The sequence below is a fragment of the Streptomyces sp. NPDC053048 genome (assembly GCF_044547045.1).
In the GTDB taxonomy this organism is placed as follows: Bacteria; Actinomycetota; Actinomycetes; order Streptomycetales; family Streptomycetaceae; genus Streptomyces.
The window spans coordinates 458,720-572,138 of the sequence record NZ_JBITZS010000006.1; the positions used below are offsets into that span (position 1 = coordinate 458,720).

Sequence of the window (113,419 nt, forward strand, 5' to 3'; positions counted from 1 at the left end):
GCGCCTCGGAGGCCGGGGCCTCCGGCTCAGCGGGCACCTCGGCCTTGCCGGCCCGGCCGGGGGCGTCCGGCACCGCCGGGCCGCCCGCGGTGGGCTGGTCGCCGTCGCGGCGGGAGGAAGCCGGCTTGCCCGGCGCCTCGGAGGCCGGGGCCTGCGGCTCGGCGGGTGCCTCGGCCCTGCCTTCGGTGGACGGCTTCGTCGGGGCCTCGTCGAAGGCCGGGCGGGCGTGGTGCCAGGGGGCGTCGGACGAGCGCGGGGACGGCCGGGACGTCGTGGGCCCGGTCTCGGCGCCTTCCGCCTGCGCCTGCCGGCTCGCGGAGCCGTCGGCAGCGCTGCGCGTACGGCGCGGCGCAGGGGCTGCCCCTTCCGCCTGCTGGCTCGCCGAACCGTCCGCCGCACTGCGCGTACGACGCGGCACAGGCGCAGCACCCTCCGCGGCGGCCTGGCTCGCCGAACCCTCCGCCGCGCTGCGCGTACGACGCGGCACAGGCGCAGCGCCCTCCGCCGCGGCCTGGCTCGCCGAACCCTCCGCTGTGGTGCGGGCGCGGCGGGGTGTGGGCTCCGCGCCCTCGCCTGTCGGCCTGGCGCGGCGGACCGGGCGCTCCGCGCCAGCGGTAGCGGCACCGGCCGCGCGGGGGGTGCGGGCCGGGCGGGCGGGGGCCGGGGGGAGTTGGCCCTTGAGGGGGCCCCATTCGTTGGGGTCGGGGACGCCCGGTGGGAGCATCTGGCGGCGCTTGGGGCCGCCCTCGGCGGACTCGCCGGGCTCCTTCGCGCCCGGCCAGGCCTTGACCACGCGCGCCGCGAGGACGAAGTCCTTGCGCAGCGGGTGGCCCTCGAAGTTCTCGGGCAGCAGCAGCGGCACCAGGTGGGGGTGGCCCGTGAAGCCGATGCCGAACATCTCGTGCGTCTCGCGCTCGTGCCACGCCGCGCCCGCGAACACGCCGACAGCCGTCGGCAGCGCCGGCGCCTCGTGCGGCACCGTCGTCCGCAGCAGCAGGCGGCGCGTGTCCTTTCCCCCGCCCGGCAGGGCGGCGACGTGCGCGCACACGCGGAAGCCCGTACCCGGCTCGTCGACGGCGCTCAGCCAGTCGAAGAACGTGCAGCCCAGCCGGTCACGCGCGGTCTCCAGCGCCGCGATCCACGCCTCGGCCGGGACGTCCACCGTGAGCAGGCCGTAGGCCTCCTCGGCCGTCGCGCCCTCGCCGAAGAGGTCGGTCGCCTCGCCGGGCAGCCACGTCATCGGTCCGTCTCCTTGGCGTCCGAAGCCGATGCCGAAGGCGTCGGCGGCGGCGTCACCAGCCCGCTGCGCAGCTGACCCGCCGAGGCCGTCGCGCCGGCGGCGCCATAGCGCTCGCCCAGCGACTCCCGCGCGATCTTCTCCTGCAGCTTGATGATGCCCTGCAGCAGCGCCTCGGGACGCGGCGGGCAGCCGGGGACGTACACGTCCACGGGGATGATCTGGTCGACGCCCTTGGTCACGGAGTACGAGTCCCAGTAGGGCCCGCCGCAGTTCGAGCAGGCGCCGAAGGAGATGACGTACTTCGGCTCGGGCATCTGCTCGTACAGACGCTTGACCGCGGGCGCCATCTTGTCCGTCACCGTGCCGGAGACGATCATGAGGTCGGCCTGGCGCGGGCCCGGCGCGAAGGGGATGACGCCGAGGCGGATGAAGTCGTGCCGCGCCATCGACGCCGCGATGAACTCGATCGCGCAGCAGGCCAGGCCGAAGTTGAAGACCCACAGGCTGTAGCGGCGGCCCCAGTTCAGGACGACCTTCATGGGTTCCGGCGCGAGGCGGGCCAGCGGCCCGAGGCGGCGCGGCTCGGGCAGGTCCACCGGGGGTGTCACGTCCATTCGAGGACGCCCTTCTTCCATGCGTACAACAGGCCCACGGCGAGGAAGCCGAGGAAGATGAACATCTCCACGAGCGTCGCCCCGCCGTAACCGGGTGCGGCGAACACCGTCGCCCAGGGGAACAGGAAGATCGAGTCCACCGCGAAGATCACATACAGGAAGGCGTAGACGTAGTAGCGCACCTGGGTGTGCGCCCAGCCCTCACCGACCGGATCCACTCCGCACTCGTAGGCGAGCAGCTTCTCGGGCGTCGGCGCCACCGGCCGCAGGAGCCGTGCGGCCCCGAAGGCCACGGCGACGAAGAGTACTCCGACCACCGCGATGAGACCGACCACGGAATAGCTGTGGAAGTAGTCCGCCGCGAGCTGGACATCGGCGCTACTGGTGCGCACGGTCGCCTCCGGCACGTCCGCCCCTCGTTCCCTGTCCTGTTTGTTCGACGATCTGTACGCACGCGAGTCTAGGCCCTGCCACGGCCGAGGTGAGCCGCGCTGTCCGGCCGGAGGTGGGGTTATCCCCACCCGTCCCCACCCATGGCCCCCATGGCGACGGCCCGTCCGGGCGGGGCAGGCTTGCCGTATGAACGCCAGCAGTCCCACCAGCGAAACCCATGATTCCGCTGATTCCGCCGAGTCCGCCGGCTCCGCCGGCGACCGGCTGCCCCCCGCCCGCTTCGCCTTCGGGGCGCAGACCTGGAAGGAGGTCGCCCACCTCCTGATCAATCTGCCCGAGGGCATCATCGGCTTCCTCTACGTCTCCCTCTGGCTCTACGCGGGCGTGGCGCTGTCGGTGACCGTCGTGGGCCTGCCGCTGCTCGCGCTCGGGCTGATGGGGTCGCGGCTGCTGGGGCGGCTGGAGCGCGGGCGGGCGCGCGGCCTGCTGGGCGTGCGGATCGACGAGCCCAGCCCGCTGGCGCGGGCGCGGGACACCGGCGGGTTCTTCGGCTGGCTGTGGGCGACGCTGAAGGACCCGGTGGCCTGGCGCAGCACGCTGTACGCGTTCATACGATTGCCATGGGGCGTTCTCACTTTCTCGGTCGTCCTGGTGTCCCTGTTCGTCGCGTGGCCGGTTCTGGGCCATCTGGCGCGCGGTCTGACGCACGTGGACCGGGCGATGGTGCGCGGGCTGCTGTGCCCCTCCAGCGAGCTGGAGCGCCGGGTCGCCGAGCTGGAGGAGGACCGCGGGGTGGTGGTGGACACCGCGGCCGCCGACCTGCGCCGCATCGAGCGCGACCTGCACGACGGCGCCCAGGCCCGCCTCGTCGCCCTCGCCATGGGCCTGGGTCTGGCCAAGGAGAAGCTGGAACAGGACCCGGAAGCCGCCGCCCGGATGGTGGACGAGGCCCACGGCGAGGTGAAACTCGCCCTGCAGGAGCTGCGTGACCTGGCCCGCGGCATCCACCCGGCCGTGCTGACGGACCGGGGCCTGGACGCGGCGCTGTCGTCGGTGGCGGCACGCTGCACGGTCCCGGTGAAGGTATCGGTGGACCTGCCGGCCCGTCCCGCGCCCGCGATCGAGGGCATCGCCTACTTCACCGTCTCCGAACTCCTCCAGAACATCAGCAAACACAGCCACGCCCACACCGCACGCGTCGACGTCTGGCGCTCCGCGAACCGCCTCATGCTCCAGGTGAGAGACGACGGCCGGGGCGGCGCCTCGACGGCGAAGGGCACCGGCCTGGCGGGCCTGGCCGAACGCCTCGGCTCGGTCGACGGGGTCTTCGTCGTCGACTCCCCGGCGGGCGGCCCGACCACCGTCACGGCGGAGCTGCCCTGGCGGGACCGCACCGGCGCCTGAGATCCCCACCGCGGGGGTGGGGACACCCCCACCCCCAGGACACCTACCCGCCGCATGGCCCCGGCCCCTGCCCGGCGGGAGCCTTGGGGCGGAAGATTCGGCGGACGACGAGGACGAGGTCATGGCCATCGACTACGGATCCCCCCGGCGGGAGGCGGCCGGGCCCCACCGCGTGCCCGCGGTGCTGCGCGCGCCGCTGGAGGGCCGCACCTGGCGCGAGTTCCTGTACCTGCTGACCGGGCTGCCCATCGCGACGGCCGCGTTCTGCTACGCCGTGACGATGACCGCGCTGGGCGTCGGCCTGCTGGTCACCTTCCTCGGCGTGCCGGTGCTGGCCGCCACGCTCGCCGGGGCGCGTGGACTGGGCGTGCTGGAGCGGGTACGGGCCCGGTCGCTGCTGCGGCTGGAGGTCGCCGAGCCCGAGCCCGTACGACCGCGCGGCGGGAAGAGCGGCCCGATGGCCTGGGTGGGGGCGCTGCTCAAGAGCGGGACGTCCTGGCGGCACCTGCTGTACGCGGTGCTGCACTTCCCGTGGGCGATCGTCACGTTCGTGGTGTCGCTGGTACTGATGACGGTCAGCTGGTCGCTGCTGCTGTACCCGCTGTGGCAGTGGACCCTCCCCACATACGGCGATCAGCCGGGCATGCAGCTCTACGGCGACTCCGACGGGTACGCCTTCTACGTGGACAGCCCCTTCGAGATCGGTGTGGCCAGCGGCTTCGGCCTGGTGCTGGTACTGATCACCCCGTGGATCGTCCGGGGACTGGCACAGATGGACCGGCTGCTGGTGTCGGGGCTGCTGGGGCCGTCGCGGCTGGCGGCGCGGATGTGGGAGCTGGAGGCGGACCGGGGGGTGGTGGTGGACACCGCGGCCGCCGACCTGCGCCGCATCGAGCGCGACCTGCACGACGGCGCCCAGGCCCGCCTCGTCGCCCTCGCGATGGATCTGGGTCTGGCCAAGGAGAAGCTGGAACGGGACCCGGAGGCCGCGGCCCGGATGGTCGACGAGGCCCACGGCGAGGTGAAACTCGCCCTGCAGGAGCTGCGCGACCTGGCCCGCGGCATCCACCCCGCGATCCTCACCGACCGCGGCCTGGGCCCGGCCCTGTCGGCACTGGCGGCACGCTGCACGGTCCCGGTGAAGGTGTCGGTGGACCTCCCGGCCCGCCCGGCGCCCGCCATCGAGGGCATCGCCTACTTCACCGTCTCCGAACTCCTGCAGAACATCAGCAAGCACAGCCGCGCCCACACCGCACGCGTCGACGTCTGGCGCTCGGCAAACCGCCTGATGCTGCAGGTCTCGGACGACGGACACGGCGGCGCCTCCACCGCGAACGGCACCGGCCTGGCGGGCCTGGCCGAACGCCTCGGCTCGGTCGACGGCCTCCTCCTGGTCGACTCCCCGGCGGGCGGCCCGACCACGGTGACAGCGGAACTCCCCTGGCGCGCGACGAAGGCGTAGGAACGCGCCGAGGCTCGCACCGGCACCCGCCCCAAAGGACACCGCCGCAAAGGACACCGCCCCCGCCCCACCGACCTGCGATGCTGTTCGCGTTCATCAGTTCAGCGTCGTAGTCGCCTGGGGGCCGGAAGATCGTGATCGTTGAGGACAGGGTGCGGGTGGTCATCGCCGAGGACTCGGTACTGCTCCGGGAGGGCCTGACCCGGCTGCTGACCGACCTGGGCCACGAGGTCGTGGCGGGCGTCGGCGACGCCGAGGCGCTGATCGCCTCGATCACGGAGCTCGCCTCCGCGGGCGCCCTGCCGGACGTCGTGGTCGCGGACGTGCGGATGCCCCCGACCCACACCGACGAGGGAGTCCGGGCGGCGGTGCGGCTCCGGCGCGAGCACCCCCGTCTGGGGGTGCTCGTCCTGTCGCAGTACGTGGAGGAGCAGTACGCCACGGAACTGCTCGCCGGCAGCAGCCGGGGCGTGGGCTACCTGCTCAAGGACCGGGTCGCCGAGGTGCGCGAGTTCGTGGACGCGGTGGTCCGGGTGGCCCGGGGCGGCACCGCGCTGGACCCCGAGGTCGTCGCCCAGCTCCTCGGCCGCAGCCGCAAGCAGGACGTGCTCGCCGGGCTCACCCCGCGCGAACGGGAGGTCCTCGGTCTCATGGCCGAGGGACGGACGAATTCCGCCATCGCCAAGCAGCTGGTGGTCAGCGACGGGGCGGTGGAGAAGCACATCAGCAACATCTTCCTGAAGCTGGGGCTGTCACCGAGTGACGGGGATCACCGGCGGGTTCTGGCCGTGCTGACCTATCTGCGGTCCTGACGGCCCGCCGTGGCCGGACCATGACGCTCCGGATCGGCCGACGTGGGTATGACGCCACGTCAGCGGTCCAGGTCGGAGGGCCGCGGCGGCTCACGCCACCGGCAGGCCCTACGTCCAAGGAACGAACGGGAGCCCGACCCGAGGCCCCTTCGAAGCAGGGATCATGGGCCCGCAGAACCCTGACAAACAGGGGCGAATCGCTGCCTCCTCCTGCGGTTTATCCAGTGATCCATCCCGGGAACGCCGACCCCGCCCACGTACGATGGCCGTGGGAACGCCGGTCGGCGCCACCGAGTGCGCGGCGCCGCCATGAGGGAGGTCCGAAGCAGTGACCAGCCAGGTCAGCAGCCCGGCCGAACAGGCCGATTCAGCCGATCAGAACGGCGAGAGCACGGCCGGGGAGCGGCCCGCCGCGGAACAAGGCCCCGGCGCGGAACACGGTGCGGAACACCGCGCCGCCGCGGGAGACGGCCCCGGCGAGAACACCCCGGGCGGCGGCAAGGAGGTGCGCCGACTGGACCGCGTCATCATCCGTTTCGCGGGTGACTCCGGTGACGGCATGCAGCTCACGGGAGACCGCTTTACATCCGAGACCGCGTCGTTCGGCAACGACCTCTCCACTCTCCCGAACTTCCCGGCCGAGATCCGCGCCCCCGCCGGCACGCTCCCAGGAGTGTCGTCCTTCCAGCTGCACTTCGCCGACCACGACATCCTCACCCCCGGCGACGCGCCGAACGTGCTGGTGGCGATGAACCCGGCCGCGCTCAAGGCCAACATCGCGGATGTGCCCCACGGCGCGGAGATCATCGTCAACACGGACGAGTTCACCAAGCGCCCGATGGCGAAGGTGGGTTACGAGAGCAACCCGCTGGAGGACGGCTCCCTGGCGGCGTACCACGTCCACCCGGTGCCGCTGACGACGCTGACGATCGAGGCGCTCAAGGAGTTCGGCCTCTCCCGCAAGGAGGCGGAGCGCAGCAAGAACATGTTCGCGCTCGGCCTGCTGTCGTGGATGTACCACCGGCCGACCGAGAGCACCGAGGCCTTCCTGCGGAAGAAGTTCGCGAAGAAGCCGCAGATCGCGGAGGCCAACGTCACCGCCTTCCGGGCCGGCTGGAACTTCGGCGAGACGACGGAGGACTTCGCGGTCTCCTACGAGGTCGCCCCGGCCACCGCCGCCTTCCCGCCGGGCACCTACCGCAACATCTCCGGCAACCTCGCCCTGTCGTACGGGCTGATCGCCGCCGCCCGCCAGGCGGACCTGCCGCTCTACCTCGGCTCGTACCCGATCACCCCGGCCTCCGACATCCTCCACGAGCTGTCGAAGCACAAGAACTTCGGCGTGCGCACCTTCCAGGCGGAGGACGAGATCGCCGGCATCGGCGCGGCGCTGGGCGCGGCCTTCGGCGGGGCGCTCGCGGTGACGACCACGTCGGGGCCGGGTGTGGCGCTGAAGTCGGAGACGATCGGGCTCGCGGTCTCGCTCGAACTGCCGCTGCTGATCGTCGACATCCAGCGCGGCGGCCCCTCGACGGGCCTGCCCACCAAGACCGAGCAGGCCGACCTGCTGCAGGCGATGTACGGGCGCAACGGCGAGGCGCCGGTGCCGATCGTGGCCCCGCGGACGCCCGCCGACTGCTTCGACGCGACGCTGGACGCGGCCCGCATCGCGCTGACCTACCGCACGCCGGTGTTCCTGCTGAGCGACGGCTACCTCGCCAACGGCTCCGAGCCCTGGCGGGTGCCGGAGACCGAGGAACTGCCCGACCTGCGCGTGCAGTTCGCCTCCGGCCCCAACCACACCCTGGCCGACGGCACCGAGGTGTTCTGGCCGTACAAGCGGGATCCGCACACCCTGGCCCGCCCCTGGGCCGTGCCCGGCACGCCCGGCCTCGAGCACCGCATCGGCGGCATCGAGAAGCAGGACGGCACGGGCAACATCTCCTACGACCCGGCCAACCACGACTTCATGGTCCGCACCCGCCAGGCCAAGGTCGACGGCATCGCCGTCCCCGGCCTCGAGGTCGACGACCCCTCGGGCGGGGCCCGCACGCTCGTCCTCGGCTGGGGGTCGACCTACGGGCCCATCACCGCGGCCGTGCGGCGCGTGCGCGCCGGGGGCGGCCGGGTCGCCCAGGCCCACCTGCGTCACCTCAACCCCTTCCCCGGCAACCTCGGGGACGTCCTCGCCCGGTACGACCACGTGGTCGTGCCCGAGATGAACCTCGGCCAGCTCGCCACCCTGCTGCGAGCGAAGTACCTGGTCGACGTCCGCTCCCACACCCAGGTGAGCGGAATGCCGTTCAAGGCCGAGCAGCTCGCCGATGTGCTCAAGGAGGCCATCCATGACTGAGGCACTGTCCCTGGTGCCCAAGGCCGAGGCCCAGCAGTCCATGAAGGACTTCAAGTCCGACCAGGAAGTGCGCTGGTGCCCCGGCTGCGGCGACTACGCCATCCTCGCCGCCGTCCAGGGCTTCATGCCCGAACTCGGCCTGGCGAAGGAGAACATCGTCTTCGTCTCCGGCATCGGCTGCTCCTCCCGCTTCCCGTACTACATGAACACCTACGGGATGCACTCCATCCACGGCCGCGCCCCCGCCATCGCCACCGGCCTCGCCTCCTCGCGCCGCGACCTGAGCGTGTGGGTGGTCACCGGTGACGGCGACGCGCTGTCCATCGGCGGCAACCATCTCATCCACGCGCTGCGCCGCAACGTCAACCTGAAGATCCTGCTGTTCAACAACCGGATCTACGGGCTGACCAAGGGCCAGTACAGCCCCACCTCCGAGGTCGGCAAGATCACCAAGTCGACTCCGATGGGCTCCCTGGACGCGCCCTTCAACCCCGTCTCCCTGGCGATCGGCGCCGAGGCCTCGTTCGTCGCGCGCACCGTGGACTCCGACCGCAAGCACCTGACCGAGGTGCTGCGCCAGGCCGCCGCCCACCCGGGCACGGCGCTGGTAGAGATCTACCAGAACTGCAACATCTTCAACGACGGCGCCTTCGACGTCCTGAAGGACAAGCAGCAGGCGCAGGAGGCGGTCATCCGCCTGGAGCACGGGCAGCCCATCCGCTTCGGCGCGGAGCTGGAGAAGGGCGTCGTGCGTGACCACGCCACCGGCGACCTGAAGGTCGTGCCCGTCACGGCGGAGAACGAGGCCGACGTGCTGGTCCACGACGCGCACGCGGCGTCGCCCACCACGGCGTTCGCGCTGTCGCGCCTGGCGGACCCCGACACGCTGCACCGCACGCCCATCGGCGTCTTCCGCAGCGTCGACCGCCCGGTGTACGACACGCTCATGTCCGACCAGCTCGAGGCGGCGACCGAGCAGCAGGGCAAGGGCGACCTGGCCGCACTGCTGGCCGGCAACGACACCTGGACGGTCGTCGGCTAGGGCGTGTCCGATGGGTCGGTGCGGGTCCTGCGGCGTCTGGTGCGGTGCATCGCAAGGCGGAGCATGACCCGCGTACTGGGCGTACTCGGGTGATGCGACAACGCGGCGAGGTGCCGTGCCAGGCGTCGCAGGGCCCGTGCCGACCCATCGGACACGCCCTAGCCCCTCGGCAGGCAGGTACGCCCACCCGTCCGCGGCCGGACACCCGATCGGGGTGTCCGGCCGGGGCGTCTGACGGGCCGTCGCCGGGGCACCCGCTCTGATATGGGTATGGCCGACCCCGATGCCGTCGATCCCCGCGCCGCCGAGACGCCCCCGGCCCCGGTCGTCCGCGACCGGCTCGCCTACCGCGTCAAGCGCCTGGTCCTGGGGCCGCCGCTGGTGACCGAGCAGCTGCGCACCGAGAAGCTCTCCAACCCGATGGCGCTGGGCGTCCTCGCCTCGGACTGCATGTCCTCCACCGCGTACGGCTCGGAGGAGATACTGCGCATCCTGGTGCCCGTCGCCGGGCTGGCCGCGTTCACGCTGCTGATGCCGGTGACGGGGGCGATCCTGTTCGTCCTCCTCCTGCTGACGCTCTCCTACCGGGACGTGGTCTCGGTCTACACCCGGGCCGGGGGCTCCTACGTCGTCGCCCGCGAGAACTTCGGACCGCGCGTCGCCCAGATCGCGGCGGTGGCGCTCCTCGTCGACTACATCGTCACCGTCGCCGTGCAGACCGCCGCCGGCACCGACGCCCTGATCTCCCTCGCCCACCTCACCGGCGAGGGCTACACCGGCATCGACCACCTCAAGCTCCCCATCACGGCGGGAGTGGTGGTGATCCTGATGTACGGGAATCTGCGCGGGGTGCGCGAGGCGGGACGGGCCTTCGCGGCGCCCGCGTACCTGTTCATGCTGGCGGTGGCGCTGATGCTCGTCGTCGGACTGGTGCGGGCGCTGGACGGCGGGCTGCCGCACGCGGACGTCCACGCGGCGGGCGCGGTCCCGCTGGGCACGTCCGGGCACGGCTGGCTGTACGGGGCGTCGCTGTTCATGGTGCTGCGCGCCTTCGCCAACGGGGGCTCCTCGCTGACGGGCCTGGAGGCGATCTCCAACAGCGTCTCCGCGTTCCGCCGGCCCGAGGGCGTCAACGCCCGCCGGACGCTGACCGTCATGAGCTGCGCCCTGGGCACGATGGTGCTGGGCGTCTCCACCCTCGCCCACTTCACGCACGCGATCCCCTACGAGGACGGCAACCCGACCGTCATCGCCCAGGAGGCCCACCTGGTCTTCGGCGACGGCTGGGCCGGCACGGCCGGGCTGGTGTACGTACAGCTCGCCACGGCCCTCATCCTCTACACGGGCGCCAACACGCCCTTCACCGGCTTCCCCTTCCTCGCCAGCTTCGTCGCCGAGGACCGCTTCCTGCCCCGCCAGCTGATGCGGCGCGGCCACCGGCTGGCGTTCTCCAGCGGGATCATCAGCCTGACCGTCGTCTCGCTGGCACTGCTGCTGGTGACGCGCGCCAACGTCGACAAGCTCGTCGCGCTGTACGCCATCGGCGTCTTCACCGGCTTCACGATGGCCGCGGCCGGGATGGCGGCCCACTACTGGCGGCGCCGGGAGAGCCACTGGAAGACCGCGGTCAACGTGGCCGCGGCCGTCGTCTCGGCGCTGGTGGTCGTGATCTTCGCGATCACCAAGTTCACCGAGGGCGCCTGGCTGGTCGTGGTGGTCTTCCCGCTCGGGGTGTGGGCGCTGATCCGCATCAACCGGCAGTACCGGGAGGAGGCCGCGGCCCTGGAGAACGTGCCGCTGCGGACCACGGACCGGCCGCACTGGCGGCGGCACGTGGTGTACGTCCTGGTGGACAACCTCGACCTGGCCGCCGTGAAGGCGCTGCGCTACGCGCACGAGCTGCGGCCCGACGAGGTGCGGGCGCTGCACTTCGTGATGGACGAGTCCCGGGGCCGCCGCCTGGCCGCGCGCTGGGAGCGGTCGCTCGGCACGAGCGTGCCGCTGGAGCTCGTGGACTGCCCCGACCGGCGGCTGCGGCACGCGGTGGCCGCGCTGGCCGCCCGGACCACGGCGGACGGCTCCACCGCCCTGACCCTCCTCATCCCGCGCCGCACCTACTCCACCCCGCTGGGCCGGCTGCTGCACCGGGGGACGGCGGAGGAGATGGCGAGGGTCCTGGAGCAGCTGCCGAACGTGGCCGTGACGATCCTGCCGTTCGACGTGACCCGGGCGATCGAGCGGTTGCACAGGGCGCGCGCCTGACCGCCAGGACAGCGCGCGCCCGACCGCCAGGACCGTCATGCGATACGGGCATGACAGCCCGGCCGCGTGGCCGTTACCTTCGCAGGGTCGCCGTCGCACCGTCCGGGAGGGAACCCATGCCACCGAAGCCGTCAGCCAGCGAGACCCGAGCGGGGCTGCTGTACGGGGTCGCCGCCTATGGCATCTGGGGGCTGTTCCCCCTGTACTGGCCGCTGCTGGAGCCGACGGGGGCGGTGGAGATCCTCGCGCACCGGATGGTGTGGTCGCTGGTCACGATCGTGGCGGTGCTGGCGATAACCCGGCGCTGGCAGTGGATACGCCCGCTGCTGCGGCAGCCGAAGCGGCTGGCCATGGCGGCGCTGGGCGCGGCCATCATCTCGGCGAACTGGTGGGTCTACATCTGGGCCGTGAATTCCGGGCATGTTGTCGAGACGTCGCTGGGGTACTTCATCAACCCCCTCGCCACCATCGCCCTCGGCGTGCTCGCGCTGCGCGAACGGCTGCGCGCCGCGCAGTGGGCGGCCGTCGGGGTGGGCGTCGCCGCCGTCGTGGTGCTGGCCGTCGGCTACGGCAAGCCGCCGTGGATCGCACTCGCGATCGCGGCGACGTTCAGCACCTACAGCCTGGTGAAGAAGAAGGTGGGACTGGGCGGCCTGGAGTCGATGGCCGTCGAGACGGCCGTGCAGTTCCTTCCGGCGCTCGCCGTGCTGCTCTTCCTCGGCGCGCGCGGCGAGTCCACCTTCGCCTCCGAGGGCACCGGGCACACCCTGCTCCTGCTGGGCACCGGCGTGATCACCGCGGTGCCGCTGGTCTCCTTCGGCGCGGCGGCCGTGCGGCTGCCGCTGTCGGTGCTCGGCATGCTGCAGTACCTCGCCCCGGTCTTCCAGTTCGCCCTCGGTCTGCTGGTCTTCCACGAGGCGATGCCGGCCGAGCGGTGGGCGGGCTTCGCGCTCGTGTGGCTGGCGCTGGCGATGCTCACCTGGGACGCGCTGCGCACGGCCCGTCACGCACGGGTGGAGCTGGACGCCGCCCGGGAGCGTGCGGCAACTGGTAACCCAGAAATAACAATTGCCCCTGAGGTCACAGAAACCACAGCTCAGCGCGGGTGAACAACTGCCCGATATCCGGAAACCGGTGATCGGTGTCCGAAATCCGCCCTTGACGCAATATCAGGGGGCCCTCAACATCATGGCCACGTCAAATGGAGTTGGGAGCCCCCCCATGCTTGAACTCAACGGACCCACCCTGCCCCGAAGATCACGCCGCGCCGCCGCCGCGCTCACCGCCGGCGCGGCCGTGACCGCCGCCCTGCTCGGCCTCTCCTCGGCACCGGCGACCGCGGCCCCCACCGCCGCGAACGCCACCGCCGGGAAGAGCGCCGCCGCTGCCGCGCCCGACATCTCCGTCGCCAACGTCAAGGCGCACCTGAACCAGTTGCAGTCCATAGCCGCCGCCAACGGCGGCAACCGCGCCCACGGCCGCAGTGGCTACAAGGCGTCCCTGGACTATGTGAAGGGCAAGCTGGACGCCGCCGGATTCACCACCACCGTCCAGCAGTTCACCTCGAACGGCGCGACCGGCTACAACCTCATCGCCGACTGGCCCGGCGGCGACGCCGACCACGTCCTGTTCGCCGGATCCCACCTCGACTCCGTCAGCCGGGGCGCCGGCATCAACGACAACGGCTCGGGCTCGGCTGCCGTTCTCGAGGTCGCCCTCACCGTGGCCAAGGAGGGCTACAAGCCCACCAAGCACCTGCGCTTCGCCTGGTGGGGAGCCGAGGAGCTGGGCCTGGTCGGGTCGAAGAACTACGTCGGCAAGCTGCCCGCCGCCGAGCGCGCCAAGATCGACGGCTACCTCAACTTCGACATGATCGGGTCGCCCAACCCCGGTTACTTCGTCTATGACGACGACCCCACCATCGAGGGCGTCTTCAAGAACTACTACGCCTCGAAGAACATCTCCACCGAGATCGAGACCGAGGGCGACGGCCGCTCCGACCACGCGCCCTTCAAGAACGCGGGCGTCCCCGTGGGCGGCCTGTTCAGCGGCGCCGACTACACCAAGACCGCCGCCCAGGCGGCCAAGTGGGGCGGCACGGCGGGCCAGCCCTTCGACCGCTGCTACCACTCGTCCTGCGACACCACCGCGAACATCAACGACACGGCGCTGGACATCAACAGCGACGCCGTCGCCCACGCGGTCTGGACGCTGAGCGGCGGCTCCACCACCCCGCCCACCGGCAAGGTCTTCGAGAGCAAGGCCCAGGTCACCATCCCCGACGCGGGCGCGGCCGTCGAGTCCCCGCTCACCGTCTCCGGGGTGACGGGCAACGCCCCGGCCGGCCTCAAGGCCGCCGTGGACATCCGGCACAGCTACCGCGGCGACCTGGTCGTCGACCTCGTCGGCCCCAGCGGCAAGGCGTACCGGCTGAAGAACTCCAGCAGCGACTCGGCCGCGAACGTCACCGAGACCTTCACCGTCAACGCCTCGGCGGAGACGGCGAACGGGACCTGGAAGCTGCGCGTCCAGGATGTGGCGGCTCAGGACACGGGCCACATCAGCAGCTGGAAGCTCACGTTCTAGAACGTGTCCCAACCCCCCATGGAGCGGGTGCCGGGCCGGCCCACCACGGTTCCGGTGCCCGCTCACACCGTGATGTCCTTCGCCGTGAAGCGCGCCCAGGCCGCCGAGCCGAACACGGCCGCGTACAGGGCCTGCAGCCCCAGATTGCGCAGCAACTGGTCCCAGTAGACGGGGTCACGCAGCAGGTCCGCGAAGCTCATCCAGTAGTGCGAGAACAGATAGGGCCGCACGGCGCTCAGCTGCGGGAACTGGTCCAGTATCTGCACCGTGATCAGCAGCCCCACGGTGGTGGCCATCGCCGCGATGCCGCTGTTGGTGAGCGTGGAGACGAACAGGCCCAGCGCCGCGACGCCCACCAGGGACAGCGCCACCACCCCCGCGATCGCCAGCGCGCGCAGCAGCCCCTCGCCGAACGACACGGTCGTCCCGCTGATCAGCGTGACCTCGCCGAGCGGGAAGAGCAGCGCCCCCACCGCCAGCGCCGACACGGCGACGACGAGCGTGGCGGCGCAGCAGAAGGCCACCGCCGTCGCGTACTTGACCAACAGCAGCCTGGTCCGTCCGGCGGGCGCGACCAGCAGATAGCGCAGCGTGCCGGAGCCCGCCTCGCCGGCTATGGAGTCGCCCGCGACCACGCCGATCGCCATCGGCAGGAAGAACGGCAGGGTCGCGGCGAGCGAGGTGAAGACCAGGAAGAGACCGTTGTTGGTGATCTGGCTGATGAAGGCCGGTCCCCCGCCGCCGTGACCCGCCCCGTCGTCGCCCCCGGTCTCGATCTTCACGGCGATCCCGACCAGGACGGGAACGGCCGCGAGCACGCCCAGCAGCGCGAGGGTGCGCCACCGCCGGAAGGTGACGGCCACCTCGCTGCGCAGCAGCGAGAGCCCCCACAGCGGACCCGGGGCCCGCATCACGCCCGCGCCCGCGCCCGCCGTCTCAGCCCGCGACATCGAATCCCTCTCCGGTGAGCGCCACGAACGCGTCCTCCAGCGAGGCGCGTTCGGTGCCGAAGGCCCGTACGCGCACGTCCGCCCGGACGAGCGCGGCGTTGAGGTCGGCGAGCTCGAGCGGCGGGCCGGCCGGCAGTTCGCCGGTGACCCGGTCGTCCAGCACCGCGAGGTCGTTCACTCCGTGCTCCTTGAGGACCCGTACGGCCTCCGCCGTGTCGGGGGTGGTGACGGCCAGCCTGCCGCGGGCGGAGGAGGCCAGTTCGCCGACGGTGCCCTGGGTCAGCAGGCGGCCGCGGGCCATGACGGCGGCGTGCGTACAGACCTGCTCGATCTCGTCGAGGAGGTGGGAGGAGAGGAAGACCGTGGTGCCCTCCGCCGCCAGCGAGCGCACCAGTGCCCGGATCTCGCGCATGCCCTGCGGGTCGAGGCCGTTGGTCGGCTCGTCCAGCACGAGCAGCTCGCGCGGCTGGAGCAGGGCCGCGGCCAGGCCCAGGCGCTGCTTCATGCCCAGGGAGTACGCGCGGGCCTTCTTGCCCGCGGCGCCCGTGAGCCCCACCCGCTCCAGGGCGTGGCCGACCCGGGCCCGCCGGGTGCGGGGGTCGGCGGTGGGGTCGGCGGCGTCGTAGCGCAGGAGGTTGTCGCGGCCGGAGAGGAAGCCGTAGAGGGCGGGCCCTTCGATCAGGGCACCCACCCTGGGCAGCACCCGCCGCCCGGCGCGCGGCATCGGCTCGCCGAGCACGCGGGCGGAGCCGGACGTCGGCTCGATCAGGCCCATGAGCATCCGGATGGTGGTGGTCTTGCCGGACCCGTTGGGGCCCAGGAAGCCGAAGACGCTGCCGCGCGGCACGACGAGGTCGAGCCCGTCGACCGCGGGCCGGCCGCCGCCGTACCGCTTGGTGAGCGCGTGCGTCTCGATCACGGGAGCCCCGTCGGTGGCGCCGGGCCACGGCTCCGGCCTGGACCGGCCCTCCACGCTCTCTCCTCTCGCGATACGGCCGCGGGCCGTGCCGGGGCCCGGGGCCCCGGCGATCACCGGGGCCCGCGGGGCCGCGCACGGGCAGCGGCCTGCTTACTTGGCGTTCGCGGCCTTGACCAGCGCGTCCTTGGAGACCGCGCCGACGTAGACGGTGCCGTCGTCCGTCACCAGAGCGTTGACGATCTTGGTGCTGAAGACCCGGCCGGAACCGAAGTCGCCCGAGACCTTGGAGGCGAAGCCGTCCAGCAGCGCCTCCGCACCGGCCGCGCCCTTGCCGCTCTCGCCCTTCTTGCCGGCGCTCTTGTCCCCGCCGGTGACGGCGGCGCCCGCCTCCTTGCCGGCGGAGAACCGGGCGATCGACGCCCAGCCCTCGCCGGTGACCTTCGCGTCGGAGGAGTCGGCGCCGTTCAGGCCGGGCAGGCCCAGGGCCTCGGGCAGCTTGCCCTTGTGCTCGCGCTCGGCTGCGGCCTTGTCGCCGGCCTCGGTGACCTTGGTGCCCTTGGGCGGGGTGAAGGCGAACGTGCCGGCGTCGGGCTTGCCGAAGTCGACCTTGGTGAAGCCCGCGTCGACGACCGCCTTGCCGCCGCTCTTCGCGGCGAGGGTGAACTTCAGCGGCACGCCGGTCTTCGCGTCGACCGCGATACGGACCGAACCCACCGTCGACTCGGCCTGCTTGGGCTTGATCACCAGCTGGTAGGCGTCCCGGCCGGCCACCTTCGCGGTGCCGTCGATCGTCAGGGACGTCGTCCCGTCGGCGGCCTCGACGGCCTTCTTGGCCAGCTCCTGGGGCGAGGCCGCGCCGACGCCCCCGGGCGCCTTGCCGTCCTTGCCGGACTTGCCGGCCTTGCCCTCGGCGCCCTTGGGGGCCTTGGAGTGGTAGGCGGTGTTGCTCGCGCTGTCGTACGCCCAGACCTCGTCGCCGTTGCGGATCACGCTGTACTCGGCGGCGCGCTCGACGACCGACAGGCGCTGCTTGTCGGGCCCGTCGGCGGCGACGCGCAGCGTGTGCGAGCCGGAGAGCAGCTCGGTGAGCTTGGCGTCCGGGGAGGGGGCGGAGCCGCCCTTCTTCCCTTCGGCCGGACCGCCGAAGGAGGCGCCGGAGGGCAGCGACGGCAGCCCGAGATCCGTGCTGATCTTGACCGTGCCCGATATTCGCTGGTTGTCGGACGCGGCCATCTTGGCTATGAGGTCCTGCGCACTGATCTTCGGCAGGTCCGGGTCACCGGTGCTCGCGAGGGCCGAGGTGATGCCGATCGTCGCGGCCGCGATGCCCGCCACCGCGACCGGTACCGCGTAGCGGACGGTCTTCCGGCGGCGGCTCGTGCCTCCGCCGGGCCCGTCGGCGCCGTCGGTGCCCGGTGTCGGTTGGATGCGTGCCATGTGCTCTACCTCCGTCGTCGGCGGCGGTCTCTCGCGTCCTGCACTCGCCCACACCTGGGCCAAGGGTGGCCCGACCGCCCGGTGGAGGCGCTGGAGTCCGGGGACTTCCCCCGGTGAAGACGCCTTCAATTCCACCAAACCGGCCCCGGGAAGTCGTCAGCCGACGGGATCAAGTCACCGTACGTCTCCGGTATGACTCCCCCTAGGGGCCACACCTCCGCACGGCGGATCGGACCGGTCCCGAGCGCGGCCGGCCGAGCCTCGGCCGGGCCTCAGCCGGCCCGGTGGACCACCAGGTCGCACAGCTCCTCGAGCGCCGCCTTCGCGGAGCAGTCCGGCAGCGGCGCCAGCGTCGCCCGCGCCTCCTGCGCGTAGCGGACGGTGTCGCGCCGCGCCTGCTCCAGCGCCGGGTGGGCCCGCAGCCGGCGCAGCACCTCGGCGTGCCGGGCGTCGTCGGTGAGGTCGCCCTCCAGCAGCTCGCACAGCTCGAGGTCGGCCGCGTCACCGGTGGCCGCGGCGGCGGCCCGCAGGTGCAGCACCGGCAGCGTGGGGATGCCCTCGCGCAGGTCGGTGCCGGGGGTCTTGCCCGACTCGTGGGAGTCGCTGGCGATGTCGAGGACGTCGTCGGCGAGCTGGAAGGCGACGCCGAGCCGCTCGCCGTAGTGGGTGAGGATCTCCACGATCCGCTCGTCCGCGCCGGACATCATCGCGCCGAAGCGCCCCGCGACCGCGATCAGCGAGCCGGTCTTGCCGGCGATGACGTCCAGGTAGTGCTCGATGGGGTCGCGCCCGTCGCGCGGGCCGGCGGTCTCCAGGATCTGGCCGGTGACCAGCCGCTCGAACGCCTCGGCCTGGATGCGGACGGCCTCCGGACCGAGGTCGGCCAGTATGTGGGAGGCGCGGGCGAAGAGGAAGTCACCCGTCAGTACGGCCAGGGAGTTGCCCCAGCGGGCGTTGGCGCTGGGCACGCCGCGGCGCACCTCGGCCTCGTCCATGACGTCGTCGTGGTAGAGCGTCGCCAGGTGGGTGAGCTCGACGACCACCGCGGAGGGCACCACCCCCGGGGCGTACGGGTCGCCGAACTGCGCGGCGAGCGCGACCAGCAGCGGACGGAACCGCTTGCCTCCGGCCTGTACCAGGTGCTGTGCGGCCTCGGTGATGAAGGGCACGCCGCTCTTGGTGGCCTCGAGGAGGCCCTCCTCGACGGCGGCCAACCCGGCCTGGACATCGGCTTCAAGAGCCTGGTCCCGCACGCTCAGCCCAAAAGGCCCGACGACGGTCACGAGGGGTACTCCTGTCTGCCTGCGAACACGGGGATTGTCGATGTGTCGCTGTCTTCACCAAAAGTCAGCGTATCCGGTCGGCTCTCGATCACCGTGGGCGCCGTCCCCTTCGGGCGCCCACCGCCGGCCTCCCCGTGCCGTTCCCAGGCCGATCCCAGGCCGATCCGGGCATGTTCCCGGGTCGTACCCCGGACCGCCGGACGCCGGGCGGCCGATGGACCGGCCGCCCGGCGTCTGCGCATTTGTCGGACTCTGCGCGTGGCTGATTCGGATCTATGCCTGTCCCACCGCCCTGGCCAGCCGCGGCGAGGCGTACTCCGTGCCGCACACGAACCGCATGACCGGCCCGTAGCTCGCCGCCGCCGGCAGTCCCGTGAAGAACAACCCCGGCACCGACGACCGGTACCCGGCGCCCAGCCGGGGCCCGCCCGCGGCCACCGCGAGACGGGTGCGCAGCCCTGGACCGAGGAAGTCCAGCGCCGCCACGTCCACCCGGTAGCCGGTGGCCGCGATGACGTGGTCGGCGCGCAGCTCGCTCTCGGGGGCGCCCTCGCCCTCACCGGCCAGCGTCAGCACCGGGCGTCCCGACTCCACCCGGGTGCGCAGGATGCGCTTGCCCTCGGTGACCCGTACCCGCCCCACGAACCTCTCGCGCAGCCACCACGCGCCCAGCGGCCCCAGCACCCGGCGCACCAGGTACTGCCGGGTGGGCGCGGGCAGGCGCCGGAAGCCGTCCGCGTGGTACGAGAACGCGTACAGCGACCAGGCCCGTCCGAAGGGGGTGTCGGGCTTGAGCGGCGACTGCCCGTCCGGCGCCGCCCCGAAGCGGACCGCGCCGCGCCGCCGGGCGACCACCCGCACGGCCGCGCCCGCCTCGGCCAGCAGCACCGCGCTCTCCAGCGCCGACTGCCCGGCGCCGACGACCACGACCTCGCGTCCGGCGAACACCGACAGGTCGCGGTGCTGTGAGCTGTGCGAGACGGGCCCGGTCGTCGAGGGCCCGGCCGGCACGGCGGAGGCCAGCTCGGGCGGCAGCTGTGCCAGCCCGCTCAGCCCCGTGGCGACGACGACGGCGCGCGCGGCGAACTGCTCGCCGGAGTCCAGCTTCAGCTCGAAGCCGCCGCCGGCGTCGCGCCGCTCGACCGAGACGACACGCTCGCGCTCCAGCTGCGGCACCAGCCGCTGCTGGAACCACAGCCCGTAGCGGGCGAAGGTCTCGACGGGGATGGTGTCCCAGTCCGACTCGAAGCGGCGCTCGCCCACGTCCTGGCAGAAGTCGAAGAGGGTGTGGCCCGGCTGCGGCGCGTCGATGCTGGAGGCGGCGGGGGTCGATTTCAGCAGCATCCCGGCGGGCATGTGCTCGCGCCAGCTCACCATCGGCGAGCCGAAGACGCGCGTCGGCACCGCGCGCGCTTTCAGGTGGGCTGCGGTCGACAGGCCGTACGGACCGGCGCCGATCACGGCTACGGGAAGTGTCACGAGTCCCCTCCCAGGGCGTTGCTGCTGGGCACGTTGTCGCTCGGATACTCGGTGTTCGAACTACTCGGAACTGCTCGGACTGCTCGGGACCAAGGGCTACGGACTACGGGCTACGGACTACGGGCTACTCGGAGACGGCAGCGGAACGGCGCCGGGAACGCCACAGCTGCCACAAATGGCGCAGGCCCGGTCGTACGAACCGGGCCAGCATGGTGAAGAACGGCTTCATGTCGTCGCGCGCGGCCCAGGCCAGCTCCGTGCCGCTGGCGCGGGCGGGCGCGTGCGGGGTGGTGTAGCCGCTGCGACGGTAGGCCGCGAAGGCGGGCAGGTCGATGTTCTCCACGACGAAGCGGCGCCCGGTGAGCTGCTCCCCCTCGGGCACCGGCCGGCCGGTGAGGTCCAGGTGCTGGGCCCGCACGACGTCGATGCCCGCCTCGTTCTCGAACATCCGGAACTGGGCGCCCATCCTGGGGTTGAAGTCCAGCAGCTTGTAGCGCCCGTCCCGGCGGTCGAAGCGCCAGTCCAGGTCGACGATCCCGCAGAAGCCGATCTGCTTGATGAACTGCGCCGCCATGGCGGCCAGTTCCGGATTGTCGACGATGTAGGCGTTCGCGGTCATGCCCGCGTGCGGCGGCCAGGAGCGCACCTTGACGCCCGTGAACATCGCCAGCGGGGTGCTCTCGGCGTCGAAGTAGGCGTGGACGATCCAGTCCTCGGCGTCCTCGCGCGGCAGGTACTCCTGGAGGATCACTCCCGGCGAGGGCCCCCAGCCGCGGGCCAGCTCCAGCAGCTCGCGGGGGCCGCCGATGCGCGTGGTGCCGTGCACGGCGGGGTGCCGGCGCCGCTCGAAGGCCTCCCGGTTCTTGGCGACCAGCGGAAAGGAGGCCACCGACGCGTACTTCTCGATCTCCTCGTACGAGGCCGGGAAGAGGGCCGAGGGCGACGGCACGCCGTGCTCCACGCACAGCTCGTGCAGTCCCTGCTTGCTCGCGAGCCTGCGCGGCAGCTCCCGTTCCACGGGCGGGAAGAGGAACGACTCCGCCAGCGCCGGCGCGTGCTCGGCGATCAGGACGGCGGCCTCCTCGTCGGTGGGGATCAGCACCGCCGGCCGGCCGATCCGCCGGCCGATCCGCAGCAGGCCGGCCACCAGCTCCTCGGACCGTTCCGTTCCGGTGGTCGGCCAGACGAAGCAGGAACGCAGGTAGCGGGAGACGGCCGCGGGGGTCCATCTGTCCTCGGTGACGGCGTACATCGGGACGCCCAGCCGGCCGAGGCTGCGGATCGCGCCGACCCCGCCGTGATGCAGGGGATAGTCGCCGATCTTGACAATCAGACCGGGTACGGACCGGTCCGCCGCTACGGGCGCGCTCCTGCTCGCCACCAGCACCCCCCTCGGCCACTCAGCCTCAGCGGCCCCCCACTGTGTGTGACCCGACTTAGGACGCTACTTCGGAATCGAGGCCTCCAGCAAGGAGTTACCGGACATTGCCCTCCCATTGGCCAGCGGTCGGACACCTGTCCCGCACCCCTTGCCCGACGGGCCCCAGCACGTAATGTGAGCACCGGCCCACCGGGCCCCGGCTGACGAACCGTCCAGGACGAAGGCGAGGCAGCGTCCCCATGCCCCAGCACCACCCCCGCGACCTGGCCGAAGGCGACCCCTTCGGCGCGGACACCCTCCCGTACGGCGTCTTCACCACCCCCGACGCCCCCGACCGCCCCCGGGTCGGCGTCCGCTACGGCGCGTACGTCCTCGACGCCGCGGCCGCCGCTGCCGCCCACGGTTCGACTCACACGCACCTGCTCGAGGCCCCCACGCTCAACCCGCTGCTGGCCGCCGGCCGCCCGGTGTGGCAGGCCGTACGGGCGGAGGTGCGCGGCTGGCTGGACGGGCCGCACTTCCACCCGCTGGACGAGGTGACCCTGCGCCTGCCCTTCGAGGTCGCCGACTACGTCGACTTCTACGCCAGCGAGCACCACGCCACCAACGTCGGCCGCATCTTCCGCCCGGACGGCGAGGCCCTGACGCCCAACTGGAAGCACCTGCCCATCGGTTACCACGGCCGCGCCGGGACGGTCGTGGTCTCCGGGACGGACGTGGTGCGCCCGCAGGGCCAGCGCAAGGCCCCCGCCGACTCCGCGCCTTCCTTCGGCCCCTCGCTGCGCCTCGACATCGAGGCCGAGGTCGGCTTCGTCGTCGGCACCCCGGCGCCCGCGAGCACGCCGGTGCCGCAGTCCGCCTTCCGCGAGCACGTGTTCGGCGTCTGCCTGGTCAACGACTGGTCGGCGCGCGACCTCCAGGCCTGGGAGTACGTGCCGCTGGGCCCCTTCCTCGGCAAGTCCTTCGCGACCTCCGTCTCGGCCTGGATCACCCCGCTGGACGCCTTCGACGAGGCCCGCACGGCGCCGCCGGAGCGCACCCACCCGCTGCTTCCCTACCTGGACGACTCCGACGCCGAGCCCGGCGGCATCGACCTGCGCATCGAGGTGCGGATCAACGGAGAGACGGTCTCCCGGCCGCCCTTCTCCGCCATGTACTGGACCGCCGCCCAGCAGCTGGCCCACATGACCGTCAACGGCGCCTCGTTGCGCACCGGCGACCTCTACGCCTCCGGCACGGTCAGCGGCCCCGAGCCCGACCAGCTGGGCTGCCTGCTCGAGCTCACCCAGGGCAAGGGCCCCTGGCTGGCCGACGGGGACGAGGTCACCCTCACCGCCTGGGCACCGGGCCCCGACGGCGCCCGGATCGGGCTCGGCGAGGTCACCGGCCGCGTCGTCCCGGCCCGCACGGAGCCGCACACGGCATGAGCACCACGCCCGACCCCGCCTCCTCCATACCCGGCCCCGCGGCCGGGCTCACGCTGCCGGAGGAGCTGCTGCTGCTCGCGCACCACCCGGTCGAGGGCACACCGCTGTGTGCCCGGAGCGTCCTGCCGTACGGCATGGCCGGAGCCGTGCTGGCCGAGCTGGAGCTGGGCGGGCACGTCACGCAGGAGCGCGGGCGGCCCGTCGCGGCCGCCGGCGCGCCCCCGGCGGACCAGCGGCTGGCCGGGCCGCTGAAGAGCCTGCCCGCGCCCGGCGGAAGCGGCCCGAAGACACAACGGTGGATCCGCGTCGCGGCCCCGTACGCGCTGGGTCCCTGGACCACCGGGCTGCTGGAGCGCGGGGCGCTCGGCGCGAAGGTCCCCGGCCGGTTCGACGTCGTCCGTGCCATGCGCTACCCGGTGGGCACGGTGGACCTGACCGCCCCGACGCGCGGGCGCTTCGAGGCGGCGCGGCAGGCGGGCTTTCCCGACCCGCGCAGCCGGGCGCTGGCCGGTCTGGTGGCCGCGACGGGCCTGGCGATCGCCCTGTACCCGGGGCTGTCCGGCTGGGGCGAGCGCAGGCAGCTGCGCCGCCACATGCGCGACGGGTGGATCTCCTGGGCCGTGTACCGCAACCGCCTGCGGGAGACGCAGGCGAGTGGCGGCAGCAGCGGCGGTGGCCACGGCTGCGGCGGCGGCTCCTGCGGGAGCTGCGGCGGCGGAGGCGACTGAAGCCGTTATCAGCCCGTCACCGACACCCTCAGTGATCGTTTATTCGTGCTGCTAGCTTGTCGTGCCCGGCCCGCGCGAGGGCCGGACATGACAAAGGAGAGCGCACGTGCGCAAGGCAGTACAGACCACGGGGGCGGCGCTCATCGCCGCTGTGCTGATGACGGGCTGCGGCAGCAGCGGCGACGACAAGAAGGCGGACACCAAGCCCAGCGCGGACGCCCAGCAGTCGAAGCCCGCGGACGCCGCCAAGGACAAGCCCGCCGAGGCCCCGGCCAAGCCGGTCACGGCCAAGGACCTCGAGGGCGGCTGGGCGAACGACGGCAAGGCCGCCGACAAGAGCCTCATGGTCCTCACCTTCGCGGAGAAGATCGTGGCCCTCAAGGGCAAGAGCACGTGCACCGGCGAGGTCGTCGACAACGCCCAGCCGGTCACCATCAACATCAAGAACTGCCTGGACGGCAGCAAGGACTGGACCACCGGCACCGTCAAGGGCTTCGACGGCAAGACCCTGACCGTGGCCTGGGCCTCCGGCAAGGAGATCAAGTACACCAAGGCCGTGGGCGCGGACGGCAAGCCCGCCGCCGGCTTCCCGGCGGACCTGCCCAAGCCGGGCAACTGACGCCCGCACACCGCACGCCGCTGCCCGGCACCCCTTCCGCAGGGGGATACCGGGCAGCGGCGTGCGGTACGGCCGGGTGACGGGCCCGGGTCGGGGCGTCAGCGGACGAACACCCCCGACTGCCCGGCCAGGTCCAGGAAGTACTGCGGGGCCACACCGAGCACCAGCGTCACCACCACGCCCACGGCGATGGCGGTGGACGTCAGCGCGCTGGGCACCGCGACCGTCGGCCCGTCCGCCCTGGGCTCGCTGAAGAACATCAGCACGATGACCCGGATGTAGAAGAACGCGGCGATCGCCGAGGCCAGCACGCCCACGATGACCAGCGGAGCGGCGCCGCCCTGCGCCGCCGCCTTGAACACGGCGAACTTCCCCGCGAAGCCGCTCGTCAGCGGGATGCCCGCGAAGGCCAGCAGGAAGACCGCGAAGACGGCCGCGACCAGCGGCGAACGGCGGCCGAGCCCCGCCCACTTCGACAGGTGCGTCGCCTCGCCGCCCGCGTCGCGCACCAGCGTCACCACCGCGAAGGCGCCCAGGGTGACGAAGGAGTACGCGGCCAGGTAGAAGAGCACCGAGGAGACGCCGTCGGGGGTGGTCGCGATGACGCCGGCGAGGATGAACCCGGCGTGGGCGATGGAGGAGTAGGCCAGCAGCCGCTTCACGTCCGTCTGCGTGACGGCCACCACCGCGCCGAAGAGCATCGTGACGATGGCGACGCCCCACATCACCGGCCGCCAGTCCCAGCGCATGCCCGGCAGCACCACGTACAGCAGCCGCAGCAGGGCGCCGAACGCGGCGACCTTCGTGGCGGCCGCCATGAAGCCGGTCACCGGCGTCGGGGCGCCCTGGTAGACGTCGGGCGTCCACATGTGGAACGGCACCGCACCGACCTTGAACAGCAGCCCCATCAGCACCATCGCGCCGCCGATCAGCAGCAGCGCGTCGTTGCCCGTGGTCGCCGCGAGCGCCGGGTCGACGCTCCGCGTGGTGCCGCCGACGACGTCGGCGATACCGGAGTAGGTGACCGTGCCCGCGTAGCCGTACAGCAGCGCCACCCCGAACAGCAGGAAGGCGGAGGAGAAGGCGCCCAGCAGGAAGTACTTGACGGCCGACTCCTGCGACAGCAGCCGCTGGCGGCGGGCGAGCCCGCACAGCACGTACAGCGGGAGGGAGAACACCTCGAGGGCGATGAAGAGGGTCAGCAGGTCGTTGGCGGCGGGGAAGACGAGCATGCCGCCGATCGCGAACAGCGTCAGCGGGAAGACCTCGGAGGTCGTCAGGCCCGCCGCGACGGCCTTGCGCTCCGCGTCGCCGCCCGGCACGGCGGCGCCCTGCGCGGCGAAGGAGTCGACGGGCCGGCCGTGCGCGGCGGGCTCCAGCCGGCGCTCGGCGAAGGTGAACACCGCCACCAGGCCGACGAGGAGGATCGTGCCCTGCAGGAACAGCGCCGGACCGTCCACCGCGACCGCGCCCATGGCCGCGACGCGCGCCTTGTCAGTGCCGTAGCCGCCCGCCGCCAGGGCGACCACCGCGGCGAAGGCGGCACCCAGGCCGACCACGGTCAGCAGGAGCTGCGCGTGGTGACGGGCGCGGCGCGGCAGGAAGGCCTCGAGGAGGATGCCCACGACGGCCGCGCCGAGCACGATCAGCGTCGGGGAGAGCTGGGCGTACTCGATGCGCGGCCCGGGGATCCGGTTCGGCGCCCCGTCCGCCGCCAGTGTCCACAGGCTGTGGACAGTTGCTGCGTGGCTCACTTCGCGGCCTCCACATCGTTCACGCGTACATCGCGTACATCGGGCTCGGGGTCGCCCTTGTGCACCTGCGACATCGTCCGCTCGACGGCCGGGTCGAGGATCCGGGTCACGGGCCCGGGGTAGACGCCCAGGACGAGCAGCAGCGCGATCAGCGGCGCCACGACGACGAGCTCGCGCACCCGCAGGTCCGGCATCCCGCGGACCTGCTCGGTGACCGGCCCGGTCATCGTGCGCTGGTAGAGCACCAGGACGTACAGGGCGGCGAGCACGATGCCCACGGTGGCCAGGACGCCGATGACCGGGTACCGGGCGAACGTGCCGACCAGGACGAGGAATTCGGAGACGAAGGGCGCGAGCCCCGGCAGCGACAGCGTGGCCATGCCGCCGACGAGGAAGGTGCCCGCCAGGACCGGCGCCACCTTCTGCACGCCGCCGTAGTCGGCGATGAGCCGCGACCCGCGCCGGGAGATCAGGAAGCCGGCGACCAGCATCAGCGCGGCCGTGGAGATGCCGTGGTTGACCATGTAGAGCGCGGCGCCGCTCTGGCCCTGGCTGGTCATCGCGAAGATGCCCAGGACGATGAAGCCGAAGTGCGAGATCGAGGCGTAGGCGATCAGGCGCTTGATGTCCCGCTGGCCGACCGCCAGCAGCGCGCCGTAGAGGATGCTGATCAGGGACAGCACCAGGATCGCGGGCGTCGCCCACTTCGAGGCCTCCGGGAACAGCTGGAGGCAGAAGCGCAGCATCGCGAACGTGCCGACCTTGTCGACCACCGCGGTGATCAGCACGGCGACGGGGGCGGTGGCCTCGCCCATGGCGTTGGGCAGCCAGGTGTGCAGCGGCCACAGCGGCGCCTTGACGGCGAAGGCGAAGAAGAAGCCGAGGAACAGGGCGCGTTCGGTGGTGGTCGCGAAGTCCAGCCTGCCGTCGGCGCGGGCCTGGACGATCTCCGTCAGGGAGAAGGTGCCGGTGCCCAGCTGGTGGGCGGTGACCGCGTACAGGCCGATGACGGCGGCCAGCATGATCAGGCCGCCGGCGAGGTTGTAGAGCAGGAACTTCACCGCGGCGTAGCTGCGTTGCGCGGCGGACTCCGCCTCGCCGCGCTCGCCCGCCCGGTCGCCGAAGCCGCCGATGAGGAAGTACATCGGGATGAGCATGGCTTCGAAGAAGATGTAGAAGAGGAAGACGTCGGTGGCCTGGAAGGCGATCACCACCATCGCCTCGACCATCAGGATCAGCGCGAAGAAGCCCTGGGTGGGCCGCCAGCGCGAGGACGTGGTCTCGAGGGGGTCGGCGTCGTGCCAGCCGGCCAGGACGATGAAGGGGACCAGCAGCGCGGTGAGCGCGATGAGCACCACCGAGATGCCGTCCACGCCCAGTTCGTAGCGGACCCCGAAGTCCTTGATCCAGGCGTGCGACTCGGTGAGCTGGAACGGGCCCTTCGCGTCCGGGTCGAAGCGCACGAGCTGCGCCGCCGCCAGTGCCAGCGTGACGAGCGAGAAGGCCAGCGCGAGCCACTTGGCGGCCGTGCGCCGCGCGGCGGGGACGGCGGCGGTGGCGACCGCGCCCAGTGCGGGCACCGCCGCAGTGGCCGTCAGCAGGGGAAATGACATGACTAGACCGCCCTCATCAGCAGGGTCGCGGCGATGAGCACCGCCGCACCGCCGAACATCGAGACCGCGTACGACCGCGCGTAGCCGTTCTGCAGCCGGCGCATCCGGCCCGACAGGCCGCCGACGGAGGCGGCGGTGCCGTTGACGACGCCGTCGACCAGGGTGTGGTCGACGTAGACCAGGCTGCGGGTGAGGTGCTCGCCGCCGCGGACCAGCACGATGTGGTTGAAGTCGTCCTGCAGCAGGTCGCGGCGGGCGGCCCGCACCAGCAGCCCGCCGGGCGGCGCGGTGACCGGCACCGGCCGGCGCCCGTACTGCGACCAGGCCACCGCGGCGCCGACCACGAGGACGACCATGGTGGCCGCGGTGACCTGCGTGGCGGTGAGCGGCGAGTTGCCCTCGGCGTGCCCGGTGACCGGCTCCAGCCAGGTGAGGAAGGCGTCGTTGACGCTGAACAGGCCGCCGGCGAACACCGATCCGAACGCCAGCACGATCATGGGGATCGTCATGGTGCGGGGCGCCTCGTGGGGGTGCGGCATCTCGCCGTGGGCGTTGGGCTGCCAGCGCTTCTCGCCGAAGAACGTCAGCAGCATCACCCGCGTCATGTAGTACGCGGTGATGGCCGCGCCCAGCAGCGCCGCGCCGCCCAGGATCCAGCCCTCGGTGCCGCCCTTGGCGAAGGCGGCCTCGATGATCCGGTCCTTGGAGAAGAAGCCGGACAGCCCCGGGAAGCCGATGATCGCCAGATAGCCCAGGCCGAAGGTGACGAACGTGATGGGCATGTACCGGCGCAGGCCGCCGTAGCGCCGCATGTCGACCTCGTCGTCCATGCCGTGCATCACGGAGCCCGCGCCGAGGAAGAGCCCGGCCTTGAAGAAGCCGTGGGTCACCAGGTGCATGATCGCGAAGGCGTAGCCGACCGGCCCCAGTCCGGCGGCGAGGATCATGTAGCCGATCTGGGACATCGTCGAGCCCGCGAGGGCCTTCTTGATGTCGTCCTTGGCGCAACCGACGATCGCACCGAACAGGAGCGTGACCGCGCCGACCGCCACGACCGCCGTCTGCGCGTCGGGCGCCCCGTCGAAGATCGCGCCGGAGCGGGTGATGAGGTAGACGCCGGCGGTCACCATCGTCGCCGCGTGGATGAGCGCGGAGACCGGCGTGGGGCCCTCCATGGCGTCGCCGAGCCAGCTCTGCAGCGGCACCTGGGCCGACTTGCCGCAGGCGGCGAGCAGGAGCATCAGCCCGATGGCCGTCAGCTTGCCCTCGCCCGCCCGCCCGGCGTCCTCGAGCACGGGGCCGAAGGCGAAGGTGCCGAAGGTGGTGAACATCAGCATGATGGCGATCGACAGCCCCATGTCACCGACGCGGTTGACGATGAAGGCCTTCTTGGCCGCCGTCGCGGCGCTCGGCTTGTGCTGCCAGAAGCCGATCAGCAGGTACGAGGCGAGGCCGACGCCCTCCCAGCCCACGTACAGCAGCAGGTAGTTGTCGGCGACGACGAGCAGCAGCATCGCCGCGAGGAAGAGGTTGAGGTAGCCGAAGAAGCGCCGCCGCCGCTCGTCGTGCGCCATGTAGCCGACCGAGTAGAGGTGGATCAGCGAGCCCACGCCGGTGATCAGCAGCACGAAGGTCATCGACAGCTGGTCGAGCTGGAAGCCGACGTCGGCGCGGAAGCCGCCGACGGGCACCCAGCTGAAGACGGTCGTGCCCAGCTGTCGGTCCTCGGCGTCGCGGCCCAGCATGTCGGCGAAGAGCGCCACGCCGATGAGGAACGACACGGCCGCGAGCAGGGTGCCGATCCAGTGGCCGCCGCGGTCGAGCCGGCGCCCGCCGCACAGCAGCACGCCCGCGCCCAGCAGGGGCGCCAGGACGAGCAATCCGATGAGGTTCTCCACCGTCGTGTCCCCTTAGAGCTTCAGCAGGCCGGCGTCGTCGACCGAGGCCGAGTGGCGGGAGCGGAAGATCGTCACAATGATCGCCAGGCCGATCACGACCTCGGCGGCGGCGACGACCATCGTGAAGAAGGCGATGATCTGGCCGTCGAGGTTGCCGTGCAGCCGGGAGAAGGTGACGAAGGCCAGGTTGCAGGCGTTGAGCATCAGCTCCACGCACATGAAGATGACGATCGCGTTCCGCCGGATGAGCACACCGGCGGCGCCGATGGTGAACAACAGGGCGGCCAGATAGAGGTAGTTGGCCGGGTTCACTGAGCACGCTCCTCGGAACGGTTGTGGTCCCTCTCCAGCCACTCCTGCGACCGCTGCTCGAGCGCCGCCAGCTCCGCCAGGGCCTCGCCCGACACGTCGCGGATCTGGCCCCGCGCCCGCAGGGTGGCGTTGACGGTGAGGTCGGACGGCGTGCCGTCGGGCAGCAGCCCGGGGACGTCGACCGCGTTGTGCCGGGCGTAGACGCCGGGCGCCGGCAGCGGCGGGAGGTGCTTGCCGCGCACGCGCGCCTCGGACCGCTCGCGCTGGGTGGCGGCGCGCTCGGTGCGCTCGCGGTGGGTGAGGACCATCGCGCCGACGGCGGCCGTGATCAGCAGGGCGCCGGTGATCTCGAAGGCGTAGACGTACTTGGTGAAGATCAGCGCCGCCAGGCCCTGGACGTTGCCGCCCGCGTTGGCCTGGCCCAGCCCGTTGAAGTCGCGCAGCGAGGCGTTGGCGATGCCGGCGCCCAGCAGGGTGCCGAAGCCCAGGACGCACAGCGCGGCGAGGGTGCGCTGGCCGCGGATGGTCTCCTTCAGGGAGTCCGCGGCGGTGACGCCGACCAGCATCACCACGAACAGGAACAGCATCATGATCGCGCCCGTGTAGACCACGATCTGCACGATGCCCAGGAAGTAGGCGCCGTTGGCGAGGTAGAACACCGCCAGGACGATCATCGTCCCGGCGAGGCAGAGGGCGCTGTGCACGGCCTTTCTCATCAGCACCGCGCCCAGCGCGCCGGCCACGGCGACCACCGCCAGCAGCCAGAACTGGACCGCCTCACCCGTCGAGGTCGTCGAAGCGGCGGCGGCGAGAGCGCTCATGCCTCCACCCCTTCATCGGACGGCTTCTCGCCCTTGGAGACGGCCACTTGGCGCACCGTGCCCGGCGCGGCCTCGGTCACCAGGCCCCGGTAGTAGTCCTTCTCCGTCATGCCGGGGTAGATGGCGTGCGGGGTGTCGACCATGCGGTCCTCCAGCCCCGCCAGCAGCTGCTCCTTGGTGTAGATGAGCGACTCGCGGCTGGCGTCGGCCAGTTCGTACTCGTTCGTCATCGTCAGCGCCCGCGTGGGGCAGGCCTCGACGCACAGGCCGCACAGGATGCAGCGCAGGTAGTTGATCTGGTAGACGCGGCCGTACCGCTCGCCCGGGGAGTAGCGCTCCTCGTCGGTGTTGTCCGCGCCCTCGACGTAGATCGCGTCGGCCGGGCAGGCCCAGGCGCACAGCTCGCAGCCGATGCACTTCTCCAGGCCGTCCGGGTGGCGGTTGAGCTGGTGGCGGCCGTGGAAGCGCGGCGCCGTGTGCTTCTTCTCCTCCGGGTACTGCTCGGTCAGCCGCTTCTTGAACATGGCCTTGAAGGTCACGCCGAAGCCGGCCACGGGGTTCTGGAAGGGGGCCCGGGGGGCGTCCCCCCGGGAAGAGTCGTCAGACACCGTCAGCCTCCTTTCGGTCACTCTGAGCGTCCACCCCGCCACTGACAATGAGCTCCCGGTCCCGGCGGGACGGGCGCCTGGGCACGGGCGGCAGGCTCTGGCCGGGCAGCGGGGGCACGGGGAACCCGCCCGCCATCGGGTCGAACGCGGGCGGCGGCCCACCGGCCTCCGCGCCCTCCGCGCCCTTCTCCCCGTCCCGGCGGGCCCGGAAGACGTCCGCGAGCAGCGACAGCAGCAGGATCACCAGGACCGCGCCCCCGACGTACAGCACGATGTCCTGGAAGTCGTAGTTCTCGTTGCGCAGCGCCCGCACGGTCGCCACCAGCATCAGCCAGACCACCGAGACCGGGATGAGCACCTTCCAGCCCAGCTTCATCAGCTGGTCGTAGCGCACCCGGGGCAGCGTGCCGCGCAGCCAGATGAAGAAGAACAGCAGCAGCTGCACCTTGATGACGAACCACAGCATCGGCCACCAGCCGTGGTTGGCCCCCTCCCAGAACGCCGAGACGGGATACGGGGCCTGCCAGCCGCCCAGGAAGAGCGTGACCGCGACCGCCGAGACCGTCACCATGTTCACGTACTCGGCCAGCATGAACATCGCGAACTTGATGGACGAGTACTCGGTGTTGAAGCCGCCGACCAGGTCGCCCTCGGACTCCGGCATGTCGAACGGGGCCCGGTTGGTCTCCCCCACCATCGTCGCGATGTAGATCAGGAACGACACCGGCAGCAGCAGGACGTACCAGCGGTCGTGCTGCGCCTCGACGATCGCCGACGTCGACATCGACCCGGAGTAGAGGAAGACCGACGCGAAGGCCGCGCCCATCGCGATCTCGTAGGAGATCATCTGCGCGCAGGACCGCAACCCGCCCAGCAGCGGGTAAGTCGAGCCCGAGGACCAGCCGGCCAGCACGATCCCGTAGATGCCGACCGAGGCGACCGCGAGGATGTAGAGCACCGCGATCGGCAGGTCCGTCAGCTGCATCGTCGTCCGGTGGCCGAGGATCGAGACCTCGTTGCCCGCCGGGCCGAAGGGGATCACCGCGATCGCCATGAACGCCGGGATGGCGGCCACGATCGGCGCGAGGACGTAGACGACCTTGTCGGCGCGCCGGACGATCACGTCCTCCTTGAGCATCAGCTTGATGCCGTCGGCCAGCGACTGCAGCATGCCCCACGGGCCGTGCCGGTTGGGCCCGATGCGCAGCTGCATCCAGGCGACGACCTTGCGCTCCCAGACGATCGAGAACAGCACGGTCAGCATCAGGAAGGCGAAGCAGAAGACGGCCTTGATCACCACGAGCCACCACGGGTCCCTGCCGAACATCGACAGGTCCTCGACGGCCAGTTCCATCGCGCCGGGGGTCACGGCCGCACCTCCCGTCCCGCGTCCCCGGCGCCTGCGCCGGTATCCGCGCCGATCCGTACGAGCTCTCCCGGCCGCACCCCCGCGTCGGAGGCCACGCCGCCGCCCGTGGAGTTCAGCGGCAGCCACACCACCCGGTCCGGCATCGGCGTGATCCGCAGCGGCAGCCGCACGGAACCGGCCGGGCCCGTCACCACCAGGCTCTCGCCGTCGCGCACCCCGGCCTCGGCGGCCGTTGCCGCCGACAGCCGGGCGAGCGCCTCGTGCCGCGTGCCGGCCAGCGCGTCGTCACCGTCCTGCAGCCGCCCCTGGTCGAGCAGCAGCCGGTGCCCGGCGAGCACCGCCTCGCCCTTCTCGGGACGCGGCAGCGCCCGCCCCGGCTCGGACGGGCCCGCCGGCCGCTCGCCGCGCCAGGCGCCCAGCCGCGCCAACTCCGCCCGGACGGACGGGACATCGGGCAGCCGCAGGTCCGCGTCCATCGCGTCGGCCAGCATGTGCAGCACGCGCGCGTCCGGCAGGACGTGCCGCCGCGCCTGCTGGTCCGGTTTGACCGCCGCCTCGAACGGCCGTGCCCGGCCCTCCCAGTTGAGGAACGTGCCCGCCTTCTCGACGACCGCCGCCACCGGCAGCACCACGTCCGCCCGGTCCGACACCTCGCTCGGCCGCTGCTCCAGGCTCACCAGGAACCCGACCGCGTCCAGCGCCTCGCGCGCCAGCGCCGGATCGGGCAGGTCCGCGACCTCCACGCCGCCCACCAGCAGCGCGCCCAGCTCCCCGGTGGCCGCCGCCTGGAGGATCTGCCCGGTGTCCCGGCCCGGACTGCGCGGCAGTTCGGGCACGCCCCAGGCCGCCGCCGTCTCCTCGCGCGCCCGCGGGTCGGTCGTCGGCCGCCCGCCCGGCAGCAACCCCGGCAGCGCGCCCGCCTCGAGCGCGCCCCGCTCGCCCGCCCGGCGCGGGATCCACACCAGCGCGGCACCCGTCGCGTCGGCCGCCGCCACGGCGGCCGTCAGCGCGCCCGGCACACCCGCCAGTCGCTCCCCCACGACGATCAGCGCGCCCTTCGCCCGCAGCGCCTCGGCGGCGACGCGGCCGTCCGCGTCCAGCCCCGAGGAGCCCGCCAGGGCCCGCAGCCACTCCGGCTCCGTGCCGGGCGCCGCCGGCAGCAGCGTGCCGCCGGCCTTGGCCAGGCCCCGGGTGAGATGCGTGGCCAGGGAGAACGTCCGCTGGCCGCGCTTGCGCCAGGCCTTGCGCAGCCGCAGGAAGACGCCGGGCGCCTCCTCCTCCGCCTCGAACCCCACCAGCAGCACCGCCGGCGCCTGCTCCAGCGCCGCGTACGTCACCCCGGCGCTGTCCAGGTCCCGGCCGCGACCGGCGACCCGGGCGGCCAGGAAGTCGGCCTCCTCGCCGCTGTGCGTCCGCGCCCGGAAGTCGACGTCGTGCGTGTCGAGCGCCACCCGCGCGAACTTGGCGTAGGCGTACGCGTCCTCGAGCGTCAGCCGCCCGCCGGGCAGCACCCCGGCCCTGCCCCGGGCCGCTGCCAGCCCCCGGGCCGCCGCCTCCAGGGCCTCCGGCCAGCTCGCGGGCTCCAGCGCACCGGCCTCGTTGCGCACCAGCGGGGTCTCGAACCGCTCCGGCCGCTGCGCGTAGCGGAACGCGAAGCGCCCCTTGTCGCACAGCCACTCCTCGTTGACCTCCGGGTCCTCCGCGGCCAGCCGGCGCATCACCTTGCCGCGCCGGTGGTCCGTACGCGTCGCGCAACCGCCCGCGCAGTGCTCGCACACCGTCGGCGAGGAGACCAGGTCGAAGGGCCGGGCACGGAAGCGGTAGGCGGCCGAGGTGAGCGCGCCCACCGGGCAGATCTGGATGGTGTTGCCGGAGAAGTACGACCGGAAGGGATCGCCCTCCCCCGTGCCGACCTGCTCCAGCGCGCCGCGCTCCAGCAGCTCGATCATCGGGTCGCCCGCGATCTCGTTGGAGAAGCGGGTGCAGCGCGCGCACAGCACGCACCGCTCGCGGTCCAGCAGGATCTGCGGGGAGATCGGCACCGGCTTGGCGTAGGTGCGCTTGCGGCCCTCGAAGCGGGAATCGGCCTGGCCCGCGGACATCGCCTGGTTCTGCAGCGGGCACTCGCCGCCCTTGTCGCAGACGGGGCAGTCCAGCGGGTGGTTGATCAGCAGCAGCTCCATCACGCCGCGCTGCGCCTTCTCGGCGGCGGGCGAGGTGAGCTGGGTGCGCACGACCATGCCGTCGGTGCAGGTGATCGTGCAGGAGGCCATCGGCTTGCGCTGGCCCTCGACCTCGACGATGCACTGCCGGCAGGCACCGACCGGGTCCAGCAGGGGGTGGTCGCAGAACCGCGGGATCTCGATGCCCAGCAGCTCGGCGGCCCGGATGACGAGCGTCCCCTTGGGCACGGAGATCTGGATGCCGTCGATGGTGACGGACACCAGGTCCTCCGGCGGCACCGGCGCGTTCCCCCCTCCGGAGGGGGCAGAGGTGGTGACTGTCATGCGTTCACCCCCACGGGAGTGCTCTTGGGGCCGTCGGCCCAGATGGTGGACTTGGCCGGGTCGAAGGGGCAGCCCCGGCCCTTGATGTGCTGCTCGTACTCGTCGCGGAAGTAGTTCAGCGACGAGAAGATGGGGCTCGCCGCGCCGTCGCCCAGCGCACAGAAGGACTTGCCGTTGATGTTGTCGGCGATGTCGGCGAGCTTGTCGAGGTCGCTCATGCGGCCCTTGCCGGCCTCGATGTCGCGCAGCAACTGGACGAGCCAGTAGGTGCCTTCGCGGCAGGGCGTGCACTTGCCGCAGGACTCGTGCGCGTAGAACTCGGTCCAGCGGGTGACGGCCCGCACCACGCAGGTGGTCTCGTCGAAGCACTGCAGGGCCTTGGTGCCGAGCATCGAGCCGGCGGCGCCCACGGCCTCGTAGTCCAGCGGCACGTCCAGGTGCTCGTCGGTCAGCAGCGGGGTCGAGGAGCCCCCCGGGGTCCAGAACTTGAGCCGGTGGCCGGGGCGCATCCCGCCGCTCATGCCGAGCAGCTGGCCGAGCGTGACGCCCAGCGGCGCCTCGTACTGGCCGGGGTTGGCGACGTGGCCGCTGAGCGAGTACAGCGTGAAGCCCGGGGACTTCTCGCTGCCCATCGAACGGAACCACTCCTTGCCCTTGTTGAGGATCGCGGGCACCGAGGCGATGGACTCGACGTTGTTGACGACGGTGGGGCAGGCGTACAGGCCCGCGACAGCCGGGAAGGGCGGCCGCAGCCTGGGCTGGCCGCGGCGGCCCTCGAGGGAGTCGAGGAGGGCGGTCTCCTCGCCGCAGATGTAGGCGCCCGCCCCCGCGTGCACGGTGATGTCGAGGTCCAGGCCGCTGCCCATGACGTTCCGGCCGAGGTAGCCGGCCGCGTACGCCTCGCGCACCGCCTCGTGCAGCCGGCGCAGCACGGGCACGGTCTCGCCGCGCAGGTAGATGAAGGCGCGGCTGGAGCGGATCGCCCAGCAGGCGATCAGCATGCCCTCGATGAGGGAGTGCGGGTTGGCGAAGAGGAGCGGGATGTCCTTGCAGGTGCCGGGCTCGGACTCGTCGGCGTTGACGACGAGGTAGTGCGGCTTGCCGTCGCCCTGGGGGATGAACTGCCACTTCATGCCGGTCGGGAAGCCGGCGCCGCCGCGGCCGCGCAGCCCGGAGTCCTTGACGTAGGCGATGACGTCGTCGGGGGTCATCGCGAGCGCCTTGCGCGCGCCCTCGTAGCCCTCGTGCCGCAGGTAGGTCTCCAGCGTCCAGGAGCGGGGTTCGTCCCAGAAGGCGCTCAGCACGGGTGCGAGCAGTTTCTCGGGGCTGGTCTCGAAGATCTCGGGTGCCACGGTCATCCCTCCCCCTCCTCGGTGACCGGTCCGCTGGGGTGATCGGGGTCCGAGGCGGATGTCTGCTGGGGCGCGTCGTGGGAGCTGAGGTGCTCGGGGGGGTGCTCGCCGCGGGGCGGGGCGCCGCGCGGGGGGCCCACCCGGGGCGGTCCGCTCTCGCCCCTGGCCAGCCGCAGCCCGGCCAGCGAGGCGGGGCCGGCGCCGCCGCTCGCCTCGACGGCGCCGGGACGCCCGTCGGGGAAGCCGGCCAGGATGCGGGCCGTCTCCCGGTAGGTGCACAGGGGCGCGCCGCGGGTGGGTTCGACGGTGCGGCCGTCGCGCAGGTCGTCGACGAGCCGTTTGGCGCTCTCGACGGTCTGGTTGTCGAAGAACTCCCAGTTGACCATCACCACGGGCGCGAAGTCGCAGGCGGCGTTGCACTCGATGTGCTCGAGGGTGACCTTGCCGTCCTCGGTGGTGCCGCCGTTGCCGACGCCCAGGTGGCGCTTGAGGGCGTCGAAGATGGCGTCGCCGCCCAGCACCGCGCACAGGGTGTTGGTGCAGACGCCGACCTGGTAGTCGCCGCCCTGCTCGCGCCGGTACATGGTGTAGAAGGTCGAGACGGCCGTGACCTCGGCGGTGGTGAGGCCGAGCAGTTCGGCGCAGAAGCGGATGCCGGTGCGGGTGACGTAGCCGTCCTCGGCCTGCACGAGGTGCAGCAGCGGCAGCAGGGCGCTGCGGCTGTCGGGGTAGCGGGCGATCACCTCTTCGGCGTCCGCCTCGAGCCGGGCGCGGACGTCGGCGGGGTAGTCGGGTGCGGGAAGCGAGGGCATTCCCAGCTGTACGTCATTGCTCACTGCTCCTCCCCGTTCTCCCCCAGAGCTGACGCCTGGGAGGTGCCCCCATCTCCGCCCGCGCGGCGCAGCGGCGCGGCAATCGTTGTTGTCTGCGGCCCGGCGGCCGCGCGTGCGACGCTCACCGGTCGACGCCTCCCATCACGGGGTCGATGGACGCCACGGCGACGATGACGTCGGCGACCTGGCCGCCCTCGCACATCGCCGCCACGGCCTGGAGGTTGGTGAAGGAGGGGTCGCGGAAGTGGACCCGGTAGGGGCGGGTGCCGCCGTCGCTGACCACGTGCACGCCGAGCTCGCCCCTGGGGGCCTCCACGGCCGCGTACGCCTGTCCGGGCGGCACCCGGAAGCCCTCCGTCACCAGCTTGAAGTGGTGGATCAGGGCCTCCATCGAGGTGCCCATGATCTTCTTGATGTGGTCGAGGGAGTTGCCCAGCCCGTCGGGGCCCAGGGCCAGCTGGGCGGGCCAGGCGATCTTCTTGTCCGCGACCATGACGGGCCCCGGCTGCAGCCGGTCCAGGCACTGCTCGATGATGCGCAGCGACTGGCGCATCTCCTCCAGGCGGATCAGGAACCGCCCGTAGGCGTCGCAGGTGTCGGCGGTGGGGACGTCGAAGTCGTAGGTCTCGTAGCCGCAGTAGGGCTGGGCCTTGCGCAGGTCGTGCGGGAGACCTGCGGCGCGCAGGACGGGCCCGGTGGCGCCGAGGGCCATGCAGCCGGAGAGGTCGAGGTAGCCGACGTCCTGCATGCGGCCCTTGAAGATGGGGTTGCCGGTGGCGAGCTTGTCGTACTCGGGAAGGTTTCTGCGCATCTTCTTGACGAACTCGCGCACCTGGTCGACGGCGCCGGGCGGCAGGTCCTGGGCGAGGCCGCCGGGGCGCACATAGGCGTGGTTCATCCGCAGGCCGGTGATCAGCTCGAAGATGTCGAGGACGAGCTCGCGGTCACGGAAGCCGTAGATCATGATCGTGGTGGCGCCGAGCTCCATGCCGCCGGTGGCGATGGCCACCAGGTGCGAGGAGATTCGGTTCAGCTCCATCAGCATCACGCGGACGACCGAGGCGCGGTCGGGGATCTGGTCCTCGATGCCCAGCAGCTTCTCCACGGCCAGGCAGTAGCCCGCCTCGTTGAAGAAGGGCGTCAGGTAGTCCATGCGCGTCACGAAGGTGGTGCCCTGGGTCCAGTTCCGGAATTCGAGGTTCTTCTCGATGCCGGTGTGGAGGTAGCCGATGCCGCAGCGGGCCTCGGTGACGGTCTCGCCGTCGATCTCCAGGATCAGCCGGAGCACTCCGTGGGTGGAGGGGTGCTGGGGGCCCATGTTGACCACGATGCGTTCGTCGTCGGCGCGCTTGGCGGCGGCCGCGATCTCGTCCCAGTCGCCGCCGGTGACGGTGTAGACCGGGCCTTCGGTGGTCTCGCGGGGGCTGGCGTCGTTCGGGGTGGTCATCAGCTGTACGACCTCCGCTGGTCCGGAGCCGGGATCTGGGCGCCCTTGTACTCGACGGGGATGCCGCCGAGGGGGTAGTCCTTGCGCTGCGGGAAGCCCTGCCAGTCGTCCGGCATCATGATCCGCGTGAGCGCCGGGTGCCCGTCGAAGACGAGGCCGAAGAAGTCGTACGTCTCGCGCTCGTGCCAGTCGTTGGTGGGGTAGACCTCGACGATCGAGGGGATGTGCGGGTCGGCGTCGGGGGCGCTGACCTCCAGCCGGATCAGCCGGTTGTGGGTGATGGAGCGCAGGTGGTAGACGGCGTGCAGCTCGCGCCCCTTGTCGCCGGGGTAGTGCGCCCCGCTGACGCCCGTGCACAGCTCGAAGCGCAGGGCGGGGTCGTCGCGCAGGGTGCGGGCGACGCGCGGCAGGTGCTCGCGGGCGATGTGGAAGGTGAGCTCGTCGCGGTCGACGACGGTCTTCTCGATGGCGAGGTGCGGGGCGAGGTCCTGTTCCTCCAGGGCGCCCTCGAGCTCGTCGGCGACCTCGTCGAACCAGCCGCCGTAGGGCCGGGTGGCCTCGCCGGGCAGCCGTACGGTCCGCACGAGCCGGCCGTAACCGGAGGTGTCGCCGCCGTCACCGGCGCCGAACATGCCGCGGCGGACGCCGATGACCTCGCCGCCCTCGAGCCGCTGACCTGGGAGGTTCTGCGCGGCGAGGTCCTTGTCGGGGTTGACGCCGTTGGGGCCCTTGGGGGCCGGGCCGCCGCTGGTGCCGTTGGCGTTGCTGTTGCCGTTGGCGTTGGCGTTGCCGTTGGGGCCCTTGGGGTTCGGCTCGCTCATCGCAGCAGCCCCTTCATCTCGATCAGCGGCAGGGCCTTGAGCGCCGCCCGCTCGGCCTCCTGCTCCGCTTCCTCCCGCTGCACGCCGAGCTTCTCGTTCTGGATCTTCTTGTGCAGCTTGAGGATGGAGTCCAGGAGCATCTCGGGGCGGGGCGGGCAGCCGGGCAGATAGATGTCGACCGGCACGATGTGGTCGACGCCCTGGACGATCGCGTAGTTGTTGAACATGCCGCCGCTGGACGCGCACACGCCCATGGAGATCACCCACTTGGGGTTCGGCATCTGGTCGTAGACCTGCCGCAGGACGGGCGCCATCTTCTGGCTGACCCGGCCCGCCACGATCATCAGATCGGCCTGGCGGGGCGAGCCGCGGAAGACCTCCATGCCGAAGCGCGCCAGGTCGTAGCGGCCGGCGCCGGTGGTCATCATCTCGATGGCGCAGCAGGCCAGGCCGAAGGTGGCGGGGAAGACGGATGACTTGCGCACCCACCCCGCGGCCTGTTCGACGGTGGTCAGCAGAAAGCCGCTCGGCAGCTTCTCCTCGAGTCCCATGTCCCGGACCCCCTTAGTCCCATTCCAGGCCGCCGCGCCGCCATACGTAGGCGTAGGCGACGAAGACGGTGAGCACGAAGAGGAGCATCTCCACGAGCCCGAACAGCCCCAGGGAGTCGAAGGTGACGGCCCAGGGGTAGAGGAAGACGATCTCGATGTCGAAGACGATGAAGAGCATCGCCGTCAGGTAGTACTTGATCGGGAAACGGCCGCCACCGGCCGGATGCGGGGTCGGCTCGATGCCGCATTCGTACGCCTCGAGCTTGGCCCGGTTGTAGCGCTTGGGCCCGACGATCGACGCCATGACCACGGAGAAGATCGCGAAGCCTGCACCGAGGGCTCCCAGTACGAGGATGGGCGCGTAGGCGTTCACCGCTCCTCGCTCCTTCCAGTCTGTCGACGCTGACTGCTGGCTGACCGGACCCGGCGGCGGAGGTCCTTGGCGAAGATCGCCAACATGTGAGGCAGTTCACAAGCCCGGGTCGACTGCATCCTATGCCCGCCGGTCTGTGATCTGCGACACGGCGTACAGGACCGCGTTTGTGATCTCCACCACCTGACGAACGATCATCAAGTCGGATGATCGGTGATCTTCATACGCGAAGCGGTTGAGTGATCACCAGAGGTGACATTCGGGGGTCGCGGCGCTGGTGGCGAGGGGTGAGCCATTATCAAATCGTGGCTGTGCCACGCAAATTGACATGATCGATTGTCAACTGATAAAGGAGCGCCGCCCCGTGGGGCGACGACGGTCAACGGACGTCCCGGACCGGTCGGCGGCCTACCACCTCGCGCATCGGTTCACGAGCCCGGCGCGGGGCGCGCGTTGCGTGAGTTCTGCCACGCGACGGGAGGTTCGAAGGCCGGATTCGATGGGTAGCCTCGACGCGCGACCTGTAAAGGTGATAAGAAGCCCGCCGACCAGCGGCGGCGGCCGAAAAGCCGTGCTGAGGCGCATGATCGACTGTCCGGCCCGAGTCCGGTCCGTGACCCTCCCGTGATCAAAGCCGGGAATTTTCGACGTGTCCACGCCAAAAGTGGCGCAGGTCACTTATCTTGAACTCAACGTGCGCGGACTGATAGTCCGTTGTCCCATGTCCCCGAACGCGCACATAACCAGCCACCGGAAGCCCCGTCGCCCCGCCTCCCAGTCCTGGGTCGTCCGCACGGGTGTGGCCGGTGGCGTCCTCAGCACTCTGGCCGTGGCCGGCGCGGGCTCCGCCTCCGCCTCCGCCAACGACAAGCCCACCGAGGCGACGATGGAGATGCCCGCGTTCAACGCGGACCTCGCCACGTCCATCGCGCAGAGCGCGGTCGCCACGCAGCAGACCGCCGTCGACTACCAGGTCCGCGCGCAGGTGGAGGAAGCCCTCGACAACGCCAAGGCCGACGCCAAGAAGGCGAAGGACGAGGCGGACCGCAAGGCCGAGGCGGAGCGCAAGGAGAAGGAGAAGCGCGAGGCCGACGAGGCACGCGCCTCCCGCGGTGGCGAGCGCTCCTCCCTGGGCACCAAGTCGGCGTCCGCCTCGGACGACGAGTCGGGCTCCTCGGCGTCCACCACCTCCAAGAAGTCGAGCGCGACGGGCAGCGCGGCCACCCTGGTCGACTTCCTGCGGGCGCAGGTCGGCAAGCCCTACATCATGGGCTCCACCGGTCCGTCCGCCTACGACTGCTCCGGCCTGGTCATGGCCGCGTACAGCCAGATCGGCATCGACCTGCCGCGCGTCTCGCAGGACCAGTCGACGGCCGGCACCCAGGTGTCGACCTCCAACCTGCAGGTCGGCGACATCCTCTACTGGGGCTCCGCGGGCAGCGCGTACCACGTCGCCGTCTACGTCGGCGGCGGCAAGTTCATCGGCGCGCAGAACCCGAGCACGGGCATCGTCGAGCGCGACATGAGCTACTCCCCGCCCACGGGTGCCGTGCGCGTCATGTGACGCGCGCCCGTCCGGAACGGGTTCGTTTCGCTTCGGCTTCGGAAGGCCGCCGCTCTCCCCGCTCGGGGGCGGCGGCCTTCGGCGTGTCCGGGTGCCGGGACATCCCGTCCGGGCCGGCGTCGTGCCCGGGTGCCCACCCCCGTTGTCCCGGGCACCCGGACCCCCCGTGCCGTACCTGGAGTGTGCGCATCCGGCGAACGAACCCGCAAACCCCTTCGGCCCGAGTCGAAATCGGGCGTACGAACGGTCGGGCGAGAGAGCCGGACGGTCAGGGCCCGGGTCTCGACACCTCGCAGGTCAGACAGGTGGCGCTGCCGTGCGGCGCGGGTTCGGTGACGACCGCCGCGGCCGTCGCGACGGTGGCCGCGAGAGCGGCGACGGGGAGGACGAGCGTGGCGGTGACGGTCGCCAGACGGGCGATGAGGGAGCGGGTGTCCATCGTCGGATTCTGCACGGGCCCATGTCCCTTCGGACGGGATGGAATGGAACCGGAGCATTCGGTTCATCCCCGGTAGGGCCAGGTGATCAAACGGATCATAGGGGCCACGTTGGGGTGAATCGGGAGGGTGGGCCGTAACCGGGGGCCGCTTGATCGTGCCGCAGGGGAAGGGCCGATGCTGTAGACCACCGAACACGGGCCGACAGGGGGAGCACGACATGAGCGACGTGAACGACATGAGCGGATCGCCGTTCGAGGACGCCGCCGGGCAGGCCGTGTCGGCCGCCGCGCGCAGCACCGGGTTCCTGATCGACCTCGCCCGCTCCCGGCGGCACGGTCCGGCCGACACGGTCGTACGCACGGCCCACACCGCGTCGGAGGCGGACGCGGCACGCGCCCTCGCGGCGGAGTCCCGCGGCCGTGCCGAGGAGTTCGCCGGTCGCGGGGACACCCCGGCCGCCGAGGCGGCGGCCGTCGACGGGGCCGAGCTCGAGGGCGTGGCCGCCGAACGGGACAAGTCGGCCGGCGAACTGCGGGCCGAGGCCGCCAACTCGTACTCGGTCACGGCCCCGGGCGGCCCGGCACGCGACGGGGCCGGCACGACGACCGCCCGCCCCGGACAGGCCCCCGCCCAGGCCCCCGGGCAGACCCGGACCACGGCACAGCGCACCACCCCCCAGCGCACCGGCACTCCGCGCCGGAGGCCCTAGTCCGAGGGGGGTACGAGCCCCTAGCCGTAGGGCAGCGGCTCGACCGGCGGCTGCGGCAGCACCGTGTGCTGCGGCCGCTCCGGGTGGGTCATGCACGCCGCGAACGGCCCGGAGGGGTCGCGCAGTTGCCCGATGCAGGGGTCGAGGTGGTCGCGGGCCCACACGCTCGGGCCGGTGTAGCCGCCGGACTCCGGCGTGGTGAGTTCCTGCCAGGCCAGCCACAGGGCGTGCAGCCTGGTCACGGCCTGCGGGTGCTCGAACCACCGGGTGCACCAGGGCGCCGACGAGGACACCTCGGTCAGGTAGCAGGCGGCCAGCACGTACTCGACCCAGAGGGCGAGCGCCGACAGCTCGGCGTCGTACGCCTCGCCCTCCAGTTTGAGGATCAGCGGCGGTATGCCCGGCTCCTGCGGTTCCGCACCCGTCTCCTCGAACCCTGTCATGCCCGGCCCGGTCATATGACGGCCGCCTTCCGCGCGCGTTCGGTGATGGCCTTGGCCTCGGCGTCGGCCGCCGCGGCGAGCTCCGCGGCACCCGGCTCGGCGTACCAGGGGCGCAGCTTGACCATGGCGACAGGGACGCCGGTGGCCAGCAGCAGGGCCCGGCCCTTGGGCATGGCGCGGATCTGCGCCGCCTCCATGATGCGTTCGCGCTGCCGGGACGTGCTGGTGCTGCGGCCGCCGGAGCTGTGCGAGACCGACATCTCCTTGACCTTGTGCTCGCCGACGAGGCGGGAGACCTTCTCCACGAAGTCGGCGTCGTCCAGGCCCGCGCCGAGGAGCTTGACCGTGGAGGCGGACCACAGGGCGTCCATGCCGACCTCTCCCCAGACCCGCACGCCCTGCCGGTAGCTCTGGAGGATGGTGACGGGGGTGATGCCGCGTGATCCGAGGTGCGAGTAGAGGTCGGGCAGGTCCTCGATGCGGCAGACGTTCGCGGCTTCGTCGAGGACCGCCCGCAGCGGCGCGTCGAGGCGGCCGCCAGCGCGTTCGGCCGCCTGGACACCGGCCCGGAAGACGGAGTCTGCGGCGGCCGCGATCACTCCGGCCGCGCTGCCGCCGCCGTCCTTGCTCAGCAGGTAGAGGGTGTCGCGGGACTGGACGAAGGCGGTGGGGTCGAACTGCGCGCGGTGCCTGTCCGGGGTCACCCATGCCGCGATCTGCGGATCGAGGAGGCAGGCGACGCACTGACGGGCCGTCTCGTACACGCCGTCGCGGGTCTCGGGGGCGCCGGCCACGGTGGAGGCGAGCTGGTCGGCGAGCGCGGTCATGCCGTTGGCCCGCAGCGCGTTGACCGGTGCGCGGTCGGCCGGCGTCGACAGCCACGCGAGGACGTCGGAGACGGTCCCGCCGTTGAGCGCGGCGGCGTGGAAGAGGGCGGTGAGGGTGTTGAGGGCCGCGTTCATCCAGAAGTCGCGGCGGGCGGCGCTGTCGGAGCCGGCCGCGATGAAGTGCATGGCCAGCCGCCGGGCGCCCTCGATCGTGCGGGCGGAGGCCAGCATGTCCCACCACAGCTCGCGCTCGGCGTGGGCGACGCTCTGGGCGTCGAGGACCCAGGTGGTCCCCACGCGGGCACGGGCCTGACGGGTGATGGCGTACACGTCCGACTTGTTCGACGTGAGCAGGGCGGCACCCGGCGCCTCCAGCACGGTGGGGGTCGCCAGCGCCGTCGACTTGCCGGCGCGCGGCGCCATCAGCGCCAGGTAGACGTCCTCGTCCGAGCCGCGCAGCTCGGGGCCGCGCGGCTCGAGGTCGCCCAGCAGCACCCCGCGGTCGCGGGGCTGGATCTCCTTGACGAGCTTGAGGGAGGGCCGCAGCTCGCGGGCGCGGGCTTCCGCGCGCTTGGGTGCCAGTGCCGCCATCTCCTTCCGCCCGGCGAGCCCGCCCTCCCGGGAGGAACGCCGCCAGAGCCATACGCCGCCGGCCACCAGGGCCGCGACAAGGAGGAGCAGGAGGACGACCATCCCGGCCACGGCGCCGGTGGGGGCCGCGGGCCAGAGCACGGACGGGCCGCGGGAGAACAGGTGGACCGCCGAACGGAGGGAGAACGGTGGGGGTGCCCAGCCGCCGCCCGCGACGGCCGCGCCCAGGGTGCCGCCCAGCCAGGCCCCGGTGAACAGGGCGCCGCCGCCGAAGATGGCGCCGAGGATCGACAAGGGGGCGGCCATGCCTCCCCCGCCGTTCGCCGGCTGATTGCCGCTCACTTGTCGTTCCTCTCCCTGCGCATGGCCCTGTCCGTGTCGAACAGGCCCTTCTCGGTGTCCGTGAGCTCCAGCCGGGTGGGTGTCCCGGCCCGCGTACCGATCTTGATCAGGTACTTTCCGCGGCCGCGGTGCTGCTGCGTGGTGCCGTCCACTCCGGTGATGGTCGGGCTGGACCAGGACGACACCATGGCCATCTCCGCGTCGGTCAGCGGTCGTTGCGCGCTGACCCGCTCGAGCTCACCGTGCGAGAGCGCGCCCAGGACCAGTGAGTCGCACCGGTCCATCAGGCCCAGGGCCTTGGCCCGGTCCTCGGCCGTCGGCAGGCTCTCGGGGTCGCGCAGCGAGTGCGTCACGAAGATCGTCACCTCGCCCTTGGACCGGTTGAGGCGGGTCATCGCGTCCATCGCGTCGACCATGCCGGCGCCCGCCCGCAGGGCCCGCCACATCTCGTCGAGCGGCAGCACCAGGGGCCGGTCCATCATGCCGACCGCGCGGGCGGAGTCGATGCTGGAGTACGCGTACGCCCACGTGGCCAGCAGTCCGGCGGCGACGACGTTGTTCCCGGCGGTCAGCAGCGCGGACAGGTCGACGCTCAGCGCGGGCGCCTCGAGGTCCACCGGTGTGGTGGTCGGTCCGTCGAAGATGCCCGCCAGGGGCCCGTCGCACAGGTTCTCCAGCGCCAGCGTCACCTCGCGGACGTGGCCGCGGTACTCGTCCTCGCTGTCGACCATGAGACGGGACCACAGCACGTCCGAGCCGTCCCGCAGCAGCCGCACCACGTCGGGGACCACCGGGTCCTCGCCCAGCCGCTTCTCGGAGACGACCCGGATCGCGTGCGTGACCACGTTCGACTCGGTGGCATTGGGCCGCCGCCCCAGGCCCACCTCGGTCGCCAGCAGTGCCTGCAGCAGCTCGCCGCGGCGGCCGTTGATCTCGGCCAGCAGCGGCTCGCGACGGGACTCGGGCAGCGTGGGCAGCAGCGGCCGCAGCGGGCCCGAGTCCAGCGGATTGAGCCGGTCCAGGCCACGGCCGATACGCACGACCTGGCCGCCGAGGGTCCGGACGATCGGCGCGTACTCGCCCTTCACATCGCCGGGAACGACCATCTTGTAGCCGTAGGCGCTGTAGCCGATGGCCACCCGCTTGGTGAACGCCGACTTCCCCGCGCCCGGCTGGGCCATGACCCACACACCGGGGTTCTGGGTCAGCTTGCCGACCCAGCCGCCGGGGTCGAAGCAGACCAGTTCGTGCGTGAGCATGTCCGGGCCGATCGGCACCCCCTCCGGGGGCAGTCCCGCGCCCAGGACGAAGGGGTACAACCCGCCGACCTGGGCCGTGGTGCCGATGTAGACGGCACCGCGGTCGAGGTTGGCGGCCCGCCCCCGGCCCGCGCCGGGCCAGCCCCAGCGGCCGGCGATCACCTTGGGGTTGAGCTGCCACGACGCCTCGGCGGCCGCCTCGGCGGGCGCCGCCGGGGCCTTGGCGGCCCTGGCGGACTTGCTGCGTCCCATCGTCCTTCTCCCTGTCGCCGTCGGTCAGGCCAACGGATTGACGCCGACCGGCAGCCCGACGGCGAACGCCGCGGCCTGCCCCCCGTACGCGTAGCGGAACCGCAGACCGCCGCTGAGCTTCGCGGCCTTCTCCACCTCGCGGATCGCGGCCGGCAGGTCGTCCTTGTCCCCCACCGTCGTGGTGACGTACACGGACCACTGCACGAGACCGGCGCCCAGCGCCTCCTCGGTGGCCGAACGCTCGGCGTGCGCGGCGTCGACCCGCTCACGCCGCGTGGTGCTCCGCTGGGTCCGGCGGCGGTACTCGGCACGGGCGTCGGACGCGTTGACCTCGCGCTCGACGACCGCCGCGGCCTCGTCCGTGGGCAGCACCCGGTAGGCCAGCGTCACGCGGCGCGCGAACGTCCCCGGTGCCAGGAGCTTGAGCAGCACGTCGTACGGCACGGGCTTGCGGGGCGCCTCGCGCAGCACCCACGACACCGAGTACGAACCGTCGTGCTGGTAGACCGTCCAGGCGTCCTCGGCGGCCACGGGACCGGTCTCGTTCCAGGTCATGGCCGCGACCTGCTCCTGCGGGGCGTCCATGTCGGCGGGCGAGAACGCGCCCCGCACCAGCCGCATCAGGTCGGCGTCCGTCGCCCGGCGCACGATGTCCGCGCCCGCGCCCGAGAGGTCGACGCCGTCCAGCACGCGCAGCGTCTCCGCCGCCGCCTCGGCCGGGTTCCGCGGCTTGTGCGCCGAGGAGCGGTACGGGTCGACGGTGAGCGTGAACCACGCCGCCAGCTGGGCCGACGCGCGCGGCGCGCGGGCCACGAGCTCCCGCACGGCCTGCCGCGCGGCGGCGGGAGCGGAGGGGTCGGTGCGCTCCTTGACGTGGTCGGCGAGCGCCTGCCCGGAGGAGGGCCGCACCTGGATCGTGACCGAGGCCCCCATCAGCGTCTCCTCGTCGGCGAGCCGGGCGAGGGCCTCCCCCCACGCGGCGGCGCTGCCGTTCTGGGCGTCGGACGGCGCGAGCAGCGCGCCCGCCGGCGACAGCAGCACCGTCGCCGACATGCGCCCGTCGCGCTGGTTCCACACCAGGCCCACCGGCGCGTCGCCCGTGGCGTCCGCCACGCGCAGCAGCTTGGTGGGCGCCACGATGCCCGGCAGATCCAGGGCCTGCGGGGAGACGAGGAACTGACCCCGGTAGGACGTCTCCCCGCGCCAGTTCGCCCACTGCCACCGCAACCGGGCGCCCAGGAAGGACAGCAGAGGCGTGCCGTGCCGCTGCCACACCGTCAGCACCATGACCACCAGGGCCACCGGAATGGTGACCGGCAGCGTTCCCATACCGGCGATGTTCAGCAGGAGGATCGGCACGATCAGCGACACCACGACGACGGCCGTCTGGCCGGTGTTGAGATGGCCGATGCCCATCGTGCGCGACCGTCGCCAGCCGCCGTAGAGCTTCGGTTCCTGAGCACTCACCTGTTACTGCCCTCCGCCCATGGTCTTGCCGGCGGTCTGAACGCCCTGGTGCACGGCCTCCGCCGCGACGATCGCGATGCCGACCGGCCCCGCGGCCGCCGCCGCGCCACCGGCGGCCGCACCGCCCGCGGCCGCACCACCTGCGGCACCACCGGCCGCTCCCGCACCCGCGGCACCACCGGCGCCGGCCGCGGCCGCGCCTTCGGCACCCGCCGCGCCCGCCGAACCGGCAGCGCCCGGCGCGCCGGCGGCTCCGCCCGCTCCCGCCGCGCCCTCGGAGCTCGCGGCGTGCTGGACGGCCGTGTCGCCGCCGCCGGAGGAGGGAGAAGGAGAGGAAGAGGGAGAGGGGGACGGGCCGTCGCCGCCGCCCTGTCCGCTCATGTAGTTGGCGTGGTCGGTGGCCGACGTCGGTCCACCGCCACCACCGCCGCCGCCGGCCGCCTTGCCTGCCAGGTCCATCAGCGGGCTGAGCATGGACGACCCGCCGCCGCCCGCGGCGGCGACACCGATCGGGGCGAAGATGCCCATCAGGGCCTTCAGCGCGAAGACCGACAGCACCAGGGTGACCACACCGCGGATCCAGTCGACCATCGTGGGCGCGTTGACCATCTCGATGAACCCGACGCTGATGATGACCGCGGCCACCGGCTTGTAGGCGATCACGGTGAGGATCGCGGTGACGAGCCGGGGCAGCCACTGGCGGGTGGAGGGACCGCCGACCTGGCCGGAGGCCGCGATCGGCAGGATCAGGGCCTGGATCGGGATGGCGGCCTGCCGCAGGAACAGCAGGACCATCTGGCACAGACCGACCAGCAGGACGATGATCGCCATCAGGATCACGGCCATCGGGTTGGCCATGGCCGGCAGCAGGACCTTCATGATGACGTTCGGCGCGTTGTCCCGGCCGTTGAAGGCGACGTCCAGGATCTCCTCTGTCAGCATGTCGGAAGCGACCAGCAGGGAGTCGATGACCGCGATGCCGACGGCACAGGTCAGCACGGCGATGATCAGACCCTGCAGCGCCTCCACCAGCGGGGTGCCCTTGCGCCGGATGGCGGTGCGGATGCCCTGAATGATCGTCAGCAGCGTGGCGATCATGACGCCGATGCCGAAGAGGATGGCCTGGAGCGAGACGGAGTTGTACTTCGCGCCGGTGCCGGCGCAGCGCGCGTCGCCCTCGTCCTTCTTCTTCTCCTCCTCGGCCTTCTTCTTCTCCTCTTCCTTCTTCTTCTCCTCCTCGGCCCTCTTCTTCTCCTCCTCGGCCTTCTGCTTGTCGTCCTTGGGTTTGTCCTCGAGCTTGTCCCCGACGTCCTTGAGTTCGTCCTTGGGCTTGTCCTCGAGTTTGTCCCCGGTGTCCTTGAGTTTGTCCCCGTCGTCCTTGTCGCTCCGCTGCGCCTTTCTGCACTCGGGAGCGTCCACGGAGGTGACGCCACTGCTCTTGACCTGCACGGACCGCGTGGTCAGCCACCACGTCATGGTCTCTTTGATGGTCTCGGCGGTGAAGGCGGCTATGCCCTCCGCGACCGGCTTGACCACGGTGCTCTCGAGAGCACCGACGAAGGCCTCCTTCGCCTCCTTGACGACCTTCTTCGTGGCTTTGCACATGGGACGCCCGGCGATCGACCCGAGGATCGGGCCTCCGATGACGACCGCGCCCACATGGCAGGCGGTGTCGAACAAGCCCTTCTGAGGCAGGGCCGCCGGCGTCACCGCGGCGGGCGCCGCAACCGCGGGGGAGGCGGTGGCGGCCGGGGCCGAGAAGGAGATGAAGACCAGCAGGGAGGCGAACGCGACGAGGAGTCGCCTGGAGAGAGTCATTTCTTGCTCCCGTCCTGGATGGCCTTCCACCCCGCGCCGTTGAATCCGGCGTCCCCGATGTCGAAGGGCTCGGGGTTCTGCACCGGAGGAACGGAGGCGTTCTTCCAGTCGCCGTCGGTCCAGACGGCCATGCCGGTGGTGGAGATCAGCTGGGTCTCGGGTTCCTTGCCGTTGCCGCCGCCGATGACCGTGCGCACGTTCACCGACACCTTCACATGGGTGTCGTCCTGACGGCTCCACTGCACCCCGATGGGGATGACCGAGAAGGCCAGGTCCTGGGGCGGCGGGCCGTTGTCGGGGACACCGGCGTTCTTCCGGTTCCCCGCGGCCACGTCCCGGGCCGCGGCCTTGACCTCGTCGCGCTCCTGCGGCACGGAATAGGTGACGGCCGATCGCTCGATGTCCTTCTGGTCGAGCTTCCAGCTGCTGCGGATGACGGCGACCATCATGGCCGCCGCGCCCTCGTCGCTCTTGGGGAACTTCACCGGCAGACCGTTGTCCTTACCGGCCCCTTCCGGCAGCAGCACCCAGTTCTTCGGCTGGGTGAAGGTGTCGGACGGTTTGTGGGTGACGGCCGGGGCGGGCTTGCCGGCCCCGGCGCCGGAGCCCTTGTCGGAATCCTTCTTGCCGCCGCCGGTGAGGAGCAGGAGCACCACGACGACGGCGAGCACGACAACGATCGCCGCCAGCGTGATCAGGCCCCGCCGCATCCGCTTGTTGGCGGCCGCTTGCAGGTCGAGAGACATCCCCGGCCCCCGATCAGGCGCCGAAGAACATCGGGACGGCGCCGCCCGCGAGGCTCGCGACGGATATGCCGGCGATGACCCAGATGATGCCGGAGGCGCCCTCGGCGGCCAGGTGCGAGCGGTTGCGGCGACCGACCATCATCATGATGCCGCAGGCGATCAGGCCCAGGATGCCCGCCATGACCGCGATCCACTTGGCCCAGGAAACCCACTCCCCGAACACACCACTCATTCCGTGCGGCGCCTTGGGCTTGGGGTTGGGGAACTCGCCTTCGGCGAGCGTGATCATGTCAGACATATGGGCCATGAGCTGGGACACGAGGAGACTCCCTGAGTTCTTTCAGTCGGTGAGGCGAAGGCCGGCCCGCAGAGCGGCGGCGGCCTTGACCACGGAGCGGTGGTGCAGCGCTTCCGCCGGCGTCTCGGCGTTCCGCAGGGCGGCCAGATAGGGCACGTGCACGGTGCCGAGCACCCGCGACCCCAGTGCGCGCAGCCGGTAGGTGACCATGGGCAGTTGCGGCAGCGGGGCGTCACGGACGACCACGAGCCAGGGGCGTCCGAGGCCCGGGTGCCAGTGACCGAGCAGGTGCGAGACCTGGCGCATGCCATAAGCGGTGGAACGGACCACCACGACCGGGACATGATCGGGCGGCAGCGGCGCGCCTGACGGGAGCTCAACGGCCAGACCCTGCTGCTGCGGGTCGAGAAGGGCGACCGTCGTCGACACCCCCGCCCCGCCATGAGCGCCGAGAACGGCGAAACGCGGGCGGTAGGAGTGATCCAACGTCAACTCCCCCCTAGGACCTGGATCTTGCAGGGCGGTAGGCTAACATAGCCGACTGTCCAGTACGACTTAGTATTGCAACTGACATAGGTTGGGGTATGACGCGAAGCGGCGGCATGGCGACCTTCCGGCCCGACCTTATGCGTGACCACCGACAACGGGCCGGTCTGAGCCTGGAGCAGCTGGCCGTGCTCGCCGACATCAGCCCGGAGACCGCGCGCAGGGTCGAGGCCGGGGCATGCCGGCCCACCGCACGCGTCGCCGTCGCCCTGGCCCAGGCTTTACAGGTCGAAATGGACATTCTCGCCCCGTCGCCACCGGGGCCCGAGACCTTAAAGCACCTGCGGCAGCGCACGGGCAAGACGCAGCGTCAGGTCGCCGACGAGGTCGGCATGTCGGCCCAGATGGTCAGCCGCGTCGAGTCCGGCGTGTACCGGGTGCGCGAGCCGGGCCGCTGGGCGCCCGCCTACGGGGTCACGCCGCAGCAGTGGCTGACGGCCTGGCAGGCCGGGCGTGACGAACGGCGACGGCGCATCGAAGAGGTTCGCGGGGGGACGCAGGAGTGAAGAAGCCGATAGTCGTGGTCGTCATGGCCCTGGCAGCCATACCGCTGCTGGTGCTGTTCCTGATAGCCGGCGTGGTCCTGGCGGCCGAAGGCGGTGGCGGCAGCAGCGGGGGCGGGGACTTCTCCGGAGGGGGAGGCGGCGGCCTCAAGGAAGGCGTCGGCGGGAAGTGGCGGCCCTGGATCCTCAAGGCCGGCACACTGTGCCCGAAGGCCTCGCCGGCGGTCCTGGCGGCCCAGCTGCAGGCGGAGAGCAACTTCGATGACACAGCCGAGGGCCCGCTCCTGGACGACGGCACCAAGGCACTGGGTATCGCCCAGTTCATTCCGTCCACCTACGAGATGTACAAGAAGGACGACGACGGCAACGGCCGGGCGAGCCTCTGGGACGGCGGCGACGCGATCATGGCCCAGGGCCGCATGATGTGCGAGCTCATCGGGCTTGCGGAACGGTCCCCCTACTCAGGAGGAACGATTCAGCTCGCACTGGCCGGCTACAACGCCGGCTGGGGCAAGGTCCAGAAACACAGTGGCATACCCCCGTATGGGGAGACCACCAGGTACATCGCCGACATCATGAAGCAGGCCGCCGAGTGGACCGTGGCCGGCGGCGGCGGTGGGGGCGGCACATTCACCGACGGCCGCCAGACCTGGAAGCTGAACAACCCCAGATCCGTGGAGCAGGCCATCGCCTGGGCCAGGAACAGCGCGGGCGCCAACTCGAGCGGCGAGTGGTACAACCGCTGCCTCGCCTACACCGCGATCGTCTACGGATGGAACGTCTCCGGAGTCCACCACGCCATCGACCACTTCACCGTCGTCCCCAAGGAAATGCAGCACCGCGGAGACCGCAACCCGCCTCCCGGCGCCCTCATGTACTGGGACACGGGAAGCCGCTCGGGGCACATAGCCGTCTATCTGGGCGGCGGAAAGATCGTCTCGAACGACATCCTGCGGAAGGGCTACCTCGACATCGTCAACGCCGACGAGGTCGAGAAGCGGTGGGGAGCGAAGTACGTGGGCTGGACGCCGCCGTATTTCCCGCATGCGGGGTGAAACGTTTCTGCTTGTCGCCGTGCCGGCGCGTGGCGGCACGGCGGGAGACGTCTAACAGAGGTCGCGCAGCTCGAACCAGACGCGCTTGCCGATGACGTCGAGGCCGTTCCAGGCGAGGGTCACGCCGGAGGCGTGGGCCAGGCCGCGCATGAGGGCGAGCCCTCGGCCGCTCTCCGCGTCGGCGTCGGCCTGGCGCCGGTACGGGTGCCGGGCCGCGTCGGCGTCGCGTACGGCGATGACGGCGCGGCCGGGGCGGACGGTGACCTCGACGGAGAGGGACGGCACGCGCGCGTGCTGCACGACGTTCGTCACGGCGTCGGAAACGCAGACGCGTGCGCTGTCGATGAAGGCGAGGTGCCCGGTCGCCTCGAGCGTTCCGGTGACGAATTGGCGGGCCAGGCGGGGGGTTGTGGCGCTGGCCGGTGCGGTGAGTTCGTAGAACTCCTCGCCTTCGTAGCCGATTGCGGTGCGGGGGTTGTCGAGTGTGCCGGTTCCCATGACGGGGTCTCCCAACGTGGTCGTCTTTGACCGTCCGCACATCCGTCCGTCCGTGGCCCGGCCACCGGGGTTGGCTGACGCCAACTTTGTTGCGGGTGGCTGCACTTCGGGTCTTCCCGGCCTGCGTGTGCGGCGTGGCCAGGACCATAGGGCACATACATGAGCCCATTCAAGCGCGGGCCAAAGCCTGCGCGCCCATCTGTGGACCCCCGAGACTGAACGCGACACACTTGGCACGCCAACCTGGAGAGGGACGTTCAATGCCACCCCGGAGCAGTCCGACCGCGAGGCAGGCACGACTTGGCGCGGAACTCCGCAAGCTCCGCGAGACGTCCGGGACGCTCGCCCGCGCCGCCGGCCAGCTGCTCGGCGGCAACCAGGCGACGATCAGCCACATCGAGGCAGGCCGCTGGGGCGTGAGCTCCGTGCGCGTCCGGCGACTTGCAACGTTTTACGGTGCGACCGACGCCCAACTGGTCGACGAGCTCTGCCGCATGGCCGACGAGCGCGGCAAAGGCTGGTGGGTGGCGTACCGGGGCGTCCTGCCGGTCAGCTTTCTCGACATCGCCGAACTCGAACACCACGCGTCATCTCTGCGCTCGATCCGCATGCTGCATGTACCCGGAATCTTTCAAACACCGGATTATGCGCGCGAGATGATCCGCAGCGGGGTGTCGGAGCTTTCCACCGACCAAGTAGACGCTCGGGTCGAGCATCGAACGCGACGTCGTGAGATTTTCCAGCGTTCGTTCCCTCCACGATTCGAGGCCTTCATCCACGAAGCCGCGCTGCGCATGCAGTACTGCACCGACAAGGTCATGCGATCACAGCTCGAACTTCTGCAGGAGGTCTCCCGCTGGCCAAGCGTGAGCATCCGCGTCATCCCGTTCGACGCGCGCATCACCGCCTCGGCCCACTCCGTGCTCTACGCCTGTGGCTCCATCCCGAAGCTGGACACCGTGCAGCTCGACAGCGCCTTCGAAGGAGGCTTTCTTGACGCGGCGACCCATCTGGCACGGTACCGAGCACTGTTCGACGCAGTCGGAGAGATCGCGCTCGGCGCAGCCGAGTCCGAAAAGTTCATTCACCGCATCGCACAGGAAATGTGAGCAGACCGATGACCGGAACGAGCTGGCAGAAGTCGTCCTTCTCGGGCCCCGACAACAACCCCGACTGCATTGAGCTGGCCGCTGTTACAGACTCCATACTGATACGCGAGAGCGATGCCCCGGAGCCAATCATTCGGACCACCCGCATCAGGCTCGATTCACTGATCACCCGCCTCAAGAACGAAGGGCTGCGATGAACTCACTTCCAGAGTGGCAGCGCGCTTCATCCTGCGCCGGAGGCGGCAACAACTGCGTGGAGCTGAGGAGAGTCGGCGACGCAGTCGCCATGCGCGAGAGCGACGTTCCGGGGGCCGTGCTCACGGCCCCCGCATCGGCCGCCCGCGCCCTCCTCCTCACCCTGAAAGCCGGCGCTCTCGGCGCCTGACGTACCGCACATAGTGGTCCGGGCTGGTCGTCCGCATGAACCCGTTCCTGACCAGCACCCGGCCCGACGCGTCGTTGCCGGGCCGGTGTCTGGCGCGGACCGAGCGGACGCCCAACGTGGTGAAGGCCAGCGTCAAGGCCTCCGCGACGGCGCCCGTGGCGTAACCGCGCCCCCGCGCGTCCCGGTGGAGGACGTAGCCGATCTCGGCCTCGTCCGGCGTCGTGCGGTGCAGGGTGATCAGGCCTATGAGGCCGTCCCCGGCATCGATGGCGAGGCTGTACCGCACCGGCATACGGATCCGGCCCTGCCCGAGGACGTACGTGGTCCACGCCACGGCGGCGGCCGGGCCCATCGGGTCGGTGGTGGCCGCGAAACGCCCCGCCACGCTGCCGTAGACGCGCTGGACGGCCGGCGCATCGGCGGTCGTCAGCTCCCGCAAGAGAGTCACACTGCTGAATACACCAAGCGGCGGTGGACCGCCCGCCGTGCGGGGGCGTTCGCACGGCGGGCGGGGTACAGCGGGCAGGAGCCCTGTCAGAGTTCGCAGTTGGCCGGGCGGTTGCCCATGTCGACGCGGCAGACGTCGAAGCCCGGCCCTCCGTCCGTCCCGCCGAAGTTGACGTGGACGTGGACGAAGTCGTTGCCGGTGCCGCCGAGCGCGCGGCCCGTGGGGCCGAGCGTGCCCCGCAGGTCGATGAGGTCGTCGCCATCGGTGCCGTCGAGGCGGCCCGCGTACGGCAGGGGTGCGGGCTCGACGCGGATGACGTCGTCCCCACCGGCACCGAAGATGTTCGCCGTCTGCTCCACGCGAGCCGTCGCGTGGACGTTCAGCACGTCGTTGCCCTGCCCGCCACCGATGCGGCCCCGCACCACGCCCCTGATCTCGACGAGGTCGCTGCCGAGCTGCGTGTCGACGAACGCCGCCGGGCCCACCACGCTGCCGGGGGCGAGCGCGACGCGGTCGCGGCCGAGGCCCGCGCCGACGCGGCTGTTCACGGTGCCGTTGAGGACGATGGTGTCGTCCCCGCCACGGGCGTCGACGATCGTTCCCGCGTCCACATCGCCGCAGATGATCACGTCATCGCCGCCCGTCCCGCTGACGAGCGGGCCCGAGGCGGGTACGCCGTTGACCGTGCAGGCCGTCACGGCGTGCGCGGGCGTCGTCGGCAGGGCCGTGGACAGCAGCAGGGCGGCTGCCGCCACGGCGGCGAGCCGCCCGGCACGTCTCCTGGCGTCGTTCAAGACGACCACATCCCCTCCACGTGGCAGCCGTTCCGACCCCAACCGGAACCGGGCAACCGGGCTTAACCCGATATTTCCGCAATGCCAACACGCCGAAACCGTGCGGAAATTACACGAAAGGGTGAATGTGGTGCGTTCGCCTACGCGCCCCTACGGGCTCCGCCGAGCCCCTACGAGCGCGGCGCCACCTTCGACAGGCCGTTGATGATGCGGTCCATCGCGTCCCCGCCCGTCGGGTCCGTCAGGTTCGCCAGCATCTTCAGCGTGAACTTCATCAGCACCGGGTGCGTCAGCCCCCGCTCGGTCGCGATCTTCATGACCTTGGGGTTGCCGATGAGCTTCACGAAGGCGCGGCCGAGGGTGTAGTAGCCGCCGTACGTGTCCTTGAGGATCTTGGGGTAGCGCTGCAGCGCCAGCTCGCGCTGGGCGTAGGAGGCACGCGCGTGTGCCTGCACGATGACGTCCGCCACCAGTTGGCCGGACTCCATCGCGTAGGCGATGCCCTCGCCGTTGAACGGGTTGACCAGACCGCCCGCGTCACCGACGAGCAGCAGGCCGCGCGTGTAGTGGGGCTGGCGGTTGAAGGCCATGGGCAGGGCGGCGCCGCGGATCGGGCCCGTCATGTTCTCGGGTGTGTAGCCCCAGTCCTCCGGCATCGAGGCGCACCACGCCTTGAGCACCTCGCGCCAGTCCAGCTCCTTGAAGGAGTCGGAGGTGTTGAGGACGCCCAGACCGACGTTGCTGGTGCCGTCGCCCATGCCGAAGATCCAGCCGTAGCCGGGCAGCAGCCGGTCCGGGCCGGGGCCGCGGCGGTCCCACAGCTCCAGCCAGGACTCCAGGTAGTCGTCGTCGTGGCGCGGGGAGGTGAAGTACGTGCGGACGGCCACGCCCATCGGGCGGTCGTCGCGGCGGTGCAGGCCCATGGCCAGCGACAGCCGCGAGGAGTTGCCGTCGGCCGCGACGACGAGCGGCGCGTGGAAGGTGACGGGCGTCTTCTCCTCGCCCAGCCGCGCCTCGACACCCGTGATCCGGCCCGTACGGTCGTCGATGACGGGGGCGCCGACGTTGCAGCGCTCGTACAGCCGGGCGCCGGCCTTCACGGCCTGCCGCGCGAGCTGCTCGTCGAAGTCGTCGCGCTTGCGGACGAGTCCGTAGTCGGGGTACGAGGCCAGGTCCGGCCAGTCGAGCTGCAGCCGCACGCCACCGCCGATGATGCGCAGGCCCTTGTTGCGCAGCCAGCCCGCTTCCTCGGAGATGTCGATGCCCATCGCCACGAGCTGCTTGGTGGCGCGCGGGGTCAGTCCGTCGCCGCAGACCTTCTCGCGCGGGAACGCCGTCTTCTCGAGGAGGAGGACGTCGAGGCCCGCCTTGGCGAGGTAGTACGCGGTCGTGGAACCGGCCGGGCCCGCACCGACGACGATCACATCAGCGCTGTGTTCGGAGGGGGACTCGGTCACGGCGGGGACTCCCGAAGACTCGTCGGTTGGGGACGTACGCAGTCTATGGGGGAGCCCCCGCCGGGACGCCGGGGGTCAGTTGAAGTCGACGGGGATGACCGACCAGGTCGACAGCACCGTGTCGAACACCTTCCGCGCGGCCGACCAGTACTCGTCCCGCTCCTGGTAGTAGACGGCGTACTCCGTGCCGGCCTCGTTCACGTACGCCTGGTCGACGGCGTGCATCGTCCGCCCGGTGTCCCGCTCGGTCCAGGTGAACTCCCAACGGGCGCCGGGACGGCCCTGGAAGGTGTTGCTCTCGAGGGCGACCCGCTTGTACGTGCTGTTCTTCTCCTTGAGCGTCTTCTCCAGGTCCTTGAAGTGGTCGTACGCGGACTGCTTGCTCTTGAGCACCAGGCCGACCCGGATGTACGCGCCACCCGTGGGCGGCTCGTAATCGGTCTGGAGGTCGCCCTTGTCCTTGCGCTTCCAGCCGTCGGGGGCCGCGAAGTTGAAGCCGAGCGGGTCGTTGCGCATGGAGTAGCCGGACGGCACGCCGGCCTGGCCGGAGGCCAGGGGTGAGGGCGTGTCGCTCGGGGTGGCATCGCCGGACGGCGTGGGCGCGGCCCCGGACTCGGACGCACCCGGCGCCGGCGACGGCCCGGCGCTCGCGCCGGCCGAGGGGCCGGCGACCACGCGCTTGTCGTGCGCGTCGTCGCGCTTGGCGTCGTCGGCCTTGCGGGCCAGGAGCACACCGCCGGTCGCGGCACCGCCGACCAGGAAGGCCGCCAGGCCGATGGCCACCCAGACGAGCGGCCGGCGGACGGTCCGCTCGCGCGGGGCGGCGGCGGACGGGGGCGGGGCCGGGACCTGAGCCTGAGCCTGGGCCTGGTAGGTCCAGGGGGCGGGGTGCGGGGCCGCCTGCGGGGCCGCCTGCGGCGAGGCCTGTGCCGGGTGCGGGGGCTGCGGAGCCTGCGGGGTCCGGTGCGCCGACGGGCCGGGCACGGCCAGGGCCGCAGGGGCCTCAGGGCCGTCAAGGGCGACGGGCTTGGGCGGGGAAAGAGCGGCCGCGGGCGCGGGCACTGCGGGAGCCGCGGGTGCGGCGGACGCCGGTGCGGCGGGAGCCACGGGCCCGGCGGGCGCAGGCGCGGCAGGCGCCGCCGGTGCGGCAGGTGCCGCGGGTGCCGCAGGTGCCGCCGGTGCCGCCGACGCGGCAGGCGCGGCAGGCGCAGACCCTGCAGGCGCGACTCCGGCCGACGCGGCAGAGGCTGCAGGGCCGGCCGGCGTAGCAGCACCAGCGGAAGCAGCGGAAGCAGTCGGCGCACCCCCGGCCGCCGCCGCCCCAGCCACCGACTTCGGCGCCCCCGGAGCCTCCACCGGAGCCGCCCCCTGCGGAGCCGCAGGCGCCACCGGCGCCACCGGTGCCGGCCCCTGCGGCGGCAGCACCGGCAGTGCGGCCGTCCGGCCGCCCTCCGGCGCTCCACCCGGCGCCCCGCCCGGCGTCCCCTCCGGCGCGAACCCCGGTACCGGCGGCATCGGCGGCACCGGCCCGAAGCCCGTCGTACCGCCACCGCCGCCACCCGGACCGCCGAAGCCACCCGGACCGCCGAAGCCACCCTGGCCGCCGAAGCCACCGAAACCGCCGCCGCCCAGGCCGTTCGGCATCCGTCGTCCCAGCGTCACCGCCAGCAGCACCGCGCCCGCCGTCCACAGCAGGCCGAACAGCAGCAGCTCGCCCATGTTCGTACCGAACGACGCCTCCATCCCGCGCGAGCGGTACGAGAAGGACGAGCCCGCCGTCATCTCCATCGAGGCACCGGAGAAGAACGACAGCAGCCAGAACGTCGCGAGGAAGAACACGCCGGACAGCACCTGCTCGCGGCGGTCCGCCGAGCGTCGCGCGATCATCACGGCGAGCAGCACCGCGCAGACCACGCCCAGCATCACGGCTCCGGCCTGCGCCCAGCCGCCCGCTTCCTCGCCGAGCTCCGAGAGGCCCATGGTGCCGCCCTCGTGGCGGCCGCGTTCGCTCATGGAGCCCTCGATGCCCGCGCCCCAGGACAGGCCCAGCGTCATCAGGCCGCAGTTGACCAGGGCGGGCAGCACGGCCAGCCAGGCCCACTCGGTGTCGTCGTCCTGGTTCGCGGCGACCACGACGAAGCCGACCAGCGCGCACAGTGCGACCGCCAGGCCCAGGGCGCGTACGGCCGTACCCACCGCCCGTACAGCCATCCGTGCGTCGGGGCCCAGGCGGGCGGCGAGGGTGTCGCGGCACAGCACCGCGCCGCTGACCGCGCCGGCCAGCGCGAAGGAGAACAGCGCGGCGAGCGCCGGAGTGGTGGAGACCGCCACGACGGGAACGTCCGGCTGGCCGATGAGGCCGAGGATCAGCACCACGCCACCGCACAGCAGCGCCACCCGCAGCGCGGCCTCGGCGCCGCCGCCGGAGCCGGCGGGGCGGGCGTCGCGCAGGCGCTTGGCGCCGAGGGCCACCATGACCGCCCACAGCAGCGTGATGGTCAGCGGCCAGAAGGAGACCGAGCCGCTGCCCCTGATGAACAGCGACAGCAGTCCGCCGCTGCGCATCTCGACGTCCAGCGTGGCGCCGAGGCCCTGGAGCAGCAGCGCGAGGGCGATCTGGAAGCGGTCGGACCAGTTGCCGAACTCAGCGCCGTCGTACTCGTCGGAGGACGGCACGGAGATCACGAGCGCGAGGAAGAGCAGCAGGGCCGTCGGCCACACCGCCGCCTTGAGCGCGCCCGGCCAGTCGCCACCGAACGTGCCTCGCAGGAACAGCGCGGCGCGGGAGGGCGGTGCGTAGGGGGCGTACCCGGGCGGGCCGCCGGGGTAGGGCCGCTGCCCCGGCAGGCCCGGTGGGGCGACCGGAGCGAGGGGCGGGGGCAGAGGCGGAGGTGCCATCCCGGGAACAGGCGGGGCGCCCGGCACGGCCGGGGCCACGGGCGCCGGTGCGCCACCGGCGACAGCCGCAGCCGCCGGGGCCCCTTCCGGGCGTTCCTTCCCGCACTTCATGCAGAAGCGCGCGTCCGGTACGAACGCGGAACCACAGGCGGGACAGAACGACTGCATAGGGCGCTCCGAGGCTGGGGCGAGGGCGTGGAGAGGCGTGGCCGGAAGTCGGCCGATCAAGATCGTACCGACCCGGCGCAGCCTGCCCATGACAATCGTCGACAAGCGCGGCAACGTCCCCTATGCGGGGTTTCCACGGGGCTAGGCGGGGATATCCGCCATGTTCCGGGGGCTGTTCCTGGGCTGTGCAGAGGCTGCTCGTCAGGCCTCGGGCTTGGTCGCGCGGTGCAGGGCGACGATGCCACCGGTCAGATTGCGCCATGCGACCTTCGACCAGCCGGCGCCCTGCAGCCGCGCGGCGAGCGCGGGCTGGTCGGGCCAGGAACGGATGGACTCGGCGAGGTAGACGTACGCGTCGGGGTTGCTGCAGACCGTGCGCGCGATGGGCGGCAGGGCGCGCATCAGGTACTCGGTGTAGACGGTACGGAAGGGCGCCCAGGTGGGCTGGCTGAACTCGCAGATCACCACGCGCCCGCCGGGCTTGGTCACCCGCAGCAGCTCGCGCAGCGCGGTGTCGGTCTCCTGGACGTTGCGCAGCCCGAAGGAGATGGTGACGGCGTCGAAGACGTTGTCGGCGAAGGGCAGGCGGGTCGCGTCACCGGCGGTCAGCGGCAGCCAGGGGTTGCGCTTCTTGCCCTCGCGGAGCATGCCGAGCGAGAAGTCGCACGGGACGACGTAGGCGCCGTCGGCGACGAAGGGCAGGGAGGAGGTGCCGGTGCCGGCGGCGAGGTCGAGGACCTTCTCCCCCGGACGGGCGGCGACGGCCTGCGCTACGGCCTTGCGCCACAGGCGGGCCTGGCCGAGCGAGATGACATCGTTGGTGAGGTCGTACTTCGCCGCCACGTCGTCGAACATCGCGGCGACTTCGTGCGGCTGCTTGTCCAGGGATGCTCGGGTCACGAGCCCATTGTTCACCACGGGCCTCGCGGGACTCTGGACGGGGACGGCTCGCCCGGGAAGGACCCGGCTGCCCCACGGTGCTCGACTGCGCGTACTCCTGTGGGCCCCCCGGCCCCAAGGACCACCGGTCCCCCCACCCGTCGCCCCCTCGGCAACGTGGCTTCCTACCGGCAGTGCGCGTCCTTGCGGCCTGTCTGTACGACTGGGCCCTCCACATTTCGCACCGCGGGACCGCCGGCAGCGGCCGTCCCCGCGCTGCTCATCCTGCCGGGTGAAAGCGGTAGGAAGGGCTCCCCTTAATGCCGCCCTGACGTGCGGGGATGTGGTCCTTACGGATCACTGACGGGGCCGGTCAGAGCCGTACGAGGCTCGCCAGGTCGATGTTCACCGGAAACGGGCGGTCCGTCTCCAGCCTTCCGCTGTGGCGGGGGCGATCGCAGGCCGAGATGTACGCGCCCGTATCGCGATGGAGCCAGTACTCGTGCACCTCGGGGGAATCGTCCTCAAGCCGTTCCACGCGCCAGAAGTTCCGTAGCCGGGCCCCGGCGAACACCGCCGGCTTGAGGACGCGATCCAAGGACCGGGACGTCGGCATCATCACGACCTCGACGGCGAGCTTCACGCGCTCCACTGGCACGTACTCGGCCGTGCTGAGGTCTACTTCCCCCGCATCGACGACAACGACGTCCGGCTTCACCACGAGGTCTTCCTCGATCACGACAGGCATGCCCGTGACCGCGCAGCAGGCCCCCTGTCCGGCGGCGTCGAGGCGATCGCGCAGATTGCTCCGCACGAGGTTGTGCCACGCGTCGGTCCTCCCATGAACCCGGACCCAGCCGTCCCAGAGCTCCCAGACGACGGGCAGCTCCAGCCCCTTGACCTGTTCGAACGTCCAGCCGTCCGCCCCAGGGGGGTTCCACACGTTCGCGGCCATGGCCCGCTTCACCTGTTCTCGCCACACGGCTTCTTGCAACACGGCGTGAGTCTGGACGCGGGTACGGATCGCGGTCTCATATACGACCGTAGCGTCACCCGAAGTAATGAACGGGCTCCCGCGCCGGAACCGCCGCCGCCCTCAGCGGCGCCGGTACACCAGCCGTCCGTCGAGGACCGTCACCAGTGCCCCGCCGTCGTCCGCGAACACCGCGAAGTCGGCCGCGCCGGACAGCGTCAGGGCCCTGGGCCGGGGACCGGGCAGAACGCGGATGCCGGACCGCTCGACGGCGGTACGCACCGCCGCCCGTACGAAGGGGCCCGACAGGGCCGTCGTCCCCACCGCCAGCAGCCGCTGGACGCCGCGCCGGGCGCTGTGGCCCCAGCGGGTGTCCGTCATCTCCAGTGCCGCGAGCGCGGGGCCGGTCAGTGGGGCGGTGCCCAGCTCGTCGGCCTCGCGGGGGTCCGGGTGGTACATGGCTTCCAGATACGCGGCGCCGTCGGGCTCGTACCGGCCGGGCGTCAGAACGCCGTCCCACTCGCGCACGCGCGCGTGCTCTCCGGCTTCCGCGCGCACCCGCTCGTACGGGCCGATGGCGGCGAACCGGCCGCCGGAGACGGCGACGGCACAACCGCCGGGAGCCTCGAGCAGCTCACCGTCCTCTGTCAGCCGTAGCGCGCGCACGCGGTGGACCGTGGACATCGTCCGTCCGTCAGCTCGCCTGGACGATCTTCAGCTCGGGATGGGCCGTGCCGCCCTCGATCGCCGTCGAGGACAGGTGCGAGACCACGCGGTCGTCGACCGGGTCGTTCGCCGGGTCGTCGTGGACGAGCAGGTGCTCGTAGGTGGTCGCGCGCTGCGCCGGGACGCGGCCCGCCTTGCGGATGAGGTCGATGATCTCCATCCGGTTGGAGCGGTGCTTGGCGCCGGCCGAGGAGACCACGTTCTCCTCGAGCATGATCGAGCCCAGGTCGTCCGCGCCGTAGTGCAGCGAGAGCTGGCCGATCTCCTTGCCCGTCGTCAGCCACGAGCCCTGGATGTGGGCGACGTTGTCGAGGAAGAGCCGCGCGATGGCGATCATGCGCAGGTACTCGAAGATGGTGGCCTGCGTGCGGCCCTTCAGCGCATTGTTCTGCGGCTGGTACGTGTACGGGATGAAGGCGCGGAAGCCGCCCGTGCGGTCCTGCACGTCGCGGATCATCCGCAGGTGCTCGATCCGCTCGGCGTTGGTCTCGCCGGTGCCCATCAGCATGGTGGAGGTCGACTCGACACCCAGGTTGTGGGCGAGCTCCATGATCTCCAGCCAGCGCTCGCCGGACTCCTTCAGCGGCGCGATGGCCTTGCGCGGCCGCGCCGGCAGCAGCTCGGCGCCGGCGCCCGCGAAGGAGTCGAGGCCCGCGGCGTGGATGCGCCGGATGGCCTCCTCGGCGCTGACGCCCGAGATGCGCGACATGTGCTCGATCTCGGACGCGCCGAGGGAGTGGATGACGAGCTGCGGGAACGCCTTCTTGATCGCCGAGAAGTGCTCCTCGTAGTACTCCACGCCGTAGTCCGGGTGGTGGCCGCCCTGGAACATGATCTGCGTGCCGCCGAGCTCGACCGTCTCCGCGCAGCGGCGCAGAATGTCGTCCAGCGGGCGGGTCCAGACCTTGTCGCTCTTGGGCGGGGCGAAGAAGGCGCAGAACTTGCACGCGGTGACACACGAGTTCGTGTAGTTGATGTTGCGCTCGATGATGTACGTCGCGATGTGCTCGGTGCCCGCGTAGCGCCTGCGGCGCACGGCGTCGGCGGCCTGGCCCAGCGCGTGCAGCGGCGCGGACCGGTACAGCTCGAGCGCCTCCTCCGGGGTGATCCGGCCACCTGCTGCGGCACGGTCGAGGACCAACTGAAGGTCGGCGTTCTCGGTCACCGGGCGTCCCTTCGGAGGGGGTATGCGAATACCGGGCCAGCCTACGCGAGGGCCTTGCCGCGCCTCGGTCCGGTCCGGTCACCGAGCAGTTCGTCCCGTCAGCTGCCGCTCCTGGTGAGCGTCGCCGTCGGTCTGCCGCCCTTGGCGTCGTCGGAGGTGAAGGCGAGCCGGCCGCCGTCGGTGCGCGTGTACGTCACGGTGGACGTTCCGCCCGTGCACAGGGCCCTGCGCTCCCCGTCGGTGCTCTCCCGCAGCGTGAGTTTGTCGTCGGTGGCCGAGAGCAGCTTCGCCTTGGCGCGGCATTCCACGACGCTGAGCACCGAGTATGTCGTGCGGATGACGTAGGTGCCCTTGCCGCCGGCGGTGACGGTGCTGGTCATGGTGCCGTTGGGGGTGCCGTCGGACTGGATGACCTGGCCGGTCCAGGTGCCCAGGAACTCCTTGGGGACGTCGGAGCGGGCCGCCGGGCCGGATGCCGTGGCGGCCGGCGGGGCCGCGGTGTCGTTGCCGCCGGAGGAGCCACCCGGGCTGGTGCCGGGCAGCAGGCCGCTGACGAACGCGCCGGTCAGCAGACCGGCGGCCAGCACCCCGGTGACGGTCAGCACGAGCGTGCAGCTCACCTTGCGACGCTCCGTCCCGGCAGAGGCCCCGCCGGAGGCCCCGGCGGAGGAGGCGGACAGCGCGATCCGCTTCTTCCCGTCCTTCCCGCCCTTCCCGTCCTTCCCGTTCTTCCCCGACCCGGCGGGCGCCGGCTGCGGCGGATGGGAGGGCTGGGTCGAACCCGGCCCGTACGCGGCGTGCGGCGGCCCGAACGCGCCCGGCGCGCGGGCCGGCGCGCCCGTCGCCCCCGCCTCCAGGTCCAGCAGTTCCACCGCCTGCCGGCTGACCCGCTCCACCAGCGCCGCCGGCAGCCAGCCCGAGCGTACGAGCCCGCTCGCGCCCTCGGCCGGGGCGAGGCGGCGTGCCACCTCCTGCGGGCCGGGCCGGCCCTCGGGCGCCTTGGCCAGGCAGCGCGCGACCAGCTCCCGCAGGTCACCGGTCAGGCCCGCGCCCAGCACGGGCTCCTCGTGGACGACCTTGTACAGCAGCACCGCCGAGCTGTCGCCGATGAAGGGCGGCGCGCCGGTGGCCGCGTACGCCAGCACCGCGCCCAGCGAGAAGACGTCCGCCGCCCCGGTGACGCCCTTGCCCAGGATCTGCTCGGGCGACATGTAGCCGGGCGAGCCGATGGAGACGCCGGTCGTGGTGAGGGAGGCCGTGCCGTCGGTGGCGCGGGCGATGCCGAAGTCGATCAGGCGGGGGCCGTCCAGCGCCAGCAGCACGTTCGAGGGCTTGACGTCCCGGTGCACCAGCCCCAGGCCGTGCACCGCCGCCAGCGCCTCGGCCAGGCCCGCGCCCAGCGTCCGTACGGTCGGCTCCGGCAGCGGGCCCAGCTCGGCCACGGCCTGGGTGAGCGAGGGGCCGGCGACGTAGCCGGTGGCCACCCAGGGCACGGCGGCCTCCGGGTCGGCGTCCAGGACGGGCGCCGTCCACACGCCGCCGACCTTCCGGGCGGATTCCACTTCCCGCCGGAAACGCGCCCGGAACTGCTCGTCCAGGGCGAAATGCGGATGTACCGCCTTGACGGCCACCGTGCGGCCGCCGGCGCTGCGCCCGAGGTAGACCCGGCCCATGCCGCCTGCGCCGAGCCGGCCCAGCAGCCGGTACGCCCCTATGACCTGTGGGTCTTCCGCCGTCAGTGGCTGCATCGGGCCCTTCGCCTCCCCCTGTGCGGGCCCTGCGGCCCCGATTTTCAGCCTATGACTCAATTCACGGGACCGGCCAGGAACCCCGCAGCCTGGTTTGCCCATCCACTAGGACGGAACAAACCGTCATGTCCTTCGGGGCAGCAGCATCATCCGGAGCGACGCGATGACGCACTCACCCAACGGGGGCTACCAGCCCAACGGGGGATATCAGCAGCCGCGCGGCGGCTACCAGGGCGGCGGGAACTACCCGCCGCCGCCCGGTGGCGGCTACCCGCAGCCCGGTGGCTACCAGCAGACCGACACCTACCCGCACCCGGGTGGCGGCGACTACGAGCCCCACGACTACCAGTCGCAGGGCCGCCGCCGGGCCGGGCGGGCCAAGAAGTGGACGATCATCGTGGCGTCCATAGCCGTGCTCGGCCTGGTCACCGCCGGTGTGCTGAACTACTTCAAGATCGGCCCGTTCTCCGACAAGGGCAAGCCGGTCAGCTTCGGCCAGGACCAGGCCGGCGGCAAGAACGGCGGCGGGGCGAACCAGCAGAAGAAGGACTCCAAGGTCCTGATGCCGACCGGCCCGCAGGCGGAGTTCAAGAACACCAGCACCCTCTCCGACGGCACCCAGGTCGCCGTCACCACGCTGGACGGCAAGAAGTCCGGCTTCAAGGGCAAGGTGTGGGTGTGGGCGCCCAAGGCCTACAAGGACCCGAAGTTCAAGGACCACGGCTTCCCGGTCCTGATCGCGCTGCCCGGCGGCCCCGGCTTCCCGAACAACTACTGGATGGACGACGGAGGCCTGCACCTCGAGTCGTCGATCACCAAGTGGTACAACGAGGGCAAGGGCAAGCCCTTCATCCTGGCGATGCCCGTGCTGAACCCGAAGCCGGACGACGGCGGTCTGTACTGGGACGGCAGTGACATCCCCAACCAGCCGAAGATGGGCACCTGGCTGACCGAGGACGTCCCGGACCTGGTCAAGGCCAACTTCCGCACGATCAAGTCGCGTGACGGCTGGGCGTACATGGGCTCCTCCTCCGGCGCCTTCGCCGGCATGAAGGCCGTGCTGAAGCACCCGGACAAGTTCAAGGCCGCGATCGCCTCCGGCCCGGACATCGTGCCGGACTCGCCGCTGTGGAAGGGCTTCGAGAAGGAGAAGGCCGCCAACAACCCCGAGGTGCTGGCCAAGGACCTGATCGCGCGCAAGGGCCCGGACGTCTACCTCGCCTTCCAGTACGGATCGGCGGAGCACTCGATCATCCGGACGAACGTGGACAAGTTCATCGCCACCTACGGCAACAAGGGCCCCGTCCACACCCGGCTGCAGGTGATCCAGGGCGGCAAGCACAACGCCAAGACCTACATCGAGGGCATGGACGCGGGCAGCATGCAGTGGATCAGCGAGCACATCGAGGGCCCGGTAGCCCCGTAGGCCCCTGATCGCGTGATCCCGCCCGCCGGCCCCCGTCCGTTCCACGGGGGCCCGGCTCGCGCCGATCCGTCGGACACGCCCTGAGAGCCCTGGTCCCTCCCCGGAGGGATCAGGGCTTCAGCAGTTCCACCCGTACGTCGGCGGGGAAGCCCGTGGTGGGCCCGGTGCGGCGGGCGAACTCCGCGACGCCCGCCAGCTGCTCGGGGCCGAAGCGGAAGTCGAGCGTGGTGAAGTAGCGCTCCAGCAGCTCGGCGTCGAACGCCTCCCAGCGCGCGGCCTGCTCGGCGACCTTGCCGACCTCCTGCAGCGACAGGTCCCGCGAGGCCAGGAACGCCTCGTGCACCTTGGCGACGATCCCCGGCTCACGCGCCAGGTAGTCGCGACGCGCGGCCCACACCGCGAAGACGAACGGCAGCCCCGTCCAGTCCTTCCACATCCGCCCCAGGTCGTGGACCTCCAGGCCGAGCCGGGGCGCGTCGTGCAGCGAGGCCCGCAGGGCGGCGTCCCCGATCAGCACGGCGGCGTCCGCCTCCTGCATCATCGCGCCGAGGTCGGGCGGGCACGTGTAGTAGTCGGGGGTGACCCCGTAGCGCTCGGCGAGCAGCAGCTGCGCCAGCCGCACGGAGGTGCGCGAGGTGGAGCCGAGCGCGACGCGGGCGCCGTCCAGCTCCTCCAGCGGCAGCTGGGAGACGATCACGCAGGACATCACCGGCCCGTCGCAGCCCACCGCGATGTCCGGCAGCGCGACGAGGTCGTCGGCGTTCCTCAGGAACTCGACCAGGGTGACCGGGGCGATGTCCAGGTCGCCCTGGACGAGCCGCTCGCTGAGCTTCTCGGGGGTGTCCTTGGTCAGGTCCAGGTCGAGCAGCGCGCCGGTGCGGGCGAGGCCCCAGTAGAGGGGCAGGCAGTTGAGGAACTGGATGTGGCCGACGCGGGGGCGGCTGCGGAGCGGCTCGCGGACGTCGTCGGCGATCGCTACGTCTGAGGCTGAATTGTCCACATCCGGAGGCTAGCCCCGGCTTCGCGCGGGCGCCGGGGCGGGGTGCCGGTGCACCGGCCCGAACGTGCATCTTTTCCGTCGTGAAGCACCGGAAAACCCTCCTTGAGCGTGATCTTTGACTCCTTCCCCGGAAGAACCTGGCGTGCTAGGCTCGCCGCAAGTTGCAGTTTGGTTTCCCTTGCAGTACAGAGCCTGCGGAGCATGTGACCCGCAGGCTTTTGTAGTTTTCAGACTTCTCGCAGGTTCTGGAGCAGGGCAACCCTTTGGGCCCAAGGAGGGCTTTATGGCTACCGGAACCGTGAAGTGGTTCAACGCTGAAAAGGGCTTTGGCTTCATTGCCCAGGACGGCGGGGGCCCCGACGTCTTCGTTCACTACTCCGCGATCAACGCCTCTGGCTTCCGCTCCCTCGAGGAGAACCAGCAGGTCAACTTCGACGTCACGCAGGGCCCCAAGGGTCCGCAGGCGGAGAACGTCACCCCGGTCTGATCCTCGGATCTCTCCGGCCCGACCGATCGCGGTCGACCAGCAGTACCGAAGGAGCCCTGCCTTCCGCACACGCGGGAGGGCAGGGCTCCTGCCTTTTCCGGAACGCCCCGGTCCTGTTTTTCCTTGCGTTTTCCTTACGGCCGTCACCGCATTTCCTGACGAACTTTTGTCCCCCTGTTCGTACAGCGCATCGATTTCCGCCGCATAGCGTTCACCGGCCCCTGCCCGCAGCAGTTTCGGAGAGTGGGCGCCGGCAGCCCGTTCCCGATGCCGAAGTCCTCGTTCGGCATCAAGTGCGCGCAGAGGCACCACTGACCCCGGCGCTCGACCACGGCTACCGTTCATGACATGGACAGGTCGACACTCGCGGTCCACCACGTCCGGGCCGCGCTCGGCGGCGCGCACCGGCTCGGCATCGACACCGTGCCACTGCTGCAACAGGCCGGCATCCCCCCGCTGCTGCCCGGCGACGACCGCGCCCGGGTGAGCGCCGAGCAGTTCGCCGGCCTGATACGGGCCCTGCACCGGGCCACCGGCGACGAGTTCCTGGGCCTGGGCCCCGCCCCCAGCCGGCCCGGCACCTTCGCCATGATGTGCCACGCCTGCCTCGGCTGCCGCGACCTGGGCACCGCGATCCGGCGGGCCGCCCGCTTCTACGGGCTCTTCCCCGGCGGCCCCGCGCTCGCCCTCGAACGCGAGGACGACGAGGCCTTCTTCACCCTCCGCGACGACCTGCGCGACCTCCCCGAGGGCCGCTTCGCGGCCGAGTGCGTCCTCGCCGTCTGGCACCGGCTGGCCGGCTGGCTCACCGGCCGCCGCATCCCGCTGCTGCGGGTCGGCTTCGCCTGCCCCGCACCGCCCCACGCCGACGAGTACGCGACGGTGTTCGGCTGCCCGGTGCGGTTCGGGGCCGTGCGCACGGGCGCCGCCTTCGACGCCCGTTGGCTGGCGGCACCCCTGGTACGGGACGAGGAGAGCCTGCGCGAACTGCTGCGCGGCGCCCCGGCCGGGCTGATGGGCCGCCGCGACGACCGCACCACCGTCACCGAACAGGTCCGGCGCGCCTTCGTCAGGGCGTTGCGCGAGGGCCGCCCACCCCGGCTGCCGGAGGTCGCGCAGCTCGCGGCGCGGCTGGCGGTGAGCCCGGCGACGCTCCGCCGCCGGCTGCGGGAGGAGGGGACCTCGTACCGGCTCCTGATGGACCAGGTGCGGCGGGACGCGGCGATCACCGGCCTGACGGAGGGCCGCGAACCGATAGCGGAACTCGCCGCCCGGCTCGGCTTCTCCGAGGACACCGCTTTCCACCGGGCCTTTCGCCGCTGGACCGGCGTCACCCCCGGCACGTACCGGCTCCGCGGTCAACGAAGCTGAGCGTCCCGGTCAGCATCAAGTTACCCATCGGTTACTACGTTCGGCCCAACTGCTTCGGCATCACTGGACAGTTGGGAGAGCCGCATGCGCCTGCGCACCAGAGCCCTCGCCGCACTCGCCGCACTCACCGTCTCCTTCGGCCTGGCGAACGGCACCGCCTCCGCCGACGACAAGCCGGCGGGATCCCCCGGCGACATCGTCACCTTCGCCCCCACCTCCTTCCACCCGCTGCCGGGCCAGCCCACCAATACCAAGGCCTGGCGCATCACCTACCGCTCCACCACCGCCAAGGGCGCCCCCAACGTCGTCTCCGGCACCGTGATCGTCCCCCAGGACGGCCGGACGGGCCCCCGCCCCCTGGTCACCTACGCCGTCGGCACGGTCGGTCTCGGCGACCAGTGCGCCCCCTCGGCCGGCTTCCCCCTCGGCACCACCCTGGAGGCCAACCTCATCCAGCAGCTCACCCTGCGCGGCTGGGCCGTCGCCGTCACCGACTACGAAGGCCTGGGAACCCCCGGCGACCACACCTACGCCGTCGGCCGCGCCGAGGGCCACGCCGTCCTCGACGCCGCCCGCGCCGCACAGCGGCTGCCGGTCTCCGGCCTGAGCAGGAAGAGCCCGGTCGGCCTCATGGGCTACTCCCAGGGCGGCCAGGCCACCAGCTGGGCCGCCGAGCTCCACGACTCCTACGCCCCCGAACTGGACGTACGCGGCACCGCCACCGGCGGCGTGCCCGCCGACCTGCTGAAGACCGCCGAGTTCAACAACGGCAACATCGGCGCCGGCCTCGTCCTGATGTCCGCCGCCGGCCACAACGCCGCCTACCCCGAACTGCGCCTGGACCAGTACCTCAACGCCAAGGGCCGCTCCTACGTCGACTTCATGAAGAAGCACTGCGTGGCGGTCAACACCGTCGCCGGGCTCTTCAAGCGCATCTCCGACGTGACCGTCAGGAACCCCCTGCAGGACGCCGACTGGCAGCGCGCCCTGCGCGCCTCCGACCTGGGCACCCGCGCACCCGGCCACCCCGTGTACCTCTACCACGGCGTCATCGACGAGCTGATCCCCTACTCCGTCGGCAAGCAACTGCGCGCCGACTGGTGCGCGAAGGGCGCCGACGTGCAGTGGAAGTCGCTGCCGCTGGGCGAGCACGTGCTGGGTGCGGTCACCGAGTCGATACCGGCCGCCAACTGGCTCGCCGACCGCTTCGCGGGCAAGCCGACGCGCGGCAACTGCTAGTACAGGAAGGGAAAGTGAGCCGGACGGGTCCGACCGGGCCCGTCCGGCTTCATCCGTCCCGCGCGCTCAGTTCTCGTACAGCGTCTCGATCTCGTCGGCGAAGTCCCGTGCGATCGCGGCCCGCTTGAGCTTGAGCGACGGCGTGATGTGTCCCGACTCCTCGGTGAAGGTCACCGGCAGGACGGCGAACCTCCGTATCGACTCCGCCCGCGAGACGAGGGAGTTGGCGTCGTCCACCGCTTCCTGCAGCGCGGCCAGCAGCCCCTTGTCGGCCACCAGCTCCTCCACCGGCACGTCGGTCAGGCCGTTCATCCGCTGCCAGTGCGCGAAGCCGTCCTCGTCGAGGGTGATCAGCGCGCTGATGTAGGGCCGGTCGTCGCCGAGGACCACGCACTGGTCGACCAGTGGATGGGCGCGCAGCCGGTCCTCCAGCGGGGCGGGCGCGACGTTCTTGCCGCCCGAGGTGACGATCAGCTCCTTCTTACGGCCGGTGATGGTCAGGTACCCGTCGCCGTCGAGTGCGCCGATGTCCCCGGTGGCGAACCACTCCCCCGCCCGGCCGTCCGGCGCCTGCCGCCCGGCGTCCCAGTACCCGGCGAAGACGTGCCCGCCGCGCAGCAGTACCTCGCCGTCGTCCGCGATGCGCACCCCGCCGCCGGGCAGCGGCCAGCCGACGGTGCCCGGCCGCGGGCGCAGCGGCGGGGTCATCGTGGCGGCGGCGGTGGTCTCGGTGAGGCCGTAGCCCTCGAAGACCTCGATGCCGGCGCCCGCGTAGAAGGCGGCGAGCCGGTGGCCGAGCGGGGAGCCGCCGCTGATGACGTAGCGGACCCGGCCGCCGAGGGCGGTGCGGATGCGGCGGTAGACCAGCGGGTCGTACAGGGCGCGGGCGGCGCGCAGCCGCGGCCCGGGGCCGGTCCCGGTGCCGTGCCGGAGCTCCGAGGTGGCCTCGCCGTGCCGGATGGCGACGCCCACCGCGCGGTCGAAGGAGTCGGCGCGACCCATGTGTTCGGCCGTGGCCCGGCCGGTGTTGTAGATCTTCTCCAGGACGTAGGGGATGGTCAGCAGGAACGTCGGCCGGAACCCGGCGAGCGCCGGGCGCAGTTCCTCGGCGCGCATGCCGGAGGAGTGGCCGAGCCGCACCCGTGCCCGTAGGCAGCCGACCGCGACCATGCGGCCGAAGACGTGCGACAGGGGCAGGAAGAGCAGGGTGGAGGCGGGCTCCTTGGTGGTGGCCCTGAAGACCGGGTGCAGCAGCTCGGTGGCGTTGTCGACCTCGGCGAAGAAGTTGGCGTGCGTCAGTACGCAGCCCTTGGGGCGACCGGTGGTGCCGGAGGTGTAGATGAGGGTGGCGATGTCGTCGGGGGTGCGGGCGGCGCGCGTCTCGTCCACGACCGCGTTCGGTAACGACCGTCCGGCGGCGACGAGTTCGCCGACCACGCCGCCGTCGAGGGACCACAGGTGGGCCAGGCCGGGCAGTGCCGCGTCCTCGACGGTCCGGGCCTGTTCGGCGGTCTCGACGACGCACGCGGTGGCGCCGGAGTCCTGGAGGATCCAGTGCACCTGGACGGGCGCGGAGGTGGGGTAGACGGGGACGGTGACCAGGCCCGCGGCCCAGGCCGCGAAGTCCAGCAGCGTCCATTCGTAGGAGGTGCGGGCCATGATGGCGAGCCGGTCGCCGGGCCGCAGGCCCCGGGCGATCAGGCCCTTGGCGACGGAGCGCACCTCGGCCGCGAAGCGGGCGGCGGTGACGTCGCGCCACAGGCCGTCGTCCTGCCTGCGGCTGATCACGACGTCGTCGGGGGCGGCGCCGGCGTTGTCGAAGGGCAGGTCGCCGAGCGAGCCCTGGGCGACGGGTGCGGCGAGCGGGGGGACCGAGGCCTCGCGGACGACTCCGGCGACGGCCGTCGTGCGGGGCGATACGAGTCGGGGGGCTGCGCTGGGCGGTACGGACACGTGCGGCTCCTGTTCCAGACCCACGTACGAGACCGGCAAGTAACCTTACTCAGCGGTAAATCTATGGCCGTAAATGTACGCCCGGGGGCGTACGCGGGACCAGACCGGGAACGGCGCCTCCACCGGAAGGCGGGCGCCGGCCCGCGGCACCGCGACGGGAGGGCTCAGGACATCGCGGCCGGCGTCCAGCGCCGTCCGTGCCTGAGGTTGTCCAGCCCCACCCACACCACGTCCATCAGCGTGCGGGCCGTCTCCTCCTCCGAGGGGGCGGCGCAGGCGTCGGTGTTGGCCCAGCCCGCGAGCGATTCGGCGGCGCCCACGAGCGCGTGCGCGAGGCCGGCCGCCTCGAGGGGCGCGGGCGGTACGGGGCGGTCGGCGGCCTCGGCCGTCTCGGTGATCAGCCGGGTGACCAGGGCCACCATCTCCTGCCGGAGCCCGGCCACCACCGGCGCGAACGGCTCGCCGTTGGTGCGGGCCTGGCAGGAGAGCACCGCCCAGCCGGCGGGATGGCGGGCGGTGTGCGCGAAGAAGGCCCGCAGCCCGCTCCACAGCCGCCGGTCGGCGGGCTCGTCCGGCTCGGACGCCGACCGCACGGCGGCCATCAGTGCCGCGGCCTCGCGCCGGATGCAGGCGCTGAAGAGGTCTTCCTTGGAGTTGAGGTAGAGGTAGACCAGCGGCTTGGACGCCCCGGCCAGCTCGGCGATCTCGTCCATGGAGGCCGCGTTGTACCCGCGCCGGGCGAAGACCTCCACCGCCGCGTCGAGCATCTGCCGCTCGCGCACCTCCCGGGGCATCCGCTTGGTCTTGCCGCCGGCCTTGCGGGTGGCCTTGGTCGGCACGGGCTCCACAGAATTCATGACAGTCACGACAAAAATCCCTCCCCCCCGTCACGTTACCGGCAGGTAATATCACGGGGAGGAGGGACGTCAAGGGTGGAGATCAAGCCGCCCGCGTCACGCTGCGACGGGCTCCGCCTTCGCCTGCGCCACCGGCTCGAGGTGCGAGCCGTCGGCCGTCTCGTACGCCTCGCGGTCCAGGATCTTCTCCCGGGCGGCGACGATCACGGGGATCACGGCCTGACCTGCGACGTTCGTGGCCGTCCTCATCATGTCCACGATCGGGTCGATGGCCAGCAGCAGGCCCACGCCCGCCATCGGCAGGCCCAGGGTGGACAGGGTCAGGGTCAGCATCACCGTGGCGCCGGTCAGGCCGGCCGTGGCGGCCGAGCCGATGACCGAGACGAAGGCGATCAGGACGTAGTCCTTGATCTCCAGCGGCACGTCGAAGACCTGCGCGACGAAGATCGCCGCGATGGCCGGGTAGATCGAGGCGCAGCCGTCCATCTTGGTCGTCGAGCCGAACGGCACCGCGAAGGAGGCGTACTCCTTCGGCACGCCCAGGCGCTCGGTGACCTTCTGCGTCAGCGGCATGGTGCCGACGGAGGAGCGGGAGACGAAGGCCAGCTGGATGGCGGGCCAGGCGCCCTTGAAGAAGCGCAGCGGGTTGACCTTGGCCACGGTGGCCAGCAGCAGCGGGTAGACGCCGAACAGGACGATGGCGCAGCCGACGTAGATGTCGGCGGTGAAGGTCGCGTACTTGCTGATCAGGCCCCAGCCGTAGGTGTAGACGGCCTTGCCGACCAGGCCCAGGCTGCCCAGCGGGGCGAGCCGGATGACCCACCACAGCACCTTCTGCAGCAGCTCGAGCACGGACTCGCTGAAGGCCAGCAGGGGCTGGGCCTTCTCGCCGATCTGCAGCACGGCGATGCCGGCGACGGCCGCCATGAAGACGATCTGCAGGACGTTGAGCTCGGTGAAGGGCGTGATGACGTCGGTGGGGACGATGCCGGTGAGGAAGTCGAGCCAGGAGCCCTTCTTCTTCGGGTCGCCGCCGTCGGCGGCGGTCAGGCCGGTGCCGGCGCCCGGGTCCGTGAGCAGGCCGATGGCGAGGCCGATGACGACCGCGATCAGCGACGTGATCATGAACCAGAGCAGGGTGCGGGTGGCCAGCCGGGCGGCGTTGGAGACGTTCCGCAGGTTGGTGATCGACACCAGGATGGCGAAGAACACCAGCGGGGCGACCACCACCATCAGCAGCTGGACGAAGATGCCGCCGATCTTGTCGAGGGTGGTCTGGAGCCAGGAGACGTCACCGCTCTTGGCGACCCAGCCCAGCAGGGCGCCCAGCACGAGGGCGAGCAGGATCTGGGCCCAGAACGGGACACTGAGGATGCGCGATATGCGCCCGCGCTGAGCGGACGCCGGGTTGGACGGGGGCGTCGACATGCCGAACACGGTAACACCGGTGCTTTGAGCAACCCAAAGAGAAACTTTGAGGCGCACGCAGCCGAAAACGCGCCGACGCCCTGTGGCGGAACGGCTGTTCCGCCACAGGGCGTCGGTAGGTATGTGAGGAGTCTTACACCCCTTGCCCGCGAATGAGGCGTTTTACCCCGCCCGGGACCCCGGAGTGCTCCGCGGCTCTACGCCCCGTCCTCCTGGCCGGCGTTCGCGTTGATCCGCGCCTTCGCCCGGTCCACGCGCTCCACGATCTGCTCGGACATGGCGTCGCGCTGCTTGCGCAGCAGGACCCAGCTCAGCGGCGCGGAGAGGACGAGCGCCAGCAGCACCATCCACGGCAGGTTCGAGTTGCCCACACCGAGCGGGATCAGCCGCGCCCAGCAGAGCCCGTAGACGACGGCGAAGCACACGATGAGCAGGCCCACTCGCGAGGCGGTGTAGCGGAGCGAGGCGTTCTTGTGGCTACTCACGGACGGGACCTTCTTCTCGATGACGACCGAAAGGTGCGGGTGCAGTCAAACACAGACCAGTGCAGTCAAACACAGCCAGTACAGCACGCCGCGGAGCGGATCCGAAGTGGATCTCAGACCCGCATCGGCTGCGGCGATTCGCGCAGCGAGGCGTCCGGGCCCGGGTACTCGCGGATGACCTCGTAGCGCGTGTTGCGCTCCACCGGCCGGAAGCCGGCCTCGCGGATGAGCTCCAGCAGGTCGTCACGGGTGAGCTTGTTGGGCGTGCCGTAGTTGTCGGCATCGTGGGTGATCTTGTACTCGACGACCGAGCCGTCCATGTCGTCCGCGCCGTGCTGCAGCGCGAGCTGGGCGGTCTGGACGCCGTGCATGACCCAGAACACCTTCACGTGCGGCACGTTGTCGAACAGCAGCCGCGAGACGGCGAAGGTCTTCAGCGCCTCGGCACCGGTGGCCATCGAGGTGCGCGACTGCAGCCGGTTGCGGATCTTGCCGTCCTTCATGTCCACGAAGTCGTGCTGGTAGCGCAGCGGGATGAAGACGTGGAAGCCGCCCGTCTCGTCCTGCAGCTCGCGCAGGCGCAGCACGTGGTCCACGCGGTGGCGCGGCTCCTCGATGTGCCCGTAGAGCATGGTGCAGGGGCCCTTGAGGCCCTTGGAGTGGGCGAGGCGGTGGATGCGCGACCAGTCCTCCCAGTGGGTGTCGTGGTCGACGATGTGCTGCCGCACCTCCCAGTCGAAGATCTCCGCGCCGCCGCCGGTCAGCGACTCCAGACCGGCGTCGATCAGCTCGTCGAGGATCTCGGAGGCCGGCAGCCCGGAGATCTTCTCGAAGTGCTGGATCTCGGTGGCGGTGAAGGCCTTCAGGGAGACGTTCGGCAGCGCCTCCTTCAGCGCCCGCAGGGAGCGCGGGTAGTAGCGCCAGGGCAGCGTGGGGTGCAGCCCGTTGACGATGTGCAGCTCGGTGAGGTGCTCGTTCTCCATCGCCTTGGCGAGGCGGACGGCCTCCTCGATGCGCATCGTGTACGCGTCCTTCTCGCCCGGCTTGCGCTGGAACGAGCAGTACGCGCACGACGCCGTGCACACATTGGTCATGTTGAGGTGGCGGTTGACGTTGAAGTGGACGACGTCACCGTTCTTGCGCGTGCGCACCTCGTTGGCCAGACCGCCCAGCCAGGCCAGGTCGTCGGACTCGTACAGGGCGATGCCGTCCTCGCGGGTGAGCCGCTCCCCCGCATGGACCTTCTCCTCCAGCTCGCGCTTGAGCCCCGCGTCCATGGATGCGCCCGCCTCTCTGTCATTTCCGCCGCTGCGTCAACCCCAACGAGCGTACTCCCCCGCCCTCAGGCGTCCTCGGGGAGCTCACCCACCCGGTTCTCCCACTTGGTGGAGAGCACGATGGTGGTCCGGGTGCGGCTGACGCCCTTGGTGCCGGACAGGCGGCGGATGGTGCGCTCGAGGCCGTCCACGTCGCCGACGCGCACCTTGAGCATGTACGAGTCGTCGCCGGCGATGAACCAGCAGTCCTCGATCTCCTCCAGGTCGCGCAGCCGCCGGGCGACGTCCTCGTGGTCGGCGGCGTCCGAGAGCTGGATGCCGATCAGGGCGGTGACGCCCAGGCCGAGCGACGCGGAGTTGACGGTCGCGCGGTAGCCCGTGATGACGCCGGCCGCCTCCAGGCGGTTGATCCGGTCCGTGACGCTCGGCCCGGACAGGCCGACCAGCCTGCCCAGCTCCGCGTACGAGGCCCGGCCGTTCTCCCGCAGGGCCTGGATGAGCTGCCTGTCCACCGCGTCCATTGCCTGGCACCTTTCAATAATCAGCGAACTCGCCGGTTTACGTGTAGAATCTAAGGCATACGAGGGTTCAGACCCCGTAAATCTTTCACCAGATCAGCGAATCGACGACGATCCTTCGATCCTCAGGAGTGAAGCAACCGTGTACTCGATCGAGATGGCCTACGCCCGCATGCGTGAGCTGCAGGACCTGGCCAACCGCTCGCGTGCCCACCAGTCCGCCACCCCCTCGCGCCGCACCGGCGCGAAGCTGCGCGCCCTGCGCACCAAGAAGCGCTAGGCCGAGAGGCGCTGGGCCAACAGGCGCTAGCCCGCCCGGCGGGAACCGCTCGCACCACCGAGTTCTCCTTCCCATCGGCGGTACAGCCGGTGCGGCACCCCTGCCGCGTCCAGCGCCCGCCCGGCGACGAAGTCCACCAGATCCTGGATGTGCGTCGCCCCCGCGTAGAACGCCGGCGAGGCGGGCAGCACCACGGCTCCCGCTTCGTCGAGCGCCACGAGCTGCTTGAGCGTCTGCCCGCTGAGGGGCGTCTCGCGCACCGCGACGATCAACGGTCGGCGCTCCTTGAGCGTCACGCTCGCCACGCGCTGCAGCAGGTCCTTCGACAGGCCCGTCGCCACTCCGGCCACACACGCCGTGCTCGCCGGGACGATGATCATCCCCTTGGCCGGGTACGAGCCCGAGGACGGTCCCGCGGCCAGATCGCCCGCCGCCCAGTACCGCACCCCGGACACGTCCGCCTCGAACGTCCCCGGCTTGCCGTCCGCGCCCAGCGCCAGCCAGGTGCGCAGGTCGTCCCGCCAGTGCGCGTCCCGGAACGAGATCCCGGTCTCGTCCAGCAGCGTCAGCCGCGAGGCCCGGCTGACGACCAGGTCCACGGCCTCCCCCGCGGCCAGCAGTGCACGCACCACGGCCGCGGCGTAGGGCGTACCGGACGCGCCGGAGACCCCTACCACCCAGGGCCGGCGCTGCGTTGTGAGTTCGTACCGCTCCACGCCCCGAGCCTATCCGCAGGCCGCAGGCTCGGCCGAAAAGTCCTTTGACATGCTTAATCTTCCTTGACTTAGTTAGGTTTTGCCCAGAGATCAGTCCATAGGGGGAGTCATCAACCACATCAAGCGCAAGGGTCTTGCCGCGTTCGGCTGCGTGGCCCTCGTGGCCGCCGTGTCCACCGCCTGCGATACGGCCGACAAGCTCGGGGCGGCCGCGAAGGTCGAGCGTGCCTTCGACAAGCTGGGCAAGCAGAAGTCCTACTCCGCCGAAATGGGCTTCGACGCGGACGCCGACAAGATCTACAACGCGTTGAAGGGCACCGACGACTTCGAGCGCGACGACGCCGACATCCTCGTCGGCATGAAGTACTCGTTCTCGGCCGGTTACGACAAGCCGCTCAAGGACGTCACCGACGAGGACAACAAGAACGCGAAGATCTCCTACAAGCTGGCCAAGAACGGCGGCAAGCCGCTCTTCGAGGCCCGCACGGCCGCCGGCACGTCCTACGCGCGCGGCGACCTGAAGGAAATCCTGTCGCTGGCCGAGAAGTCGGGCAAGGGCGGCGGGAGCGGCGAGCTGGGCGCCGGGAAGGCGGCCCTCGACGAGCTGATGAAGAAGACCGACCAGCTGCCCGCCTCCATGGGCGCCGTCAAGAGCGCCTTGAAGGGCGACTGGGTCTCCTTCGACAGCGCGGCCCTCGAGGAATTCGCCAAGTCCCAGGGCGGCAAGGACAAGTCCGGGGGGAATCCCTTCTCGCCCGACGGCAAGTCGCAGAAGCAGTTCCTCGACGCGGTGAAGAAGGCCCTCGGCGACAACGCGCACTTCAAGGACGCGGGCAGGAAGGACGGCGCGGACCATGTGAAGGTCACCCTGCCGGCCAAGAAGGTCGCCGCGGACATGCAGGAAAGCCTCAAGCCGCTCAAGGACAAGCTCGAGCCCTTCGGCAAGAAGGACGGCAAGTCCGCCGAGGACCGCCTGAAGAACGTCCCCGACAAGGACATCACCGTCGACGTGGCCGTCAAGGACGGCATGCTCGCCGGGCTGACCGTCGACGTCGCGCAGCTGGACACCGAGCTCAAGGGTGAACTGCCGCTCGTCATCACCGTCAAGGGCGGCGAGGCGGCCGAGGTCGAGGCGCCCACCGGCGCACAGGAGCTCAAGCCGCAGGACCTCTTGGGCGCGTTCATGGCCCTGGGCGGCGACCGCCTGGACGGCTCCGCCGGGAGCCGGGACCGCGGCAAGGACGCGGAGCGGAGCACGTTCGGCATCTAGGAGCACGACGCGAGAGGGCGGCCCACCGTTCGGTGGGCCGCCCTCTCGCGTTCGCTGGTGCCGGTTCAGGCCACGGCCAGGCCCCGCACCAGCAGGTCGAGCAGCGCGCAGACGAACAGCGCGATGCCGATGAAACCATTCACCGTGAAGAAGGCGCGGTTCAGGCGGGACAGGTCGCGCGGCTTGACGATCGAGTGCTCGTAGAGGAACGCGCCCGCGACCACCACCAGGCCGGCCCAGAAGAACACCCCCACGTGCGTCGCCAGCGCGTACCACACCAGCAGCCCCGTGGTGATCACATGGCACACGCGCGCGCCGTGCAGCGCGGCGGCGATGCCGAAGCGGGCCGGGGTGGACTTCACCCCGTGCGCCCGGTCCGCGGCCACGTCCTGGCAGGCGAAGATCAGGTCGAATCCGCCGATCCACACACCGACCGCCAGGCCCAGGACGACCGCGTCCCAGGACCACTGCCCCGTCACCGCCAGCCACGCGCCCACCGGGCCCATGGCCTGGGCCAGGCCCAGGATGGCGTGCGGGAAGTTGGTGAAGCGCTTGCCGTAGGGGTAGACCACCATCGGCACCACCGCGATGGGCGCCAGCGCCAGGCACAGCGGGTTGAGCAGGGCCGCGGCGCCCAGGAAGAAGACGACGGCGATCAGCGCGCCGGTCCACGCCGAGCGCACCGACACCGCGCCGGTGACCAGCTCGCGGGAGGCGGTGCGCGGGTTACGGGCGTCGATCTCCCGGTCGATGATGCGGTTGCAGGCCATCGCGAAGGTGCGCAGGCCCACCATGGCGACGGTGACGAGGAAGAGCTTCCACCAGTCGATGCGCTCGTTCGTCTCGAACATCGCCGTCAGCGCGGCGATGTAGGCGAAGGGCAGCGCGAAGACGGAGTGCTCGATCATCACCACGCGCAGGAAGCCGCGGGCGCGGCCCATCTGCGGGACGGCGGCGGCGGACGCGCTCACAGGCCGTACTCCGTCCAGCGGCGGTCGACCAGTGCGGCGGTCCGCGGATCCGACTCGACCATCCGCGGCCACCCGCCGTCGCGCGTGTAGCCCTCCTCGGGCCACTTCGCGGTGGCGTCGATGCCCGCCTTGCCGCCCCAGAACTGCTGGTAGGAGGCGTGGTCGAGGTGGTCGACGGGGCCCTCGACGACGGTGAGGTCGCGGGCGTAGTCGGTGTTGCCCAGGGCCCGCCAGGAGACCTCGTGCAGGTCGTGGACGTCGCAGTCGGAGTCCACCACGATGATCAGCTTGGTCAGCGACATCATGTGGGCGCCCCAGATGGCGTGCATCACCTTCTGGGCGTGCTTGGGGTACTTCTTGTCGATCGAGACGATCGCGCAGTTGTGGAAGCCGCCGGACTCCGGCAGGTGGTAGTCCACGATGTCGGGGACGATGACCTTCAGCAGCGGCAGGAAGAACCGCTCGGTGGCGCGGCCCAGCGGACCGTCCTCCGTCGGCGGGCGGCCGACGACGATCGACTGCAGCAGCGGGCGCCGCCGCATCGTCACGCAGTCGATCTTCAGCGCGGGGAACGGCTCCTGCGGCGTGTAGAAGCCGGTGTGGTCGCCGAAGGGCCCCTCGGGCAGCATCTCGCCGGGCTCCAGCCAGCCCTCGACGACAACCTCGGCGTTGGCCGGGACCTGCAGCGGCACGGTCTTGCAGTCGACCATCTCGATGCGCTTGCCCTGGATGAAACCGGCGAACAGGTACTCGTCGATGTCACCGGGCAGCGGCGCGGTGGAGGCGTAGGTGACCGCCGGCGGGCAGCCGAAGGCGATGGCGACCGGCAGCTTCTCACCGCGCTTGGCGGCCACCTGGTAGTGGTTGCGGCTGTCCTTGTGGATCTGCCAGTGCATGCCGATGGTGCGCTTGTCGTGGCGCTGGAGGCGGTACAGGCCCAGGTTGCGCACGCCGGTCTCGGGGTGCTTGGTGTGGGTCAGGCCCAGGTTGAAGAACGAGCCGCCGTCCTCGGGCCAGGTGAACAGCGCCGGCAGCTGCTCCAGGTCCACGTCGTCGCCGGTGAGGACGACCTCCTGGACCGGCGCGTCCTTGACCTTCCTCGGCGGCACATGGGCCATCGCGCCCAGCTTGCCGAACGCCTCGCGCATGCCGATGAAGCCCTGCGGCAGCTCCGGCTTGAGCAGCCCGCCGATCTTCTCGCTGATCTCCTCGTAGGACTTCAGGCCGAGCGCCTTCAGCAGCCGGCGGTCGGTACCGAAGACGTTCATGGCCAGCGGCATGGCCGCGCCCTTGACGTTCTCGAAGAGCAGCGCGGGACCGCCCGACTTGTTGACTCTGTCGACGATCTCCCCGATTTCCAGGTACGGGTCGACTTCTGCCTTGACGCGCTTGAGATCGCCATCGCGCTCCAGTGCCCGCAGGAAGGAGCGAAGATCGTCGTAAGCCATGCGTTCCAGTATCGAGCACGCACTACCCTGGAGCGGTCACGGGGGCCGCCGAGCGGCCCGTACCACCGCTTTCCAGGGGCCGCCACCATGCTCAGGTATCTGCCGTTTCTGCTGATCCTGGCGTTGTGGATCTATGCCTTCATCGACTGTCTGAACACCCCGGAGAACGAGGTGCGCGGTCTGCCGAAGCTGGCGTGGGTGTTCATCATCCTGCTGTTCGGCGAGGTGCTGGTGGGCCCGGTGGCCTGGCTGGTCGCCGGCCGCCCCAAGGCCGCGGCCCGCGCGGCCGGGGAGCGGCGCTGGGTGGCGCCGGACGACAACCCGGAGTTCCTGCGCTCGCTGAAGAAGGACGACCCGGACGACGGCAAGGACGCGGGCCCCCAGCGCTAGCCCTGCCCGCGCTCGTAGCGCTCGCGCAGCTGCCGCCACCGCTGCATCGTCCACTGCGACCAGTCGGCGGGATTCCCGCCGAGTGCCTGCAGCAGGTATTCGAAGTGGTGGTGCCAGCCCGCCAGGCAGTCCAGGCGCACGTCCTCGGGCCCGGCCAGTTCGTTGGTGAAGTGCAGCAGCGTCCCGCCGACACCCAGCGGGCCGGGCTCCAGCTCGAAGCGGATACGGCCGTGCACGTCCACGGTGTACTCCACCAGCCGCGGCGGATCCCACGCGGTCACCTGCCCGGGAGCGACGGTCGCCTTGCCCTCGGCGTCGGTGTTCAGCCAGCGCAGCGTGATCGCGCCGCCCTCGCGCTGCTCGAACGGCTCGGCGGCGGCCAGCCAGGTGGGCAGGCCCTCGGGCGTGGCGACGGCGGCCCACACCTCGTCGACGGGGTACGGGATCGACAGCTCGTAGCGCAGGGTGTGCGTGTCGCCGTGCGTCTCGGACGCGCCGTAGGGGGAGGGGATCTCCATACGTCCACGTCTAACACGGTCGGTCGCGACGCGCGCGTCAGTCACGGGGCCAGGATGTCGTGTCGACGACGATCTCCGGGAACGGAAGGGTGAACTTGCTCGTGAAGGTGTACGTCGTCTCGTCGGTGTACTCACCGTCACGGGGGGCGTGGAATACGTGCACGAGCCCGGTCTTGGGATCCGCGATCAGGTACGTGGGCACCTCGGCAACAGCGTAGGTCTTCAGCTTCGACCCGAAGTCGTCCCGCCGGCTGCTCCGGGAGACGACCTCCGCGACCAGCTCCAGATCTTGGTAACGGTAGAGGCCCTTTTCCGTCTTCTTGGCGCCCTCCCTGACGAGTGCCACGTCGGGAGCGAAGCCGTTGAGGCAGCCGGGAAAGTCGACACGTACGTCCCAGAGGATGCCGGGATAGTCCATGCCTCTCGCGTCCTCGAGGGCACGGGTGAACAACCGGATGATCATGGAATGCACATCGCGCTGCGGATTCAGGACGATCTCCCCCTCGATGATTTCCGCCCGGTACCCCGCGGGCACGTTCATGGCATCGATGAGGGCGAACATCTCATCGAGCTTCGCCGAGTCCTCCACGGTCGCCATCCGGCACCTCCCCAGTCCGTTCCGAGTCTAAGAATCCACCCCGCACTCCGCTCGCACAAAGGCCCGCTTCCCCCGAACGAGGGAGCGGGCCTTCGTAAGTGCGCGCTACGCCGCGGTCGTCACACCCCCGCGTAGGAGTGCTTGCCGCTCAGCAGGATGTTCACGCCGTAGTAGTTGAACAGGTAGCAGGCGAAGGCCAGCAGGGCCAGGTAGGCGGCCTTGCGGCCCTTCCAGCCGGCCGTGGCGCGGGCGTGCAGGTAGCAGGCGTAGGCGACCCAGGTGATGAACGACCAGACCTCCTTGGGGTCCCAGCCCCAGTAGCGGCCCCAGGCGGCCTCGGCCCAGATCGCGCCCGCGATGATCGTGAACGTCCACAGCGGGAAGACGGTCGCGTTGATGCGGTAGGCGAACTTGTCGAGCGTGGCGGCCGACGGCAGGCGCGAGAGGACGTTGTCCCAGGCGCCGCCCGTGCGGCCCTCCGCCAGGCGCACCTCGTGGCCGTCACGGAAGAGGTAGAAGAGGCTGGAAGTGGCACCCACCCACAGTGCCGCGCCCGAGATGATGGCGCAGGAGACGTGGATCCACAGCCAGTAGGAGTGCAGGGCGGGCACCAGCTGGTCGCTGTCGGTGTAGAGCACCGAGACGGCCAGGCCCAGGTCGAGCAGAATCGACGTGGTCAGCGGCAGGCCCAGCCAGCGCACGTTCTTCTTCGCGACGAGCAGGCCCAGGTAGACGCCGACGGCGGCCATGGCGAAGGTCGTGGAGAACTCGTACATGTTGCCCCACGGCGCCCGCTGCACGGACAGCGCGCGGCTGAGGACGCCGCCCACGTGCAGGGCGAAGGCCAGCACCGTCAGGGAGACGGCGATGCGCCCGTACAGGTCGCCCTTCTCGCTGCCGCCGGCCGCGCCGGGGCCGTCGGGGACGTCCCGGCTGCCGGGGGCGGCGCGGGTGACGACCTGGGGCCGTTCCAGGACGGCCGTGCCGCCGCCCTCCTTCTTCACGTTCACCGTCACGGCGGGCCTGGCCTCGGCGGTGATCGCGGCGGCGGTGCGGCCGACGGCGCTGCGGCTGCCGAAGACCCACTCGGCGATGTGTGCGAGGAAGGCGAGGGTATAGACAGCCATGGCCGAGTAGATCAGCACGTTGCTGATCTGGGCCAGGTTCTCGTTGGTTGCGGCGGCGAGGATCACGCGCGCGCTCCTTCGGACGTTGCGGCGGGGGCTGCGGGGTCTTCGGTGAGGCCTTCTGCCGGCTCACCGCCCGGCTCGTCGGACGGCTCGTCGCCGGCCACCGGCGGGGCGTCGGGCTGCAGGTCGGCCGCCAGGGCGGCGAGCTCCTCGGGCAGCCGGGCGGACTCGCTGCGGCCGAGGCCGGCCAGCTCCACGACCGTACGCCCGTCCGCGCCCCGGACCGCCCGCACCCACACCCGGCGGCGCTGGATGAACAGCGACCCGGCCAGGCCGACGAGCGCGGCGACGGCACCGGCCAGCGCGGCCTCGTTGCCCGGCTTCTGCGAGACCTGGAAGGTGGCCCACTCCTTGATGGCGTCGAAGTGCAGCGTGCCCGCGCCGTCCGGCAGCGTCATGGTGTCGCCGACCTTGAGCGCCTGGGCGAAGGCCTTGCCGTCCTTCGTCCTGAACTGCTTCATCTTGCGCGTGTCGAGCTGGTAGATGCTCTGCGGCACGCCCGAGTCGATACCGAGGCTGCCGCGGTAGGCGGTCAGCACCAGGCGGGGATTGTCCAGGGCCGGGAACTGGCTGAGCATGGTGCCGGTGCGCAGGTCCAGCGTCGGCACGAAGTTGCCCTGGAAGCCCAGGTCGTCCTTGTTGCCGTCCTTGTCGCGGTAGTCGCCCACCTTGAGCACCGAGGTCTCGGTGACGTTGCTGTCCAGCGGCAGCGAGGGCACCGGGCCGCGGAAGGCGATGTCGCCCTTGCCGTCGCGGACGGTCACGATCGGCGCGTAGCCGTGCCCGATCAGGTAGACCTTCGAGCGGGACGTCTGCAGCGGCTCGTTGACCTTGATGGTGGCCTTGCGGCGCGGCCCGTCCGGCTCGTCCCGGTAGGTGATGTGCGCGGCGTAGTCGCGCGGCGTGCCCTTCTGCGGGCCGCTGCGCTCGTACGTCCCCGAGAAGCTGTCGAGGTCGAACTCGAACGGATCGAGGTCGTCCGCGCTGAACAGCGAGCCGGCCTTGAAGTCGTCGTACTGGGTGAGCGTGTTGGCGAACCCGTCGCCCTCGACGACGAGCTTGCCGCCCTCGGACTTCCACAGCTGCCCGGAGGCGAACGCCACCAGCATCACGATCAGGGACACGTGGAAGAGCAGGTTGCCCGCCTCGCGCAGGTAGCCCTTCTCGCCGCCGACCGCGTCCCCGGACGCCTCCGTGCGGAAGCGGCGCCGCTTGAGCAGCTTCGCCGCCGCGGCCAGCACCTGCTCGGGCTCCGCCTCGGTGCGCCAGGTGGCGTGGGCGGGCATCCGGGTCAGCCGGCGCGGCGCCGCCGGCGGCCGGCCGCGCAGCTGGCCCACGAACTGCCAGGTGCGCGGGACGATGCAGCCGATCAGGGAGACGAACAGCAGGATGTAGATCGCGGAGAACCACACCGAGCTGTAGACGTGGAAGAGCCCGAGCTTGTCGTAGATCGGCGCGAGCGTCTCGTGCTCCTTCTGCCACTGCTCGGCCTTGAGCTGGTCCACACCGGTCTGCGGCACCAGCGAACCGGGGATCGTGGCGAGCGAGAGCAGGAACAGCAGCAGCAGCGCCACCCGCATGGAGGTCAGCTGCCGCCACAGCCAGCGCGTCCAGCCCACGGCCTCCCGGCCCGACCAGGCCAGCCACCCCAGCGCACCGGGGGCGCGCACGCCGCCGAACGAGCCGGGCATCGCCTGCCCGCCCTCCTCGGCGGGGGCGGTGGACATCCGCGCGCCCGCCGCGCCGGCGTCGGACTCCTCCGGCGCGGGAGCGGAAGCGCTGCTATCGGTCTTGGCCATCGATCAGATCCCAGGGGTGAAGTTGCTCGACCACGTCTGCAGGTCCGCGACCATGCTGTCCCACAAACCTGTGACGAGGAGCAGGCCGACCGCGACGAGCATCCCGCCACCGGCCCGCATGACCCACGCGTAGTGCCGCTTGACCCAGCCGAACGCGCCCAGCGCCCGCCGGAACGCCACGGCCGCCAGCACGAACGGCAGGCCCAGGCCCACGCAGTAGGCGACGGTCAGCAGCGCGCCACGGCCCGCACCGGCCTGCGTGGAGGACAGGGAGAGCACGGCGGCCAGCGTCGGCCCGATGCACGGCGTCCAGCCCAGCCCGAAGAGCACGCCGAGCATCGGCGCGCCCACCAGGCCCATGGTCGGCCGGGTGTGGAAGCGGAACTCGCGCTGGCCGAAAAGGTTGAAGACGCCCATGAAGCCCAGGCCCAGCAGGATCGTCACGCCACCCAGCACCACGGAGATCGTCCGCTTGTGCTCCAGCATCGTCTCGCCGAAGTAGCCGAACAGGGCACCGAAGGAGACGAAGACGGCGGTGAAGCCGAGGACGAACAGGGAGGCGCCCAGCGCCATCCGGCCCTTCCTGGCCTGTGCCATGTCGGCGCCGCTGACACCGGTGACGTAGGAGAGGTAGCCGGGCACCAGCGGCAGCACGCACGGCGAGAAGAACGACACCAGGCCGCCCAGCAGCGCCACGGGCAGCGCCAGGAGCAGGGCCCCGGTCATGACGGTCTGGTTGAGGTCCCCCGCTGCGGCCAGCGTGATCGTGGCGGTCACCGGGTCACTTCTCCGCGACCAGCGGGTCGAGCGTCTTGCGCAGCTCTTCCTCGGTCAGTGCCTTCAGCGCCCGCGCGGCGATCTTCCCGTCCCGGTCGATGAAGATCGTCGAGGGGATGGCCTGCGGGTTGAGGCTGCCCTTGGGGAAGCGCAGCAGCAGCTTGCCGGAGGAGTCGTACAGGCTCGGGTACGGAACCTCGAACTCCTTCTCGAACTTCAGGGCCGGGGCGGGGTCGGGGTCACGGGTGTCGAGCCCGACGAACTGCACGCCCTTGTCCTTGTAGTCGTTCGCGACCTTGACGAGGTTGGGCGCCTCCGCGCGGCAGGGCGAGCACCAGGAGCCCCAGACGTTCAGCACGACGACCTTGCCCTTGTAGTCGGCGAGGTCGAGCTTCTTGTCGTCCAGCGTCCGGCCGGACAGCTCGGGGGCGTCCTGCCGGCCGGCACGGTCCTTGACCACGCTCACACCGCCGGTGCCCTGCACGAACTGGGTCTGCCCGCCGCTGCCGGACGTCTTGCCGGAGCCGCAGGCACTGAGCGTCAGCGCCGCCACGACGGCGACGGTGGCGGCCGGCAGGGTGGTACGACGGCGGGAAAGTGGGCGTCGAAGGGCGCGGCAGGCACTCATGTGAAAAGTTTCGCATGGGCGGTTTGGGGATCTTCCGCACCCCCCTGGGTCCGCCGCGCCCCCTACGCCACGCCTGCCGCGCGGGGGGCCCGTCTCCGTGACAGGTCCCCGTCACACACTCCCGTCAGTCGCCCCGGGCACTCCATTTCTCACCGACGTCGAGCCGGCGCAGCTTCTTCAGGACGGCGGGGCTCTGCACGTCGAGCCAGTCGACGAATTGCCGGAAGGACACGATCCGCACATCGCGCCGCTTGTCGTCGGCCATGTACTTGAACGCCTCCTCCACGGCATCCATGTAAATCCCCCCGTTCCATTCCTCGAAGTGGTTCCCGACAAAAAACGGAGCCCTGTTCGTCTCGTACGCCCGGTTGAACCCCGCGATGTACGACTCGGTGGCCTGCCGGCGCCAGCCCGCGTTTGTACGAGGCTCCGCGCGTGGTGTTCTTCGACTGGTTGGCGAGGATGTTGTAGTCCATCGAGAGGACCTCGAAAGAGTGACCCGGGAAGGGCATCTGCTGCAGCGGAAGGTCCCACAGCCCGTGTTTCTTCTCGGGCCACACCTGCAGACCACCGGAAGAACTCGCGTCGTAGCGCCAGCCGAGTTTCGCCGCCGTCGGCAGCAGATTGTCCTGGCCGAGCAGGCACGGAGTGCGGGCGCCGACGAGTTCCTTGCGGTAGTCGAAGGGCAGCGGGTCCAGGTCGGTGAATCCGGTGTTCGTCCGCCACCGGGTGACGAAGGAAACCGCCTGGTCGATCTCCGATTCCCATTCCGCGGGCGTCCAGTGGGCGACCGAGCCGCGCCCGGAGCAGAAATGCCCGTTGAAATGCGTGCCGATCTCGTGCCCCTGCAGCCAGGCCTCGCGCAGGTTCTGCAGCGTGGACCTGATGTGCCCGTCGGTCAGGTAGCCGATGTCGGACGCGCCGACGGGATTGTTCGGCGGGTCGTAGAGCTCCTTCTTCGACTCGGGCAGGAGGTAGATGCCGGAGAGGAAGAACGTCATCCGCGCGTCGTGGTCCCGGGCCAGCTTCAGGAAGCGCGGGAAGAGGCCGTTGCCGACCTCGCCCGCCCCGTCCCAGGAGAAGATCACGAACTGCGGGGGCTTCTGGCCCGGCTCCAGCGGCACCGGCCGGGGCGGCTGGTACGGCTGCCGGCCCACGTCGGCCGTGGAGCCGTCACCGATGGGCCTGACCCTGGCGGCCGGCTTGGCGGCGGGATCCGCGGGCCCGCGGCCGGGCCCGGCGGCGGAACCGGACCCGGAGTCGGACGAGCAGCCGGCGACAGAACCCAGCGCGGCGGCCGCTCCCACCCCCATTCCGAGGAGACCCCGTCGGCTGATGTCGCGCATGTCGTCTCCGTCCCTGCTCAATGCGCCCCGATACCATATGTCGTCCATATAAATGGACATTGGGTATGAGGGCGCGTCGAACTACGACGGTTGCGCTCTTTCACCTGCCTTTAGGGTTCTTCACGGCCTTTTCGGATGCCCGACGCCCGACCGCACGCCGGGGCGCGCACGCCCACCGAGGACGCGCACGCCGACCCGGGACGAGCACGCCCACCCCGGACGCGCACGCCCACCAGGACGTGGACGCCGCTGCCCTACGCCCCGAACGCCTTCGCGCCGCCCTTGACCGGCTTCGCACCGGCCAGCAGATGCGCCGGCACCAGATCACGCGCCGGCTCGCTGTAACCCACCGAAACGATCCTGTCCCCCCGATAGGTGAACGTCGTCAGGCTCGCCAGCGTGCACTGCCGCCTGCGCGGGTCATGCCACAACCGGCGCTTCTCCACAAAACTCCGCACGATCCAGATCGGCAGCTGATGACTGACCAGCACCGCCTCATGACCACGCGCCGCGTCCTTCGCCGCATCCAGCGCGCCCATCATCCGCACGACCTGCTCGACATACGGCTCGCCCCACGACGGACGGAACGGATTCGTCAGATGCCGCCAGTTCGCCGGCTTGCGCAGCGCACCGTCACCCACCCCGAACGTCTTCCCCTCGAAGACATTCGCCGCCTCGATCAACCGCTCGTCCGTCGCCAGATCCAGACCATGCGTCTTCGCGACCGGCGCCGCCGTCTCCTGCGCACGCTCCAGCGGCGACGCGACCACGTACGTCACATCCCGATCCGCCAGATGCTCCGCCACCCGGTCCGCCATCCGCCGGCCCAGATCCGACAGGTGATAACCCGACCGCCGCCCGTACAGCACGCCGTCCGGGTTGTGCACCTCGCCGTGGCGCATCAGATGGACGACGGTGATGTCGTCCCGCTTGTTCTCCGCGCTCACTTACTTCCCCTCCTCGGTCGCCTCGGCCGCCGCGCGCGCCGCAGCCGGCAGCGCCGCCGCGATCCGCTCCACAGCCACCGCGTCATGCGCCGTCGAGACGAACCACGACTCGAACGCCGACGGCGGCAGGTACACACCCTGCGACAGCATCGAGTGGAAGAAGGCGTTGAAACGGAACGCCTCCTGCGCCCTGGCGTCGTCGTAGTTCCGCACCTCACGCCCGGTGAAGAACACCGAGAACATGTTGCTCGCCGTCTGCAGACGGTGGGCCACGCCCTGCTTGGTCAGCGCCTCGCTCACCAGCGAACCGATCTCGGCCGCCACCGCGTCCACCCGCTCGTACGCCGCGTCGTCCAGCAGCCGCAGCTGCGCCAGACCAGCCGCCGTGGCCACCGGATTACCCGACAGCGTCCCCGCCTGGTACACCGGACCCGCCGGAGCCAGGTGCGCCATCACATCGGCACGCCCGCCGAACGCCGCCGCCGGGAAACCACCGCCCATGACCTTGCCGAACGTCATCAGGTCCGGCTCGACCCCGTCGACGCCGTACCAGCCCGCCCGGCTGGTACGGAAGCCGGTCATCACCTCGTCGGAGATGAACAGCGCGCCGTTCTTGGCGCAGGCGTCCCGCAGCCCCTCGTTGAACCCCGGCAACGGCGGAACCACACCCATGTTCCCCGGCGACGCCTCCGTGATCACACAGGCGATCTCACCCGGATGGGCGTGGAACGCCGCGTGCACCGCCTCCAGATCGTTGTACGGCAGCACGATCGTGTCCCCGGCCTGCGCACCCGTGACACCCGGCGTGTCCGGCAGCCCGAACGTCGCCAGCCCCGAGCCCGCCGCAGCCAGCAGCGCGTCCACATGGCCGTGATAGCAGCCCGCGAACTTGATCACCTTGGCCCGGCCCGTGAAACCCCGCGCCAGCCGGATCGCCGACATCGTCGCCTCGGTGCCCGAGGAGACCAGACGCACCTGCTCCACCGGCTCGATCCGGTCGACGATCTCCTCCGCCAGCGCCACCTCACCCTCGCCCGGCGTACCGAACGACGTGCCGCGCGCGACCGCCTCCTGCACCGCGGCGATCACCTCAGGATGGGAATGGCCGAGAATCATCGGCCCCCACGAACACACAAGGTCCACATATTCCCGGCCATCCGCATCCGTCAGGTACGGACCGGTGCCGGAAACCATGAACCGGGGCGTACCGCCCACGGCACGGAAAGCGCGCACCGGAGAGTTCACGCCACCGGGCGTCACGACCGCCGCACGGTCGAAGAGCGTCTGCGAGACTGGGGCACTGTATGGGTAGCTCACGCTAGCCATGGTCTCAGAGCGCTCCGCGGAGTCGCGTCCGGGCGTTTCGCACGCCTCCCACGGGGGAGGTCTCTGAGACGATGATCTGGTTGCGCGGCGGGGGCTGTGCTGCGTAAAAAAGCGGTCGGGTGGAGATATGCATCGCGGTGGCGGACTGGGCGAGGGCACCGATGACCTGGGGCCCGAGCGAGCCCAGCGCGGACGACACCGCCGCGCCGAAGACCACCGCGAGCACAACGAGCACAGCACGGGAAGCAGGAGTGGCCGAGTGGGGGTGACCTACAAATACTTCGGGGCACCCAACGGCGCCACCGCCGCCCGCGTCCCCATCTCCATGCGCCCCGAAGAGCTCGGCGGCGACGAACTGGGCATGGGCGGCATGTTCACCAAGATCAAACCCGAAACCGTCGCCGCCATGGTCCTCACCGGAATCGAAGGCATACCCCTGCACAAGGTTCCCCCCCTCGAACTGGTGGTTCTCCACCCCGACTACGCCGTCGTCAAACTCCCCATGACCGTCGTCGACCCCCTGCGCGGCATTGGCGAGGAATCGGTGGGCGCGGCCGCCTTCATCTGGTCCACCGTCCCCGACCGCGGCGGCCCCCGCGACGCCTTCTCCGTCTACCGCCTCCTGCACGAATGGCAGGACTTCTCCCACCGCCTCCACGAAGCCGGACACCAGCCCTACTGCCTCGTCTGGCCCTGACCACCACCCCGGCCCCACCCCATGCTCATCGCCCGCTCCACCACCCTCTTCGTCCTCGCCGCCCTCCTCGAGATCGGCGGCGCCTGGCTCGTCTGGCAAGGCGTACGGGAGAACCGCGGCTGGGCCTGGATCGGCGCCGGCATCCTCGCCCTCGGCGCCTACGGCTTCGTCGCCACCCTCCAACCGGACGCACATTTCGGCCGAATCCTCGCCGCCTACGGCGGCGTCTTCGTCGCCGGCTCCCTCGCCTGGGGCATGGCCGCCGACGGCTACCGCCCCGACCGCTACGACATCACCGGCGCACTCATCTGCCTCGCCGGCGTAGCAGTGATCATGTACGCGCCCCGAGGCCGCTGACGCCTGCAGACCACCAGGCCTATGCCACCGCCAGGCCTCGGCCACCACCGGCCCATGCCACCCCCGGGCCCGCCACCCCCGGCCTATGCTGCGCACAGACCACGCCAGCCACAGGAGGCCCACCATGAGCACCCGCACCGCAGTCATCACCGGCGCGAGCAGCGGCATCGGCGCCGCCACCGCCCGACAGCTCGCCGCCGCCGGCTACCGCGTCGTGCTCACCGCCCGCCGCGAGGACCGCATCAACGCCCTCGCCGAAGAACTCACCGCAGCCGGCCACCAGGCCACCCCCCACGTCCTCGACGTCACCGACCGCACCGCCGTCGACACCTTCGCCGCCGGCCTCGACCGCGTCGACCTCCTCGTCAACAACGCCGGCGGCGCCATCGGCACCGAAACCGTCGCCACCGCCGACCCCGCCGACTGGCGCACCATGTACGAGGTCAACGTCCTCGGCACCCTCAACACCACCCAGGCCCTCCTCCCCGCCCTCACCGCCGCCGAAGGCACCGTCATCGTCCTCTCCTCCACCGCCGGCCTCGCCACCTACGAAGGCGGCGGCGGCTACGTCGCCGCCAAGCACGGCGCCCACGTCATCGCCGAAACCCTGCGCCTGGAACTGTGCGGCCAGCCCGTACGCGTCATCGAGATCGCCCCCGGCATGGTCCGCACCGACGAATTCGCCCTCACCCGCTTCCGCGGCGACAAGGACAAGGCCGACGCCGTCTACGCGGGCGTCGCCGACCCCCTCACCGCCGACGACGTCGCCGACACCATCACCTGGGCCGCCACCCGCCCGCCCCACGTGAACATCGACCTCCTCGTCGTCCGCCCCCGCGCCCAGGCCTCGAACTACAAGGTGCACCGCAAGGTCTGACCCCGACTGCGACCACGGTCCCGGGCCCCGCGACCGATGCGGAAACGATCACTCGCGCGCTAGCGTCGTAGGCACAGCCGCCCCACCCGGGCGGCCCGCACGGAAACACGGAAACAAGGGGGAACCCATGCGCGTCATCGCCTTCGACCACCTCGTCCTCAACGTCACCGACGTCGAACGCTCCCTGGCCTTCTACACCGGCCCCCTCGGCCTGGAGCCGGTCCGCGTGGACGAATGGCGCGCGGGCAAGGCCCCCTTCCCCTCCGTACGCGTCACCCCCGACACGATCATCGACCTGGTGGCCCGCGAGCGCGGCGAGTCCAACGTCGACCACATCTGCCTGGTCGTCGACCCCCTGGACTGGCAGGACGTCATCGACGCCGGCACCTTCACCGTCGTCGACGGCCCCGGCCCCCGCTACGGCGCCCGCGGCAACGCCGAGTCGATCTACGTCCTCGACCCGGACGGCAACACGGTCGAGCTGCGCTGGTACCCGCAGGACCGGGACGCCTGAACGGAAGCAGCGCGTACAGATACCGGTGCGCTCGCGAGTTCGAGTGACGCCCTGCTGTTCCGAATAACGGAGCGAACGGGTCCTCGGACGATCGAGGCATGACCTTCATGGACCTCGAGGATCCGAGGTACGCGTACATGTTCGGCTTCTTACAGGCCGATGGACACCTCTCAGCGGGCACCGGACAGAAAGGCAGGCTGAGCGTCGAGATCAGCTACCGCGACATCGACGTACTCCGCGCCTTCCAGGAACTCTGTCCGTACAACAGCACGATCAGCGAGCGCACGAGAGCGACGAACTTCTCGGAGAGCCACAGATCAGCGATCTGGACGGTGTGCTCGCTGGAGGCAAGAAACCGTCTGGTGGAACTGGGACTCCCCTACGGGAAGAAGGCAACAAGCATCACGCCGCCCCGGGTTCCGTTCTCCCAGCGGGACTATCTGCGCGGGCTCATCGACGCAGACGGCGCCGTGGGGTTCACCGCACAGGGGCTGCCGTTCGTCGGCCTCACCACGACCAGCACAGCCATCGCCACCTACCTGTGCCGCTACACCAAGCTGACACTCGGCATCGAGAAGCTGACCAGCCGGAACGCCCGCGACCGCGCGTACAACATCCTGTACATGCGTGAGACAGGCGTAGCAGTGGCGGATCACCTGTACTACGCAGAGAGCCTGGCCCTGGAGCGCAAGCGGTCGGCGGCGGCCGAAGTGAGCGCCTGGGTCCGTCCGGCACATATGGGTCCGCCTCGGCCGACCCGCAGGTGGACTCAGATGGAAGACCGCGTGCTGCTTGACGCGCCAACCATCGCAGAAGCGGCTGAAAAGCTCGGGAGATCGGAGCAGTCCTGCAGTCTCCGGCGCTGGCGCCTGCGTAAGAAAGCACAGGCCCAAACCGGCTGAAAAGCGAAAGGGGGGGGGCAGGCGCCTAGCGCCTGCCCCCCCCTTTCGCTTTTCGGCGTATCAGCCCTTCACGCAAACAACCTGCTTGAGCTTCGCCACGACCTCGACGAGGTCCCGCTGCTGCTCCATGACCTGCTCGATCGGCTTGTAGGCGGCCGGGATCTCGTCCACCACACCACGGTCCTTGCGGCATTCCACACCCTGCGTCTGCTCCGCCAGGTCCCGCTCAGAGAATCGCTTCTTCGCCTGGTTGCGGCTCATCCGGCGGCCGGCGCCGTGCGAGGCGGAGTTGAACGCGTCCGCGTTGCCCAGCCCACGCACGATGTAGGAGCCGGTGCCCATCGAGCCCGGGATGATGCCGTACTCGCCGCCGCCCGCGCGGATCGCACCCTTGCGGGTGACCAGCAGATCCACACCCTCGTACGTCTCCTCAGCCACGTAGTTGTGGTGGCAGGAGATGACCTGCCCGAACGTCACTTTGGCCTTCTTGAACTCCCTGCGCAGTACGTCCTGGGAGAGAGCCATCATGATCTCGCGGTTGTGCCGCGCGTACTCCTGCGCCCAGAACAGGTCGTGCCGGTAGGCAGCCATCTGAGGCGTATCAGCGATGAAGACTGCGAGATCCCGATCGACCAGGTTCTGATTGTGCGAGAGTTTGCGCGCTTCACCGATGTGATACTCGGCCAGTTCCTTGCCAATATTGCGCGACCCGGAGTGGAGCATCACCCATACCGAATTGTCCGAATCGAGGCAAAGCTCCCAGAAATGGTTGCCGCTTCCGAGCGTTCCCATCTGCTTTATGGCACGACTCTGACGGAATTTGACCGCCTCCGCGACCCCATCGAACCGCCCCCAGAAGTCGTCCCACCCCGCCGTCGGCAGCCCGTGCAGCCGCCGCGGGTCCACCGGGTCGTCGTGCATCGAGAAGCCCACCGGAATGGCCTCCTCGATCTTCGATCGCAGCCGCGAGAGATCGCCCGGCAGGTCGTTGGCCGTCAGCGAGGTCTTCACCGCCGACATGCCGCAGCCGATGTCGACGCCCACCGCCGCCGGGCACACCGCGCCCCGCATGGCGATCACCGAGCCGACCGTGGCGCCCTTGCCGAAGTGGACGTCCGGCATCACGGCGAGGCCCTGGATCCACGGCAGCGTGGAGACGTTCCGCAGCTGCTGCATGGCCTGGGCCTCGACCGAGGCCGGGTCGGCCCACATGCGGATCGGTACCCGGGCGCCGGGCACCTCGGTGTAGGACATGGCTTCCTCATTCCCCCGAAAAGTGTACAAAGCGCAAAAGCCGGACGTAAATGCTCATCCGCGACAGCGGGACGGCAGACGCGGCGGCGCGTGCGGTACACATTGTTTCCAGCCGCCGCCCAGCGGCGGCAACAGAATTTCGGCCGAAGGGAGCCACGGACAGTGCAGCGAAGGGCGTACGCACCGGTAGCCGCGCTGGCCGCCGTGGTGGTGCTGTCGGCGGGCCTCGCGGGGTGCAGCGGGGGCGGTGGGGCCGGCGGCAAGGGCATCGACGCGAAGGCCGGGCAGTCGGGGTCCTCGGTTCCGGCGGGGCCGCCGGGGAAGTACAACAGTCTTCCGGAGCCGTGCGGCTATGTCAGCCGGGACACGGTGCGCCGGATGCTGCCGGGTGCGGGTGACGGCGACGAGGCGGAGGCCGAGAAGCTGCTGCGCGGGCAGGCGGCGATCACGTATGACGCGGACCGGCGGGTCGGTTGTCGTTGGAAGCTGGAGACGCCGAACGGCACCCGGCATCTGACGGTGGACTTCGAGCGGGTGGTGTCGTACCAGCCGGGCGTCAGCGACGAGGCGCGTGCGGAGCAGCTGTACGAGCGGCAGGCGACGGCGGCGCGGATTCCGTCGGCCTCGCCGTCGGCGAAGCCGTCGGGGTCGTCGTCGCCGGCGGCGAACCCGAGCGCGAGCCCGAGCCCGAGTGCGAGTTCGAAGAATGATCCGGGGCCGGGTCCGCAGTTGGGGGATGCGTCGGTGGCGCCGTCGGCGGCGGGTGCTTCGGCGTCGGCGGATCCGCGGTTGGCGCCGCGGGTGCTGGATGATCTTGGTGATGACGCGTTCGTCAATGATGTGCTGGCGACGACGGGCTCGGGTGTGCACCGTGATGTGACGGTGGTCTTCCGGTCGTCGAACGTGCTGGTGACGATCGCGTACGACCAGTGGACGACGGACAAGCAGCACGTTCCGAGCAGTCAGGATCTGCAGGGCAAGGCGCAGGGGCTGGCTCGTGAACTCGACGCGGGGCATTTCGGTAATTAGCCGGGCGAAGAGGGCCTTGTCTTGGTCACGGCCGGGCGTGGGCCGCGTACCGTGCCGGTAGGCACCGCCGGGTGCCCTCGTGACACCTCGATCGAATGAGCGAAGGACCCATGCACCGACGTACAGCTCCGCGTCTCGCCCGAATTCTCGCCTGCGCCGCAGTACCGGTGATGCTCGTCGCCACCGGCTGCGGTGGTGACGACGACGGGGCGAAGAAGGAAAAGGACAAGCCCGCGCAGTCGGCGACTCCGACTGTCGCTCCGACGGTGAAGGCGGCGACGTTCGCCAAGTTGCCGGAGGTCTGCAAGACGGTCTCGGAGAAGACGGTCGACAAGCTGGTGCCGAAGGCGGAGAAGAAGGAGGGCAAGGCCCTTCCCGCCACGGACACGAACGATTCGGCGAGCTGCATCTGGAGCGGTCTTGACGACGAGGACGTCAAGGACATGCAGTTCCGGACGATGACGGTGTCGCTGAAGCGGTTCGCTTCGGATCCGACGCTGGGTACGGGCGAGAAGCGTGCGGCGGATTTCGTGGTGAAGCAGACGACGGCCGCGACGACGGCGGACGGTGCGAAGGACGCCAAGACGGACAAGGCCTCGGGCATCGGTGACGAGGCGAGCGTGGTGAGCGCGGATTCGAAGAAGGGCGACAACGACTTCAAGAACTCGACGGTCGTGGCGCGGACGGCGAATGTCGTGATCACCGTGAAGTACAGCGGTGCGGGTTACGAGGGTGCGAAGACGCCCAACGCGGACGACATCAAGAAGGACGCGCAGGAGGCGGCCAAGGAGGTCGTCAAGGCTGTGGGCGAGGCGAACAAGAAGTAGCGCTCGCGCGCCCGAGGTGAACAGGCACCCGAGGCGTACAGGCGTAGCGAACGAAAAGGGCCGCTGCCCGGTGTCGGTCACCGGGCAGCGGCCCTTTCACATTCGGTGCGGTGTCGGCCTTACGGCGCCGTGACGAGCTCGCGGACGCGGTCGGCGCCGACTGCGAGGAGCAGGGTGGGCAGGCGGGGGCCGGTGTCGCGGCTGACGAGGAGCTGGTAGAGGAGCACGAAGAAGGCGCGCTGGGCGGCCTTGAGCTCCGGGGTGGGCTTGGCGTGGGGTTCGAGGCCGGCGAGGACCTTGGGGACGCCGTAGAGGAGGGTGGTGAGTCCGTCGAGGGACCAGTGCTCGTCGAGGCCTTCGAGGAGGAGGCGGAGGGATTCGCGGCCTTCCTCGTCGAGCGAGCCGAGGAGCTCGGTGTCGGGCCGGGAGCGGACGATGGTGCGGTTCTCGGCCGGGACCTGGGTGAGCATCCAGTGCTGGGCGCGGTCCAGGCGGGGCCGGGTCTCGTCGAGGGTCTTGACCGGGTTGTCGGGGTCGAGGTCGGCGAGGATGCGGAGGGTCTGCTCGTCGTGGCCGGCGGTGATGTCGACGACGGAGGCGAGGGTGCGGTACGGGAGGGGGCGTGGGGTGCGCGGCAGCTCGCCGGCGGCGGTGCGGGCGGCGCGGCTGTGGGCTGCGGCGTCGGCGGGCAGGACGGTGCCGTCGGCGACCTTGGTCTCGAGCTTGTCCCACTCGTCGTAGAGGCGCTGGATCTCCTGGTCGAAGGCGATCTTGAAGGACTGGTTGGGCTTGCGGCGGGCGTAGAGCCAGCGCAGCAGGGGCGCTTCCATGATCTTCAGTGCGTCGCCGGGGGTGGGGACGCCGCCCTTGGAGGAGGACATCTTGGCCATGCCGCTGATGCCGACGAAGGCGTACATGGGGCCGATGGGCTGTTCGCCGCCGAAGACCTTGCGGACGATCTGGCCGCCGACGACGAAGGAGGAGCCGGGCGAGGAGTGGTCGACGCCGGAGGGTTCGAAGATGACGCCTTCGTAGGCCCAGCGCATGGGCCAGTCGACCTTCCAGACGAGCTTGCCGCGGTTGAACTCGTTGAGCAGGACGGTCTCGGCGTGGCCGCAGACGCAGGTGTAGGCGAGTTCGGTGGTGTCGTCGTTGTAGGCGGTGACGGTGGTGAGGTCGCGTTCGCAGGCGCCGCAGTAGGGCTTGTACGGGAAGTAGCCCGCCGTGCCCGCGCTGCCGTCGTCCTCGGCGGCGGCGCCGGAGCCCTCGGCGGCCTCGAGCTCGGCCTCGTCGACGGGCTTCTGCTGCTTCTGCTGGGGCTTCTTGGGCTGGCCGGTGGCCTTGTCCTTCGTCCGGTACTGGTCGAGGATCGCGTCGATGTCGCCCCGGTGCTTCATGGCGTGCAGGATCTGCTCGCGGTAGACGCCGGAGGTGTACTGCTCGGTCTGGCTGATCGGGTCGTACTCGATGCCCAGCTCGGCGAGCGCGGCGACCATGGCGGCCTTGAAGTGCTCGGCCCAGTTGGGGTACGCGGAGCCGGCGGGGGCCGGGACGGAGGTCAGGGGCTTGCCGATGTGCTCGGCCCAGCTGTCGTCGATGCCTTCGATGCCGGCGGGGACCTTGCGGTAGCGGTCGTAGTCGTCCCAGGACAGGACGTGGCGGACCTGGTGGCCGCGGCGGCGGATCTCGTCGGCGACGAGGTGGGGGGTCATGACCTCGCGGAGGTTGCCGAGGTGGATGGGGCCGGAGGGCGACAGGCCCGAGGCGACGACGATCGGTTTGCCGGGGGCGCGGCGCTCCCCTTCGGCGATGACCTCGTCGGCGAAACGGGAGACCCAGTCGGCCTCGGTGCTCTGAGCCTGAGCCACGGCACTTCCTTCCTTACGGTCCTGGCATGACCATTGTCCCAGACGGCCAGGGTGCCCTTGGGGTTGCCCGGGACGCATGGGAATTCCCGGCGGGGTCGTGGTACACGCGTGGGATACTCGGGGTGTCGAAAATGCCGCCTACCGGAATGGCACCTTTCCATGGCTTCGGTTCCCTCTCTCGCTTCCACGCTCGAACAGCGCATCGCGGACGCTCTCTCGGCTGCCCTGCCGGAGGCCGGTGCCGCCGACCCGCTGCTGCGACGTAGCGATCGTGCGGATTTTCAGGCCAATGGGATGCTGGCGCTGGCGAAGCGGCTGAAGGGCAATCCGCGGGAGCTGGCGGCGAAGGTCGTGGAGGGTCTGCCGTCGGGTGGGCTGATCCAGGACGTGGAGGTGTCGGGTCCGGGCTTCCTGAACATCACGGTTTCGGACGAGGCGATCACCCGGACGCTGGCGGCGCGTGCCGCTGATGACCGTCTGGGTGTGCCGTTCGCGGAGAAGCCGGGTACGACGGTGATCGACTGGGCGCAGCCGAATGTGGCGAAGGAGATGCACGTCGGTCATCTGCGGTCGGCGGTGATCGGTGATGCGGCTGTGCGGATCCTGGAGTTCACGGGTGAGAAGGTGATCAGCCGGCATCACATCGGGGACTGGGGTACTCAGTTCGGGATGCTGATCCAGTACTTGATCGAGCACCCGCATGAGCTGGACCACAAGGACGAGTCCTCCGGTGAGGAGGCGATGTCGAATCTGAACCGTCTGTACAAGGCGGCGCGGGCGGTGTTCGACGCGGATGCGGAGTTCAAGGAGCGTGCGCGGCGCCGGGTGGTGGATCTGCAGGCGGGTGACGAGGAGACGCTGGCTCTGTGGCAGCGGTTCGTGGACGAGTCGAAGATCTACTTCTATTCGGTCTTCGGCAAGCTGGACATGGACATCCGGGACGAGGACGTCGTCGGCGAGTCGGGTTACAACGACATGCTGGCGGAGACGTGCCGTCTGTTGGAGGAGTCGGGTGTCGCGGTGCGTTCGGAGGGTGCGCTGTGCGTGTTCTTCGGCGATGTGAAGGGGCCGGACGGTCAGCCGGTGCCGTTGATCGTGCAGAAGTCGGACGGTGGCTATGGCTATGCGGCGACCGATCTGTCGGCGATCCGGGATCGTGTGCAGAACCTGAAGGCGGACACGCTGCTGTATGTGGTGGACGCCCGTCAGTCGTTGCACTTCAAGATGGTGTTCGAGACGGCTCGCCGGATCGGCTGGCTGAACGAGGATGTGCACGCGGTGCAGCTGGCGTTCGGCACGGTGCTGGGCAAGGACGGTAAGCCGTTCAAGACCCGTGAGGGTGAGACGGTGCGTCTGGTGGATCTGCTGGACGAGGCGATCGCTCGGGCGACGGATGTGGTGCGGGACAAGGCCGAGAAGGTGGGTCTGTCGGAGCAGGAGATCGTCGAGAACGGCCGGTTCGTGGGTGTGGGCGCGGTGAAGTACGCGGATCTGTCGACGTCGGCGATTCGTGACTACAAGTTCGATCTGGATCAGATGGTGTCGCTGAACGGTGACACGTCGGTGTATCTGCAGTACGCGTACGCCCGTATTCGTTCGATCGTTCGGCGTGCGGGTGAGGCGCGGCCGGTGGCGCATCCGGAGTTGGCGCTGGCTCCGGCGGAGCGTGCGCTGGGTCTGCATCTGGATCAGTTCGGTGGGACGCTGCACGAGGTGGCCGGGGAGTATGCGCCGCACAAGCTGGCGGCGTATCTGTACCAGTTGTCGTCGCTGTTCACGGCGTTCTACGACCAGTGTCCGGTGATCAAGGCGGGCAGCGTGGAGGCGGTGGAGAACCGTCTGTTCCTGTGTGATCTGACGGCTCGCACGCTGCACCAGGGTATGGCGCTGCTGGGGATTCGTACGCCTGAGCGTCTGTAGTCGCCGGCCGGTGTCGCCGGCCGGTGTCGCCGGCCGGTGTTGTCAGCCGGTGTTGTCAGTTGCTGCCGACACCGGCTCCCGTTCCCGCTCCGGCTTCGGCTTCGGCCTGGGCGCCGAGTTCGAACCAGATGAGTTTGCCGACCAGTCCTTGGGGCTGGTCGCGCAGGGCGAATCCGCCCCAGCTGTCGGCGCACCATTGGACGAGTCCGAGGCCGCGGCCTTGTTCGGCGGTTTCGGTGGCGTCGGGGAGGGTGACGCCGTCGAGTGCGGGGAGGCGGGGGTTGGTGTCCCAGACGGCGACGCGTACCCGGTCTCCTTCGCGTTTGACGCGTACGGAGGCGGGGCCGTCGCTGTAGCGGTAGGCGTTGGTGACGAGTTCCGAGGTGAGGAGCTCGGCGGTGTCGGCGAGTTCGAGGAAGCCGTGTTCTTCGAAGATGGTGCGGAGTGTGCGTCGTGCGATGCACGGCGCCATGGGGTCGGAGGGGACTTGGAGGGTGTACTCCCAGTCCTCGGTGAGTTCGGGGTCATGACTCATGCACGCCTCCGTAGCGCAGTCGGCCTGACACACACGGTAATCATGGTGTGAGTCCGTGCGGGCCGCCTCGGTGATTTCGGCGAGAGACGACCTGTGTGGGTGACGATCGTGAACTATGCGCCTCCTCTGGCGTGAGCTGCGCAAATGTCGTGCAGGCGCGAGGGTGTCGCAGGTGCGGGTATGACGATGGCGGTGCTCCCGGGCCGGTGTGGCCGGGGGCACCGCCATTGCGTTGCGTGACGGGCGCCGTGGGGCGGGCGGTCAGAGGCGGCGTGCGGCCTCGGTCGCCCAGTAGGTGAGGATCATGTTGGCGCCGGCGCGCTTGATGCCGGTGAGGGTTTCCATGATCGCCTGGTCGCGGTCGATCCAGCCGTTGGCGGCGGCGGCTTCGACCATCGCGTATTCGCCGGAGATCTGGTAGGCGGCGACGGGCACGTCGACGCTGTCGGCGATCTTGGCGAGGACGTCGAGGTAGGGCAGCGCGGGCTTGACCATGACCATGTCGGCGCCTTCGGCGAGGTCGAGTGCGAGTTCGCGCATCGATTCGCGGAGGTTGGCCGGGTCCTGCTGGTAGCTCTTGCGGTCGCCCCGCAGCGAGGAGCCGATGGCCTCACGGAAGGGTCCGTAGAAGGCGGAGGCGTACTTGACGGTGTAGGCGAGGATGGAGACGTCCTCGTGGCCGGTCTGGTCGAGGGCGTCGCGGATGACGCCGACCTGGCCGTCCATCATGCCGCTGGGGCCGACGACGTGGACGCCGGCGTCGGCCTGGACCTGGGCCATCTCGGCGTAGCGCTCGAGGGTGGCGTCGTTGTCGACGCGGCCCTCGGCGTCGAGGACGCCGCAGTGGCCGTGGTCGGTGAATTCGTCCAGGCAGAGGTCGGACATGATGACGAGTTCGTCGCCGACTTCGGCCTTCACGTCGCGGATGGCGACCTGGAGGATGCCGTCGGGGTCGGTGCCGGCGGTGCCGAGGGCGTCCTTCTTGGCGTCCTCGGGCACGCCGAACAGCATGATTCCGGCGACGCCGGCCTCCAGCGCCTCGACGGCGGCCTTGCGCAGGGTGTCGCGGGTGTGCTGGACGACCCCGGGCATGGCCGAGATCGGCGCCGGCTCGCTGATCCCTTCCCGCACGAAGGCGGGAAGGATCAGGTCGGACGGGTCGAGCCGGTACTCGGCGACCATCCGGCGCATGGCCGGGGTGGTGCGCAGGCGCCGGGGCCGGGAGCCGGGGAACGTTCCGTAGGTGGTGCTCAACTGCGTGCCCTTCTGCGTGATCCGGGTCGCCGCTCGCTCGGGCGGGTGACCGGATCGCCGGCCTCGAGGGCCGCGTCGCGCCGGGCCGCGCCGAACTCCGCGAGCGCCTCGGCCAGCTTGTGCACCGAGGGCTCGGGCGACAGCACGTCCACCCGCAGGCCGTGTTCCTCCGCCGTCTTGGCGGTGGCCGGGCCGATGCAGGCGATGACGGTGACATTGTGGGGCTTGCCGGCGATGCCGACGAGGTTCCGCACGGTGGAGGACGAGGTGAACAGGACGGCGTCGAAGCCGCCGCCCTTGATCGCCTCGCGGGTCTCGGCCGGCGGCGGGGAGGCCCGTACGGTGCGGTAGGCGGTGACGTCGTCGACCTCCCAGCCCAGTTCGATCAGGCCGGCCACCAGGGTTTCGGTGGCGATGTCGGCGCGGGGCAGGAAGACGCGGTCGATGGGGTCGAAGACCGGGTCGTAGGGGGGCCAGTCCTCGAGCAGGCCGGCGGCGGACTGCTCGCCGGAGGGCACGAGGTCGGGCTTGACGCCGAATTCGACGAGGGACTTGGCGGTCTGTTCGCCGACGGCCGCGACCTTGATGCCGGCGAAGGCGCGCGCGTCGAGGCCGTATTCCTCGAACTTCTCGCGGACGGCCTTGACGGCGTTGACGGAGGTGAAGGCGATCCACTCGTAGCGGCCGGTGACCAGGCCCTTGACCGCGCGCTCCATCTGCTGGGGGGTGCGCGGGGGTTCCACGGCGATGGTGGGGACCTCGCTGGGCACGGCGCCGTAGGAGCGGAGCTGGTCGGAGAGCGAGGCGGCCTGTTCCTTGGTGCGCGGTACGAGGACGTTCCAGCCGAAGAGGGGCTTGGACTCGAACCAGGAGAGGCGGTCGCGCTGTTCGGCGGCGCTGCGCTCGCCGACCACGGCTATGACGGGCTGGGCGCCGTCGGCGGAGGGCAGGACCTTGGCGGCCTTGAGCGTCTGCTGGAGGGTGCCGAGGGTGGCGGTCCAGGTGCGCTGGCGGGTGGTGGTGCCGGCGACGGTGACGCTGAGGGGCGTGTCGGGCTTGCGGCCGGCGGAGACCAGTTCGCCGGCGGCTGCGACGACGCAGTCGAGGGTGGTGGAGACGACCGCGGTGACCTCGCTGGCGCCGACCTCGGCCCAGCAGACTGGGGTGGCGGTGCGGGCGTCGACGAAGCGGACGTCGCCGCCCTGTCCGTCGCGCAGCGGGACGCCGGCGTAGGCGGGTACGCCGACGGCGGTGGCGACGCCGGGTACGACCTCGAAGGTGATGCCGCCGTCGGCGCAGGCCAGCATCTCGTCGGCGGCGTTGCCGTCGAGTCCGGGGTCGCCGAGGACGGCTCGGACGACCCGCTTGCCGCTGCGCGCGGCCGACATGACAAGATTGGCGGTGTCCCTGAGGACGGGGATACCGGCGGACTTTGATGACTCGTCAGTAACCGTCTGCGCCGGCATGTCCACGCTGCCGCGGGCATGCGCGCGCACCACGTCGAGCACCTGCGGATCGGCGATCAGGACGTCCGCGGACGCCAGTGCCTCCACGGCGCGCAGCGTCAGCAGTCCCGGGTCTCCGGGGCCGGCACCGAGGAAGGTGACGTGCCCGTGCGCGGGGTGGTTCGGGGCGGTGGGGTTCAATGTGCTCGCTCCCCCATAAGACCGGCCGCACCCTTGTCGAGCATCTCGGCGGCGAGACCGCGGCCGAGGGCAAGGGCGTCCTCCTGGGAGGCGGGTACGGGACCGGTGGTGGACAGCTGCACCAGCGTCGAGCCGTCGGTCGAGCCGACGACGCCGCGCAGGCGCATTTCGGTGACAACCTGGCCGTCGCCCAGCAGGTCGGCAAGTGCGCCCACGGGCGCACTGCAGCCGGCCTCCAGGGCGGCGAGCAGGGCACGCTCGGCCGTCACGGCGGCCCGCGTGTGCGGGTCGTCGAGCGCGGCGAGCGCGGCGGCGAGGGGTGCGTTGGTCGCGGCGCACTCGATCGCCAGGGCCCCCTGGCCGGGGGCGGGCAAAATCTGGTCGGGCTCCAGGAACTGGGTGGCTTCCCCGATCCGGCCCAGTCGGGTGAGGCCGGCGGCGGCCAGCACCACGGCGTCGAGGTCGCCCTTGGCGACCATGCCGATGCGGGTGTCGACGTTGCCGCGGATGGGCACGGTCTCGATCTCGAGGCCGAGGGTGCGGGCCCAGGCGTTGAGCTGTGCCATGCGGCGCGGCGAGCCGGTGCCCACCCTGGCGCCGTGCGGCAGGTGCTCGAAGGTCAGGCCGTCGCGGGCGACGAGCACGTCGCGCGGGTCCTCGCGGCGCGGGATCGCGGCCAGCACGAGGTCGTCGGGCTGCGTGGTGGGCAGGTCCTTCAGCGAGTGCACCGCGAAGTCGATCTCGTCGTCGAGCAGCGCGTCGCGCAGCGCGGAGACGAAGACGCCGGTGCCGCCGATCTGGGCCAGGGCCTCGCGGGAGACGTCGCCGTAGGTGGTGATCTCGACCAGCTCGACCGGGTGTCCGGTCAGCTGTCGCACGGCCTCGGCCACCTGCCCGGACTGGGCCATGGCGAGTTGGCTTCGGCGGGTGCCGAGCCGCAGCGGGCGCCGCGGCGGGGTGGTGGTGTCGTTCATGCCGACTCCCGTGCTGTGTTGGGGCTGCCGGTGGTGGGGCCGGCGTGCCGGAGATCGGCCCGGCTGACGGCCGCGACCGCCTGCGGGTCGAGGTCGAAGAGTTCCCGCAGGGCGTCGGCGTAGCCGGCGCCGCCGGGGGTGGAGGCGAGCTCCTTGACGCGCACGGTGGGCGCGTGCAGGAGCTTGTCGACCACGCGGCGCACGGTCTGGGTGATCTCCGCGCGCTGCTTGTCGTCGAGGTCGGGCAGGCGGCCGTTGAGGCGGGCCATCTCGCCCGCGACGACGTCCGCGGCCATGGTGCGCAGGGCGACCACGGTGGGGGTGATGTGGGCGGCGCGCTGGGCGGCGCCGAAGGCTGCGACCTCGTCGGAGACGATGGCGCGCACCTGGTCGACGTCGGCGGCCATGGGGGCGTCGGCGGACGCCTCGGCCAGGGTCTCGATGTCGACGAGGCGGGCGCCCTCGCCGTCCAGGCGGTGGACGGCGGCGTCGATGTCGCGGGGCATGGCCAGGTCGAGCAGGGCCAGGGAGGTGGGAGCGCAGGTCTCCTCGACGGCGCACAGCACGTCCCGGCGGGCGGCCAGGGCCTCGCGTACGGCGTCGGCGGTCAGGACCAGGCCGGTGGCGCCGGTGCAGGAGACCACGATGTCGGCGAGTGCCAGCTCGCCGGGGACCGAGGCCATGTCTGCGGCGGAGGCGGTGAGGCCCGCGGGGACGCCGGGGGCGCCCGGCTCGGTGAGGATCTTCGCCAGGCGTTCGGCGCGTTCGGGGGTGCGGTTGGCGACGGCCACGTGGGCGACGCCCGCGCGCGCGAGGGTGGCGGCGGCCAGGGAGGACATGGAGCCGGCGCCGATGACCAGGGCCCGCTTGCCCGCGGCCCAGTCGGCGACGGTGCGGCCGCCGGCGAGCTGCTCGAGGCCGAAGGTGACCAGCGACTGGCCGGCCTTGTCGATGCCGGTCTCGCTGTGGGCGCGCTTGCCGACCCGCAGGGCCTGCTGGAAGAGGTCGTTCAGCAGGCGTCCGGCGGTGTGCAGCTCCTGGCCGAGCGCGAGGGCGTCCTTGATCTGGCCGAGGATCTGGCCCTCGCCGACGACCATGGAGTCCAGCCCGCACGCCACCGAGAACAGGTGGTGGACGGCCCGGTCCTCGTAGTGGACGTACAGGTAGGGGGTGAGCTCCTCCAGGCCGACGCCCGAGTGGTGGGCGAGCAGCGTGGACAGCTCGGCGACGCCGGCGTGGAACTTGTCGACGTCGGCGTAGAGCTCGATGCGGTTGCAGGTGGCCAGCACCGCCGCCTCGGTGGCGGGCTCGGCGGCCAGGGCGTCGTGCACGAGGCGGGCCTGCGTCTCGCGGGGCAGGGCGGCGCGCTCGAGCACGCTGACGGGCGCGCTGCGGTGGCTGAGGCCGACGACGAGCAGACTCATGCCGGCATCACGGCGGGTACGTCCCCGTCCGGTCCCTTCCTGCTGCCCGCGGCCGCGGCCGTACGGGCCTGGGTGCCCGTGCGCGGCTGCGCGGGCGCGGGCGTGGCGGTGGTGGCCTGGCCGGTCTCCTCGCCGGCCTTGCGCTGCTCGTGGAAGGCCAGGATCTGCAGCTCGATGGAGAGGTCGACCTTGCGCACGTCCACGCCCTCGGGCACGGACAGCACGGTCGGCGCGAAGTTGAGGATCGAGGTGATCCCGGCGGCCACGAGGCGGTCGCAGACCTGCTGGGCGGCGCCGGCGGGGGTGGCGATGACGCCGATGGAGACGCCGTTGTCGCTGATGATCGACTCGAGCTCGTCGGTGTGGCGTACGGGCAGCCCGGCGACGGGCTTGCCGGCCATGGCGGGGTCGGCGTCGATGAGGGCGGCGACGCGGAAGCCGCGCGAGGCGAAGCCGCCGTAGTTGGCGAGGGCGGCGCCGAGGTTGCCGATGCCGACGATCACTACCGGCCAGTCCTGGGTCAGGCCCAGTTCCCGGGAGATCTGGTAGACGAGGTACTCGACGTCGTAGCCGACGCCGCGGGTGCCGTAGGAGCCGAGGTAGCTGAAGTCCTTGCGGAGCTTGGCGGAGTTCACGCCGGCCGCGGTCGCGAGTTCCTCGGAGGAGACCGTGGGGACCGAGCGCTCGGAGAGCGCGGTCAGCGCACGCAGATACAGCGGTAGCCGGGCGACGGTGGCCTCGGGAATCCCTCGGCTTCGGGTCGCCGGTCGGTGAGTTCGGCCAGTTGCCACGGTGCTCCTGCGGGTAGAGCGGGGCTGCGGGCGGCGCCTCGTCCCAGGACCGCCCCGTCGAACGCAGGCTATGCCTTTGTGAACGCGTGCACAAAGATGGTGTCCGATTTGCCCGGCCAACGTGATGGGTGTCACGCGGTGATTCCGCCCGATCCGGGAACCGCCGCCCGCACCACCGCGACTGCCACACCAGCCACAGGAGCCCCATGGGCGCGTGGACGGGGACACGGGCGCTCACTCCTCACCGCTATACCCCCGGACACCAACAAAACGCCCATGATGGTAGTCGACTCAGGCACCCATTCCCGCGGCCCGGCACACTGGAGGCCATGAGCCCTCTCCTGCGCCGCGGCGCCCGCAAGAACCCCGCCGACAGCGTCGTCACGCTGATCGGCAAGCCCGGCTGCCACCTGTGCGACGACGCCGAGGCCGTCATCGCCGAGGTCTGCGGCGAGCTGGGCGCCCGCTGGGAGAAGAAGGACATCACCCAGGACGAGGAGCTCCACCGCAGGTACTGGGAGCAGATCCCGGTCGTCCTCGTCGACGGCGCCCAGCACGACTTCTGGCGCGTCAACCCCGACCGGCTGCGCAAGGCCCTCGGCGGCTGAATCACCCGCCGATCACCGGCCGATCGCCCGCGCGCGACGCGGCGGGTAACCGGCCGGACGCACAGAGTTCACGCCATCGCAGCGTCCCCGCTTCCGGTTACCCCGAACAAACTGGCTATGCTCGCGGCATGGCCGCACTCGGATGGATCACCCACCGCAGGCGCTCCGCCACCGCACGCAGCGTGCTGGCAGGCGAGGCCGCGGCGGAGGCAGCCCGCAAGTCCGCGCAGGAGAACGAGGAAGCGCTGGCCGAGGGCCAGGCCACCGCCCCCGAAGTGCCCGAGCCGGAATTCCCCGTCTCGGGTGACGAGCGTGCGGCCGCGTTCTTCGACCTCGACAACACGGTCATGCAGGGCGCCGCGATCTTCCACTTCGGCCGCGGGCTGTACAAGCGGCACTTCTTCGGCAAGCGCGAGCTGGCCCGCTTCGCCTGGCAGCAGGCCTGGTTCCGGCTGGCGGGCATCGAGGACCCCGAGCACATGCAGGAGGCCCGCGACAGCGTCCTGTCGATCGTCAAGGGCCACCGCGTCTCGGAGCTGATGACCATCGGCGAGGACATCTACGACGAGTACATGGCCGAGCGCATCTGGCCCGGCACCCGCGCCCTCGCCCAGGCGCACCTGGACGCCGGGCAGAAGGTGTGGCTGGTGACGGCCGCGCCCGTGGAGACCGCCACGATCATCGCCCGCCGGCTCGGGCTGACCGGCGCGCTGGGCACCGTCGCCGAGTCGATCGGCGGGGTGTACACCGGCAAGCTGGTCGGCGAGCTCCTGCACGGCCCCGCCAAGGCCGAGGCGGTACGGGCGCTGGCCGCGGCCGAGGGCCTGGACCTCTCGCGCTGCGCCGCCTACAGCGACTCCGCCAACGACATCCCGATGCTCTCGCTCGTCGGGCACCCCTACGCGATCAACCCCGACAGCCGGCTGCGCAAGCACGCGCGCGAGCGCGGCTGGCGGCTGCGCGACTACCGCACGGGCCGCAAGGCGGCCCGGATCGGCATCCCCGCGGCGGCCGGCGTGGGCGCCCTGGCGGGCGGCGCCGCGGCCGCGGTCGCCCTGCACCGCCGCCGCCACTGACCCCGTTCCGCGCACCCTTCACGGACGCACCCGGCGGACGCACTCCGCCCGCTGCCGTCCGCCCCCGTCCGCCCTTCCGCGAACTCCCGGGCCCGCGCGGGCCCGTTGGCGGCGTCAGCGGCGCCGTCACCGGTACGGGCGACAACTCCGGCGCGCCTCCTGGCCACAGCCCGTAACCGAACACGCCGCACAGGCAATCCTGTTGTCATACCCCCACATGGCCCACGACAGTCCTGTCGTGTCCGGATTGCCACAACACGCTGCCCAATCGGCCACACCATCGGCAAATTCGGTCAACTTCCGTTCGCAGTTCGATATTTGATCTGTCATCAATGGGATGCAGACCGAACGGAAACGATGATTTGAGCAACTCGGTGTAGCGCTGCCTGTACGAAGGGTTATTCTCCTCAGACGCAAGCCGGTACCCGCTTGTCCCTACGACGAGTGAACGGCCCGGCACTGCACGTGATGGAAGCTCTGCCTCTGGGAGTCCCGTGTACCCACACGTCGGGGTTGACGCCTCGGGCCTGGCTACGCTGCGCGCAGCGGTCGTCGACCGTCTGCGCGGCTTCGTCCCCACCGCGTACGCCGTCCCCGCCTTCGCCACGCTCGCCCCTGCCGTAGTGGGAGGCCCCGCCGGCCCCTGCTACGCCCTCGCCGAGAGCAGCGCGGCCGTCGGCAGACGCGCCCGCCGAGGGGCCGGCGCCGGTACGACCACTACGACCCGCCGCCCGAGCGCCGACAGCGACAGCGCCCGCATGCTCGACCTGGTCGAGCGCGCCCAGGCGGGCGAGGCCGAGGCCTTCGGCCGCCTCTACGACCAGTACGCCGACACCGTCTACCGCTACATCTACTACCGCGTGGGCGGCAGGGCCACGGCGGAGGACCTCACGAGCGAGACGTTCCTGCGTGCTCTGCGCCGGATCGGCACCTTCACCTGGCAGGGCCGCGACTTCGGCGCCTGGCTGGTGACCATCGCCCGCAACCTGGTCGCCGATCACTTCAAGTCGTCGAGGTTCCGCCTCGAGGTGACCACCGGAGAGATGCTCGACGCCAACGAGGTCGAGCGCAGCCCGGAGGACTCCGTCCTCGAATCCCTTTCCAACGCCGCCCTGTTGGAGGCGGTGCGCAAGCTCAACCCGCAGCAGCAGGAGTGTGTGACCCTGCGCTTCCTCCAGGGCCTGTCCGTCGCCGAGACCGCGCGGGTGATGGGGAAGAACGAGGGCGCGATCAAGACCCTGCAGTACCGGGCCGTGCGCACCCTGGCAAGACTCCTTCCGGACGACGCCCGCTGACATCACGCCGACCCGATGCCTGGATTCACTCGCCGGCGGTCACCTCGTTCTGGCCGCGTAACCCGACTGCCGCGCCGCTCGTTGTCCGGGATGCAGACTTCCCGATGCCACAACATGCCCGCATTCACTCACTCGATCGAGTGGATGTTCTCAAGGCGTGCAACCCTTCAGGTGCCCAGGGGAGTCGACCGTCATGACGAGAGGAGGTGCCGCCTGTGATCGCGAATGTATCGGCGCACCGGCGGGCGAACGCCTTCGCCCAGGCCCTGGAGGACCAGGAAGTCCAGAGTGCCGCGGCCGCACAGCCCGAGCCATCGGCGGAAGACGCCGAGCAGGCAAGGCTGTTGGCCGTGGCGGGCGGGCTCGGCGCACTGCCGTCGCCCGTGCTGGACGCCGAGGTCAAAACCGTGCAGCGGGCGCAGCTGATCGCCGCCATGGAAGCCCAGTTCGCGGGAGGGGCGGCCGTCCCTCAGCAGAGTTCCGGCCGGGGAGCACACCGGGCGGGTCCGCTGAGCCGGCTCAGGCCGCGCTCCCGCTGGTCCAAGGGGCTCGCCGCGGGCGGGCTCAC

General features: G+C 71.0%; 105 protein-coding genes and 1 pseudogene (1 of these 106 only partly in view). 37 read left to right on the forward strand and 69 right to left on the reverse strand.

The features are described from left to right. The 3 genes from ACIG36_RS18805 to ACIG36_RS18815 all read right to left on the reverse strand — a co-directional run. Window positions 1-1,240: NADH-quinone oxidoreductase subunit C (locus ACIG36_RS18805; protein WP_399928645.1), on the reverse strand; the 1,240-nt coding region annotated here is incomplete at its 3' end. Next, window positions 1,237-1,854, reverse strand: coding sequence for an NADH-quinone oxidoreductase subunit B (locus ACIG36_RS18810; RefSeq protein WP_399928648.1), 618 nt, complete (start codon window positions 1,852-1,854; stop codon window positions 1,237-1,239). The genes ACIG36_RS18810 and ACIG36_RS18805, both read right to left, overlap by 4 nt. Continuing rightward, the gene (locus ACIG36_RS18815) at window positions 1,845-2,261 is read right to left on the reverse strand and encodes an NADH-quinone oxidoreductase subunit A (RefSeq protein WP_399928651.1); all 417 of its coding nucleotides are present in this window, start codon (window positions 2,259-2,261) and stop codon (window positions 1,845-1,847) included. Before ACIG36_RS18815 ends, ACIG36_RS18810 begins: the two co-directional genes overlap by 10 nt. Window positions 2,262-2,433: 172 nt before the next feature. Here ACIG36_RS18815 and ACIG36_RS18820 point away from each other — a divergent pair, with 172 nt between their 5' ends. The 8 genes from ACIG36_RS18820 (at window position 2,434) to ACIG36_RS18855 (ending at window position 14,168) form a co-directional block, all read left to right on the forward strand. Continuing rightward, entirely contained in the window at window positions 2,434-3,651 is a 1,218-nt protein-coding gene (locus tag ACIG36_RS18820; RefSeq protein WP_399928654.1) for a sensor histidine kinase, read from the forward strand. A 121-nt stretch (window positions 3,652-3,772) separates the two neighbouring features. Then, on the forward strand, window positions 3,773-5,113 hold the full coding sequence (locus ACIG36_RS18825) for a sensor histidine kinase (RefSeq protein ID WP_399928657.1): 1,341 nt from the start codon (window positions 3,773-3,775) through the stop codon (window positions 5,111-5,113). Between the two features lie 152 nt (window positions 5,114-5,265). Beyond that, window positions 5,266-5,925: a LuxR C-terminal-related transcriptional regulator gene (locus ACIG36_RS18830; protein WP_399928958.1), complete on the forward strand. Its 660-nt coding sequence runs from the start codon at window positions 5,266-5,268 to the stop codon at window positions 5,923-5,925. A gap of 328 nt (window positions 5,926-6,253) precedes the next feature. Continuing rightward, window positions 6,254-8,278 (forward strand): 2-oxoacid:acceptor oxidoreductase subunit alpha, encoded by a 2,025-nt coding sequence (locus tag ACIG36_RS18835; RefSeq protein WP_399928660.1) that lies wholly within the window; start codon window positions 6,254-6,256, stop codon window positions 8,276-8,278. Next, window positions 8,271-9,320: a 2-oxoacid:ferredoxin oxidoreductase subunit beta gene (locus tag ACIG36_RS18840; protein WP_399928663.1), complete on the forward strand. Its 1,050-nt coding sequence runs from the start codon at window positions 8,271-8,273 to the stop codon at window positions 9,318-9,320. Before ACIG36_RS18835 ends, ACIG36_RS18840 begins: the two co-directional genes overlap by 8 nt. Window positions 9,321-9,590: 270 nt before the next feature. Beyond that, complete coding sequence (locus ACIG36_RS18845) at window positions 9,591-11,582, forward strand: APC family permease (RefSeq protein ID WP_399928666.1); 1,992 nt, start codon at window positions 9,591-9,593, stop codon at window positions 11,580-11,582. 116 nt (window positions 11,583-11,698) lie between these two features. Continuing rightward, on the forward strand, window positions 11,699-12,691 hold the full coding sequence (rarD, locus tag ACIG36_RS18850; protein ID WP_399928668.1) for an EamA family transporter RarD: 993 nt from the start codon (window positions 11,699-11,701) through the stop codon (window positions 12,689-12,691). A gap of 112 nt (window positions 12,692-12,803) precedes the next feature. Next, complete coding sequence (locus tag ACIG36_RS18855) at window positions 12,804-14,168, forward strand: M28 family metallopeptidase (RefSeq protein ID WP_399928671.1); 1,365 nt, start codon at window positions 12,804-12,806, stop codon at window positions 14,166-14,168. Window positions 14,169-14,230: 62 nt separating this feature from the next. Here the strand turns inward: ACIG36_RS18855 and ACIG36_RS18860 are convergent, their stop codons facing one another. The 6 genes from ACIG36_RS18860 to ACIG36_RS18885 form a co-directional block, all read right to left on the reverse strand. Then, complete coding sequence (locus ACIG36_RS18860) at window positions 14,231-15,118, reverse strand: ABC transporter permease (protein WP_399928674.1); 888 nt, start codon at window positions 15,116-15,118, stop codon at window positions 14,231-14,233. Next, on the reverse strand, window positions 15,105-16,091 hold the full coding sequence (locus ACIG36_RS18865) for an ABC transporter ATP-binding protein (RefSeq protein ID WP_399928676.1): 987 nt from the start codon (window positions 16,089-16,091) through the stop codon (window positions 15,105-15,107). The genes ACIG36_RS18860 and ACIG36_RS18865 overlap by 14 nt, the downstream gene beginning before the upstream one ends. A 96-nt stretch (window positions 16,092-16,187) precedes the next feature. Beyond that, window positions 16,188-17,474, reverse strand: a complete 1,287-nt coding sequence (locus tag ACIG36_RS18870) for an outer membrane lipoprotein carrier protein LolA (protein WP_399928677.1) — start codon at window positions 17,472-17,474, stop codon at window positions 16,188-16,190. Window positions 17,475-17,746: 272 nt separating this feature from the next. Continuing rightward, the gene (locus ACIG36_RS18875) at window positions 17,747-18,757 is read right to left on the reverse strand and encodes a polyprenyl synthetase family protein (RefSeq protein WP_399928680.1); all 1,011 of its coding nucleotides are present in this window, start codon (window positions 18,755-18,757) and stop codon (window positions 17,747-17,749) included. A 273-nt stretch (window positions 18,758-19,030) separates the two neighbouring features. Continuing rightward, the gene (locus ACIG36_RS18880; RefSeq protein WP_399928683.1) at window positions 19,031-20,236 is read right to left on the reverse strand and encodes an NAD(P)-binding domain-containing protein; all 1,206 of its coding nucleotides are present in this window, start codon (window positions 20,234-20,236) and stop codon (window positions 19,031-19,033) included. A 124-nt stretch (window positions 20,237-20,360) separates the two neighbouring features. Continuing rightward, window positions 20,361-21,617 carry an ATP-grasp domain-containing protein gene (locus tag ACIG36_RS18885; protein WP_399928686.1) on the reverse strand — a complete coding sequence of 419 codons (1,257 nt, stop codon included), beginning with the start codon at window positions 21,615-21,617 and terminating at the stop codon, window positions 20,361-20,363. Window positions 21,618-21,856: 239 nt separating this feature from the next. Here ACIG36_RS18885 and fahA point away from each other — a divergent pair, with 239 nt between their 5' ends. The 3 genes from fahA (at window position 21,857) to ACIG36_RS18900 (ending at window position 24,391) form a co-directional block, all read left to right on the forward strand. Beyond that, a complete protein-coding gene (fahA, locus tag ACIG36_RS18890; protein ID WP_399928690.1) occupies window positions 21,857-23,044 on the forward strand; it encodes a fumarylacetoacetase in 1,188 nt (395 codons plus the stop codon). After that, entirely contained in the window at window positions 23,041-23,772 is a 732-nt protein-coding gene (locus ACIG36_RS18895) for a GPP34 family phosphoprotein (RefSeq protein ID WP_399928693.1), read from the forward strand. The genes fahA and ACIG36_RS18895 overlap by 4 nt, the downstream gene beginning before the upstream one ends. 106 nt (window positions 23,773-23,878) lie before the next feature. Beyond that, window positions 23,879-24,391: a hypothetical protein gene (locus ACIG36_RS18900; protein ID WP_399928696.1), complete on the forward strand. Its 513-nt coding sequence runs from the start codon at window positions 23,879-23,881 to the stop codon at window positions 24,389-24,391. A gap of 98 nt (window positions 24,392-24,489) precedes the next feature. Here the strand turns inward: ACIG36_RS18900 and nuoN are convergent, their stop codons facing one another. The 14 genes from nuoN to ACIG36_RS18970 all read right to left on the reverse strand — a co-directional run bounded on the left by nuoN (window position 24,490) and on the right by ACIG36_RS18970 (window position 40,650). Beyond that, window positions 24,490-26,145, reverse strand: coding sequence for an NADH-quinone oxidoreductase subunit NuoN (gene nuoN / locus ACIG36_RS18905; RefSeq protein WP_399928699.1), 1,656 nt, complete (start codon window positions 26,143-26,145; stop codon window positions 24,490-24,492). After that, window positions 26,142-27,758 carry an NADH-quinone oxidoreductase subunit M gene (locus tag ACIG36_RS18910; protein ID WP_399928701.1) on the reverse strand — a complete coding sequence of 539 codons (1,617 nt, stop codon included), beginning with the start codon at window positions 27,756-27,758 and terminating at the stop codon, window positions 26,142-26,144. Before ACIG36_RS18910 ends, nuoN begins: the two co-directional genes overlap by 4 nt. A 2-nt stretch (window positions 27,759-27,760) precedes the next feature. Next, the gene (gene nuoL, locus ACIG36_RS18915; protein WP_399928703.1) at window positions 27,761-29,656 is read right to left on the reverse strand and encodes an NADH-quinone oxidoreductase subunit L; all 1,896 of its coding nucleotides are present in this window, start codon (window positions 29,654-29,656) and stop codon (window positions 27,761-27,763) included. A 12-nt stretch (window positions 29,657-29,668) separates the two neighbouring features. Then, window positions 29,669-29,968: an NADH-quinone oxidoreductase subunit NuoK gene (gene nuoK / locus ACIG36_RS18920; RefSeq protein WP_399928706.1), complete on the reverse strand. Its 300-nt coding sequence runs from the start codon at window positions 29,966-29,968 to the stop codon at window positions 29,669-29,671. Further along, complete coding sequence (locus ACIG36_RS18925; protein WP_399928708.1) at window positions 29,965-30,789, reverse strand: NADH-quinone oxidoreductase subunit J; 825 nt, start codon at window positions 30,787-30,789, stop codon at window positions 29,965-29,967. The genes nuoK and ACIG36_RS18925 overlap by 4 nt, the downstream gene beginning before the upstream one ends. Then, a complete protein-coding gene (nuoI, locus tag ACIG36_RS18930) occupies window positions 30,786-31,397 on the reverse strand; it encodes an NADH-quinone oxidoreductase subunit NuoI (protein WP_399928711.1) in 612 nt (203 codons plus the stop codon). Before nuoI ends, ACIG36_RS18925 begins: the two co-directional genes overlap by 4 nt. Further along, window positions 31,390-32,751, reverse strand: a complete 1,362-nt coding sequence (gene nuoH, locus ACIG36_RS18935; protein WP_399928961.1) for an NADH-quinone oxidoreductase subunit NuoH — start codon at window positions 32,749-32,751, stop codon at window positions 31,390-31,392. Before nuoH ends, nuoI begins: the two co-directional genes overlap by 8 nt. 11 nt (window positions 32,752-32,762) lie before the next feature. Continuing rightward, window positions 32,763-35,273 (reverse strand): NADH-quinone oxidoreductase subunit G, encoded by a 2,511-nt coding sequence (locus ACIG36_RS18940; protein WP_399928713.1) that lies wholly within the window; start codon window positions 35,271-35,273, stop codon window positions 32,763-32,765. Continuing rightward, the gene (nuoF, locus tag ACIG36_RS18945) at window positions 35,270-36,631 is read right to left on the reverse strand and encodes an NADH-quinone oxidoreductase subunit NuoF (protein ID WP_399928716.1); all 1,362 of its coding nucleotides are present in this window, start codon (window positions 36,629-36,631) and stop codon (window positions 35,270-35,272) included. The genes ACIG36_RS18940 and nuoF overlap by 4 nt, the downstream gene beginning before the upstream one ends. Beyond that, a complete protein-coding gene (nuoE, locus tag ACIG36_RS18950) occupies window positions 36,628-37,437 on the reverse strand; it encodes an NADH-quinone oxidoreductase subunit NuoE (RefSeq protein WP_399928964.1) in 810 nt (269 codons plus the stop codon). The genes nuoF and nuoE overlap by 4 nt, the downstream gene beginning before the upstream one ends. A 142-nt stretch (window positions 37,438-37,579) precedes the next feature. Beyond that, entirely contained in the window at window positions 37,580-38,905 is a 1,326-nt protein-coding gene (locus ACIG36_RS18955) for an NADH-quinone oxidoreductase subunit D (RefSeq protein ID WP_399928718.1), read from the reverse strand. Then, window positions 38,905-39,726: an NADH-quinone oxidoreductase subunit C gene (locus ACIG36_RS18960; protein ID WP_399928721.1), complete on the reverse strand. Its 822-nt coding sequence runs from the start codon at window positions 39,724-39,726 to the stop codon at window positions 38,905-38,907. The genes ACIG36_RS18955 and ACIG36_RS18960 overlap by 1 nt, the downstream gene beginning before the upstream one ends. Next, window positions 39,723-40,277 carry a NuoB/complex I 20 kDa subunit family protein gene (locus ACIG36_RS18965; RefSeq protein WP_399928724.1) on the reverse strand — a complete coding sequence of 185 codons (555 nt, stop codon included), beginning with the start codon at window positions 40,275-40,277 and terminating at the stop codon, window positions 39,723-39,725. The genes ACIG36_RS18960 and ACIG36_RS18965 overlap by 4 nt, the downstream gene beginning before the upstream one ends. 13 nt (window positions 40,278-40,290) lie before the next feature. Next, entirely contained in the window at window positions 40,291-40,650 is a 360-nt protein-coding gene (locus tag ACIG36_RS18970; RefSeq protein ID WP_190066302.1) for an NADH-quinone oxidoreductase subunit A, read from the reverse strand. A 721-nt stretch (window positions 40,651-41,371) separates the two neighbouring features. Here ACIG36_RS18970 and ACIG36_RS18975 point away from each other — a divergent pair. After that, complete coding sequence (locus tag ACIG36_RS18975) at window positions 41,372-42,214, forward strand: C40 family peptidase (protein WP_399928727.1); 843 nt, start codon at window positions 41,372-41,374, stop codon at window positions 42,212-42,214. Between the two features lie 268 nt (window positions 42,215-42,482). On the opposite strand, the gene ACIG36_RS18980 is transcribed toward ACIG36_RS18975, so the two are convergent. Then, on the reverse strand, window positions 42,483-42,668 hold the full coding sequence (locus tag ACIG36_RS18980) for a hypothetical protein (protein ID WP_399928728.1): 186 nt from the start codon (window positions 42,666-42,668) through the stop codon (window positions 42,483-42,485). A 203-nt stretch (window positions 42,669-42,871) separates the two neighbouring features. On the opposite strand from ACIG36_RS18980, the gene ACIG36_RS18985 reads away from it, so the two are divergent. Beyond that, window positions 42,872-43,363, forward strand: coding sequence for a hypothetical protein (locus ACIG36_RS18985; protein WP_399928731.1), 492 nt, complete (start codon window positions 42,872-42,874; stop codon window positions 43,361-43,363). A gap of 20 nt (window positions 43,364-43,383) precedes the next feature. Here the strand turns inward: ACIG36_RS18985 and ACIG36_RS18990 are convergent, their stop codons facing one another. Genes ACIG36_RS18990 through ACIG36_RS19025 form a run of 8 tightly spaced genes read right to left on the reverse strand, consistent with a single transcriptional unit; the run spans window position 43,384 to window position 51,892 of the window. Then, window positions 43,384-43,806: a DUF4913 domain-containing protein gene (locus tag ACIG36_RS18990; protein WP_399928734.1), complete on the reverse strand. Its 423-nt coding sequence runs from the start codon at window positions 43,804-43,806 to the stop codon at window positions 43,384-43,386. Between the two features lie 11 nt (window positions 43,807-43,817). After that, window positions 43,818-45,530, reverse strand: coding sequence for a type IV secretory system conjugative DNA transfer family protein (locus tag ACIG36_RS18995; protein ID WP_399928966.1), 1,713 nt, complete (start codon window positions 45,528-45,530; stop codon window positions 43,818-43,820). A 32-nt stretch (window positions 45,531-45,562) separates the two neighbouring features. Then, the gene (locus ACIG36_RS19000; RefSeq protein WP_399928736.1) at window positions 45,563-47,077 is read right to left on the reverse strand and encodes an ATP-binding protein; all 1,515 of its coding nucleotides are present in this window, start codon (window positions 47,075-47,077) and stop codon (window positions 45,563-45,565) included. A 24-nt stretch (window positions 47,078-47,101) separates the two neighbouring features. Next, window positions 47,102-48,544, reverse strand: coding sequence for an SCO6880 family protein (locus ACIG36_RS19005; protein ID WP_399928739.1), 1,443 nt, complete (start codon window positions 48,542-48,544; stop codon window positions 47,102-47,104). Between the two features lie 3 nt (window positions 48,545-48,547). Continuing rightward, window positions 48,548-50,362: a hypothetical protein gene (locus ACIG36_RS19010; protein WP_399928742.1), complete on the reverse strand. Its 1,815-nt coding sequence runs from the start codon at window positions 50,360-50,362 to the stop codon at window positions 48,548-48,550. Next, entirely contained in the window at window positions 50,359-51,108 is a 750-nt protein-coding gene (locus tag ACIG36_RS19015; RefSeq protein ID WP_399928745.1) for a hypothetical protein, read from the reverse strand. The genes ACIG36_RS19010 and ACIG36_RS19015 overlap by 4 nt, the downstream gene beginning before the upstream one ends. Before the next feature lie 13 nt (window positions 51,109-51,121). Further along, window positions 51,122-51,406 (reverse strand): hypothetical protein, encoded by a 285-nt coding sequence (locus ACIG36_RS19020; RefSeq protein WP_399928747.1) that lies wholly within the window; start codon window positions 51,404-51,406, stop codon window positions 51,122-51,124. Between the two features lie 42 nt (window positions 51,407-51,448). Beyond that, window positions 51,449-51,892 (reverse strand): hypothetical protein, encoded by a 444-nt coding sequence (locus tag ACIG36_RS19025; protein WP_399928750.1) that lies wholly within the window; start codon window positions 51,890-51,892, stop codon window positions 51,449-51,451. Window positions 51,893-51,990: 98 nt separating this feature from the next. Between ACIG36_RS19025 and ACIG36_RS19030 the strand changes: the two genes are divergently transcribed. Further along, the gene (locus ACIG36_RS19030; RefSeq protein ID WP_399928753.1) at window positions 51,991-52,458 is read left to right on the forward strand and encodes a helix-turn-helix transcriptional regulator; all 468 of its coding nucleotides are present in this window, start codon (window positions 51,991-51,993) and stop codon (window positions 52,456-52,458) included. Then, a complete protein-coding gene (locus ACIG36_RS19035; protein ID WP_399928756.1) occupies window positions 52,455-53,510 on the forward strand; it encodes a transglycosylase SLT domain-containing protein in 1,056 nt (351 codons plus the stop codon). Before ACIG36_RS19030 ends, ACIG36_RS19035 begins: the two co-directional genes overlap by 4 nt. Window positions 53,511-53,561: 51 nt before the next feature. On the opposite strand, the gene ACIG36_RS19040 is transcribed toward ACIG36_RS19035, so the two are convergent. After that, window positions 53,562-54,008: an ATP-binding protein gene (locus tag ACIG36_RS19040; protein WP_399928759.1), complete on the reverse strand. Its 447-nt coding sequence runs from the start codon at window positions 54,006-54,008 to the stop codon at window positions 53,562-53,564. Window positions 54,009-54,268: 260 nt separating this feature from the next. On the opposite strand from ACIG36_RS19040, the gene ACIG36_RS19045 reads away from it, so the two are divergent. From ACIG36_RS19045 to ACIG36_RS19055, 3 genes are read left to right on the forward strand one after another with little or no spacing between them, the layout of a single operon-like run. Further along, window positions 54,269-55,117, forward strand: a complete 849-nt coding sequence (locus ACIG36_RS19045) for a helix-turn-helix domain-containing protein (RefSeq protein WP_399928762.1) — start codon at window positions 54,269-54,271, stop codon at window positions 55,115-55,117. 8 nt (window positions 55,118-55,125) lie between these two features. After that, complete coding sequence (locus ACIG36_RS19050) at window positions 55,126-55,314, forward strand: DUF397 domain-containing protein (protein ID WP_399928764.1); 189 nt, start codon at window positions 55,126-55,128, stop codon at window positions 55,312-55,314. Next, entirely contained in the window at window positions 55,311-55,502 is a 192-nt protein-coding gene (locus ACIG36_RS19055) for a DUF397 domain-containing protein (RefSeq protein ID WP_399928767.1), read from the forward strand. Before ACIG36_RS19050 ends, ACIG36_RS19055 begins: the two co-directional genes overlap by 4 nt. Here ACIG36_RS19055 and ACIG36_RS19060 read toward each other — a convergent pair. The 9 genes from ACIG36_RS19060 to ACIG36_RS19100 form a co-directional block, all read right to left on the reverse strand. Continuing rightward, the gene (locus ACIG36_RS19060) at window positions 55,471-55,950 is read right to left on the reverse strand and encodes a GNAT family N-acetyltransferase (RefSeq protein ID WP_399928769.1); all 480 of its coding nucleotides are present in this window, start codon (window positions 55,948-55,950) and stop codon (window positions 55,471-55,473) included. The genes ACIG36_RS19055 and ACIG36_RS19060 overlap by 32 nt on opposite strands. An 86-nt stretch (window positions 55,951-56,036) precedes the next feature. After that, the gene (locus tag ACIG36_RS19065; protein ID WP_399928771.1) at window positions 56,037-56,753 is read right to left on the reverse strand and encodes a hypothetical protein; all 717 of its coding nucleotides are present in this window, start codon (window positions 56,751-56,753) and stop codon (window positions 56,037-56,039) included. Between the two features lie 161 nt (window positions 56,754-56,914). Next, a complete protein-coding gene (locus ACIG36_RS19070) occupies window positions 56,915-58,201 on the reverse strand; it encodes a geranylgeranyl reductase family protein (RefSeq protein WP_399928774.1) in 1,287 nt (428 codons plus the stop codon). A 75-nt stretch (window positions 58,202-58,276) separates the two neighbouring features. After that, window positions 58,277-61,099: a hypothetical protein gene (locus ACIG36_RS19075; RefSeq protein ID WP_399928777.1), complete on the reverse strand. Its 2,823-nt coding sequence runs from the start codon at window positions 61,097-61,099 to the stop codon at window positions 58,277-58,279. A 369-nt stretch (window positions 61,100-61,468) separates the two neighbouring features. Then, complete coding sequence (locus tag ACIG36_RS19080) at window positions 61,469-62,167, reverse strand: demethylmenaquinone methyltransferase (RefSeq protein ID WP_399928779.1); 699 nt, start codon at window positions 62,165-62,167, stop codon at window positions 61,469-61,471. 352 nt (window positions 62,168-62,519) lie between these two features. Beyond that, entirely contained in the window at window positions 62,520-63,101 is a 582-nt protein-coding gene (locus ACIG36_RS19085; RefSeq protein ID WP_399928782.1) for a Uma2 family endonuclease, read from the reverse strand. Window positions 63,102-63,242: 141 nt separating this feature from the next. Further along, a complete protein-coding gene (locus tag ACIG36_RS19090) occupies window positions 63,243-63,803 on the reverse strand; it encodes a hypothetical protein (protein WP_399928784.1) in 561 nt (186 codons plus the stop codon). 10 nt (window positions 63,804-63,813) lie between these two features. Next, window positions 63,814-65,010, reverse strand: coding sequence for a cyclic dehypoxanthinyl futalosine synthase (gene mqnC, locus ACIG36_RS19095; protein ID WP_399928787.1), 1,197 nt, complete (start codon window positions 65,008-65,010; stop codon window positions 63,814-63,816). 98 nt (window positions 65,011-65,108) lie between these two features. Continuing rightward, the gene (locus tag ACIG36_RS19100; protein ID WP_399928790.1) at window positions 65,109-66,758 is read right to left on the reverse strand and encodes a protein kinase; all 1,650 of its coding nucleotides are present in this window, start codon (window positions 66,756-66,758) and stop codon (window positions 65,109-65,111) included. A 163-nt stretch (window positions 66,759-66,921) separates the two neighbouring features. Between ACIG36_RS19100 and ACIG36_RS19105 the strand changes: the two genes are divergently transcribed. Further along, window positions 66,922-68,184 (forward strand): alpha/beta hydrolase, encoded by a 1,263-nt coding sequence (locus tag ACIG36_RS19105; RefSeq protein WP_399928792.1) that lies wholly within the window; start codon window positions 66,922-66,924, stop codon window positions 68,182-68,184. Between the two features lie 109 nt (window positions 68,185-68,293). On the opposite strand, the gene ACIG36_RS19110 is transcribed toward ACIG36_RS19105, so the two are convergent. Continuing rightward, window positions 68,294-69,184, reverse strand: coding sequence for a menaquinone biosynthetic enzyme MqnA/MqnD family protein (locus ACIG36_RS19110; RefSeq protein WP_399928795.1), 891 nt, complete (start codon window positions 69,182-69,184; stop codon window positions 68,294-68,296). Window positions 69,185-69,467: 283 nt separating this feature from the next. Here ACIG36_RS19110 and ACIG36_RS19115 point away from each other — a divergent pair, with 283 nt between their 5' ends. The 3 genes from ACIG36_RS19115 (at window position 69,468) to ACIG36_RS19125 (ending at window position 72,281) form a co-directional block, all read left to right on the forward strand. Then, window positions 69,468-69,671: a cold-shock protein gene (locus tag ACIG36_RS19115; RefSeq protein WP_003984261.1), complete on the forward strand. Its 204-nt coding sequence runs from the start codon at window positions 69,468-69,470 to the stop codon at window positions 69,669-69,671. 348 nt (window positions 69,672-70,019) lie between these two features. Next, window positions 70,020-71,042 (forward strand): AraC family transcriptional regulator ligand-binding domain-containing protein, encoded by a 1,023-nt coding sequence (locus ACIG36_RS19120; RefSeq protein ID WP_399928798.1) that lies wholly within the window; start codon window positions 70,020-70,022, stop codon window positions 71,040-71,042. Between the two features lie 84 nt (window positions 71,043-71,126). Continuing rightward, the gene (locus tag ACIG36_RS19125) at window positions 71,127-72,281 is read left to right on the forward strand and encodes a lipase family protein (RefSeq protein ID WP_399928801.1); all 1,155 of its coding nucleotides are present in this window, start codon (window positions 71,127-71,129) and stop codon (window positions 72,279-72,281) included. A 66-nt stretch (window positions 72,282-72,347) separates the two neighbouring features. Here ACIG36_RS19125 and ACIG36_RS19130 read toward each other — a convergent pair whose 3' ends face one another. From ACIG36_RS19130 to ACIG36_RS19155, 6 genes are all read right to left on the reverse strand, one after another. Next, the gene (locus ACIG36_RS19130; RefSeq protein WP_399928805.1) at window positions 72,348-74,234 is read right to left on the reverse strand and encodes an AMP-dependent synthetase/ligase; all 1,887 of its coding nucleotides are present in this window, start codon (window positions 74,232-74,234) and stop codon (window positions 72,348-72,350) included. A gap of 164 nt (window positions 74,235-74,398) precedes the next feature. Next, a complete protein-coding gene (locus ACIG36_RS19135; RefSeq protein WP_399928969.1) occupies window positions 74,399-75,028 on the reverse strand; it encodes a TetR/AcrR family transcriptional regulator in 630 nt (209 codons plus the stop codon). A 159-nt stretch (window positions 75,029-75,187) separates the two neighbouring features. Further along, a complete protein-coding gene (locus ACIG36_RS19140; RefSeq protein WP_399928808.1) occupies window positions 75,188-76,519 on the reverse strand; it encodes a dicarboxylate/amino acid:cation symporter in 1,332 nt (443 codons plus the stop codon). A gap of 197 nt (window positions 76,520-76,716) precedes the next feature. After that, window positions 76,717-77,004, reverse strand: coding sequence for a DUF4229 domain-containing protein (locus ACIG36_RS19145; RefSeq protein WP_399928811.1), 288 nt, complete (start codon window positions 77,002-77,004; stop codon window positions 76,717-76,719). A gap of 113 nt (window positions 77,005-77,117) precedes the next feature. Further along, window positions 77,118-78,281, reverse strand: a complete 1,164-nt coding sequence (mqnE, locus tag ACIG36_RS19150) for an aminofutalosine synthase MqnE (protein ID WP_399928813.1) — start codon at window positions 78,279-78,281, stop codon at window positions 77,118-77,120. Window positions 78,282-78,346: 65 nt separating this feature from the next. Continuing rightward, complete coding sequence (locus ACIG36_RS19155; protein ID WP_071965543.1) at window positions 78,347-78,802, reverse strand: Lrp/AsnC family transcriptional regulator; 456 nt, start codon at window positions 78,800-78,802, stop codon at window positions 78,347-78,349. A 139-nt stretch (window positions 78,803-78,941) separates the two neighbouring features. Between ACIG36_RS19155 and ACIG36_RS19160 the strand changes: the two genes are divergently transcribed. Continuing rightward, window positions 78,942-79,079, forward strand: coding sequence for a hypothetical protein (locus tag ACIG36_RS19160; protein WP_399928816.1), 138 nt, complete (start codon window positions 78,942-78,944; stop codon window positions 79,077-79,079). A 26-nt stretch (window positions 79,080-79,105) separates the two neighbouring features. On the opposite strand, the gene ACIG36_RS19165 is transcribed toward ACIG36_RS19160, so the two are convergent. Further along, complete coding sequence (locus ACIG36_RS19165; RefSeq protein WP_399928819.1) at window positions 79,106-79,795, reverse strand: UbiX family flavin prenyltransferase; 690 nt, start codon at window positions 79,793-79,795, stop codon at window positions 79,106-79,108. Between the two features lie 79 nt (window positions 79,796-79,874). Here ACIG36_RS19165 and ACIG36_RS19170 point away from each other — a divergent pair, with 79 nt between their 5' ends. Then, window positions 79,875-81,065, forward strand: coding sequence for a hypothetical protein (locus ACIG36_RS19170; protein ID WP_399928822.1), 1,191 nt, complete (start codon window positions 79,875-79,877; stop codon window positions 81,063-81,065). Window positions 81,066-81,130: 65 nt separating this feature from the next. Here the strand turns inward: ACIG36_RS19170 and mqnP are convergent, their stop codons facing one another. After that, on the reverse strand, window positions 81,131-82,036 hold the full coding sequence (mqnP, locus tag ACIG36_RS19175; RefSeq protein WP_399928825.1) for a menaquinone biosynthesis prenyltransferase MqnP: 906 nt from the start codon (window positions 82,034-82,036) through the stop codon (window positions 81,131-81,133). Continuing rightward, window positions 82,033-83,484 (reverse strand): menaquinone biosynthesis decarboxylase, encoded by a 1,452-nt coding sequence (locus tag ACIG36_RS19180; RefSeq protein WP_399928828.1) that lies wholly within the window; start codon window positions 83,482-83,484, stop codon window positions 82,033-82,035. Before ACIG36_RS19180 ends, mqnP begins: the two co-directional genes overlap by 4 nt. Before the next feature lie 87 nt (window positions 83,485-83,571). On the opposite strand from ACIG36_RS19180, the gene ACIG36_RS19185 reads away from it, so the two are divergent. Continuing rightward, on the forward strand, window positions 83,572-83,874 hold the full coding sequence (locus ACIG36_RS19185) for a PLD nuclease N-terminal domain-containing protein (RefSeq protein ID WP_399928831.1): 303 nt from the start codon (window positions 83,572-83,574) through the stop codon (window positions 83,872-83,874). On the opposite strand, the gene ACIG36_RS19190 is transcribed toward ACIG36_RS19185, so the two are convergent. The 9 genes and pseudogenes from ACIG36_RS19190 to hemL all read right to left on the reverse strand — a co-directional run bounded on the left by ACIG36_RS19190 (window position 83,871) and on the right by hemL (window position 93,003). Next, a complete protein-coding gene (locus ACIG36_RS19190) occupies window positions 83,871-84,392 on the reverse strand; it encodes an SRPBCC domain-containing protein (protein WP_399928834.1) in 522 nt (173 codons plus the stop codon). The two genes, ACIG36_RS19185 and ACIG36_RS19190, sit on opposite strands and share 4 nt — an antisense overlap. A 37-nt stretch (window positions 84,393-84,429) precedes the next feature. Beyond that, window positions 84,430-84,990: a Uma2 family endonuclease gene (locus ACIG36_RS19195; protein WP_399928837.1), complete on the reverse strand. Its 561-nt coding sequence runs from the start codon at window positions 84,988-84,990 to the stop codon at window positions 84,430-84,432. Between the two features lie 119 nt (window positions 84,991-85,109). Beyond that, window positions 85,110-86,183: a c-type cytochrome biogenesis protein CcsB gene (gene ccsB, locus ACIG36_RS19200; protein ID WP_399928840.1), complete on the reverse strand. Its 1,074-nt coding sequence runs from the start codon at window positions 86,181-86,183 to the stop codon at window positions 85,110-85,112. Continuing rightward, entirely contained in the window at window positions 86,180-87,979 is a 1,800-nt protein-coding gene (locus ACIG36_RS19205; protein ID WP_399928842.1) for a cytochrome c biogenesis protein ResB, read from the reverse strand. Before ACIG36_RS19205 ends, ccsB begins: the two co-directional genes overlap by 4 nt. Window positions 87,980-87,982: 3 nt before the next feature. Then, complete coding sequence (locus ACIG36_RS19210; RefSeq protein WP_399928845.1) at window positions 87,983-88,756, reverse strand: cytochrome c biogenesis CcdA family protein; 774 nt, start codon at window positions 88,754-88,756, stop codon at window positions 87,983-87,985. A gap of 4 nt (window positions 88,757-88,760) precedes the next feature. Next, window positions 88,761-89,384 (reverse strand): TlpA family protein disulfide reductase, encoded by a 624-nt coding sequence (locus tag ACIG36_RS19215; RefSeq protein ID WP_399928848.1) that lies wholly within the window; start codon window positions 89,382-89,384, stop codon window positions 88,761-88,763. Between the two features lie 124 nt (window positions 89,385-89,508). Beyond that, a pseudogene (locus ACIG36_RS19220) lies at window positions 89,509-90,730 on the reverse strand (hypothetical protein). Between the two features lie 254 nt (window positions 90,731-90,984). After that, window positions 90,985-91,632, reverse strand: a complete 648-nt coding sequence (locus ACIG36_RS19225; RefSeq protein WP_399928971.1) for a histidine phosphatase family protein — start codon at window positions 91,630-91,632, stop codon at window positions 90,985-90,987. 45 nt (window positions 91,633-91,677) lie between these two features. Beyond that, window positions 91,678-93,003: a glutamate-1-semialdehyde 2,1-aminomutase gene (gene hemL / locus ACIG36_RS19230; protein WP_399928850.1), complete on the reverse strand. Its 1,326-nt coding sequence runs from the start codon at window positions 93,001-93,003 to the stop codon at window positions 91,678-91,680. Window positions 93,004-93,130: 127 nt separating this feature from the next. On the opposite strand from hemL, the gene ACIG36_RS19235 reads away from it, so the two are divergent. From ACIG36_RS19235 to ACIG36_RS19255, 5 genes are all read left to right on the forward strand, one after another. Continuing rightward, window positions 93,131-93,700, forward strand: a complete 570-nt coding sequence (locus ACIG36_RS19235; RefSeq protein ID WP_399928853.1) for a hypothetical protein — start codon at window positions 93,131-93,133, stop codon at window positions 93,698-93,700. A gap of 21 nt (window positions 93,701-93,721) precedes the next feature. Beyond that, complete coding sequence (locus tag ACIG36_RS19240; protein ID WP_399928855.1) at window positions 93,722-94,057, forward strand: YnfA family protein; 336 nt, start codon at window positions 93,722-93,724, stop codon at window positions 94,055-94,057. Window positions 94,058-94,181: 124 nt separating this feature from the next. After that, window positions 94,182-94,934 carry an SDR family NAD(P)-dependent oxidoreductase gene (locus ACIG36_RS19245; RefSeq protein ID WP_399928856.1) on the forward strand — a complete coding sequence of 251 codons (753 nt, stop codon included), beginning with the start codon at window positions 94,182-94,184 and terminating at the stop codon, window positions 94,932-94,934. Between the two features lie 127 nt (window positions 94,935-95,061). Further along, the gene (locus ACIG36_RS19250; protein ID WP_399928858.1) at window positions 95,062-95,448 is read left to right on the forward strand and encodes a VOC family protein; all 387 of its coding nucleotides are present in this window, start codon (window positions 95,062-95,064) and stop codon (window positions 95,446-95,448) included. A gap of 98 nt (window positions 95,449-95,546) precedes the next feature. Continuing rightward, window positions 95,547-96,350, forward strand: a complete 804-nt coding sequence (locus ACIG36_RS19255) for an LAGLIDADG family homing endonuclease (protein WP_399928860.1) — start codon at window positions 95,547-95,549, stop codon at window positions 96,348-96,350. Between the two features lie 60 nt (window positions 96,351-96,410). Here the strand turns inward: ACIG36_RS19255 and ACIG36_RS19260 are convergent, their stop codons facing one another. After that, window positions 96,411-97,604, reverse strand: a complete 1,194-nt coding sequence (locus ACIG36_RS19260; protein WP_399928863.1) for an RtcB family protein — start codon at window positions 97,602-97,604, stop codon at window positions 96,411-96,413. 204 nt (window positions 97,605-97,808) lie between these two features. Between ACIG36_RS19260 and ACIG36_RS19265 the strand changes: the two genes are divergently transcribed. Then, entirely contained in the window at window positions 97,809-98,633 is an 825-nt protein-coding gene (locus ACIG36_RS19265) for a hypothetical protein (RefSeq protein ID WP_399928866.1), read from the forward strand. Window positions 98,634-98,743: 110 nt separating this feature from the next. After that, window positions 98,744-99,460 (forward strand): hypothetical protein, encoded by a 717-nt coding sequence (locus ACIG36_RS19270; protein WP_399928869.1) that lies wholly within the window; start codon window positions 98,744-98,746, stop codon window positions 99,458-99,460. 119 nt (window positions 99,461-99,579) lie between these two features. Here ACIG36_RS19270 and lysS read toward each other — a convergent pair whose 3' ends face one another. Then, a complete protein-coding gene (gene lysS, locus ACIG36_RS19275) occupies window positions 99,580-101,328 on the reverse strand; it encodes a lysine--tRNA ligase (RefSeq protein ID WP_399928871.1) in 1,749 nt (582 codons plus the stop codon). 159 nt (window positions 101,329-101,487) lie between these two features. On the opposite strand from lysS, the gene argS reads away from it, so the two are divergent. Continuing rightward, window positions 101,488-103,248 carry an arginine--tRNA ligase gene (argS, locus tag ACIG36_RS19280; RefSeq protein ID WP_399928873.1) on the forward strand — a complete coding sequence of 587 codons (1,761 nt, stop codon included), beginning with the start codon at window positions 101,488-101,490 and terminating at the stop codon, window positions 103,246-103,248. A 55-nt stretch (window positions 103,249-103,303) separates the two neighbouring features. Here the strand turns inward: argS and ACIG36_RS19285 are convergent, their stop codons facing one another. From ACIG36_RS19285 to ACIG36_RS19310, 6 genes are all read right to left on the reverse strand, one after another. After that, a complete protein-coding gene (locus ACIG36_RS19285; RefSeq protein WP_399928875.1) occupies window positions 103,304-103,783 on the reverse strand; it encodes an ATP-binding protein in 480 nt (159 codons plus the stop codon). Window positions 103,784-104,044: 261 nt separating this feature from the next. Next, on the reverse strand, window positions 104,045-105,037 hold the full coding sequence (gene hemB / locus ACIG36_RS19290; protein ID WP_399928877.1) for a porphobilinogen synthase: 993 nt from the start codon (window positions 105,035-105,037) through the stop codon (window positions 104,045-104,047). Continuing rightward, window positions 105,034-106,683 (reverse strand): uroporphyrinogen-III synthase, encoded by a 1,650-nt coding sequence (locus tag ACIG36_RS19295; protein WP_399928880.1) that lies wholly within the window; start codon window positions 106,681-106,683, stop codon window positions 105,034-105,036. The genes hemB and ACIG36_RS19295 overlap by 4 nt, the downstream gene beginning before the upstream one ends. Then, complete coding sequence (gene hemC / locus ACIG36_RS19300) at window positions 106,680-107,657, reverse strand: hydroxymethylbilane synthase (protein ID WP_399928882.1); 978 nt, start codon at window positions 107,655-107,657, stop codon at window positions 106,680-106,682. Before hemC ends, ACIG36_RS19295 begins: the two co-directional genes overlap by 4 nt. Further along, entirely contained in the window at window positions 107,654-109,081 is a 1,428-nt protein-coding gene (locus ACIG36_RS19305; RefSeq protein ID WP_399928885.1) for a glutamyl-tRNA reductase, read from the reverse strand. Before ACIG36_RS19305 ends, hemC begins: the two co-directional genes overlap by 4 nt. Next, window positions 109,078-109,872, reverse strand: a complete 795-nt coding sequence (locus ACIG36_RS19310; RefSeq protein ID WP_399928888.1) for a redox-sensing transcriptional repressor Rex — start codon at window positions 109,870-109,872, stop codon at window positions 109,078-109,080. Before ACIG36_RS19310 ends, ACIG36_RS19305 begins: the two co-directional genes overlap by 4 nt. A 329-nt stretch (window positions 109,873-110,201) precedes the next feature. Here ACIG36_RS19310 and ACIG36_RS19315 point away from each other — a divergent pair, with 329 nt between their 5' ends. From ACIG36_RS19315 to ACIG36_RS19330, 4 genes are all read left to right on the forward strand, one after another. Then, window positions 110,202-110,480 carry a glutaredoxin family protein gene (locus ACIG36_RS19315; RefSeq protein ID WP_399928891.1) on the forward strand — a complete coding sequence of 93 codons (279 nt, stop codon included), beginning with the start codon at window positions 110,202-110,204 and terminating at the stop codon, window positions 110,478-110,480. A 128-nt stretch (window positions 110,481-110,608) separates the two neighbouring features. Then, window positions 110,609-111,556, forward strand: a complete 948-nt coding sequence (locus ACIG36_RS19320; protein ID WP_399928894.1) for an HAD family hydrolase — start codon at window positions 110,609-110,611, stop codon at window positions 111,554-111,556. Window positions 111,557-112,050: 494 nt separating this feature from the next. Further along, the gene (locus ACIG36_RS19325) at window positions 112,051-112,851 is read left to right on the forward strand and encodes an ECF subfamily RNA polymerase sigma factor, BldN family (RefSeq protein WP_399928897.1); all 801 of its coding nucleotides are present in this window, start codon (window positions 112,051-112,053) and stop codon (window positions 112,849-112,851) included. A gap of 215 nt (window positions 112,852-113,066) precedes the next feature. Then, on the forward strand, window positions 113,067-113,419 hold the start of the coding sequence (locus ACIG36_RS19330; protein WP_399928900.1) for a DUF5667 domain-containing protein. 835 nt of this gene lie beyond the right edge of the window; 353 of the gene's 1,188 nt are visible here — the first part of the coding sequence; its start codon is at window positions 113,067-113,069; its stop codon lies off the right edge, out of view.

Excerpts from the sequence above, each read along its gene's own strand:
- ACIG36_RS18810 (WP_399928648.1), bottom strand. The coding sequence starts at position 1,854 with ATGGACGTGACACCCCCGGTGGACCTGCCCGAGCCGCGCCGCCTCGGG.
- ACIG36_RS18820 (WP_399928654.1), top strand. The coding sequence starts at position 2,434 with ATGAACGCCAGCAGTCCCACCAGCGAAACCCATGATTCCGCTGATTCC.
- ACIG36_RS18825 (WP_399928657.1), top strand. The coding sequence starts at position 3,773 with ATGGCCATCGACTACGGATCCCCCCGGCGGGAGGCGGCCGGGCCCCAC.
- ACIG36_RS18840 (WP_399928663.1), top strand. The coding sequence starts at position 8,271 with ATGACTGAGGCACTGTCCCTGGTGCCCAAGGCCGAGGCCCAGCAGTCC.
- ACIG36_RS18845 (WP_399928666.1), top strand. The coding sequence starts at position 9,591 with ATGGCCGACCCCGATGCCGTCGATCCCCGCGCCGCCGAGACGCCCCCG.
- rarD (WP_399928668.1), top strand. The coding sequence starts at position 11,699 with ATGCCACCGAAGCCGTCAGCCAGCGAGACCCGAGCGGGGCTGCTGTAC.
- ACIG36_RS18855 (WP_399928671.1), top strand. The coding sequence starts at position 12,804 with ATGCTTGAACTCAACGGACCCACCCTGCCCCGAAGATCACGCCGCGCC.
- ACIG36_RS18860 (WP_399928674.1), bottom strand. The coding sequence starts at position 15,118 with ATGTCGCGGGCTGAGACGGCGGGCGCGGGCGCGGGCGTGATGCGGGCC.
- ACIG36_RS18870 (WP_399928677.1), bottom strand. The coding sequence starts at position 17,474 with ATGGCACGCATCCAACCGACACCGGGCACCGACGGCGCCGACGGGCCC.
- fahA (WP_399928690.1), top strand. The coding sequence starts at position 21,857 with ATGCCCCAGCACCACCCCCGCGACCTGGCCGAAGGCGACCCCTTCGGC.
- ACIG36_RS18895 (WP_399928693.1), top strand. The coding sequence starts at position 23,041 with ATGAGCACCACGCCCGACCCCGCCTCCTCCATACCCGGCCCCGCGGCC.
- ACIG36_RS18910 (WP_399928701.1), bottom strand. The coding sequence starts at position 27,758 with ATGTCATTTCCCCTGCTGACGGCCACTGCGGCGGTGCCCGCACTGGGC.
- ACIG36_RS18925 (WP_399928708.1), bottom strand. The coding sequence starts at position 30,789 with ATGAGCGCTCTCGCCGCCGCCGCTTCGACGACCTCGACGGGTGAGGCG.
- nuoH (WP_399928961.1), bottom strand. The coding sequence starts at position 32,751 with ATGGAACTGGCCGTCGAGGACCTGTCGATGTTCGGCAGGGACCCGTGG.
- ACIG36_RS18940 (WP_399928713.1), bottom strand. The coding sequence starts at position 35,273 with ATGACAGTCACCACCTCTGCCCCCTCCGGAGGGGGGAACGCGCCGGTG.
- nuoF (WP_399928716.1), bottom strand. The coding sequence starts at position 36,631 with ATGACCGTGGCACCCGAGATCTTCGAGACCAGCCCCGAGAAACTGCTC.
- nuoE (WP_399928964.1), bottom strand. The coding sequence starts at position 37,437 with ATGCCCTCGCTTCCCGCACCCGACTACCCCGCCGACGTCCGCGCCCGG.
- ACIG36_RS18955 (WP_399928718.1), bottom strand. The coding sequence starts at position 38,905 with ATGACCACCCCGAACGACGCCAGCCCCCGCGAGACCACCGAAGGCCCG.
- ACIG36_RS18960 (WP_399928721.1), bottom strand. The coding sequence starts at position 39,726 with ATGAGCGAGCCGAACCCCAAGGGCCCCAACGGCAACGCCAACGCCAAC.
- ACIG36_RS18965 (WP_399928724.1), bottom strand. The coding sequence starts at position 40,277 with ATGGGACTCGAGGAGAAGCTGCCGAGCGGCTTTCTGCTGACCACCGTC.
- ACIG36_RS18975 (WP_399928727.1), top strand. The coding sequence starts at position 41,372 with ATGTCCCCGAACGCGCACATAACCAGCCACCGGAAGCCCCGTCGCCCC.
- ACIG36_RS18985 (WP_399928731.1), top strand. The coding sequence starts at position 42,872 with ATGAGCGACGTGAACGACATGAGCGGATCGCCGTTCGAGGACGCCGCC.
- ACIG36_RS18990 (WP_399928734.1), bottom strand. The coding sequence starts at position 43,806 with ATGACAGGGTTCGAGGAGACGGGTGCGGAACCGCAGGAGCCGGGCATA.
- ACIG36_RS18995 (WP_399928966.1), bottom strand. The coding sequence starts at position 45,530 with ATGGCCGCCCCCTTGTCGATCCTCGGCGCCATCTTCGGCGGCGGCGCC.
- ACIG36_RS19000 (WP_399928736.1), bottom strand. The coding sequence starts at position 47,077 with ATGGGACGCAGCAAGTCCGCCAGGGCCGCCAAGGCCCCGGCGGCGCCC.
- ACIG36_RS19010 (WP_399928742.1), bottom strand. The coding sequence starts at position 50,362 with ATGACTCTCTCCAGGCGACTCCTCGTCGCGTTCGCCTCCCTGCTGGTC.
- ACIG36_RS19015 (WP_399928745.1), bottom strand. The coding sequence starts at position 51,108 with ATGTCTCTCGACCTGCAAGCGGCCGCCAACAAGCGGATGCGGCGGGGC.
- ACIG36_RS19020 (WP_399928747.1), bottom strand. The coding sequence starts at position 51,406 with ATGTCTGACATGATCACGCTCGCCGAAGGCGAGTTCCCCAACCCCAAG.
- ACIG36_RS19030 (WP_399928753.1), top strand. The coding sequence starts at position 51,991 with ATGACGCGAAGCGGCGGCATGGCGACCTTCCGGCCCGACCTTATGCGT.
- ACIG36_RS19040 (WP_399928759.1), bottom strand. The coding sequence starts at position 54,008 with ATGGGAACCGGCACACTCGACAACCCCCGCACCGCAATCGGCTACGAA.
- ACIG36_RS19045 (WP_399928762.1), top strand. The coding sequence starts at position 54,269 with ATGCCACCCCGGAGCAGTCCGACCGCGAGGCAGGCACGACTTGGCGCG.
- ACIG36_RS19050 (WP_399928764.1), top strand. The coding sequence starts at position 55,126 with ATGACCGGAACGAGCTGGCAGAAGTCGTCCTTCTCGGGCCCCGACAAC.
- ACIG36_RS19055 (WP_399928767.1), top strand. The coding sequence starts at position 55,311 with ATGAACTCACTTCCAGAGTGGCAGCGCGCTTCATCCTGCGCCGGAGGC.
- ACIG36_RS19075 (WP_399928777.1), bottom strand. The coding sequence starts at position 61,099 with ATGGCACCTCCGCCTCTGCCCCCGCCCCTCGCTCCGGTCGCCCCACCG.
- ACIG36_RS19085 (WP_399928782.1), bottom strand. The coding sequence starts at position 63,101 with ATGGCCGCGAACGTGTGGAACCCCCCTGGGGCGGACGGCTGGACGTTC.
- ACIG36_RS19090 (WP_399928784.1), bottom strand. The coding sequence starts at position 63,803 with ATGTCCACGGTCCACCGCGTGCGCGCGCTACGGCTGACAGAGGACGGT.
- ACIG36_RS19100 (WP_399928790.1), bottom strand. The coding sequence starts at position 66,758 with ATGCAGCCACTGACGGCGGAAGACCCACAGGTCATAGGGGCGTACCGG.
- ACIG36_RS19105 (WP_399928792.1), top strand. The coding sequence starts at position 66,922 with ATGACGCACTCACCCAACGGGGGCTACCAGCCCAACGGGGGATATCAG.
- ACIG36_RS19115 (WP_003984261.1), top strand. The coding sequence starts at position 69,468 with ATGGCTACCGGAACCGTGAAGTGGTTCAACGCTGAAAAGGGCTTTGGC.
- ACIG36_RS19120 (WP_399928798.1), top strand. The coding sequence starts at position 70,020 with ATGGACAGGTCGACACTCGCGGTCCACCACGTCCGGGCCGCGCTCGGC.
- ACIG36_RS19125 (WP_399928801.1), top strand. The coding sequence starts at position 71,127 with ATGCGCCTGCGCACCAGAGCCCTCGCCGCACTCGCCGCACTCACCGTC.
- ACIG36_RS19135 (WP_399928969.1), bottom strand. The coding sequence starts at position 75,028 with ATGCCCCGGGAGGTGCGCGAGCGGCAGATGCTCGACGCGGCGGTGGAG.
- ACIG36_RS19140 (WP_399928808.1), bottom strand. The coding sequence starts at position 76,519 with ATGTCGACGCCCCCGTCCAACCCGGCGTCCGCTCAGCGCGGGCGCATA.
- mqnE (WP_399928813.1), bottom strand. The coding sequence starts at position 78,281 with ATGGACGCGGGGCTCAAGCGCGAGCTGGAGGAGAAGGTCCATGCGGGG.
- ACIG36_RS19155 (WP_071965543.1), bottom strand. The coding sequence starts at position 78,802 with ATGGACGCGGTGGACAGGCAGCTCATCCAGGCCCTGCGGGAGAACGGC.
- ACIG36_RS19180 (WP_399928828.1), bottom strand. The coding sequence starts at position 83,484 with ATGGCTTACGACGATCTTCGCTCCTTCCTGCGGGCACTGGAGCGCGAT.
- ACIG36_RS19185 (WP_399928831.1), top strand. The coding sequence starts at position 83,572 with ATGCTCAGGTATCTGCCGTTTCTGCTGATCCTGGCGTTGTGGATCTAT.
- ACIG36_RS19190 (WP_399928834.1), bottom strand. The coding sequence starts at position 84,392 with ATGGAGATCCCCTCCCCCTACGGCGCGTCCGAGACGCACGGCGACACG.
- ACIG36_RS19195 (WP_399928837.1), bottom strand. The coding sequence starts at position 84,990 with ATGGCGACCGTGGAGGACTCGGCGAAGCTCGATGAGATGTTCGCCCTC.
- ACIG36_RS19205 (WP_399928842.1), bottom strand. The coding sequence starts at position 87,979 with ATGGCCAAGACCGATAGCAGCGCTTCCGCTCCCGCGCCGGAGGAGTCC.
- ACIG36_RS19215 (WP_399928848.1), bottom strand. The coding sequence starts at position 89,384 with ATGAGTGCCTGCCGCGCCCTTCGACGCCCACTTTCCCGCCGTCGTACC.
- ACIG36_RS19225 (WP_399928971.1), bottom strand. The coding sequence starts at position 91,632 with ATGCGCCACGGCGAGGTGCACAACCCGGACGGCGTGCTGTACGGGCGG.
- hemL (WP_399928850.1), bottom strand. The coding sequence starts at position 93,003 with ATGGCTAGCGTGAGCTACCCATACAGTGCCCCAGTCTCGCAGACGCTC.
- ACIG36_RS19235 (WP_399928853.1), top strand. The coding sequence starts at position 93,131 with ATGCATCGCGGTGGCGGACTGGGCGAGGGCACCGATGACCTGGGGCCC.
- ACIG36_RS19240 (WP_399928855.1), top strand. The coding sequence starts at position 93,722 with ATGCTCATCGCCCGCTCCACCACCCTCTTCGTCCTCGCCGCCCTCCTC.
- ACIG36_RS19245 (WP_399928856.1), top strand. The coding sequence starts at position 94,182 with ATGAGCACCCGCACCGCAGTCATCACCGGCGCGAGCAGCGGCATCGGC.
- ACIG36_RS19250 (WP_399928858.1), top strand. The coding sequence starts at position 95,062 with ATGCGCGTCATCGCCTTCGACCACCTCGTCCTCAACGTCACCGACGTC.
- ACIG36_RS19255 (WP_399928860.1), top strand. The coding sequence starts at position 95,547 with ATGACCTTCATGGACCTCGAGGATCCGAGGTACGCGTACATGTTCGGC.
- ACIG36_RS19260 (WP_399928863.1), bottom strand. The coding sequence starts at position 97,604 with ATGTCCTACACCGAGGTGCCCGGCGCCCGGGTACCGATCCGCATGTGG.
- ACIG36_RS19270 (WP_399928869.1), top strand. The coding sequence starts at position 98,744 with ATGCACCGACGTACAGCTCCGCGTCTCGCCCGAATTCTCGCCTGCGCC.
- argS (WP_399928873.1), top strand. The coding sequence starts at position 101,488 with ATGGCTTCGGTTCCCTCTCTCGCTTCCACGCTCGAACAGCGCATCGCG.
- ACIG36_RS19285 (WP_399928875.1), bottom strand. The coding sequence starts at position 103,783 with ATGAGTCATGACCCCGAACTCACCGAGGACTGGGAGTACACCCTCCAA.
- hemC (WP_399928882.1), bottom strand. The coding sequence starts at position 107,657 with ATGAACGACACCACCACCCCGCCGCGGCGCCCGCTGCGGCTCGGCACC.
- ACIG36_RS19305 (WP_399928885.1), bottom strand. The coding sequence starts at position 109,081 with ATGAGTCTGCTCGTCGTCGGCCTCAGCCACCGCAGCGCGCCCGTCAGC.
- ACIG36_RS19315 (WP_399928891.1), top strand. The coding sequence starts at position 110,202 with ATGAGCCCTCTCCTGCGCCGCGGCGCCCGCAAGAACCCCGCCGACAGC.
- ACIG36_RS19320 (WP_399928894.1), top strand. The coding sequence starts at position 110,609 with ATGGCCGCACTCGGATGGATCACCCACCGCAGGCGCTCCGCCACCGCA.